The organism is Variovorax paradoxus B4 (assembly GCF_000463015.1).
Classification (GTDB): domain Bacteria; phylum Pseudomonadota; class Gammaproteobacteria; order Burkholderiales; family Burkholderiaceae_C; genus Variovorax; species Variovorax paradoxus_E.
This window is the reverse complement of record NC_022247.1, coordinates 1,410,336-1,522,209: the sequence shown is the minus strand read 5'-3', so window position 1 is coordinate 1,522,209 and position 111,874 is coordinate 1,410,336. Positions and strand designations below refer to the sequence as shown.

Below are 111,874 nucleotides of genomic sequence, written 5' to 3'. Positions count from 1 at the left end.
TCGCCATGGCGCGCAGCCGGCCGGGCACGCTGCGCTGGGCCAGCTCGGGCGTGGCCACCATCGGGCACATGGTGCTTACGCAGGTGCGCATGCAAAGCCGCACCGACATCACGCACATTCCGTATCAGGGCGGCGGTCCGCAGCTCAACGACGCGCTGAGCGGGCAGTTCGAGGTGCTGTCGACCAACGTCGCGGCGCAGCAGCTCCAGTACATCGAAAGCGGCCGCCTGCGCGCGCTGGCCGTGGGCGCACCGGCTCGCATCGAGGCGCTGCCTTCGGTGCCCACGCTCGCGGAACTGGGCTTCGAGAAGGCCAACCGCGATTCGCTGTTCGGCATCTTCGCGCCGGCACGTACGCCAACGGCCGTGGTTCAGCGCCTCAACGCGGAGATCAACCGCCTGCTGCGCGCGGAGCCTCTGCACACCCGGCTGCGCGACGCGCACAACATTCCGGCCGGCGGCCCGAGCGAAGACTTCGCGCGCGAGATTGCCATCGACCGGCGGCGCAACCGCGAACTGGTGGCGGGAGACCGGTCGCAGTTCGACTGACCGGCCCGTGTCTAGGCTTCGGCGCTCCAGAGGCCCGGGTAGTCGCGCACGAATCCGTCCTGCGTGACGCGCAGGGTTGCCGCGTAGTCGAAGCGCTTGGCCTCGTAGGCATAGGCGTCGTCCGCGGTTCGCTCATAGCGCTGCATCAGCTCGCCGAGCACGCCGCCGCCGTCCAGGTCGACCCAGGCGGCCGGCGCGTCGGCGCCCTCGCCCTTTGCCAGGTTGAGCCGGCGCAGCTGCAGCAGGTTGGTGGCGGGCGTGAAGCCCAGGTCGAGGTCCGTGCAATGCGACAGGTCGGGCGCCGCCTCGTCGTTGAGTTTCCAGTGGCCGCGCGCATCGCGGGCAATGGACAGGTCGATGGCACGGCCGCCGAGCCAGCCGCGCACCGTGCCCCACTGCGTGTGCCAGTGCAGGTCGCAGCGCACGCGGTAGTGCAGCTGGCCGATGCGGCCGTCCTCGAGGCGGAACACGGCGGCGCCGTCGAGCTGCCACGCGCTTGCGTTGCGCTCGAGCCGGCAGGCGTCGTGGCCCGGTGCATCGAGCCTGCGCCACAGGATGGAAGCGACGGTTTGCATGGCGCGGATGATGGCCCCAGCGGGCGCAACAGGCAAGCCTTGTCACAATGTCCCGCATCGTGAAGAAGATTCGCCTCCGCCGCGGGGCACCATTCGGAGGAGCACGCAAGTGGAATCCTGGTTCGCCGATGCCCGGCCGATCGACTCGCTCGAACCCGAGATCGCATTTCATCTGCGGGACGAATTCCATGCGGCACCGGACCGTCCGCCCGAGCCGCTCGCCCTGCCGGAACTCCCTCGCGCCTCGCGCTTGCTGGCGCGCACCTCGGAGGCCGTCGGGCACGAGGCAGAGCTTGCGGCGTACTACGGTCAGGTGGCCGCACTGGCCCGGCAGCACGCGCTGAAACTCCACCAGGTGCGCCAGTACTTCTGGATGGCGCTGCGGCTCGACAACGAGGAGGCGGGCATTCACCTGTCCTTCCCCTGGTACGACACTTTCTCTTCCATGGACCACTTCCTTGCCGCCGTGGCCGGAAACGACCAAGGCATGGTCTACGACGACCAGGACCAGGGCTGGGCGGTGGAGGTCTGGGCCCACAACGGCACGCTCTACGTCCGCGAAAGCAACCCCGATTTCGATGATGAACCCGGCCAGGCCGTTGCGCTGCCCAGGGCCGCCCTGCAGGCCCGCATTGCCCCGCTGCGCGAGCGCACCGCCAAGCTCGTGGCACATCTTGCGAAAGAGCTTGGACCGGATGCGTGGCTGGGCAGCCAGGCGCAAGCGGCCGGGGCATTCGGTCTGCGCTGAAAATTGCCAGCGCCGCGCACCAAGGTAATCGGATGGGGCGCCCGCCGCTATTTCAGCGCGGCGAGCACGCTCTCCAGGAATTCGCGGATGGTGGATCCGAAGTCTTCCGGCTGGGCGGGGCGCTCGAACCGGCGCGGAAAGTCGGTTTCCAGATCCGGGTGCGAGCGCATGAAATCGACGATCTCGACGCGCAACGCCTCGAGTTCGGCGGGCGTACACGCCTTCCGGTATTCCGCCATGATTTCGGCGCCGGTCTCGCCGAAATAATCGTAATCCTGGCCGAAGTAAACCTCGGTGAGGTTCTCGATGAGTTCGTAGCGCTTCATGGTGATTCGGCTGCTGGTTTCAGAAGGGGTGCGCCGTCAGTATGTAGTACGGCATGCCGTTGTAGCTCTTCATGTTCAGGATCAGGCGCACGTTGCTCAGCTGGCTGACGGCGGTGCTGCCCCGCTGAACGCCGATGCCCACCACGCTGCCGACGTTGTGCTCGAACACCATGGGCTTGGAGCCCACGGCGGCCGAGCGCGACCACGCCTTGATGGCTCTGGCGTTGGCACGCACAGTGGCGCTGATGGCGCGCTCCGCGATGTCGAGGTTGTGGAACGACGACACCTTGGGCAGCGACGGCTTGTTCACCAACCGCTCGAAAAGCTCCACCTCGGTCTTGCCGACATGCTCCCGAATCGTGTGGCCGCCGATCTTGGTGTTCAGCGGCCCTTCATGCCGCAACAGGTTGACCGGCTCCAGGCGAAACCTGCCGGCGCGCACCGCGATCACGCGCGCGGCGACGAGCCCGGAAGCCACGAACAGCGGCACCGCCACGTCGACCGCCAGTCCGATCTGCGCGCCGGTTTCGGGCGATGCGCCCAGCGACTGCGCCGCGGCGTCCGCCGTGATGGCCGTGGCGGTGCGCTGCAGCTGCCCGGTCCACATCTGGCGCGCGGAGGCGGAAACCGTGTCGCTGCCATGAACGCCGAGCACCACGCACCCGGCCTTGCTCACCATCGTGGGCTCCGGCGCCAGGCACAGCACGCCGGCGCCCACCAGTTCCACCACGCCGCCCACCAGCCCCAGGGTGCCCCAGACCCGGTTGCTCAGGCTCGCGGATTCGGGCACGTCCTCCCCGCCCAGCACCGCGGCCATCTGAACCGGCGTCAGCGCGACGCTCAAGCCTTCGACTTCGTCATCCATGCCTGATTCCTTTCCCATGCCATCGGAGGGCCAGCCCGCAATCCGCCGCATTCTTGCACGCGGCCACCCGGCAGGCGAACATCGCCCGGCCGCGAGACAATCCATGCCGTGAGCTCCCCGACCGTTCCAACACCCCCGATCCGCCGCATCGCCCACCTCGACATGGACGCCTTCTACGGGTCGGTCGAGCTGCTGCGCTATCCGCAGCTCAAGGGCCTGCCGGTGGTGATCGGCGGCGGGCGGCGCAGCGTGGACGAGGCGATCCGCCACGTGCCCGAGGGCGGCACGCTGGCCGACATTCCGATCGAGGCCTTTGCGCGGCTGAAGGACTACGTGGGCCGCGGCGTGATCACCACCGCCACCTACCCGGCGCGGCAGTTCGGCGTGGGCTCGGCCATGGGGCTCATGAAGGCCGCCAAGCTGTGCCCGCAGGCCATCATCCTGCCGGTGGACTTCGACGAGATCCGCAGGTACTCGCGCACCTTCAAGCAGGTCATCAGGGAGATCGCGCCGCTGATGGAAGACCGCGGCGTGGACGAGGTCTACATCGACTTCACCGACGTGCCCGGCGGCCAGCGTGAAGGCGGTCGCTCGCTCGCGCGGCTCATCCAGAAAGCCATCCTCGACGCGACCGGCCTCACCTGCTCCATCGGCGTGGCGCCCAACAAGCTCATTGCCAAGATGGCGAGCGAGTTCAACAAGCCCAACGGCATCTCGGTGGTCTACGAAGACGACCTGCAGACGCGCATCTGGCCGCTGCCCTGCCGCAAGGTGAACGGCATCGGGCCCAAGGCCGACGAGAAGCTCAAGCGCTTCGGCATCGAGACGGTGGGCCAGCTCGCGGCGCGCGAGCGCGACTGGCTGATCCATAACTTCGGCAAGTCCACCGGCGCGTGGATGCACGAGGTGGCCTGGGGCCGCGACAACCGGCCGGTGGTGACCGAGAGCGAGCCCGTGTCGATGAGCCGCGAGACCACCTTCGACCGCGACCTGCATGCGGTGCGCGACCGCGCCGAGCTGGGCGCGATCTTCACCCACCTGTGCGAGAAGGTGGCCGAAGACCTGCAGCGCAAGGGCTACGTGGGCAAGACCATCGGCATCAAGCTGCGCTACGACGATTTCAAGATCGCCACGCGCGACCAGACCATCGAGCGCCACACCGCGGACGGCAAGACCATCCGCCAGATCGGCGGGCTGTGTCTGAAGCGCGTGCCGCTCGAACGGCCGCTGCGCCTGCTGGGCGTGCGCGTGGGCGCGCTTGCGAAGGCGGGCAGCCCCGAGGCCATGGCACCGGCCGCGGGCGGCCCGGCCTCGCGCGCCTCCGCGGAGGCGGCCTCGGCCACCGCGTCGCTCTTCTGAGACACCTCGCGCCGTGATCAGACGCTGGGTCCGGCGCATCGCATTCACGCTGCTGGGGTTCACGCTGGCGGCAGGGCTGTATGTGGGCGCCGCCTGCGCGCTGATGCTCTGGCCGGCCAATGCAGGGGCGCCCGCGCAGCCGCCCGCCGTCGAGGCCTGGGTGCTGAGCAACGGCATTCACACCGACCTGGTGTTTCCGATCCGCTCGGCCACCATCGACTGGCAACAGCTCTTTCCGTTCGGGCACTTCAAGGCCGTGCCGCCCGACGCCGAGTTCATCGCCATCGGCTGGGGCGACCGCGAGTTCTACCTGCACACGCCTACCTGGGCCGACCTCACGGCATCGCGCGCCCTGGGCGCCATGCTCGGCGGCAACCGCGCGCTGCTGCACGTGACCTACCTCAGGCGCGCCTCGTTGCGCAAGAACGCTTTCCACCTGCCGCTCTCGCGGGCGCAGTACGCGCAGCTCGCGGGCTACGTGCGCACGACGCTCGCCTCGGGCCGCGCGGCACCCGTTGCCGGTGCCCACTACGGCAACGACGACGCCTTCTACGAAGCCGAAGGCGGCTACCACCTCTTCGAGACCTGCAACACCTGGACCGGCCGCGGCCTGCGGCACGCGGGCGTCACGGTGAGCCGGTGGACGCCCTTCGATTTCAACGTGACGTGGCACCTGCAGCCGGTGCGGCCCTGAACCCGCTCAGGGCTTCGGCACGCCGGCCTGCCATTGCGGCCAGTTGGCGACGATGTGGTCCACCACGCGCGTGCCCACCAGCGCGATGTTCTCCACCGTCTCGGCAAAGCCGCCCGCCGTCTCTCCCGGCGCCGGGTCCAGGTGCTGCAGCGTGCTTTCCTTCGGGTTGCCCTGGTCGAAGTTGACGGCGCCGCGCAGGCTCATCACGCGGTCGGTGCCGTGGGTGCGCTTGATCACGAGCGTGATGGCGGCCGCTTCCATTTCGGTGATCACGTAATCGTCGGCGCCGTAGAGCCTGGCGATGTACTGTGCCTGCTTCGACATGCCGGGGCCGTGGAAGAAGGTGTCGCCGGTCATGTGGGTGCCGGTGCCCACGAAGGGCGCGCGCCGCGCGGCGGCATCGGGGTAGCGCAGGCGGTATTTGCGTGCACTGTCCGAATCCTTGAGCGGCGTGTCGGACGAGAGCTTCATCGCCCAGCCCACGAGGTCGGGGTTGAGCTTGAAGCGGCGGTATTCCTCGTAGCCCTTGCGCGGCATGAAGGTGGGTTCGCCGGGCTTGTTCTCCTCGGGCGCCCAGCGGTGGCCGAGGTCGTAATCCACCAGCCAGGTGGCCCAGCTCACCTCGCCGATGGTGCCGCGCGCAGGCGGCGTGCCGGCCACGCCGGAAATCACGTAGTAGGCCTGCGAGAAATCGAACTGCGGATTCAGCAGGATGGCCTGCATCGACGACGAGGAGTTGACCTTGCCCATGCCGAGCACCGCGCCGCACACACCGTCGGCGTTGCAGTACACCGGCTGCAATGCGCCGGGTACGGCCAGGGGCGTGGCGCCCTTCCAGTAGCGCTCGTACCAGTGCTGGAACTCGCCGGCCCGGTCACCGGTGTTCTGGCCGATCTCGAACATGGCCGCGACGAAGACCTTCACCTTGACGGGCACGGCGGCAGCGGCGGCGGCAGGGCGTGCAGCCGATACCGGCGAAGTTGGGGAAGCGCAAGCCGCAACGAGCAGCGCCGCGCCGCAAGCCGAGAGCCAGCGCACGCAGGAAGACGGGAACGGCCGATGGAAGAACATCATTTCTTTGGGACTCCAGGGAAAGAACAAAGCGCCTCCATCGCACCAGCGGCGATTGCGGCGTCCTACAGGCGGCGATTGTCGGTGCAGGCACAAGCGCTGGGTACCGTCACCACGCAAACCCCATGCCGGCCCGCTCCAGATCGTCCTCCTCGACCCCACCGCCTTCGAAACCGGCACCCACCGCCGCGCCGATTGCCGATGGCCTCGTCTACGTGAACCCCGACATGCCGGGCATCCGGCGCCTGAGGCACGGCGAGCACTTCCGCTACCGCGATGCAGAGGGCCGATGGGTGCGCGATGCGGACGAGCTCTCGCGCATCCGCATGCTGGCGATTCCACCGGCCTACACGCAGGTGTGGATCTGCCCGCTGCCCAACGGCCATCTCCAGGCCACCGGCATCGATGCCCGGGGACGCAAGCAATACCGCTACCACGCCGACTGGCGGCTTTTTCAGGACGAGACCAAGTTCGAGCGCCTCGAGGCCTTCGGGCTCGCTCTGCCGCGCATCCGCGCCCGCGTGGCGCGCGACCTGCAGGAAGGCGCGGCCACGGCACAGCCCGGGCGCCAGCAGGTGCTGGCGGCGCTGGTGCGCCTGCTCGACACCACGCTGCTGCGCGTGGGCAACGAGGCGTACACGAACAGCAACGGCTCCTACGGCCTCACCACGCTGCGCAACCGGCATGCGGCCGTGCAGGGCGCGGCGCTGCGGCTGCGCTTCAAGGGCAAGAGCGGCGTGATGCACGAAGCCCGGCTGGACGATCCGCGCGTGGCGAAGGTGGTACGCCGATGCCAACAGCTGCCCGGCCAGGCGCTGTTCCAGTACCAGGAGGAAGACGGACAGCTGCGCAGCGTGTCGTCCACCGACGTGAACGACTACCTTGCCGAGGCCTCGCCCGGCGAGCGCTTCACGGCGAAGGACTTCCGGACCTGGCATGGCACGGTGCAGGCGCTGGAACTCACGCGGCTGGCCAGCGAGCCGGGCCGCACGGCCGCCGACGGCACGCGCTACAGCGCCAAGGAAATACTGGCCGCCGTGGCGAAACAGCTGGGCAACACGCCCGCGGTGTGCAAGAAGGCCTACGTGCACCCGGCCGTGCTGGCGCTGGGCAGCGCGCTCGCGGGCGACGAAGAAGACCCTGCGGCCGAGCTGCTGCGAAAGATGTCAGCCCGCACCGCGGCCCGCAAGACGCGCGGGCTCCACGCCGCGGAACAGCGGCTGCTCGCCTTCCTGCGGATGCATCGGCAAGGCCAGGCGCGCGAACAGCGCGAGGCGCGCAGGGCCAACGGCAGGCGCAAGGCCGAAGAAAAACGAAGGCCTCAGCCCGGCGCGAGCGGAAAGCGCACGCTGTCGCGCTCGAGCGCCACGGTGTAGCCCAGGTCTTCCGCCAGGCTCTGGAGCGCAATCGCGTCGATGGCCAGCGCACGCGGTGCGCGGTGCGCGTCGAGCACCGGGCTGGCGCCGGCGGATTCGCGCGGCAAGGCGCTGAGGCGAAGCGCGTTGCCGCCATCGGCCTCGATGCGGATCGTGCCGGCTTCGGACGCGCCGTCGTGCAGGTACCCGAGGCCGCCAAGCACCAGGTAGCGCAGCGCCGCACCCTGGGGCCAGCGCGTTTCGTCCGCCTGCGGCTCGAGCGCGGCATCGACAGCCAGCTCGACGCCATGCATGTCGAAGGCCGCGCGCATCAGGCCCACGCACTGCGCCACCAGCGCGCTGCGCGTGATGCCGTCATCCGTCGTGGCCAGTTCCCAGTCGCGCAGCGAGCGGATGCCTTCCACGAGTTCGGAGACCTGGTTGTCGATCAGCGCCACGCGTTCCTCGCAGACCACCGCATCGACGACCGGCGCGCCGATCTGGCGCTTGAGCATGAGCAGCGCCATGCGTATCACCGACACCGGCGCCGCCATGTCGTGGCGCAGTGCCGGCAAGGCGCGGGTGAGCAGTTCGTGGCGTACACCAGCGGCGATCCAGCTTCGGGCTCCGGGCGCGGCCTTCATTGCGCGCTGGGAGCCGAAGGCTTCGCCTCGGTGAGGGAGTGGCAGGCCCGCAGACTGCTGCTGGTGCGGGGTTCGGCGATCGGCTCGTTCACTTTGCGCGTCCTGAAGCGAAGGAAAGACAAAGTATCGGGCCCGCCCCCCGCAGCGGGTGTAGGAGCGTGCCTACGCTTTTGCCACCCGCCTAGGGTTTGCCGAGGTAGACCCGCACGTCCTTCACCTCGACGCCCGCGGCGGCCACGGCCGAACGCAGCTGCGCCTCGGTCACGCCCAGCGTCTGGGTCCAATAGCGCACCTCGTGCGGCTCGTTCACATTGATGCGGGTCCGGTCCTGCGGGCCGCGCTTGTTCGGGTCGTCTGCCATGGCGTGCGTCCTGTGTCTGGTGGGTCGATGCAAAGACGATGCGCGCCCTTGCTGCGCGGCACTGGCGGACGGCGGCGCGGCTCCTTGCAGGAAATGTCCGAAACCGGCGTGCGGGCGCCCTGGGCCGCGCCTGCATCTTCGGCTAGCCGATGGGCCTGGCGGCGCGCGCCTGCAGCGCGCGCTTGAGCACCTTGCCGTTGGCCGTGGTCGGCATGGCGTCGATGGTCTCGATGCGCGCGGGCCGCTTGTACGGCGACAGGTGCTCCGCAAGGTAGGCGCGCAGCGCCGGTTCGTCGAGCACGGCGCCGGGCTTCATCTCGACGAAGGCGACGATCCGCTCGTTGCCGTCGGTCTCGGGCACGCCCACCACCGCGCAGAGGTGCACGCCACCGAAGCGGCCGATCACCGCCTCGATCTCCGCGGGATACACGTTGAAGCCCGAGCGGATGATCATTTCCTTGAGACGGCCGACCACGAAAAGCGCACCGTCCGTACCGAAGCGCCCGAGGTCGCCGCTCGCATACCAGCCGCCCGGGCGCATGACCTGCGCCGTGGCCGCCGCGTCGCGGAAGTAGCCCAGCATGAGGCCGGGTCCGCGCAGCCAGATTTCGCCCGTCTCGCCCTGCGCCAGGTCCTTGCCGTCGGCCCCCACGATGCGGGCTTCGCCGCCCTCGACCACATGGCCCGCGGCCGTGTCCGCGCGCGGCGCCTCGACGCGCGTCAGGAACACCGAGCCCGCGTACTCCGACAGGCCATAGCCATAGTGCAGCGGCTGGCCGAACAGTGTCTCGACGCGCTGCTTGAGCCCCAGGTCCAGCGGCGCCGAACCGGTGTAGACATAGCGAAGCGCCGGAAAGCGCGGCATGCAGCGCTCGGCCTCGACGTGCGCCAGCAGCCGCGCATACATCGTGGGCGGACCGAGCAGGTTCGACACCTCTTCATGCGCCAGCGCATGCAGCATGTCGGCCGGCGAGAAGCTCGCACGCAGCACCAGCGCCGCGCCGCCCGTGAGCGCGGCCATGAGCACCGTGCCGATGCCGAAGATGTGCGTCATCGGCAGGAAGGCGTAGACCCGGTCGTGCGCGCCCAGCGATCGCACGCTGGCCGACACGCGGCCGAAATGCAGCAGGCCGCGGTGCGACACCATCACGCCCTTCGGCGTGCCCGAGGTGCCCGAAGTGAAGATGATGGCCGCGGTGTCCGCCAGCTCGGGGTCGGCCTCCGGGCTGGCCTCGGCGCGCACCGCCGAGCGCATCACGCCGGGTAGCGCCGACGGCACCGCCCCGGCACGCTGCGCATGCTGGCGCGCGGCGTCCGAGGCGTCGGTCGTGAAGCAGCACAGCCGCGCATCGGCGCGCCCGGCAATGGCTGCGACCTCGCCGGGCGACATGCGCGCATTCACCCCGCACGACCATGCGCCGATGCGGCTGCACGCCATGATGAGCGCGATGTGCGCGGCGCAGTTCTCGGCCACCAGCAGCACGCGGTCGGTCGGCCGCACGCCGGCGTCCAACAGGTCTTGCGCGGCCGTCTCGGCCATGGCCTGCAACGCGCCATACGACACGGTGCCCGATGGTTCGAAGAGAAAGGCCGTGCCCGGCGACTGCAATGCGCGCGCTTCGAGCAGCTCGTGGATTCGCGTGGGTGCCGGCATCGCTCATTCCGCCTCGATGCCCTGGGCCGCCGTGGCCCAGAGCCTGCGGTCGGCCTGGCCCTTGGCCGCGAGCAGGTCCGCGCCGCCGCTCCAGACCTCGTAGCCCTGCTCGCGCAGCCGATGGGCGATGTCCTCGCGCGCGAGCGCCTTGTGCGCGGCGGCATTCAGGCGCGCGACCAGCGCCGGGTCCATGCGCGCGGGACCGTAGAGGCCGAACCAGCCGCCCACGTCGTAGCCGGCCACGCCCGACTCGATCATGGTCGGCACCTCGGGCAGCATGCGGTTGCGCTGGCGCGAGGTGACGGCCAGCGCGCGGATCTTGCCCGACTGGATGAAGGGCCGCGAGGTGGCGACGATGTCGAACATCATGGTCACGGTGCCGCCCATCACGTCGGCCAATGCGGGTGCGCTGCCCTTGTACGGCACGTGCGTGAGCTGCACGCCGGTCATCTTCTCGAGCAGCGCGCCGCTCAGGTGGTTCGACGCGCCGATGCCGGCCGAGCCGTAGAACACCTTGCCAGGCCGCGCCTTCGCATAAGCCAGCAGCTCGGCCACGCTGTGCACCGGCAGGTCCTTGTTAACCACGAGCACGTTGGTGTAGTCGACCAGCGGCGCGATGGGCGTCAAGTCCTTCATCGGATCGAAGGGCATCTTGCGCTGGATGTTCGGATTGATGGTGATGGTCGGGCTCGCGCCGAAGAAGAGCAGCGCGCCGTCGGGCGCGGCCCTGGCCACCGCATCGCCGCCGACCGAGCCGCTGGCGCCCGGGCGGTTGTCGACAATGACCTGCGTGCCGAGCTCCTGGCTCAGCGCGGGCGCGAGCAGGCGCGCGGCACCGTCCACCGGGCCGCCGGCCGAATAGCCGACCACCAGTTTGACGAGCGGCGGCAGCTGTTGCTGCTGAGCCAGGGCGCGCGAAGGCAGCGCTGCCAGCAGTGCGCTGCCTGCCAGCGCGGCCACGGCATGGCGCCGTGTGAGGTCGAGGGATTCCATGAGCGTTGTCTCCTGTTGTGTATTTCTGCGACGGCTCGCATCGCTCAGGCAGGCAGGTCCAGGACCTGCCGCGCGAGGATGTTGCGCTGTATCTCGTTGGTGCCGCCGTAGATCATTGCGGCGGTGGAGCCGATGAGCGGCGACAGCACGTTGAAGCTCTGCCCGTCGAGCATCTGGTCGCCGGCCACGGCGCCCTGCTCTTCGCCGGCTTCGACCAGCAGCGCACCGATGCGGTGGTAGGTTTCGCTGGCCCATATCTTGAGCAAGGACACCGACGCAGGCAGCGGCTGGCCCGCGCGCACGATGTCGGCAAAGCCCGTGTACGCGGCCGACAGGTCGAGCACGTCGAGCCGCAATGCAGCGAAGCGCTGCGCGAACACCGGGTCCGCAAAAAGGCGCCGCGCCTCGGCCAGCCGCGCGAGCTGGCCCAGCGCGTACTGCGACTGCTTGGGGCTGCCGAGGAAAATACGCTCGAAGCCCAGCAGCGCCTTGGCAATTGTCCAGCCGCCATGCAGCCGGCCCACGAGGTTTTCGGCCGGCACGCGCACGTTGTCGAAGAACACCTCGCAGAACTCGGGCTCGCCCGAAAGCGTGTGAATGGGCCGCACCGTGATGCCCGGCGTGCGCAGGTCGCACAGCAGGAAGCTGATGCCCTCCTGCTTGCGGGCGGCCTTGTCGGTGCGCACGAGCATGAAGATGTGGTTGGCGTCCTGCGCGAGCGTGGTCCAGATCTTCTGGCCATTGACGATGAAGTGATCGCCCTCGGCATCGCGCCCCGCCACGGCCTCGGTGCGAAGGCCCGCCAGGTCGGAGCCGGCATTGGGCTCCGAATAGCCCTGGCACCACACATGCTCGCCGCTCAGGATGCGCGGCAGGAAGCGCTGCTGCTGCTCGGGCGTGCCATGCTGGATCAGCAGCGGGCCGATCATCACGATGCCCTGGTCCGGCGCGCGCGCCACGCCGTGCTGCTCGAGTTCCTCGATCCATGCAATGAGCTTGCCGGCCGGCAGCCCCATGCCGCCATGCCCCTGGGGCCAAGCCGGCGCGATCCAGCCCTGCGCCGACAGCGTGAGGTACCACTCGCGGATCTCGCTCCAGCGCGCGCGGTGCGACAGGTAGCGCAGCTGCTGCGGATAGCGCTGCTGCAGGAAGGCACGCACCATGCGCCGGAACTCGGCCTCGGGCATCGCATGCCAGTCGGCACTGCGCGGGAACTCGCCCTCCCATGCGGCGGTGCCCACCCGCGTTTCGCCACCATCGGCCAGCGCGGCATGGCGGCGCTGGTGCGCGGCGACGTTGCCGAGCCACGCAGAAAGACACAGCGTGCGCTTGTAGTAAAGGCTCAGGTCGCACTCCTGCGTGTAGCCGATGGCGCCATGCAGTTGCACCGCCGTGCGCGAGGCCTGCAGCGCCGCGGCGGTGCAGCGGGCATTGACGCGGCTGGCTTCGGCTTCGAGCCGCTCGGAGGAGAGTTCCTGGCCTGCCAGTGCCAGCACCTCGGCGAGCGCGGCCTGCGCCACTTCGAGATGAATGAACATGTCCACGCAGCGGTGCTGCAGCGCCTGGAAGCTGCCGATGGGCTTGCCGAACTGCGAACGGGTGCGCAGGTAGGCCTGCGTCTGGGCCAGCATGGCCTGGCCCACGCCCAGCAGCTCGGCCGCCTGCAAAATCTGGCCGGCCGCGAGCGCGTGGCGCAGCGCGTCCTGCGCGGTGGGGCCTTCGGCCAGCACCGCGTCCGCCGGCAGCGCCACCTGCTCGAAGCGCAGGCTCGCGGCCTGGCTGCCGTCCACCAGCGGCACCAGGGTTTCGCTCACGCCGGCCGTGCCGCGCGGCACCCACAGCAGCACCGCATCGTCGCTGCCGCGCGCCGACACCAGCCAGCCGCTGGCGGCCGCGCCGGGCAGCACCATGAGCTTCTCGCCCTGCAGCAGCACGCCGCCCGCATGCCCCGCGCGCGGCTCGCAGCCGCAGGCCAACGGCACGGCGCTCAGGTCGCCGGCGCTCTCCTGCCAGGCCAGCGCAGGCAAGCTGCGGCCCGCGACCAGCTCCGCCAGCAGCGACTGCGCGGCCGGAGCCTCGAGCCGCGCGAGCAGCATCGCGCTCAAGCCCGCCACCGCCAGCAGCGGCTCGGGCGCCACATGCTCGCCCGCGGCCCGCAGGATCTGCGCGGCGCCCGCGAGCCCGAGCCCCAGCCCGCCCGCAGATTCGGGTGCCAGCATGCCGGTCCAGCCTAGCTCGGCAATGGCACTCCAGCCCTGCGCCTCGTCGGCATCGGGCCGTTCCATGCGCTCGCGCCGCCGCTGGACGGAACGGCTGCGAACGAAGTAGTCGAGCGCGGCATCGCGCATGGCGGAAAGTGATTCGGTGTCCATCGCCGCAGCGTGACAGAACACCCCGCCGCGCGGCATTTGCATTTGCCGAAGGGAGGGTTTCGCATTCACAGACCCGTCTCGCGCGAGAGCGGCATAGATTCGACGCATGACCACCACAAAGATCAAGAAATCCCTGCACACCGAACTCGGCCACAGCACACCCGACCGGATCACCGTGCGCGGGCGCGACCTGCCCTCCGAGATCCTGGGCCACCTGAACCTGGGCGACATGGCCTTCCTGGAGCTCACGGGCCGCATCCCGACGCCGCAGGAGTCGGTCACCTTCAATGCCATCGTCGTCACGCTGGTCGAGCATGGCGTCACGCCCAGCGCGCTGGCCGCGCGCCTCACCTATGCGGGCGCGCCCGAGGCCTTGCAGGCCGCGGTGGCCGCGGGCCTGTGCGGACTGGGCACGGTGTTCGTGGGCAGTACCGAAGGCGCAGCGAAGATGCTCTACGAGGCCATTCCCTTCGGCGAGAAGCCGGCGCGGCCGCTGGCCGACATGGCGAAGGACATCGTGGCCGACCACCGCGCGCGCAAGCAGATCGTGCCGGGCCTCGGGCATCCGCTGCACAAGCCGATCGATCCGCGCACGCCGCGCCTGTTCCAGATCGCCGAGGAGAACGGCCTCTCGGGCCACTACGTGGCGCTGATGCAGGCGGTGCAGCAGGAGGCCGAGCGCGCGTCGGGCAAGTCGCTGCCCATCAATGCGACGGGCGCCATCGGAGCGATTGCGGCCGAGTTCGGCTTTCCGTGGAAGATCATCCGCGGCCTCGGCGTGATGGCGCGCGCCATCGGGCTCGTGGGCCACCTCCTCGAGGAAATCGACGACCCGATGGCCATCGAGATCTGGCAACGGGTGGAAAAGGAAGCCGGCGGCCCGCGCCAGGATTGAACCCGATGAACAACAGCAACGACACCCGCTTTCCCGACATCCGCGATGCCGTGCGCGACCTGTGCGCGCAGTTTCCCAACGAGTACTTCCGCAAGATCGACGAGGCCCGCGGCTACCCTGCCGAGTTCGTCGACGCGCTCACCAAGGCCGGCTGGATGGCCGCGCTCATTCCGCAGGAATACGGCGGCTCCGGCCTCGGGCTCACCGAAGCCTCGGTGATCATGGAAGAGATCAACCGCTGCGGCGGCAACTCCGGCGCCTGCCACGGCCAGATGTACAACATGGGCACGCTGCTGCGCCACGGCAGCGAGGCCCAGAAGCGCAACTACCTGCCGCGCATCGCCACCGGCGAACTGCGCCTGCAGTCGATGGGCGTGACCGAGCCCAGCAGCGGCACCGACACCACCAAGATCAAGACCACGGCCGTGAAAAAGGGCGACCGCTACGTCATCAACGGCCAGAAGGTGTGGATCTCGCGCATCCAGCATTCGGACCTGATGATCCTGCTGGCGCGCACCACGCCGCTGGCGGACGTGAAGAAGAAGTCCGAAGGCATGTCGATCTTCATCGTCGACCTGCGCGAGGCCATCGGCAAAGGCATGACGGTGCGGCCCATCCTGAACATGGTGAACCACGAGACCAACGAGCTGTTCTTCGAGAACCTCGAGATCCCGGCCGAGAACCTGATCGGCGAAGAGGGCCAGGGCTTCAAGTACATCCTCGACGGCCTCAATGCCGAGCGCACGCTGATCGCGGCCGAATGCATCGGCGACGGCTACTGGTTCATCGACAAGGTCACGGCCTACACCAAGGAGCGCGTGGTGTTCGGCCGGCCCATCGGCCAGAACCAGGGCGTGCAGTTTCCGATTGCCGAGGCCTTCATCGAGATAGAAGCCGCGAACCTCATGCGCTATGAAGCCTGCCGCCTGTTCGATGCGCGCGAGCCCTGCGGCGCACAGGCCAACATGGCGAAGTACCTGGCGGCCAAGGCCAGCTGGGAGGCGGCCAATGCCTGCCTGCAGTTCCACGGCGGCTTCGGCTTTGCGTGCGAATACGACATCGAGCGCAAGTTCCGCGAGACGCGGCTCTACCAGGTGGCGCCGATCTCGACCAATCTCATCTTGAGCTACGTCGCCGAGCACATGCTCGGCTTGCCACGTTCGTTCTGAAGGTACTCCATGACCTCATCGAATCACCCCAGCCGGGACCTCGCCACCTTCGCCGCCGAACTGAAGTTCGCCGACATTCCCACCCCCGTGCTGCGCCGCACCGAGGACCTGATGCTCGACTGGCTGGGTTCGGTGCTCGCGGCCCGCACGGCGCGGCCGGTGCGCAGCATCGAGCGTTTCGCGCAGATGATGGGGCCGGCCGACGGGCCGAGCGAAATGCTCACGTCGCGCCGCACCAGTTCGCCGGTGTTCGCCGCACTGGTCAACGCCGCGGCCTCGCACTACGTGGAGCAGGACGACGTGCACAACGGCTCGGTGTTCCACCCCGCGGCCGTGGTCATCGCGCCTGCGCTGGCCGTGGCGCAGAGCATCGGGGCCAGCGGTGCGCAGCTGCTGACGGCCGTGGTGGCGGGCTACGAGGTCGGCATCCGCGTTGGCGAGTTCCTGGGCCGCTCGCACTACAAGACCTTCCACACCACCGCGACGGCGGGCACGCTGGCCGCGGCCGCCGCCGTGGGCCGCCTGCTCGAGCTCACGCCGCAGCAGATGCTGCACGCCTTCGGCTCGGCCGGCACGCAGTCGGCGGGCGTATGGGAGTTCCTGCGCGATGCGGCCGATTCGAAGCAGCTGCACTGCGCGCATGCGGCCGCGAGCGGACTGATGTCGGCCTACCTGGCGCAGGACGGCTTCACGGGCGCGGCGAAAGTGCTCGAAGGCGCGCAGGGCCTCGGCGTGGGCATGTCGAGCGATGCCGATCCGGCCCGGCTCACCGACCGCCTCGGCACGCGCTGGGCACTGGCCGAAACCTCGTTCAAGTACCACGCCTCCTGCCGCCACACGCATCCCGCGGCCGACGCGCTGCAGCAGGTGATGGCCGAGCACCAGCTCGCGCATGGCGACGTGGCCCGCGTGACCACCCACGTGCACCAGGGCGCCATCGACGTGCTGGGCCGCGTCACGGTGCCGGCCACCGTGCACCAGGGCAAGTTCTCGATGGGCACGGTGCTGGGCCTGATCGCGGTGCACGGCCGCGCCGGGTTGGGCGAGTTCGACCGCGACTTTCTCGCGCCCGAGGTGGCCGCGTTCCGCGACAAGGTGGCGATGGAACTCGATGCCGAAGTCGACACCGCCTACCCCGCGCGCTGGATCGGCAAAGTCAGCGTGCAGACCCGCGACGGCCGCACGCTGCAGGCCCGCGTCGACGAGCCCAAGGGCGACCCGGGCAACAGCCTGAGCCGTGCCGAGATCGAGGACAAGATGCAGCGCCTCGCGCACTACGGCGAGGGCGCCACGGCCGACGAGGCGAAGGCGCTGTGCCAGCGCATCTGGCAGCTGGCGGCCGCGCCGCGCGTGGGCCGCTGGCTCGGCTGACGGACCGCCCTGTATCCTTGGCGCTCAGGCCTCGGCGAACAGCCGCCCCTGCCCCGGCGAGCGCGCATCGAGGCCCGCGGTGCGCACGAGGTCCCAGAAACCCGCGGGCGAACTCGACACCACCGGCAGCTGCAGCCGTGCTTCCACTTCGCGCACGGCATCGAGCGTGACCAGCCCGCCGCATGAAATGAGGATGCCCTCCGCGCCGGGCTGCGCATCGAACACCCGCAGGCACAGGTCGACCAGCACCTGCGTGGGCACCCGGCCCACGGCCTGCACGTCGGAGATGGCCAGCCCCTGGAGCGCCAGCGGCTCGAAGTCGCTCCGTTCGAGGTAGCGCCGCAGATGCGCGTTGACCTCGTCGATGTAGGCCGTGGCCACCGCCACGCGCCGTACGCCCAGCTGGCGCAGCGCGCCGACGATGGCGTTGCTCATGGTCGTGCAGGGCAGGCCGGTGGCGCGCGCCATCTCGACTTCGAGCTGCCGGTTGAACGCGGCGCCGCGGAAGAAGCTCAGCGAGGTGCCCATGAGCGAGACCGCGCAAGCGCCCTGCGCCTTGAGCGCCACCGCCTTCTCGACCACCGAGTCGATCACCTCGGTGTACCCGCGCGTGGAAATCTCGCCGAGGCCCAGCCCCAGCGCGCTGAAGCGGATGCGCTCGCCATAGAGCAGCGGGCCGTCCACCGGCACCGCGCCGGCGGCCGGCGGCACGATCAGGCCCAGGTGCGGCAGCGCCATCTACTTGCCCTCCGCCACGATGTTCTGCTCGGCAATGATGCGCTGCCAGCGCTTCGTCTCCTCGGCCATGTCCTTGCCGAGCTGCGCCGGCGTGGCGTAGGCGCGCAGCGTGCCTTGCGCGGCCGCCGCGGCGCCGGCCTCGGGCGTGTCGAGCACCGCCTTCACCGCGGCCGAGAGCCTGTCGACGATCTCGTCGGGCGTGCCGGCGGGCGCGAGCACGAAGATGCGCGGCGCCACGTCGAAGCCCGGCAGCGCATCGGCCAGCGGCGGCACGCTTTCGGCGCCTTCGAGCCGCGCGGTGTTCATCAGCGCGATCGCGCGCAGCTTGCCCGCCTTGGCCTGCGCCATGCCGGCCGTGGCGCTGACCACGCCGATGGGCACCTGGCCGCCGACCACGTCGGGCACGATCTGCGCAGCGCCGCGGTAGGGCACGTGCACCACCTTGCTGCCGCTGGTCTGCTTGAGCATCTCGAAGCCCAGATGGTGCACCGTGCCCACGCCCGAGGTGGCGTAGGAATAGTGTCCCGGCCGGGCCTTGATCTCCTTCACGAATTCGGCCGGCGTCCTGGCCGGGAAGTCGTTGCCTGTGACGATCATCAGCGGCGAGACGAAGGCGCCCGCGACGGGCCTGAAGCTGGTGAGCGGATCGACCGGCGCCTTCGGCTGCAGCAGCTTGGCGGCCAGCAGCGCGCTGTCGCCCATCATCAGCGTGTAGCCGTCCGACGCCGACTTGGCGACGTATTCGGCGGCGATCATGCCGGTGGCGCCGGTGCGGTTGTCGACCATCACCTGCTGGCCGAGCACCGCCGACAGGCGCGTGCCGAGCAGGCGCGCGACCGCATCGACGCCGCCGCCGGCCGAATAGCCGACCACCAGGCGGATCGGCTTGTCGGGGTACTTCTGGGCCCAGGCGGCAGGCGCGGCGAGTGCTCCCGCAAGGCCCAGGGCCACGGCGGCACGCAGCGCCCGGCGGCGTGCGGGGTGAACAAGGTCGGTAGCTTTTTTCATCATGTCTCCAAATGTCATCGGTCCATCGCCGTCTGCGCGGCTCGTTCAAGTGCACCCGCGGGCGTCCATCCCTAGGCTTTGCCCTTGCCGCGCGAAGTGGGGAGCTTCGCAAGCTCGCGCACGCGCTCCGCATTGGGCGCGAAGCCCAGGCCCGGTGTCTCCGGCAGCTGCAGCCAACCGTCCTGCGGCACCGGCAGGTCGTCGAAGATCTGCTTGAGCATCTGCACGGCCACGTAGTGGTATTCGGCCATGCCGCCGTTCGACACGCCCGCATGCAGGTGCATGTTGTGGAAGGGCCAGGCGCCGCCGTTGTCGATCGGCACGTTGAAGGCCTGCGCCATGCCCGCGATCTTGAGGCACTGCGTGTAGCCGCCCGAGATGGTCACGTTGGGCTGCAGCACGTCGGCCGCCTGGTTCACCAGCAGGTCGCGGAAGCGGAAGGCCAGCCCTTCGTTCTGCCCGCAGGCCAGCGGAATGGTGGTGCGCGCGCGCAGCTGGGCCATCTGCCGCACGTCGTTCTGCGTGAGCGGCTCCTCGAAGAAGCTGATGCCGTAGGGCTCGATGCGGCGTGCGAGCTCGGTCGCGTGGAACAGGTCGAGGCCGCAGTTGGCGTCGACATACAGCTTCACGTCGGGGCCGACCGCCTCGCGCACGGCCGCCACGCGGCGCACGTCCTCGGCAATGACCTCGTCGATGGGCCGCGGCTCGTCGCGCCGCGCGAGCGCATGGCCGCCGACGGTCATCTTCAGGCGCCGGAAGCCCTGCGAGACCCAAAGCCTGGCGGCGGCGGCGAGCTGGTCGCGCTCGAAGAAGCCGAAGCCGAAGGTCGCATAGACCGGCACCTTGGAACGGGCACCGCCCAGCAGGCGCCACAGCGGCTGGCCGAGCGCCCTGGCCTTCAGGTCCCACAGCGCGATGTCGAGCGCGGCGATGGTGTGGCTCGCATAGCCGGTCTGGCCGCGCGGCGAGAGCAGCCAGTAGAGCTTCTCCCACAGGCGCTCGGTGGCCATCGGGTCTTCGCCGATCAATGCAGGGCCGGCCACCTCGCGCACGGCGGCGGCGATGATTTCTTCTTCCGTGATGGCCGTCATGCCATGGCCGACGAGGCCGGTGTCGGTCTCGATCTCGGTCAGGCAGAGCGAGAGCGAGGTCTGCTTGTTCAGCCCCAGCACATCGATGGTGACGGGAATGTTCAGCGGCGTGGCGCTGACGCGGGTGATCTTCAAGAATGTCTCCTTTTGCTTTGCGGCGGCACGATTCTTGGTGCGCAGGCCGTGGAGAACAATTCGTTTTTGGCGGGCGCGAGCCTTCGCGCCGCGCGAAGGCTCGGGGCTCAGTCCGGCCGGCCGAGGTGCTCCAGCACCGAGCGCGCGGCCGCGGTCAGGTCCTGCTGCCGCCGCACGCACAGCAGATGGCGGCGCACCGCCCACGGCGCATCGAGCTTCAGGCAGCGCAGCTTCAGTATCTGCAGCTGTGGCAGGATGGCCGCATAGGGCAGCACGCCGATGCCAACGCCCTGCTCCACCATGCGGCACACCATGTCGAAGCTGCCCACCTGCATGCGCACCTTGAGCGGCAGCTGCGCCTCCAGTGCCGCGTTCAGCAGCACGCGGTGCAGCGCCGTGCCTTCGCGCACCACGATATGGTCGTGCCGCAGGACCTCCTCCACGCCGATGCGCTTGCGCCTGGCCAGCGGATGGTCGCGCGCCACCACCACGGCCAGTTCATCGCTGCGATAGGGCAGGCATTCGAGCATTTCGGCGGGCGTGTGGCCCTCGATCACGCCGATGTCGGCCAGGCCGGCCTGCACGGCTTTCACGACCTCGGTGCTGGCGCGCTCCTGCAGGTCGATCTTGAGCACGGGGTGCAGCCGCAGGAAGGAGCCGATCTGCGCGGGCAGGAACTGCGCGATGGTGGACGCGTTGGCCGTGATGCTGACCACGCCCGCCACGCCGTTCTGGAAGTCGTCGAGCTCGGCGCCCAGCCGGTCCATGGCCGAGAGCACGGCGCGCGCATGCAGCAGCAGGCCGTGGCCCGCCGAAGTGAGCGTCACCCCGCGCGCATGGCGCACCAGCAGGGGCAGCCGCGCGCGGGCCTCGAGGTCGGAGATGCGCTTGCTCGCGGCCGCGAGCGCGATGTGGCAGCGCTTGGCACCTTCGCTGATGCTGCCGTGGTCGGCCACGGCCGCGAAAAGGCGCAGCGACTTCAGGTCGGCGGACATGCGGGCCCGCCTTCCTCAGGGCGCGATGAGGTGGTCGAACAGCTCGCGCGCCGAAGCCGGCAGCTGTTCGCGGTTGCGCGCGATGAGCTTGAGCTCGCGCTCCGCCCAGGCATCGCTGAGCGCCACGGTCGCGATGCGCATGGCCATCGACAGCCGCTGCGCCGACGAGGCCGGCAGCACGCCCACACCCACGCCCGCCTCGATCATCAGGCAGATCGCCTCGAAGCTGCTGACCTGGATGCGCGGGTTGAAGCCGCGGCCGGCCAGCTCGGCCCGGCGCTGCAGGAAGCGGTGGATGGCGCTGCCGTGGTGCAGGCCCACGTGCTGCTCGTCGAGCGTGTCGGCAAAGGCCACCGAGGGCGCACCCGCCAGGTGGTGCGCGGCGGGTACCACCAGCACCAGCTGGTTGCGGCCGAAGGGGCGCGCGTCGAGCTCGCCGGTGTGCACGTCGCCGGCCAGGATACCGATGTCGGCCTCGCCATCGGCCACGGCGCGCACGATTTCCTCGCTCAGGTACTCGCGCAGGTCCACCTGCACCGCCGGATGCTGCGTGAGAAAGCCGGCCAGCTTCTGCGGCAGGTATTCGGTGATGGAGGTGGTGTTGGCGAACACCCGCACATGGCCCTTGATGCCCTTGCCGAAGTCCTGCATGTCGCAGCGCAGGTGCTCCATCTGCTGCATCACGCGCTTGGCGTGGTAGAGCACCGCCTGCCCTGCCGCCGTGAGGCTCACGCCCTGCGCGCTGCGGTGCAGCAGCTTGCCGCCCACGGCCTCTTCCATCTGCTTGATGCGGGTGGACGCGGCCGCCAGCGAGATGCAGGCCTTCTCGGCGCCGCGCGTGAGGCTGCGCGCGTCCGCCACGTAGACGAACAGTTTCAGGTCGAACAGGTCGAAATGCAGGTTCACCGGACAAGCGCGCCAGAAAAGAAAGGAGCGTGCATTGTCCGGCGAATGGCGCCGGGCGCGCCGGTCTCAGGGTTTGACCTCAGAGGCCCGCCTCGCTCAGACCGGGTCCCAGCTGAACACGTCCGCCGAGCGGTCCAGCGGATGGAAGCTCGCGCGCATGGCGGGCATGGCGTGCTCGGCGATGCTCTGCGGCGTCCAGCCTTCGGAGCGGTGGATGGAGCGCACCGGCCGCGGCTGGCTGATGAGCGAGATCTCGTTGTTGCGCACCGAGAAGATCTGGCCGTTGACCGCGCCGGCCGCCTCGCTCGCAAGGTACACCGCGAGCGGCGCCACCTTGGCCGGCGTCATCTGCTTGATCTTGTCGACGCGGGCGCGCTGCTCGTCGGTGTCGGTGGGGATGGCGCCGATCATGCGGCTCCACGCGAAGGGCGCGATGCAGTTGGAGCGCACGTTGAACTTGAGCATGTCGAGCGCGATCGACTTCGACAGCGCCACGATGCCGAGCTTGGCCGCCGCATAGTTGGCCTGGCCGTAGTTGCCGATGAGACCAGAGGTCGAGGTCATGTGCACCATCGCGCCCGAGTTCTGCTCCTTGAAGTGCGTGGCGGCCGCACGGCTCACGTAGTAGGCGCCGTAGAGGTGCACCTTGAGCACGGCGTCCCACTCGTCGACCGACATCTTGTGGAAGAAGCGGTCGCGCAGGATGCCGGCGTTGTTGACCACGGCATCGATACGACCGAAGCTCTCGACCGCGCACTCGACGATGCGCGCCGCGCTCGCCGCATCGGCCACGCTGTCGGTGTTGGGCACGGCCTGGCCGCCCGCGGCGCGGATCTCGTCGACCACCTGCTGCGCGGGGCCGGCGCTGCCGCCCGCACCATCGAGTGCGGCACCGATGTCGTTCACCACCACCCTGGCGCCATGGCTCGCCATGGCCAGCGCGATGTCGCGACCGATACCACCGCCCGCGCCGGTGACGACGACTACTTTTCCTTCAACCATGTGTGTCTGCTCCGGATAGCCGCCCGCAGTGTCGCGGGCAGTTCCAGAATGCCACAGGGGCCGGGCTGCGGGTTCCGGATTTCCGAAGAGGGGCTTCGGCGGCGCCCTCTTCCCTTATTGCCGCGCGGTGCGGATGTTCGGCGGCAGCGCCTGCGGCCAGCTGGTACGGAACGGATTGATGTCGAGCCCGCCGCGCCGCGTATAGCGTGCATACACCGCGAGCTTGTTGGGCTGGCAGCGGCGCCAGATGTCGGTGAACATGCGCTCCACGCAGGGTTCGTGGAACTCGTTGTGGTTGCGAAAGCTCACGATGTACGCGAGCAGGCCGGCCTGGTCGATGGCCGGGCCGCTGTAGCGGATCTGCACGCTGCCCCAGTCGGGCTGGCCGGTGACGAGACAGTTGCTCTTGAGCAGGCGGCTGGTGAGCGTCTCGTTCACCGGCGGCTGGGTGGCGTCGCTGGACAGCAGCTCGGGCGCGGGCTGGTAATGGGTGCACTCGATGTCGAGCCGGTCGAGGTCCAGGCCGTCGAGCTCGTGCACCGGCTCGCGGTCGAACATGTCGGGCGCCAGCAGCTTCACGCCGATGCCGGCCGATTGGTCGCTGCCGCGCCAGAGCGCCTCGGACAGGTCGGTGCGCAGGCGGTCTCGCACCGCCTCGACGCTCGCGAAGGCGCTGCTGTTGAAGCTGTTGAGGTACAGCTTGAACGACTTGCTCTCGATGATGTTGGGCGTTTCGCAGGGGATGGTGAAGTGCGCGATGGCCAGCTGCGGCTTGCCACGCAGGTTGAGCCAGCTCACTTCGAACGCGGTCCAGAGATCGGCGCCGAAGAAGGGCAGCGCGCCGGCGGCGATGCCCATGGCCTCGCGCTGGGTGCTGCGCGCAATCGGAAAGAGCAGGGTCGGGTCGTACCGGTCGGCATAGGCCGAGGCGCGGCCCAGTTGCGACTGCTCGGGCGTGTTGGGGTTGGCGGGGGGAATGTTGTCCAGGCTCATGGCTTGTGATGTTCTTCGGCCGCGTGCAGGAACGGCGCGATGTGGTGGGCGAGGATGGCACAGACCTCGGGCGGCAGGTCGTGGCCCATGCCGGGAATGCTGACGAACTTCGCGCCCGGAATGCGCTTGGCGGTATCCAGCCCGCAGGCCATCGGCACCAGCGCATCGGCTTCGCCGTGCAGCACCAGCGTCGGGCACTTGATGCGCGGCAGCACTTCGGGCCGGCGCGCATCGGCGCCAATGGCGAGCATCTGGCGGAACATGCCGGCCGGACGGTAGGCGCGGCGCATGCTGAAGGTGAGGCGCTCGGCCAGCACCTCGGTGCTTTGCGGATAGGCGGGGCTCTGGATGAGCCTGAGCAGCCGGATGCTGTGCGCCACCAGCTCGGCCTCGCCGCCGCCCAGGGGCCGGCGCAGCAGCATGGCGGCGACGTCGCTGCGCGGTCCGGGCAGGCCGCGTGCGCCGCTGGAGCTCATGATGCTCACGAGGCTGGCCACGCGATCGGGCGCTTCGGCGGCCAGGTGCTGCGCGATCATGCCGCCCATCGAGGCGCCGATGACGTGCGCCTGCTTGATGCCCAATGCGTCCAGCACGCCCAGCGAATCGCGCGCCATGTCCTGCAAGGTGTAGGCCGAGCGCACCTGCAGGCCCAGGCGCTGGCGGATGCTCTCCCACACGATGTTGCCGGTGCCCGCATGGTCGAAGCCCTGGCTCAGGCCGATGTCGCGGTTGTCGTGGCGCACCACGCGAAAGCCCGCGTCGACCAGCGCCTGCACGAATTCCTGCGGCCAGCCGACCAGCTGCATGCCCAGGCCCATGATGAGCAGGGCCACCGGGCGGCCTTCGCCGCCGGTGTCGTCGACCTCGATCTGCAATCCGTTGGCCAGCAGCTTCATGGCGCTCCTGTCTATTTATTTGAATTCGCGTTCGCGCAGCCACTTGGTGGCGACCCACTTCTCGCCTGCGAGCACGGGCGCGCCGCCATGCAGCGTGCGGGTGGCGGGGTCAGGTTCGTCGTAGCTGAAGAACACGCCGGTGCCGCGCACGGGCGCCACTTCCAGGCCCACGTCGGGGAAGGTGGTGGCGCCGCCCTGCCCGGGCTCCTGCAGGTACATCACGAGCGTGGCCACGCGCTGCCCGCCGCGCTTGAGGATGGTGGGCGTGCCGGGCTCGCCGGGGTCGAAGTAGTCGTAGTGCGGGCGGTACTGGGCGCCGGGCGCGTAGCGCAGGATCTGCAGGCCTTCGCCGAACTCCACCGGCCAGCGCAGCAGCGCGGCAATGCGCTGCTCGAGGCGCGCAACGATGTCGGTTTCGCCGCGCTCGAAGAACATGCCTTCGCTGGTGCGGTCGACGTTGAGCACCTCGCCGCCGGTGCGCGTCTCGACCGTGAGCGAGCGCGCCAGCCGCACCCGCGCCGCGGCAATCAGCCCTTCGCACTCCTCGGGCGACACCAGGTTGCCGAACACGACGACGCGCGGATGCCGCATGGTCTGCAGCACCTGCACGCTGCGGTCGCCCGCATCGATGTAGAGCGGCGCGCCTTCGAGGTCGGGGCCGGGCATCTCGGTGCGCCGCGGCCGGGCCACTTCCACGTGGGGAAAGCCGGCCTCGAGCTGCGCCAGCGCAAGGTCGGTGGCCGCGTCCTGCCACCCGGCCGCGCGCATCGAGGCACGCAGCGCGGGCACCGAATGCCCCGCCGCAAGCTGCGACACCAGCCATTCCCTGAGCTCCGGACTGATCGGTTGCGACATATCAAGTCTTCCTTCTGAACACCAGCCTTTCGGCCGTCGATACCGTGGCGTCGAAACCATAACCCTCGAGATCGAATTTTTCCAGCGCCTTGGGCGTGGTGGCCTTGTGCAGCACCGCCCAGCGCGCGAGCAGGCCGCGAGCGCGCTTGGCATAGAAGCTCACGATCTTGTACCTGTCGCCCTTCCATTCCTCGAACACGCATTCGACCACGCGCGCCTTGAGCGCCTTCCGGTCCACCGACCTGAAGTATTCCTGCGAGGCCACGTTGACCACCACGGGCGTGTGGTCTGCCGCCAGGCGCTGGTTGAGGTGCTCCGCAATGCGCGAGCCCCAGAAGGCATACAGGTCCTTGCCATGGCGGTTGGCCAGCGGCGTGCCCATCTCCAGGCGATAGGGCTGCAGCAGGTCGAGCGGACGCAGCAGGCCGTAGAGGCCACTCAGGATGCACAGATGCTCCTGCGCCCAGCCCAGCTGTGCGGGCGTAAGCGAGCGGGCATCGAGCCCGCCATAGACGTCGCCATCGAACGCGAAGGCGGCCTGGCGGGCGTTCTTCGGCGTGCTTTTGCCGGCCCAGGCCTGGTAGCGCGCCACGTTGAGCGCGGAGAGCTTGTCCGACAGGTGCATGAGCTCCGAAATCTGCAGCGGCGACTTCTCGCGCAGCAGCTTGATCAGTTCGACCGAGGGGCCGCGGGGAGCTTCGAAATGGGGTTGGGTGGCGGGGATTTCGGCGGGAACCGGGGTGTCGTAGTCGAGCGATTTCGCAGGGGAGAGCAAGAAGAGCATCCCGGAATTATGTGGGGTGGGGCTGCCCCGGGGCCGCCCCGGTAAAATCGCCGGCTATCCCATCTTGTCCCCACGGCTCCCCGAAGGCGCCGTTCTGCATTTCCCATGAGCGAACCCACCACCCCTTCCGCCCAGCCTGGACTGGAGAGCCTCTCCAAATCGTTCGAACCCGCCGCCATCGAGGCGCACTGGGGCCCCGAATGGGAGCAGCGCGGCTACGCCAAGGCCGGCTTCCGCGGCACCCAGCAGCCCAAGGAAGGCGCCGATTCGTTCGCGATCCAGCTGCCGCCCCCCAATGTGACGGGCACGCTGCACATGGGGCATGCGTTCAACCACACGATCATGGACAGCTTCACGCGCTACCACCGCATGAAGGGCGACAACACGCTGTGGTTGCCGGGCACCGACCATGCGGGCATCGCAACGCAGATCGTGGTGGAGCGGCAGCTGCAGGAACGGAAGATCAGCCGCCACGACATGGGCCCGACGCCCGCCGAGGCGCGCAAGAACTTCGTCGCGAAGGTCTGGGAATGGAAAGAGAAATCAGGCAACACCATCACCGAGCAGATGCGCCGCATGGGCGACACGGTCGACTGGAGCCGCGAATACTTCACGATGGACGACGATCTGTCGAAGGTGGTCACGCAGACCTTCGTCTCGCTCTATGAGGAAGGCCTGATCTACCGCGGCAAGCGCCTGGGCAACTGGGACCCGGTGCTCAAGACCTCGGTGAGCGACCTCGAAGTGGAGAGCGAAGAGGAAGATGGCTCGCTCTGGCACATCGCCTATCCGCTCGAGGACGGCAGCGGCACGCTGACCGTGGCCACCACGCGGCCCGAGACCATGCTCGGCGACACCGCGGTGATGGTCCACCCCGAAGACGAACGCTACAAACACCTGATTGGCCAGCGCGTGAAGCTGCCACTCGTGGATCGGCTGATCCCCATCATTGCCGACGACTACGTCGACAAGGAATTCGGCACCGGCGTGGTCAAGGTCACGCCCGCGCACGACTACAACGACTATGCCGTCGGCCAGCGCCACAAGCTGGATGTGATCGGCATCCTGACGCTCGACGCTACTGTCAACGACAACGCGCCCGAGAAATACCGCGGCATGGACCGCTTCGTGGCACGCAAAGCCATCGTGGCCGACCTCGATGCGCTCGGCCTCCTGGTCGAGGTCAAGAAGCACAAGCTGATGGTGCCGCGCTGCGCGCGCTCGGGCGCCATCGTCGAGCCGATGCTCACCGACCAGTGGTACGTGGCCATGACGCGCCCCGGTGCCGATGGCCAGTCGATCGCGCAGAAGGCCATCGACGTGGTGAAGTCGGGCGAGGTGCGCTTCGTGCCCGAGAGTTGGGTCAACACCTACAACCACTGGATGGAGAACATCCAGGACTGGACCATCTCGCGCCAGCTCTGGTGGGGGCACCAGATTCCGGCCTGGTACGACGACGAAGGCCATGTGTACGTGGCGCACGACGAAGCCGAGGCGCAGGCCAAGGCACCGGGCAAGAAGCTGCGCCGCGACGAAGACGTGCTCGACACCTGGTATTCGTCGGCATTGGTGCCCTTCTCTTCGCTCGGCTGGCCCGAGAAGACGAAGGACCTGGAGCTGTACCTGCCCTCGAGCGTGCTCGTGACGGGCTTCGACATCATCTTCTTCTGGGTCGCCCGGATGATCATGATGACCAAGCACTTCACCGGCAAGGTGCCGTTCAAGGACGTCTACATCCACGGCGTGGTGCGCGACGCCCAGGGCAAGAAGATGAGCAAGTCCGAAGGCAACGTGCTCGACCCGGTCGACCTGATCGACGGCATCGCGCTGCCCGAGCTGCTCGACAAGCGCACGCAGGGCCTGCGCAAGCCCGAGACCGCGCCCGCGGTGCGCAAGAACACGCAGAAGGAATTTCCGGACGGCATTCCGGCCTTCGGCGCCGATGCGCTGCGCTTCACCTTCGCGTCGCTGGCATCGCTCGGCCGCAGCATCAACTTCGACAGCAAGCGCTGCGAGGGCTATCGCAACTTCTGCAACAAGCTCTGGAACGCCACGCGCTTCGTGCTGATGAACTGCGAAGGGCAGGACTGCGGCCTGCGCGAGCACACGAAGGAAGAATGCAAGGTCGGCGGCCCGGCGCACGGCTACCTGAAGTTCAGCCGCGCCGATTTCTGGATCGCGTCCCAGCTGCAGCGCGTCGAGGCCGAGGTGGCCAAGGGCTTCGAGGAATACCGGCTCGACAACGTGGCCAACGCCATCTACCAGTTCGCCTGGGACGAGTTCTGCGACTGGTATCTGGAAATCGCGAAGGTGCAGATCCAGACCGGCGACGATGCGCAGAAGCGCGCCACGCGCCGCACGCTGATCCGCTCGCTCGAGGCGCTGCTGCGTCTTGCGCATCCGGTGATTCCGTTCATCACCGAAGAGCTCTGGCAGAAGGTGGCGCCCGTCGCCGGACGCCAAGGCGAATCGATCATGATCGCGGCCTATCCGAAGAGCCAGCCCGAGAAGATCGACGAAGCGGCCGAAGCGCATGTGGCGCGCCTGAAGGCGCTGGTCGATGCCTGCCGCACGCTGCGCGGCGAAATGAACGTGTCGCCCGCCGTGCGCCTGCCGCTCTATGCAGTGGCCGACGATGCCGACGGCGCGGCGTTCCTGCGTGATGCGGCGCCGGTGCTGCAGGCGCTGGCCAAGCTCAAGGAAGTGAAGGTCTTCGACGACGAGGCTTCGTGGTCGGCGGCGGCCGAAGCGGCGCCCGTGGCCGTGGTCGGCACGGCGCGCCTGTGCCTGCACATGGAAATCGACAAGGCCGCCGAACGCGCGCGCATCGGCAAGGAAATTGCTCGCATCGAGGGCGAGATCCTGAAAGTGAATGGAAAGCTCGGAAATGAAGCCTTTGTGGCTAAGGCGCCGCCGGCCGTGATCGAACAGGAGCGCAAGCGCCTGGCCGATTTCAGCACCACGCTGGAGCGTCTTCGCGACCAGCTTGTGCGTCTCGGCTGACACACTTGGGTCTGGGCAAGGTTTAGCATGGTCGACGGTGGCATTTTTCGTGCCGCCGTTGACCCTCAAACCCTCTTTCTTCAACTGAACGAACAGACGCCCAAATTGTCCATGCCCACTCCCTCGACACGCATCCGCAAGGCCGTATTTCCTGTTGCAGGTTTCGGCACCCGCTTTCTGCCCGCCACCAAGGCGCAGCCCAAGGAAATGCTGCCGGTTGTCGACAAGCCACTCATCCAGTACGCGGTTGAGGAAGCCTACGCGGCGGGCATTCGCGACATGATTTTCGTAACTGGCCGAAACAAACGTGCCATCGAAGACCATTACGACACCGCCTACGAACTCGAGAGCCAGCTCGAGGCCAGCGGCAAGCTCGAACTGCTCAACATCGCGCGCTCGGTCATGCCCGACGACATGACCTGCTCCTACGTGCGCCAGCCGCGCATGCTCGGGCTTGGCCATGCGGTGCTGTGCGCCGAACACCTGGTGGGCAACGAGCCCTTCGCCGTGCTGCTGGCCGACGACCTGATGGTCGGCCCCGTGGGCGGCGCACCTGTGCTCGCGCAGATGACGGCCGCCTTCGGCAAGCTCGGTGCTTCAGTGCTCGCGGTGCAGGAAGTGCCGCTCGAACACGTCAAGCGCTACGGCATCGTGGCGGGCGAATCCATCGGCGACGATCTCGTGAAGGTCGATCGCATGGTCGAAAAGCCCAAGCCCGAAGTCGCGCCCTCGCGCCTGGGCGTGGCGGGCCGCTACATTCTCACGCCCGGTGTGTTCGATGAGATCCGCAACCAGCCCAAGGGCGCGGGCGGCGAGATCCAGCTCACCGACGGCATCGCGGCGTTGATGAAGAAGGAATCGGTCTACGCCTATGCCTACAAGGGCACGCGCTACGACTGCGGCAGCAAGGAAGGCTTCCTGCAAGCGACGGTGGAGCTTGCGCTGGCGCACCCCGAGGTCGGTGCGCAGTTCCGCGAATACCTGAAGAGCCTGGAGCTCTGAAGACACGGGGCCCCGACGGGGCCCTTTTCTTTTTTTGGGTCAGCGCCTCTTCAGCACATGGATGAAGTCGCTGCCGATCGTCTGCTGTTCGACCAGCTCGTTGCCGGTCTGGCGCGCAAAGGCCTGAAAGTCGCGCACCGACCCCGGGTCGGTCGACACGACCTTCAGCAGCTGCCCGCTGGCCATGTCGTTGAGCGATTTCTTTGCCTTGAGAATGGGCAGCGGGCAGTTCAGGCCCCGTGTGTCGAGTTCGCGGTCAATCTGCATTCTTCGGCTCCTCGGGCGGCAGGTTCAAGCCGCGCCGCCGCTCCTCGTTTTCAGCCGCGGTAAAGAACACCGGCTCGTGCCCCCGGGTGCGCAGCCAGTCGGCCAGCGCATAGCCGGTGCCCGCGGGCCAGCACTTGAGGTCGGGCAGGTCGTAGAGGCGGTAGTCCAGCAGTTCGGGCGAAAGCTTCACCTCGCCATCGGCCACCACGTGGTACGCGATGATGATCTGGTTCATGCGCTGGAAGTCGTACGCACCGACGAGCTTGGTCGCGCTCACATCGAGGTTGGTTTCTTCCTTGACCTCGCGCGCAATGCCTTCTTCGGGCGTTTCGCCGGCCTCCATGAAGCCGGTGATCAGCGCGTACATCTTCACCGGCCAGGCGGCGTTTCGCGCCAGCAGCACCTGTCCGCGATACTCGACGATGGCCGCGAGCACCGGCGTCGGATTGTTCCAGTGCGTGTGGCCGCAGGACGGGCAGCGCAGCCGCGCCTTGGGACCGCTGTCCTCGACGAGCTCGATCCATTCGAGCGACGTGGCACAGACCTGGCAGAACTTGGGATCGGGCATGAGTTGCTGAGCTTCCGCGATGGCTGGTTTGTTCAGGCGGGGAAAACGCCGGTAGAAAGGTAGCGGTCGCCGCGGTCGCACACCACGAACACGATGGTGGCGTTCTCGACCGTCTTGGCAACCTCGAGCGCCACCCAGAGCGCACCGGCCGCAGAGATGCCGCCGAAGATGCCCTCTTCGCGCGCAAGGCGCCGGCACATCTCTTCGGCGTTGTCCTGGCTCACGCTGATTTCTTCGTCGACGCGGCTCGGATCGTAGATCTTGGGCAGGTATTCGGCCGGCCACTTGCGAATGCCCGGGATGCGCGAGCCTTCGGCCGGCTGCGCCCCGATGATGCGCACCGCGGGGTTCTTTTCCTTCAGGAAGCGCGAGACGCCGGTGATGGTGCCGGTGGTGCCCATGGCGCTCACGAAGTGCGTGATCTTGCCCTTGGTGTCGGCCCAGATCTCGGGACCGGTGGTCTCGTAGTGGATGCGCGGATTGTCGGGATTGGCGAACTGGTCGAGTACCCGGCCCTTGCCCTGCGCCACCATCTGTTCGGCCAGGTCGCGGGCGTACTCCATGCCGCCGCTCTTGGGCGTGAGCACGAGCTCGGCACCGAAGGCCTTCATGGTCTGGGCGCGTTCGACGGAGAGGTCTTCCGGCATGATCAGCACCATGCGGTAGCCCTTGATGGCCGCGGCCATGGCCAGCGCGATGCCGGTGTTGCCCGAGGTGGCTTCGATCAGCGTGTCGCCGGGCTTGATTTCGCCGCGCTCCTCGGCGCGCTTGATCATCGAGAGGGCGGGACGGTCTTTCACCGAGCCCGCGGGATTGTTGCCTTCCAGCTTGCCGAGGATGACATTGCCGCGCTTGGCATTTTCGGCCGCATCGATGCGTTGCAGTGCCACCAGGGGGGTCTTGCCGATGGCGTCTTCGATCGTCGGATAATTCATGGCAGCCACTGTGCCATAATTTTGGGCTTCCTTCCGGATGTGCCCGGGTGGTGAAATTGGTAGACGCAGGGGACTCAAAATCCCCCACCGAAAGGTGTGCCGGTTCGATTCCGGCCCCGGGCACCATGGCTTTTCAGCTATCAATTCCGTAGCTTGTTCCGCATCCGTTCCGCAACGTGTTCCGCAAACGGATCTAGCCTTGCTGCCCATGCTGTTGGGCCGTCAGCAAGGAAAGGCCCTTCGTGGCGCCTACGTCCAGCATGAAACCTAGCGGTTCGGCCGGTATTCCGATAAAATATGCTCAAGTGGGTTGCGGGTACGCGGCCGGCGCTAGGCTTCTGAGGCATCTCAGGAGCCTTTCTGCTTTCTGGGCTAGGGAAATATCTTTAGGCCATTCCCGTGGATGGTAAAGCCCCCTCGTCCTGTAAATAGTTTCGTCTTCAGTACGTCAAAAGCTTGATTCTGCTGGCCAGGCCGGACCACGGACAGTCCAATTGGTCGAGCCGTTAGATCGGCCAATTGAAGCCCTTCGGAATTGGTCTTCTTGTCTGCAATCACGATATTGAACGGGAAGTTCTTTCCCGCTCGATTGTCGCCGTCGCAGACGCGCCGGAACGCCAACTCTAAGTCGTCATCCTCCTTCTTCCCCCTCGCTTCGCACACAATGTGTGTGACGGCGTCATTTGGGACATTTTTGCTTTTCAAGAAGGAATGCAGGCGCTCCAGACCGAACTGCAAACTCAAATGGTAGGGATGGGTCGGCTGGCTGTACTTCGCTTTGTGCTTCGCTTTGTCAATCACGACCGCTATCAGCGTGAAATCGCACGCTTCTATCAGTGCACCTAGCTTGGTCATAAAAGCGGTACGCTCTGCCGGTCCAAACGGCGCGAAAGCGCCTTTGTTGCGCACTATGTCTGCTTCGTGCAAAACCACCATGTCGTGGCCGAAAGTTTCGAATTTCAGCCGACGCACTGCGGGCGTGAGATTGTCGATATAGCAGCTTCGCTCGAAGATGCAAAACGACAGTACGAACACGGGGTAAGCTGGATCGATGGAAGTAAGACTGTGGTCCCCACTCTCATCGACAAACACTATGTAGTCGCTATGCATTCAGGGATTCTGCCCGGAATCGACAGGAGCGCTGAGCCAATCGATAGCAAAAGGAGACTCAGGCTCTTTCTTCGTCAAGTTGGAGGTCGGGGTCTGATACACCAATAGCCTTGAGGCTCGGAACGCGCCGAAACGGATCTGCCACCATGTATTCAGTGCCTCTGACGCGCACAAAACCTAGGCGTGCATAGTAGTTGCGCAGCTTCCTCAGAGCAGGCTCGAACCTGTCACCGAACTCGGCGAGGCCGAGCTTCACAAAATCCGGTTTGTCTTTGTTTTCGGCAGGCTTGCCGCCCTCGAACTGAAGCGGGAAAGGCTTCATAACGACGATTCCGCACCCCATTGAAAACTGAAGCTGCAACCAACGCAGAACATGGAGGCCATAGGAACGACCTCGGTGCTTGGGCAGGATCTCCAGACGCTCCAGCACGAGCATGTTGGGCGCCCAACGGTCGCCCCCGCCAAGCGCCTTGAGAACTTTCGGCACGAAGTCCAAGTTGTCGTTATAGAACTCGTAGTAGCCAATGGTCCTCGAATCACAATCGAAGAGATCGAAAATCGACTCACGCTCGTTCACCGCCATCTCTAGGAGCCCGTCGGGCTTAGCAGTCTTCCGGCTGAAGGCGCTATCCGAGACAATTGCTGCTGCACAACTGAGAGTCCGCCCTGATGAGCCGCTTCGTACCTGTAGACCGAGACACTGCGTACCTGTTGCCGCCGTCGGTGGACGAATGGTTGCCTGATGATCACTTGGCGCGCTTCGTGGTCGAAGTCATCGAGCAGCTCGATCTGAGTGATCTGACCCGCCAATATGCGGGGCGAGGCTCGGCCGCTCACCATCCGGCGGTGCTGCTGGGCTTGCTGATCTACGGCTACGCCAACGGCATTCACTCCAGCCGCAAGATCGAGCGCGCGACTTACGACTCGGTGGCGTTTCGCTACGTGGCGGCCAATACCCACCCCGATCACGACACGCTGGCGACATTCCGCCGCCGCTTCCTGAAGGAGGTCGAGGCGCTGTTCGTGCAGGTGCTGGTGCTCGCACGCGAGATGAAGCTGCTCAAGCTCGGCCACATCGCGCTGGACGGCACCAAGATCGGCGCCAGCGCCAGCAAGCACAAGGCGCTGTCCTGGGCGCACGCCAACAAGATCGAAGCGCAGTTGCGCCGGGAAGTGCAGGCCCTGCTGGCGCTGGCGGAGACCAGCGACCGTACAGCGCTACCCGATGGCATGGACGTACCAGCGGAGATTGCCAGGCGTGAAGACCGCCTGAGCGCTATCACGCAGGCCAAGGCCAAGATCGAGCAGCGTGCGGGCGAACGCTACCAGGGCGAGCAACAGGAATTCGAGGGCAAGCAGGCCAAGCGCAAGGCTCAACGTGATGCAGGCAAGAAGCCACGCGGCAAGGACCCCGAGCCGCCCCAGGCCGGCCCCAAGGACGGCGACCAGGTCAACCTCACAGATGAGCAGTCGCGCATCATGCCGGTGTCCGGCGGGGGCTTCGAGCAGAGCTACAACGCGCAGGCCGGCGTGGACACCGACACGATGATGGTGATCACCGCGCACGTCACGCAGGCGTGTAACGACAAGCGCGAAGTGGTGCCCACGCTCAAGCAATCGATACGCTGCCCGAGGCGTTAGGCACGGTGCACACGCTCATCGCCGACAAAGGCTTCTTCAGCCAAGCCAACGTGGTCGCGTGCACGCAGGCGGGGATCGAGCCGCTGCTGGCGATCAAGCGACAGTCGCATCACGAACCCCTGATGGAGCGATTTGCACCCGACCCCGATGCGCCGCAGACGACAGATGCGGTCGTGAATATGGTTCACCGGCTGTCCACGCAAGTCGGCAAGGCACTGTACAAACTGCGCAAGCAGACGGTCGAGCCGGTGTTCGGCATCATCAAGCGGGTGATGGGCTGGCGTCAGATGAGCATGCGCGGGCTGGCCAAGGCGCAAGGCGAGTGGAACCTCGTGACCATGGCATGGAACATCAAGCGCATGCACGTGCTGCGAGCCACTTGAAGGAAAAAAAGTGCGCCCCGATCACGCAAAAATCGAGTCGCCGCGCGACCCCATGCGCCCTCACAGTGCCTCGGCAACCATCAGGGGTGCTCATTCAGCCCGACGCCATCCAAAAAACTCCGTCGCTGCCATCATTCAGATTCGTTCGAGCTCAAGTCCGACGGTCTCCTAGCGCTGGACTCTTCAGCAGCCCATCGAAGACCTACCGGAAAAATGAAATTTGAAGGGACTGCCCTATCGCCAATAGGTCACGCCGTCGTCACACCTCCAGCCCACCTTGTCAGGCTCGATGGCGACGCCGAAGGATGGCTGGCCGTTCGACGGATTGACGCCGAAGATCGGCAACACGTCGCCACTCACGTGCTCGACCTTCTGGCAGTTGTGGGCGGTCTTAAACGCTCGCCACTGGGCGCCTTTGTAGATGCCGAAGGTGGCGGCGCCACCCACCAGCAGGAGGATGACGAGGATGGGCCCGAGGGAAGGCCACCCCACTTGCCGGATCCAACTAGTGATCTTGCTCGTCGTCATTGAGTCAATCGTAGCGAACTGTTCCTTCATCACATCGAAAGCCATGCCGAGGTGTCCGGTTCTGACCCGAACGTCGTCGCATAGATGTGCAGCCCTCAGACGCAGCCCCCGGGGCGGTAGCGCGCATCAGGCGGAGGCTAAGTCCCGAACCACTGCTCGATCTGCTTGCGGCGCTTCTCCACTTGATAGTGACTGCTCATCAGCGCATTGTGCTTGTGCCCCCAGCCCACCGGCACTGCACAGACCACACCATGATCGACCTCATCGGAATCCAAGAGATCAGCGAGCAACTCGGCGTGACCCGCTCGTACGCGCGCGACCGCATCGTCAAGCGCCCGGATTTTCCCCGGCCCTCCGTCGACCTGAGCCAGAAGTGCAGGCGCTGGAGCCGCGAATCGTTCGAGGATTGGCTTCGCAAACAGACCAGATTGCAGGCCCGGTAACCCCGAATTTTCCCCAGCTTTTTACCCAGACCAGCCTGCAACCCACATGAAACCACGAGTTTCGATTCCGGCCCCGGGCACCACTCCTCTCTCCTGCCTTGCCTGCCCTCACGCAGCCCCGAGCACTTCGGTTGCCGTGACATGGCGCATCGCGTCCGATACGGCTGCCACGCGCAAGACCAGCTCGGCCGGCCGATGGCTTGCAGCCCGCACCGCCTGCCCCGTCAGCGCCTCCGACGCCCACGCCTTCGCCTGCCATTGCGCAAGGGGCACCAGCGTTCGCAGCCCGCGCGGCGCGGCCTTGCGCACGGCACTTCCGATGTTGAATGGCGTGACGTGCGAAACAGCCTCGTGGGCAGCGGCCAACGCGCGCGCGTCGAAAGTCAGCAGCACCTGGGGCCGGCCGCGCAGGGCGGCACGATGGCGCTGCACCCTCTCGGGGTCCAGCCAGAAAAACACGCAGCCGTTGAGCAGGGCGTACCAGTCGGCCGGCGCCAGGCCGGGATCCAGGCAGCGTGCCAGCGCCCGGGGCGGCATGGGACGCTGGTCGCGGATGTAGCGGCCGTCGGGCAGCGCGATGCCTTCCGGGCGGTGCGCGCGCACCGAGGCTTCCACTTCAGTGTCGAAGGCGCCGCGCCGCAGCAACTCGTCGGTGCTGCACAGCCCCTCCTGCTGCACCGCCGGCCAGTTGGACGCATCGACGAAATGAAAAGCCTTCGCGGGCAGGCTCGGCACGGCTTCAGGCTGCTTCGCGCAAGCCGGTGTGCACTGTCGGATGCGCGAGCCGCACACGCAGTTCGCGCTTGAGCCGCGTGTTGTCGAGCCGGCGCGATTCGCCCATGAAGCTCAGCAGCTGCAACGGCAGCTGGCGCTGGGCTTCCTCGCGCGCCACGCGCGGGGGGCGCGGCATGCCGTACAGATCGGCCGCCAGGTCGATGTAGTCGCCCATGCGCAGCTCGGTGTCGTCCGAGGCATGCACGATGCGCTGCGGCCGGCCCCGGAACAGCGCCGCCACGCAGGCACGCGCCAGATCGTCGGCATGGATGTGGCTGGTGAACACGTCGTCTTCGCGCCGCAGCACCGGCGTGCCGCGCGCGAGCCGCTGGCGCGGCGTGCCGCCCTCCCTGTCGGGCGCATAGATGCCCGGGATGCGCAGGATGCTGGCGCGCACGCCCGCGCTGCGGCCGAGCCAGCGCACGGCGCGCTCGGCGTCCACACGGCGGTGGGCGCGGGGCGTGTCGGGCCGCACGGGGCGCGTTTCGCTCACCCGCGCGCCGCCGCAGTCGCCATAGACGCCGCTGGTGGAGCCATAGACGAATGCAAGCGGCACGGAGCGCAGCCGCAGCGCACGCGCCAGCGCGGTGGTGCGCTGGTCGCGCCACCACGACGCGCCGCCGTCACGGGCCGGAGGCGCCAGGTGCAGCACGCGGGTGGCCACGCCAGCCAGGCGGCGCAGCGTGGCCGGATCGTCCAGATTGCCCACGAGCGGACGGATGCCGGCCACTCGCAGGGCCGGCACTCGTGCGCTCGACGAAGTGAGCGCCACCAGCTGCACGCGGCCAAGCAGGCTGCGCGCCACGCGCTGGCCGACGTCCCCGCAACCCACGATCAGCAGGCGTTCGCGGCGAAAGCGCGCCGGCAGCGCGCCGGAAGGGCTATTGATTGAAGGCAAAATCCGAGTTCCTTTCCCTTTTCAGACCCAGGCTGAAACAAGCCGAAGAATACCGATGACTGTTGCAGCGCCGCATGAAGCGGGCTTTTCCATCACCGTCGAGCCCAGCGGGCGTCATTTCGTGGTGCATGGCGACGAAACCATTCTCGCGGCCGGCATCCGGCAGGGCATTGGCCTTCCCTATGGCTGCAAGGACGGCGCCTGCGGCTCGTGCAAATGCAGGAAGCTCTCGGGCGAGGTCGAGCTCGGTCCGCACCAGAGCAAGGCCCTGAGCGCCGAAGAACAGCTGGCGGGCTTCGTCTTGACCTGCTGCGCCCATGCAAAGAGCGACGTGGTGCTCGAGTCTCGCCAGGTCACCGAGGCCGGGGCCCTGCCGATCCGCAAGATGCCGGTGCGGGTGCTGGCGCTCACGCGGCTGTCACACGACGTGATGAAGCTGCGCCTGCAGCTGCCGGCCGGCGAGCCGCTGCAGTTCCATGCGGGCCAGTATGTGGAATTCATCCTGCGCGACGGCGCGCGCCGCAGCTATTCGATGGCCAATGCACCGCACACGCTGAGCGAGCCGGGCACGGGCATCGAACTGCACCTGCGCCACCTGCCGGGCGGCAAGTTCACCGACCACGTGTTCGGCGTCATGAAGGAAAAGGAAATTCTTCGCATCGAGGGCCCCTACGGCAGCTTCTTCCTGCGCGAGGATTCCGCCAAGCCGATGATCCTGCTGGCTTCGGGCACCGGCTTCGCGCCCATCAAGGCGCTGCTCGAGCACATGAAGTTCAAGGGCATCGAGCGGGCCGCCACGCTCTACTGGGGCGGCCGCCGGCCGGAAGATCTCTACATGGATGCCTGGGTACGCGAACAGCTGGCGGAGATGCCGAACCTGCGCTATGTGCCAGTCATCTCCAACGCCACGCCGGAAGACAACTGGACCGGCCGCACGGGCTTCGTCCACCGCGCGGTGCTGGAAGACTTTGCCGATCTTTCGGGCCACCAGGTGTACGCCTGCGGCGCGCCGATCGTGGTCGACTCGGCCCGGCACGACTACGTGGCACTGGCCGGCCTGCCCGACGAAGAGTTCTTTGCCGACGCGTTCACCACCGAGGCCGACAAGGCGCTTCCCTGATCCGATTCCCCTCCCGAGACGCAGGAAAATGAAAACGAGACACTTCCTCCTTGCGCTGCTCGCCAGTGCCACGCTGCTTGCCACCGGCCAGGCCGCAGCCCAGCAGCAGCGCCCCATCCGCCTCGTGGTGCCCTACGCCGCCGGCGGCCCCATCGACGTGACCGCCCGCATGCTGGCCGAACGCGTGAAGGACACCCTGGGCCCGGTCATCGTCGACAACAAGCCCGGGGCGGGCGGGAACATCGGCGCCGACATCGTGGCCAAGGCTGCACCCGACGGCCTCACCATCGGCATTGCGGCCACCGCCACCCATGCGGTGAACCCGTGGCTCTACAGCAGGATTCCGTTCAACGCGGCAACCGACTTCGCGCCCATCACGCAGATGGTGCGCGTACCGAACGTGCTGGTGATGAACGCGGAGACGGCGCAGCGCCTGAAGATCAACACCGTGGCCGACCTGATCCGCTACGCCAAGGCCAACCCCGCCAAGCTCAACTACGGCAGCGGCGGCAACGGCAGCGCCGGCCATCTGGCGGGCGAGCTGTTCAAGAAGCAGGCCGGCATCTTCGCGCTGCACATTCCGTACAACGGCGGCAATCCGGCGCAACTGGCGCTGCTCTCGGGCCAGGTCGACTTCAACTTCGACAACCTGGCAACGGCGGCGCCGAACATCCGCTCGGGCAAGCTCAAGGCCATTGCGGTGACGACCTTGCAGCGCAGCAGCGCCATGCCCGACGTGCCGCCGGTGGCCGACACCCTCAAGGGCTTCTCGATCGACACCTGGTGGGGCCTGGTGGCACCTGCCGGCACACCGCACGACGTGGTCATGAAGCTCAACCAGGCTTTCGTGGCGGCGCTGAATGCACCGGAAACGAAGACCCGCTTCGCCACGCTGCTGGCCGAGCCGGTGGCCAGTTCGCCGGAGCAGTTCGGCGCGTTCATGAAGAGCGAACTCTCCAAGTACGAAGCCGTCGTGAAGGCGACCGGCGCCAGGGTCGACTGATCCTCGAGGGCTATTCGCCCAGGTAAGCGGCCCGCACGCGCGGGTCGCTCAGCAGTTCCTTGGCATCGCCCGTCATCGTGATGAGCCCCGACTCCATCACGTAGCCGCGGTCGGCCAGCTGCAGCGCGCGATTGGCGTTCTGTTCCACCAGCAGGATGGTCACGCCCTGTGCGGCCACGGTCTGCACCACCTCGAAGATCTTGTCGCACATGATGGGCGACAGGCCCATGGTGGGCTCGTCGAGCAACAGCACCTTGGGGCGCGCCATGAGTGCACGGCCCATGGCCAGCATCTGCTGTTCTCCGCCCGACATGGTGCCCGCGAGCTGGTCCTTGCGCTCGCGCAGGCGCGGGAAGGTCACGAACACGCGCTCCATGTCGCTGGCGATCTCGGCCTTGTCCTTGCGGATGTAGGCGCCGATCTGCAGGTTCTCGGTGATGGTCATGCGCGTGAAGACGCCGCGGCCTTCGGGCACCATCACGAGGCCCTCGCCCACCAGGTCCCACGCACCGCGGCCCTTGATGTTGCGGCCCAGGAATTCGATGGTGCCGGCGCCCGCCGGCAGCGTGCCGGTGATCGCCTTCATCGTGGTGGTCTTGCCGGCGCCGTTGGAGCCGATGAGCGACACCAGTTCGCCTTCGTGAACCTCGAAGTCCACGCCTTTCACCGCCTGGATGCCGCCGTAGCCGACCTTCAGTCCGCTGACCTTGAGCAGCGTCTTGCCAGTGGCATTGGCCGCGGTCTTCGGCGGGGTTGCAGTTGCCGTTGCTGTTGTTTCTTCTGCGCTCGTCATTGTCGTCGTCGCCATTTCAGTGTCCTCCGGTGCCGAGGTAGGCCTCAATCACCTTCTCGTTCTTCTGCACGTCATACGGCGTGCCTTCGGCGATCTGCTTGCCGTAGTCGAGCACGGTGACGCGGTCGCACAGGCCCATGATGAGCTTGACGTCGTGTTCGATGATGAGGATGGTGCGGTCGTCCTTGCGGATGCGGTCGATCAGTTCGCGCAGCAGCACCTTCTCGGTCGTATTCATGCCGGCAGCGGGCTCGTCGAGGGCAATGAGCTGCGGGTCGGTGGCCAGCGCGCGTGCAATTTCGAGCCGGCGCTGGTCGCCGTACGACAGCGTGCGCGCCTTGTAGTCGGCGAACTTGCCGATGCCCACGTAGTCGAGCAGCTCCTGCGCGCGATCGGCAATGGCCCTTTCCTCGGCCTTGAATGAAGGGGTGCGCAGGATGGCCCCGAACACGCCCGAATGGGTGCGGATGTGGCGCCCCACCATGACGTTCTCGAGCGCCGTCATTTCGGAGAACAGGCGGATGTTCTGGAAGGTGCGCGCAATGCCGGCCTTGGCCACTTCGTGCACGGCCGTCGGCTGGTAGGGCTTGCCGGCGAGCTCGAAGCTGCCGCTGTCGGGCGTGTAGAGCCCGGTGATCACGTTGAAGAACGTGGTCTTGCCGGCGCCGTTGGGGCCGATCAGGCCATAGACCTGGCCGCGCTTGATGGTGATGCCGACGTCGGAAAGCGCTTGCAGGCCGCCGAAGCGCTTGGAGATTCCGCGAACGTCGAGGATGGTGTCTGTCGTCATGTGGATGGCTTCCTTCGGCTCACGGATTGATCGACATGGGGCGCGAAGCCGCACCCGGCAGTTCGTCGGCGGGCGTCTCGATGCCCGGCGCATGGGTCTGGAGCGACCCGGGTGCCACCGGTGCGCCGGGGGCGGCGGCCCCCTTGCGCTGCAATGTCTTGCCATGCTCGGGCGAAGGCCAGAGGCCGCGCGGACGCACCAGCATGATGACGATCATGGCCAGCGCGATGAAGAGCTGGCGCAGGATGGACGCGTCGAGGCGCCCGTCGGTCATGGCCTGCAGCGGCCCGGCCACGTAGCGCAGCACCTCGGGCAAGGCGGCCAGCAGCACGGCGCCGAGAATCACGCCCGGCAGGTGGCCGATGCCGCCCAGCACGACCATGGCGACGATCATCACCGACTCCATGAGGCTGAACGACTCGGGCGAGACGAAGCCCTGGAAGGCCGCGAACATGGCGCCCGACACGCCGCCGAAACTGGCACCCATGCCGAAGGCCAAGAGCTTCATGTTGCGGGTGTTGATGCCCATGGCCTTGGCGGCGATCTCATCCTCGCGGATGGCCATCCAGGCGCGCCCGATGCGCGAAATCTGCAGGCGGTGCGAGATGATGATCGTGGCGACCACCAGCGCAAGGAACAGGTAGTAGTAGAGCGTGACCGACGAGATCGTGAAGCTGTCGAACTTCCATGCCTTGCCGAGGTCGAGCCCCCAGAACTTGATGGAGTCGATGGCGGTGATGCCCTTGGGCCCGTTGGTGATGTTGATCGGCTGGTCGAGGTTGTTCAGGAACACCCGGATGATCTCGCCGAAGCCGAGCGTCACGATGGCCAGGTAGTCGCCGCGCAGCTTGAGCGTGGGCGCCCCGAGCATCACGCCCAGCACCCCGGCCACCACCAGCGCCAGCGGTATCACGATGAGCAGCGAGGTGTGCAGCCCGTTCGGGAACATGGCCTTGAACCACGGGAAGGTGTCTGACAAGTGCGAGGAGCCCATCAGCGCGAAGAGGTAGGCCCCCACGGCAAAGAAGGCGACGTAGCCCAGGTCGAGCAGGCCGGCGTAGCCGACGACGATGTTCAGGCCGAGCGAGAGCATCACGTAGAGCAGTGCGATGTCGGCGATGCGCACCCAGGCGTTGCCCTGGCTCTGCAGGAAGATCGGCAGCGCGAGCACGGCGACGACGCCGAGAACGTAGAGAGCGAGGTTCTTGCTGTTTTTCATGGTGTGCTGCTCCTCAGGCCCGATCCGCCACGCGCTCACCGAGCAGGCCCGAGGGCCGCAGCGTGAGCATGACGATCAACACGATGAAAGCGAAGATGTCGCTGTAGTTGCTGCCGAGCACGCCGCCCGTGATCGAACCGATGTAGCCGGAGCCGATGGCCTCGATCAGCCCGAGCAGGATGCCGCCGACCACCGCGCCGGCCAGGTTGCCGATGCCGCCGAACACTGCGGCGGTGAAGGCCTTGAGGCCGGGCAGGAAGCCCATCGCGTGCTGCGCGATGCCGTAGTTGGAGGCGTACATGACGCCCGCGATGGCCGCGAGCACGGCACCGATGATGAAGGTGGCCGAGATGACCATGTCGGGCCGGATGCCCATGAGCGCCGCGACGCGCGGATTCTCGGCGGTGGCGCGCATCGCGCGGCCGAGCTTGGTGTAGTTGACCAGCCACATCAGCACCACGAGCGAAAAGGCCGTGACGCTCAGGATCATGACCTGCGTGGGCGAGATCACCGCGCCGGCCACTTCGATGGGCGTGGTCGACAGCAGGTTGGGATAGGCCTTGTTGGTGGGCTTCCAGATGATCATGGCCAGCGTCTGCAGCAGGATCGACATGCCGATGGCCGTGATGAGCGGCGCGAGCTTGGGGCTGTTGCGAAGCGGCCGGTAGGCGACCTTCTCGATCACGAAGTTGAGCGTGGCTGCAACGATGCAGGCGATGATCAGCGCGATGATGAGGACCAGCCAGCCGGGTGTGCCGGGCATGGATTCCTTCATGAGGCCGATGATGGTCCAGCTCGTGAGCGCCCCCACCATCAGCACTTCGCCGTGCGCAAAATTGATCAGATTGATGATGCCGTACACCATGGTGTAGCCCAAGGCTATCAAGGCATACATGCTGCCCAGGACCAGACCGTTGATGATCTGCTGCAGCAATATTTCCATAACGCGTTCCCTATTTGTTGCACCGTTGGGGGGTGCTGTTCACCCACCTTGGCACCGGTTTGGCGCCTTGGCTTGATAAGCAAAAAAACCAGCCAACATGTGCCGCTGGCTGATTTGTGGGCGGGATTGTAAGCACCCACCAGCGCCGATTTGGTGCGCCTTGCCCGGGGTTTACCCGCTCACGCCATGCTGTATGCGAGTGAACTCATGCATGGCGTACGCGCATGGTGAAAAGGCGTCTCACTCCTCGCGCTGGCTGTTGAGCCGGCGGAGTTCGCGCAGTTTTTCCGCGATGCGGATTTCGAGCCCGCGCTCGACGGGCTGGTAGAAAACCTGGCCCTCGAGGCCATCGGGCAGGTAGCGCTCGCCCGCGGCAAAGCCGCCCTCCTCGTCGTGCGCATACCGGTACCCCTTGCCGTAGTCGAGGTCCTTCATGAGCTTGGTGGGTGCGTTTCGCAAATGCATCGGCACGGGACGCGTGCTGTCCTTCTTGATGAGCGCGCGCACGGCGTTGTAGGCGGCGTAGACGGCGTTCGACTTGGGAGCCATCGCCAGGTAGACCACGCACTCGGCCAGCGCGAGTTCGCCCTCGGGCGTGCCGAGGCGCTCATAGACCTCGGCAGCGTCGAGCGCGAGCCGAAGCGCGCGCGGATCGGCCAAGCCGATGTCCTCGCTGGCCATGCGCACCAGCCGGCGCGCCATGTAGCGCGGGTCGGCGCCGCCGTCGAGCATGCGCACGAACCAGTAGAGCGAGGCGTCGGGGTCGCTGCCGCGCACCGACTTGTGCAGCGCGCTGATGGTGTCGTAGAACTGCTCGCCGCCCTTGTCGTAGCGACGCATGCGCTCCCCGAGCACGCGCAGCAGCCATTCGTCGGTGATGTTGCCGAGCTTCTCGGCGCGGGCCGCCACGGCCAGCGTCTCGAGCGTGTTGAGCAGGCGCCGCGCATCGCCGTCTGCATAGGCGACGAGCCGGTCGATGGCCGCATCCTCGATGCCCGGAACGGCCTGGATGGCTTGCGCCTTGGCGACGATCTGCTGGAGATCGCCCTCCGTGAGCGGTTGCAGCACGTACACCGCCGCGCGCGAAAGCAGGGCCGAGTTGACCTCGAACGACGGGTTCTCGGTGGTGGCGCCGATGAAGGTGAACAGCCCCGATTCCACATGCGGCAGGAACGCGTCCTGCTGGCTCTTGTTGAACCGGTGCACCTCGTCGACGAAGACGATCGTGCGCCGCTGCTCCAGGCCGTCGCGCGCGGCCGTGGCGCGTTCGACCGCATCGCGGATGTCCTTGACGCCGCCGAGCACGGCGCTGATGCTGAGGAACTGCGCATCGAAGGCATCCGCCATCAGCCGCGCAATGGTCGTCTTGCCGGTGCCGGGCGGCCCCCAGAGAATGCACGAATGCGGCTGTCCCGATTCGAAGGCGATGCGCAGCGGCATGCCCGGCCCCAGCAGGTGCTGCTGGCCAATGACCTCGCCGAGCGTCTTCGGACGCAGGCGCTCGGCAAGGGGTTGATGCGAACTGGTGGCCAAACCTGCTTGTCTGATTGCTGCTATTGCTTGATGACGTCGGCGCCGGCGGGTGCCTTGAAGTCGAACACGTTGGCAGGGAGCGCCGGATTCACTTCGACCTTGCTGAACTTGAGCACCGAGCGCTGCCCGAAGCTGTCGAGGATCTCGAGCGCCGCGAGCGCGTCGCCCTGGAAGCCGACCTGCACATTCTGCAACTGGCCGTCCTTGTTCTTCGGCGTGGCCTTGACCCACTGGAGGCCGTCGCGCTCGGGCGCGGCCTCGAGCGTGAAGTCGGCCTGCAGCGCGCGCAGGTCGGGTGCCGCGGCAATCAGCGCGGCGGGCGTGGAGCCCAGTGCCTGCGACTGGGCGCGCTGCGTGACCTGATTCAGGTCGGCATCGTAGAGCCACAGCGTCTTGCCGTCGGCCACGATGCTCTGGGCGAAGGGCTTCTGGTAGTCGAACTTGAATCTGCCGGGCCGCTGGAATTCGAAGGTGCCGGTCGAGGTCTTGGTGCGGCCGGCCTGCCCTTCGCGCGGCGGCGCCGTGACGGTCTGCGTGAACTCGGCACGGCCCGACTTGACCGTCTTCACGAAGGTCTCGAGGCTTTCAAGGCCGCCGGCCCAGGCATTGGCGGAACAGAGGAGGCCGATCAACAGCCAATGGCGAATTTTCAATTGGGGTTCCTCGGGAAGCGATGACGTTGACATGACCATACCCCGCTGCGCGTTGCGCCATGCGTGGGGCTTCATGAAGTTTTGCAACGTTATTGCAGCTTTTGCAAAGTGGCTGTCAGTGCGTAACGCCGGGGTCCGCAGGTATTTGCCGGTTATTCGGCGCGCGCCGGCACCAGGATCTCGCGCTGGCCGCTGCCGCTCATGGCGCTGACCAGGCCGGCCTTCTCCATGTCTTCCACCAGCCGCGCCGCGCGGTTGTAGCCGATCTTCAGGTGGCGCTGCACCAGCGAGATGCTGGCCTTGCGGTTCTTGAGCACCACCTCGACCGCCTGGTCGTACATCGGGTCCTTCTCGGCATCGCCGCCCTCGCCCAGCATGTCGCCGTCGCCGTCGACCGTGCCGCCTTCGAGCACGCCTTCGATGTAGTCGGGCTCGCCCTGGCTCTTGAGGTAGGCCACCACGCGGTGCACTTCCTCGTCGCTCACGAATGCGCCGTGCACGCGGATCGGCAGGCCGGTGCCGCTGGGCATGTAGAGCATGTCGCCCATCCCGAGCAGCGCCTCGGCACCCATCTGGTCGAGGATGGTGCGGCTGTCGATCTTGCTCGACACCTGGAACGCGATGCGCGTGGGAATGTTGGCCTTGATGAGGCCGGTGATCACGTCGACGCTGGGCCGCTGCGTGGCAAGAATCAGGTGGATGCCGGCGGCGCGCGCCTTCTGCGCGAGGCGGGCGATGAGCTCTTCGATCTTCTTGCCGACCACCATCATCAGGTCGGCGAGCTCGTCGATCACGACCACGATGTGCGGCTCGCGCTTGAGCGGCTCGGGATCGTCGGGCGTGAGGCTGAAGGGGTTGTAGATGAACTCCTCGCGCGCCTTGGCTTCGTCGATCTTGGTGTTGTAGCCGGCCAGGTTGCGCACGCCCAGCTTGCTCATGAGCTTGTAGCGGCGCTCCATCTCGGCCACGCACCAGTTCAGGCCGTGCGCGGCCTGCCGCATGTCGGTGACCACGGGCGCCAGCAGGTGCGGAATGCCTTCGTAGACCGACATTTCGAGCATCTTCGGGTCGATCATGAGCAGGCGGACGTCGCGTGCTTCGGCCTTGTAGAGCAGCGAGAGAATCATCGCGTTGATGCCGACCGACTTGCCCGAGCCGGTGGTACCGGCCACCAGCACGTGCGGCATCTTCGCGAGGTCGGCCACCACGGGGTTGCCGATGATGTCCTTGCCCAGGCCCATCGTCAGGAACGACCTGCCCTCGTTGTAGACCTGCGAGCCGAGGATTTCGCTGAGCTTGATCGACTGGCGCTTGGCGTTGGGCAGCTCGAGCGCCATGTAGTTCTTGCCCGGGATGGTTTCGACCACGCGGATCGACACCAGCGAGAGCGAGCGCGCAAGGTCCTTGGCCAGGCCGACGATCTGCGAGCCCTTGACGCCCGTGGCCGGCTCGATCTCGTAGCGCGTGATCACCGGCCCCGGCGAAGCCAGCACGACGCGGACCTCGACGCCGAAATCCTTCAGCTTCTTCTCGATCATGCGCGAGGTCATCTCGAGCGTGTCGGCCGACACCGTTTCCTGGCGCGCCTGCGCGGCGTCGAGCAGGTCGACCTGCGGCAGCTTGCTGTCGGGCAGCTCCTTGAAGAGCGGCTTCTGGCGCTCCTTGACGACGCGGTCGCTGCGGGGCACCTCGGTCATCGCGGGCTCGATCTGCACCGGCGGCGATGCCGCGCGGCGCTTCGGGCGCGGTTCGATGCGCAGTTCTTCGTCGCCATCGGCACTCGCCGGCTCGCTGCCGCCGCCCGTTCCACGAGAGAACGGCAGGTCTTCGGCCTCCGCGCGCTCGCGAGCGGCCTGCTTGCCCATTGCGATGTCGGCCGCCATCTCGCGCTTTTCGCGGCGCGACTCGAACAGCGAATAGGCCCGCGCGCCGATGCGTTCGGCGATCTGGCTCCAGGAGAAACGAAACACCAGCGCCGAGCCGATCACGCCGGCGGCAATGGCCACCAGCGCCGACCCGGTAAAGCCCATCCAGCGCACGCTTGCGGGGCCCACCAGATAGCCCAGCACGCCGCCGCCCGAACCGGGCAGGTGGAATTCCAGCCGGTACAGGCGCGACCACTCGAGCACGGTGCTCGCGCACAGCAGCAGCACGAGGCCGAACCAGAAAGCCATGCGGCTGCGGTTGAAACGGCCGCGCACCGGTTGCTCGGCCGGCGCGGCCTCGCCGCCGCGCAGCCAGTTGGCGAGCGACGAGAGCCATGCCCGCAGGCCCGCCGCGAGGCACCACCACACCGAATAACCCGCCAGAAAATAGCTGCCGTCGGCCAGCCAGGCACCGATGCGGCCGCCCCAGTTCTTGATCTCGCCCCCGGTACCGGAGGTCGACCAGGCCGCATCGGAGGGCGTGAAGCTCAGCATGGCCAGCAGCCAGAACAGGAGCCCCGCAAAGCCCGCGATCAGCGTGATTTCATGGGCGAAGCGCATGGCGCGCATGCGCACGGGTTGCCCCTCGGCGGCAGAAGAAGATTGAAGTGTATTGAGCGAATAGGTCATGAAAAACGCGGCACCCAATCCTTCGAAACGGCGGCTGGGCGCCTGAACACTACAACAAAAGGGCGCGGCTGCCAGAAGCGCCGGGCCCGGCGGCTCACGTCAGGGACAAGAGCCGCTCCTTGACGATCATGGAGCCGTCGTCCTGGGTCTGGACAAATCCGCGCTCCTCGAGGTCCTTCATCACGCGGCTCACCATTTCCCGCGAGGCACCCACCATTTTCGCGAGATCCTGGCGGGAGATCTTGTCGCGCACCTTGAGGTTGCCTGCGCCATCGTCGATGGCGAACTCGAGCAGCGAGCGCGCCACGCGCCCATAGACGTCCATCAGCGCCAGCGACTCGATCTTGCGGTCGGCGTGGCGCAGGCGCTGCACGAGGCCGCGCATGATGTTGTAGGCCATCGAGGAGTTCTCGGGCAGGCAGCGTGCGAACGCGTCCCGGTCCAGCATCAGGACGTCGCACTGGATCTCGGTGCGCACGGTGGCCGAATGCGGCTCGTCGTCGATCAGGCTCATCTCGCCGATGTAGTCGCCGGGGTGCAGCGTGGCAAGGATCACCTCGCGTCCGCGGCTGTCGGCGCTCGTCACGCGCGCGCGACCGGTCAGGATGATGTAGAGCGCGTCCGATTTCTTGCCCTGCTCGACAATGACCTCGGCTCGCTTGAAGCGCTTCTTGATGATCGCATCCGCAATGCTTGCAGACTGCGAGGACGTGAGCGAGGCAAACAGCGGAACACGCCGCAGCAGCTCAAGATTGGACAGCATCGACATTTATCAATCCCTGATACTGCGTGCGCAAGCTCGTCCATCGTCGGCCCGATGGATTACTACAATCGCGCGCATTGAAAACACCGTGCACCCGGTGTTGAACCGAGCGGTGATACTCCACATATATCGCTACCACCCTGAAAATGTACACGCTGAAGCAGCGCAAATCCTAGGTTTTCCACTCATGTCCGCTCCCCAACACGCCAAGGTCTTGATTCTGGGTTCCGGCCCCGCCGGCTACACCGCTGCCGTTTATGCAGCACGCGCAAACCTCCAGCCCTTGCTCGTCACAGGCATTGCCCAGGGCGGCCAGTTGATGACGACCACCGAGGTCGACAACTGGCCCGCGGACGTGCACGGCGTGCAGGGGCCCGACCTGATGCAGCGCTTTCTCGAGCACGCGGAGCGCTTCAAGACGCAGATCGTCTTCGATCACATCAACAAGGTCGACCTCGGCAAGCGCCCGTTCACGCTGACCGGCGACAGCGGCACCTACACCTGCGATTCACTGATCATTGCCACGGGCGCTTCCGCCAAGTACCTGGGGCTCGACTCGGAACAGAAGTTCATGGGCCGCGGCGTCTCGGCCTGCGCAACCTGCGACGGCTTCTTCTACCGCGAGCAGGAAGTGTGCGTGATCGGCGGCGGCAACACCGCCGTGGAGGAAGCCCTGTATCTCGCCAACATCGCGAACAAGGTCACGCTGGTCCATCGCCGGGACAAGTTCCGCGCCGAGCCCATCCTGATCGACAAGCTCATGGAGAAGGTCGCCGAAGGCAAGATCGTCTTGAAGCTGCACAACGAACTCGACCAGGTGCTGGGCGACGACACGGGCGTGACGGGCATCCGGATCAAGAACACGCAGACCGCCGCCACCGAGCAGATCGACCTCAAGGGCTGCTTCATCGCCATCGGGCACCACCCCAACACCGACATCTTCCAGGGCCAGCTGGAGATGAAGGACAACTACATCCTGACCCGCTCGGGCCTGCAGGGCTTCGCCACGATGACCAGCATTCCGGGCGTCTTTGCCGCCGGCGACGTGCAGGACAACGTGTACCGCCAGGCCATCACGAGCGCCGGCACCGGCTGCATGGCCGCGCTGGACGCCCAGCGCTTCCTCGAGCAGGACGGCACGCTCTAGGCGAACCACACGGGCCTCCAAAAGGGCTATAATCCAAGGCTTTGCCGAAATAGCCCCTTTCACGAGGGGCCGAGCATCCAGGCAAAGCCGGGGTACCGCCACCCGTTTCTGGCGAGGTCAAGCTGCAAAACACCTGCAATCGCCACGATTGCGCCGGTGCCAGCTGTTCAAGAAAGAGTGTCCTCATGGCACGCGTATGCGACGTAACGGGCAAAGGCCCGATGGTCGGAAACAACGTTTCCCACGCCAACAACAAAACCAAGCGCCGGTTCCTGCCGAACCTGCAATACCGCCGTTTCTGGGTCGAGACTGAAAACCGCTGGGTTCGCCTGCGTGTTTCGAGCGCCGCACTGCGCCTGATCGACAAGAACGGCATCGACGCCGTGCTCGCAGACCTGCGTGCACGCGGCCAAGCTTAAGGAGCTGAATCATGGCAACGAGCAAAGGCGGACGCGAAAAGATCAAGCTGGAATCCACCGCGGGTACCGGCCACTTCTACACGACCAGCAAGAACAAGAAGACGATGCCTGAAAAGATGTCGATCATGAAGTTCGACCCCAAGGCACGCAAGCACGTCGAATACAAGGAAATCAAGCTGAAGTAATTCGGCCCGGTTCCCCCCCCGCAAAAACCCGCTGCTCATCCAGCGGGTTTTTTGTTGCCTGTCGAATAGCCATCCATGGGCAACCCCTTGCCCGACCAGGCAGAACGAAAGCGACAGGCACAAAAAAGCCGACCCTGAGGTCGGCTTTCTGATGAGCGGAGAGACTTCCTTGCCTGCTGCTCGCTCAGGCGCGTGCGGCGCGCAGACGGGTGGAGAACTCGCGCAAGCCGGCGATGCCGCTGGCTTCCGCACGATGGCACCAGGCCGCCAGATCGGCCGCCAGTTGCTCGCGCGACTGCGAGGTGTTGAGCCAGAGCTGGCGCAACTCTTCGCGCATGGTGACCATCTTGTCGATCACCGGGTGGGCAGCGCGCGCCTGCACGAGGTGCGTGCGGGCCGATGCGGGCACCTTGTCGTCGTCGCGATGCAGCCAGTTCTTGGCAGCCTTGAGCACCGAGATGTCGCCGCCCTTGGTCTTGAGTGCAGCCAGTTCCGCCTTGGTGACACGGCGCATCTCGCGGGCATAGCCGGCCATCACTTCATAGCGGTTGGCAATGACGGCCTCGAGCGTCTTCTCGTTGGCCACCGGCTGGATGTCGCCCATCTGCATCTTCGGCGGCACCTTCTTGACCTTGGCCCAGCCGATCTTCTGCATCATCTGGATGTAGACCCAGCCGATGTCGAATTCGTACTTCTTGACCGAGAACTTGGCCGAGGTGGGGTACGTGTGGTGGTTGTTGTGCAGCTCTTCGCCGCCGATGATCAGGCCCCAGGGCGAGACATTGCGGCTGGCGTCCGGCGCCTCGAAGTTGCGGTAGCCCCAGTAGTGGCCGATGCCATTGATGATGCCGGCCGCGGTGATCGGGATCCACAGCATCTGCACGGCCCAGACCGTCAGGCCGAGCGCGCCGAACAGCGCCAGGTTGATGACCAGCATCAGGCCCACACCTTGCCAGCTGTAGCGGGTGTACAGGTTGCGTTCCAGCCAGTCGTCGGGCGTGCCGTGGCCGTAGCGCTCCATCGTTTCCTTGTTCTTCGACTCGGCGCGATACAGCTCGGCGCCGCGCCACAGGACTTCATCGATGCCCTTGACCTGCGGGCTGTGCGGGTCCTCTTCGGTTTCGCACTTGGCGTGGTGCTTGCGGTGGATGGCCACCCATTCCTTGGTCACCATGCCGGTGCCGAGCCACAGCCAGAAACGGAAGAAATGCGAAGGGATCGGGCCCAGATCCATGGCCCGGTGCGTCTGCGTGCGGTGCAGGAAGATCGTGACCGCGGCGATCGTGATGTGCGTGGTGACGAGCGTGTACAGCACGACTTGCCACCATGTGAGGTCCCACAAGCCGTGTCCGAGCCAGTCGATGGCCGCGCTCAAAACGGCAGAGTCAGGAATCAACATTGAATTAAGTGCTCCATGACCACACGAAGGTGCAGTCTTTCAGTTAACCCGCGATTTTAAGGCGGCAGGGCCTAAATGAGGCCCTTTGCCCTTCCTTAAAGGCGCAGATTTACCCTAATTTGGAGTGCCGTGCCTAGTTGCGGTTCCACACTGCCGCAAAGAAACCGTCCGTCGCGTGGCGATGAGGCCACAGCCGCAAATAGCGGCGGCCGTCCGCACCGCCGGCGCAGAGCGCCTCGAAACCCTCCACCTTGAGGCCCTGCAGCAGTTCCGCGGCGTCCTGGGGCACGAAATCGGGGTTGGCGGCGCTGAAAGCCTCGGCAATGGCTTCGTTTTCCTCGGGCAGCACGCTGCAGGTGGCATAAACCAGCCGCCCGCCCGATTTCAGCAGGCGTGCCGCACTTTGCAGGATGGCGGCCTGCTTGACCGTCAATTCCTCGACCGATTTGGGCGACTGGCGCCATTTCAGGTCCGGATTGCGGCGCAGCGTGCCCAGGCCCGAGCAAGGCGCGTCCACCAGCACCCGGTCGATCTTGCCAGCCAGGCGCTTGATGCGATCGTCCCTCTCGTGCGCAATGGCGGCCGGATGGACGTTCGAGAGCTTGCTGCGCGCAAGCCGCGGCTTGAGCGCATCGAGCCGGTGGGCCGAGGTATCGAAGGCGTAGAGCCGGCCCGTATTGCGCATGGTCGCGCCGATTGCCAGCGTCTTGCCGCCGGCGCCGGCGCAAAAATCGACCACCATTTCGCCTCGCTTGGCGTCCAGCAGCAGCGCGAGCAGCTGGGAACCCTCGTCCTGCACCTCGACGGCACCGCGGGCGAAAGCGTCCAGCTTGGTCAGTGCGGGCTTGCCGTCGATGCGCAGGCCCCAGGGCGAAAACGGGGTTGCTACCGATTTGATCGCGGCTTTCGCCAGCTCCGCCTTGACCTCTGCGCGCTTGTCGGTCAGGGCATTGACGCGAAGATCGAGCGGGGCGGGCTGCTGCAGGCTTTCGACCAGGGGCCAGAAACCGTCGCCCAGCTGGGCCTTGAGCGGCCCCACCAGCCATTCGGGCAGGTTGTGGCGATGGCGTTCGAGCAGATCCTCCGGCTTGACGGCGTCGCAATTGTCGAGCCAGCGCTTCTCGGTGTCGTTGAGGGCGCTCTTCAGAAAGTCGCGCGGGCCATGAAAGCCCAGGATCGCCATGCGGCGCTCCTTCGAACCGCTGCCCGAGGGCGAGAGGTGGTCGAACAGGAGCTTCTTGCGCAACACGGTGTAGACGGTCTCGGCGAGCGTGGCGCGCTCGCGCGGGCCGAACTCGCGGTGATCGCGGAAAAAGCGCGAAACGACCTGGTCGGCCGGGTGATCGAATTTCAGGACAAGGCCGACCAGATCGGCGGTGGCCTCCAACAGGGCTTTGGGGTGCATTCCCCGATTGTCTCAGCCGGGCGGCTCCCTACGCCGTGCGCGTCCAGATCGCCCCGAAAGCCTGCCGCTCGATTTCGGCCAAGGTCGGCGAATGGCCGGCCCAGAGAACCAGCGCCGCACCCGGCAGGCTCAGCGTCTGTTCGAGCTGGCGGCAAAGCGACCAGCGGTCGCCGTCGTCCAGTCCGGGCAGCTCGACAAACACGAGGTAGGCTCGGCGCCACGGGAATTCGCGCAGGGTCTTGCGCACCAGCCAAACCCGCGAAATGGGAAGACACCGCGCCAGGTCGGCCCGCAGTTCATCCAATTCGTGGTCGTTCAGGTCATGCCCGGCAATCTGGCTGAAGAAAGGCGTTTCGGTGATCTCTTCCCAGGCACGGGTCTCGGCTTCCTCGGCCTCCTTGAGGCGGCCGCGCCACAGCTTGAGCGCTTCTTCGTCGTGCATTCCCGCATCGGGGTCTTCAAGTGCAGCCACGGCACTTTTCGCGGCCCACCATCGGCTGGCCGCGCCGGATCCGTACAGGCGCTCGAGCACGGCCAGACGCGCCGCGCGATCGCGCAGAGGCAGCATCTGGGCCAGTCCGCGCAGGGCGCCCGGATGTTCTGGCGAAATCTGGAGTGCGCGTTCGTAGCGAACGCGCACCGAGGCGGCCGGATCGAGCCGGCGCTCGGAATCCGCCCACTCCACCAGTTCGTCGGGCGTGTTGCGTTCGCCGCGCGCCGCGAGCAGGTCGACGCGCTCGCGAATGCGCGACCGATGCGCATGGTGCTGCTTCCAGTCGCTGGCATGGGCGCGGCGCCATTGGGTGTCGAAATGCTCGATCCACTTGGCGCTGTCGGCCAGCATGCCCAGCGCAGGCTCGGTCGACCAGGGCGGCACCACGGCCTTCTGGCCGAGCGCCTCAAGGCGGTCGCGCAGCACCGGATGGGTGTCTTCCAGGTCGCTGACGCGCCGCATGGCTTCGCGCAATGCCTGGCGCGCGAATTCCGCATCCGGCGGTGTGCCGGCGCGCTCCTTCAGCGCCGTGAAGGGACCCGGCGGCTGGGGCTCCCGTTCGGCGCGCGCCCAATGCGAGGCCCAGAACTCGTCGGCATACCAGCTGGCCTTGATGGCTATTTCCGTCAATGCGGCCGCGGCAACGGGCGTGCCCAGGAGGCGGCCGGAGATGCGGTCGGCTTCATATTCGTCCTGGCGGGCGAGCGCGAATGTCCGGGCCGCGAAACGCGGAAAGTACCAGTGGAAGAATGCCTGCGACACCAGCGCCATCACGCCTTCGTCGCGCTGCAGGCTGGCATCCAGCTTCAGCCAGGAGAGCCGCGTGCGGTAGATCCAGGCACTGAGCTTGCCGTGGTTTCCGCGCAAATGCCCATACTCGTGGGCGAGCACCGAAAGCAGCCGCCGCCGGTCCAGCATCATCAGCAGCGGCAACCCGATGCTGAGGGAATTGATTGCCCCGCCGAACAGCCCGAAACGCGGCACCTGCCGGATACTGGCGTTGAACTCGCCGTCGAGATAGACGCGATGAACCGGCGGCCCCTTGATCTTCTTGCGGATGCGCTCGAGCGCCTCGAACAGCGCTGGCGCATCCGCGCGCGAAAGCTCGCGCCCTGCGGGTTCGTCGAACCGAACCCAGAGCGCGCGCAGCGTGGCCCAGAGCAGCCCGAGGGCGAACAGCAGCAGCCAGCCGCGCGTGAAACTGAAACGCCCGCGTCCGGCAGCCAGAGCGACCCAGGCGATGATGCCGACGGAAAGCGCGAGGCAGGCCAGCACCCAGAGATAGCCGAGTGCGGCAAAGGCCGCGACGCTGCGCCGGTAGCGCGCGCTGTCGTCCGCGCTGGCATGCTCGCTCAGCCTGACAAGGTGAACAAAATCAGCGCGATCCATCCGACTTTCCTCCGCCAACCCCACAGTTTGAAAGGCACGCAAGACCGTGAACGACGACAACGACCTGCCACCCCTGATAGAAACGCCTCCCGGCCGCTATCGGCACTACAAAGGCGGCGAATACGAGGTGCTGGGCACCGTGCGCCACAGCGAAACGCTTGAACCGATGACGCTGTACCGCGCGCTCTATGGCGCGAAGGGGCTGTGGGTCCGCCCGGCCGCGATGTTCGAGGGCACCGTGGAGATCGACGGTGTCCGCCAACGACGCTTCGCGCCGGTGTAGAACGCCAGGTATCCGACAGCGTCGGCCCCAAAGCGCCTCAGCCGCAGCGGACGTCCGTCACGCGGCCACGCGCGTCCACATCGAGGTTGAGGCGCCCGCCATTGAGTTCCATCGTCACCGCCTCGCCGGGCTTCAGTGCACGCACCGTGCCCGCCCCGGCGCGCACGCGGGCTGCAGCCTCGAGTTGAGGCGACAACGGCTGGCCGACGGCGAACCGCGCGCCGTCCGCATTGCACTGGAACACCGGCTCGGGTGGCGCAGCGGATGCGGATGCGGGGGGCGGTGCAGAGGCTGGCGCGGCGCAGGCCGACAGCAGGATGGCGCCAGCGACCGCGGACAGTAGCGATTGGGTTTTCAATTCGTGCTCCCGAAAACCCGCGAATATAAACAAATTTAAGACGTGTGACTTGATGTATCTGCAAGCCACTCGGCAATGGCGCGTGGATACAACTGATGCTCCTGCGCGAGCACCCGGCCGGCGAGCGTGGCGGCCGTGTCGTCCGGCAGCACCGGCACCACCGCCTGGGCCAGGATCGGGCCATGGTCGAGTTCCGTGGTCACCTGGTGCACCGTGACGCCTGCCACCTTGCAGCCGGCGTCGATGGCCCGCTGGTGCGTGTTCAGCCCGGGAAATGCCGGCAGCAAGGAAGGGTGGATGTTGACCAGGCGGCCGGCGTAGCGCTCGACGAAGCCCGGCGTCAGGATGCGCATGAAGCCCGCCAGCACCACCAGCGCCGGCGAATGCGCATCGACGACCTTCGCCAGCGCCTCGTCGAAAGCCTCGCGCGTCGGGAACTCCTTGTGCGGGACCACGGCGGTTTCGATGCCGTGCGTCCTGGCGATCGCAAGCCCCCCCGCTTCGGCCCTGTTGCTGACGACTGCGGAAATACGGGCGCCAAAACGCCCGGACCAGCGGTCGCGCTCTGCGGCACGCACGATGGCCGCCATGTTGGAGCCGCCGCCGGAGATCAGGATCACGATGTTCTTCATGGGAGGCGGGATTATCTGTGCTCGGCTTGTCGCCGCGCGGACACCGATTCACAGCACGACCGTGCTAAAACTCCAGTCTCCGGAGACACGCCGCTTTTCGCCGCGATGGCGGCAGACCGATCAACACAGCGAGGCACGCATGGATTTGAGCTTCACGCCCGAAGAACAGAAGTTCCGCGAAGAGATTCGCGCCTGGGTCAAGGAAAACCTTCCCAAAGAGATTTCGCACAAGGTGCACAACGCGCTCGAACTGACGCGCGACGATTTGCAGGGCTGGGCCAGGATCCTCGGCAAGAAGGGTTGGCTGGGCTACGGCTGGCCGAAGGAATTCGGCGGCCCGGGCTGGACCGCCATCCAGCGCCACCTGTTCGAGGAAGAGACTGCACTGGCCGGCGCGCCGCGGATCGTTCCATTCGGCCCGGTGATGGTCGCCCCGGTGATCATGGCATTCGGCAACGCCGAACAGCAGAAGCGCTTCCTCCCCGGCATCGCCAGCGGTGAAGTCTGGTGGAGCCAGGGCTACAGCGAGCCCGGCTCCGGCTCGGACCTGGCTTCCGTCAAGACCAAGGCCGAGCGCAAGGGCGACAAGTACATCGTCAACGGCCAGAAGACCTGGACCACGCTCGGCCAGTACGGCGACTGGATGTTCAACCTCGTGCGCACCAGCAACGAGGGCAAGCCGCAGACTGGCATCAGCTTCCTGCTGCTCGACATGAAGTCGCCCGGCGTCACGGTGCGCCCGATCAAGCTGCTCGACGGCGGCCACGAGGTGAACGAGGTGTTCTTCGACAACGTCGAAGTGCCGGCCGAGAACCTGATCGGCGAGGAGAACAAGGGCTGGACCTACGCCAAGCACCTGCTCTCGCACGAGCGCACCAACATCGCCGACGTGAACCGCGCCAAGCGCGAGCTCGAGCGCTTGAAGCGCATCGCCAGGAGCGAAGGCGTCTACGACGACCAGCGCTTCCGCGACGAGATCGCCAAGCTCGAAGTCGACATCGTCGCGCTCGAGATGATGGTGCTGCGCGTGCTCTCGGCGGCCACATCGGGCAAGAACTCGCTCGACGTCGCGGGCCTGCTCAAGATCCGCGGCAGCGAGATCCAGCAGCGCTACAGCGAACTGATGATGCTGGCCGGCGGTCCCTATTCGCTGCCGCTGATCCGCGAGGCGATGGAAGCCGGCTGGCAGGGCGACTTCCCCGGCGGCAACCCGGCCCTTGCGCCGCTCGCGTCGACCTTCTTCAACATGCGCAAGACCACCATCTACGGCGGCTCGAACGAAGTGCAACGCAACATCGTCGCGCAGACGGTGCTGGGCTGAGGAGACAAGAACATGGACTTCAATTTTTCGGACGACCAGGAACAACTGCGCGACGCCGTTCGCAAGTGGGTCGACAAGGGCTATGACTTCGAGCGCCGCCGCGGCATCGAGGCCAAGGGCGGCTTCTCGCGCGAAGCATGGGACGAACTGGCCGAACTCGGCCTGGGCGGCCTCTACATCGCCGAAGACGACGGCGGCCTGGGCATGGGCCCGGTGGCCGGCATGGTGGTGATGGAAGAGCTGGGCCGCGGCATCGTGCTGGAGCCCTTCGCGCAGACCTTGATTGCCGGCGCCGTGCTCAGCGGCTATGCCAATGCCGACACCAAGGACGGCTGGCTGCCGCGCATTGCCGGCGGCCAGGCCATCGTGGTGCTGGCCTACCAGGAACGCAAGTCGCGCTACCGGCTCGACCTGTGCGACGCCAAGGCCGTGAAGGCCGGCGACGGCTGGTCGCTGACGGGCGCCAAGAGCGTGGTGCCCGTGGGCGACGAAGCCGACGCGTACCTGGTGCCGGCCAAGGTGGACGGCAAGATCGCCCTCTTCCTGGTCGAACGCAGCGCCAGCGGTGTCGAGGCCCGCGGCTACGGCACGCAGGACGGCGGCCGTGCGGCCGAGGTGGTGTTCGACAAGGCAGACGCCACGCTGGTCACGGCCGACGGATTGGCCGCACTTGAATATGCGGTCGACGTCGGCATTGCCGCCACCTGCGCCGAAGCGGTCGGCGTGATGGACAAGACCGTGGCCCTCACCGTCGACTACATGAACCAGCGCAAGCAGTTCGGCGTGACCATCTCCACCTTCCAGGCGCTGCGCCATCGCGTGGCCGACATGAAGATGCAGCTCGAGCTCGCGCGCTCGATGAGCTACTACGCGACGCTCAAGCTCAACGCCCCGGCCGACGAGCGCCGCCAGGCGCTCGCGCGCGCCAAGTACCAGCTCGGCACGTCGATGCGCTATGTCGCCGCGAACTCGGTGCAGCTGCATGGCGGCATCGGCGTGACCGACGAATACATCGGCAGCCACTATTTCCGCAAGCTCACGCAGCTCGAAATCACCTTCGGCGACACGCTGCACCACCTGGGCGAAGTCTCCGCCCGCATGCAGGACACGGCCGGCGTCTTCGCCTGACGGTGTTTTTCCCATAGCATCCAACGCCCGCCCGCCTTGCGCCGGCGGGCGTTTTCACTTGGAACCCAGCCAGGAAAGAAACATGCAATCCCGCCGCACCATCCTTGCCATGGCCATGACCGGCCTGGTTCCCACCGCCATGCTGACCGCCTGTGCCACCGCCCCCTCGCCTTCGTACACCGAACGCCCGCCGATCGTCTTGATGCACGGCAACGGCGATTCGGCGGCCCTCTGGCAGACCACGATCTGGCGCTTCGAATCGAACGGCTGGCCGCGCGACCGGCTCTTTGCGCTCGACCAGCCCTATCCGCTGGCACGCGACGACGATGCGGTGGCGCAGCCGGGCCGCAGCTCGACCACCGATTCGGCCGTCTTCCTGAAGGCCGAGGTCGACAAGGTGCTGAAAGCCACGGGCGCCGGCAAGGTGGTGCTGATCGGCAATTCGCGCGGCGGCAACACGATCCGCAACTACGTTCAGAACGGCGGCGGCGCGGCTGTCGTGAGCCATGTGGTGCTGGGCGGCAATCCCGCCCACGGCATCTGGGCCGTGAAGGGCTTTCGCGAGAACAACGAGTTCTCCGGCCTCTCGGGCTTCATGCAGCAGCTCAATGCGCCGAAGGGGGCGAACGGCGAAGAGGTCACGCCGGGCGTGAAGTGGCTCACGCTGCGCTCCGACAACAACGACAAGTACGCGCAGCCCGACGGGGTGTGGATCGGCGCGCCGGGCCAGCCGACGAACATCGGCTTCGACGGCCCCGCGCTCAAGGGCGCGACCAATGTGGTGCTGCCGCGCGTGGACCACCGGGAGACCTCGTTCTCGCCCGCCGCGTTCGCGGCGACATGGCAGTTCCTGACCGGCGAAGCGCCGCGCAGCACGGCGGTGGCGGCCGAAGCGAATGTCGTGCTCGACGGCCGTGCGGTGGGTGCGGAGAACCTTTCGCTCAATGGCGGGCAGGTCACCGTGTACGCGGTGGATCCGGCCACGGGCGCACGGCGCGGCGATGCGGTGCACAGCAAGAACATCGGCGCCGATGGCCGCTGGGGTCCGTTCAATGCCCGCGGCGACACGGCCTACGAGTTCGTGCTCAGCGCACCCGGCTACGGCATCACGCACATCTACCGCAGCCCGTTTCCGCGCAGCAGCCGCGTCGTGACCCTGCGCCCCGAACGCCTCACGCCGGCCGATGGCAGCGCCCAGGCGGTGGTCGTCTTCACGCGGCCTCGCGGCTACTTCGATGCGCAGCGCGACACCATGCGCTTCGACGGCCAGAGCCCGCCGCCCGGCGTGCCGCCCAGGGGTTCCGGCGTGTCGAGTTCCAGGTTGCGCGTTGCCACCGCACAACCCCAGCGCGCGGTGGCCGGTGAATTCAACGCGGAGCGCATCACCGGCCTGACCTGGCCTGCAGCGCAGCAGCACGTGACGGTGCTCGAGTTGACTTACTGAGGGCCAAGGACATGAGCGATGCGACCTCTCCCTTCGTGCTGGCGACACGCGACGCGCGCGGCGTGGTCACGCTGACGCTGAACCGCCCGGCTTCGTTCAACGCCCTCTCCGAAGGCATGCTCGGCGCGCTCGAACAGGTGCTCGGCGAGATCGCGGCCGACGAGACCGTGCGTGTCGTCGTCATCGCGGCGGCGGGCAAGGCCTTCTGCGCGGGCCATGACCTGAAGGAAATGCGCGCGGAGCCCTCGCTCGGCTATTACCAGCGGCTCTTCGAACGCTGCGGCGCCATGATGCTGTCGATCCAGCGCCTGCCCGTGCCGGTGATCGCGCGCGTGCACGGCATTGCGACGGCCGCAGGCTGCCAGCTGGTCGCGGTGTGCGACCTGGCGGTGGCCTCGAGCGAGGCGCGCTTTGCGGTCAGCGGCGTGAACGTGGGGCTGTTCTGCGCCACGCCGAGCGTCACCCTGTCGCGCAACCTCGGCCGCAAGGAAGCGTTCGAGATGCTGGTGACCGGCGAATTCATCAGCGCGCAGGAAGCCCGCGAGAAGGGCCTGGTCAACCGGGTGGCCCCGCCCGGCGAACTCGACGCCGCCGTGGAGGCGCTGGTGTCGAGCATCGTCGCCAAGCCGCGCCAGGCGCTCGCGCTCGGCAAGGCGCTGTTCTATCGCCAGCTCGAAACCGGCATCGAGGCCGCACTGGCCGACGCCAGCCAGACCATGGCGTGCAACATGATGGACGCGGGCGCGCTGGAAGGCGTTCAGGCCTTCATCGAGAAGCGCCCGCCCGACTGGAAGCGCTGAAGCTAGGAGTCGTGCAGCCGCGAACTCTGCGGCAGGTGCGCCATCAGGAATTCCATCTGGTCCGCCAGGATGCGGCGATTTCGCAAAATGAAATCTTCCCAGAGGCTGGGCACATAGGGCGCGTACAGCAGCGGCATGTTCGCCTGCTCGGGCGTGCGGCTGCTCTTGCGGTGATTGCAGGGCTTGCAGGCCGTGACCACGTTCATCCACGTGTCGATGCCCTTTTGCGCGAACGGAATGATGTGCTCGCGCGTGAGCTCGTCTTCGTGGAAATGCCCGCCGCAATAAGCACAAATGTTGCGGTCGCGCGAGAACAGCTTGCTGTTGGTCAGCCCCGGGCGCTGGGTGAAGGGATTGATGCGCGGCACGCCCTTGGTGCCGATGATGCTGTTGATCGCAATCTGCGACTGCTGGCCGGTGATGGCATTGTGGCCGCCACGGAACACCGCCACCTGCGCGCCCACCTCCCAGCGGACTTCGTCCGCTGCATAGTGGATGACCGCCTGTTCGAGCGATATCCATGACTGGGGCAGCCCTTGGGCCGACAGCTTCAAGACCTTCACCACACGCCTCCTCAAAAAGGGAAGAATCACGGAAAGACCAGGGACACGGAGCGCGCCGGAGACCACTTCAAGCGACGCACTGAGTCACAATATACCGGCTTTGTGACAAAACGGCCTGATGTGCCCATTCGACGGGCAAAAGGCGCTATCAAAAAGATACTCACCGATGCAGGTTTTCCGCGGCTTCCGGCACCCGGGCGTGGCTCCGGCCTGCGCCCTCACCATAGGCAATTTCGACGGCGTGCACCGTGGCCACCAGGCCATGATCGCGCTGTTGCAGACCGAGGCGCGCCAGCGCGGGCTGTCGAGCTGCGTGCTCACGTTCGAGCCGCACCCGCGCGACTATTTCGCCGCCCTCACCAAGAAACCCGACCTGGCGCCGGCGCGCATCGGCACGCTGCGCGACAAGCTGACCGAGCTCGCGGCCTGTGGCGTGGCGCAGACGATCGTGCTGCCCTTCGACGGCCGGCTGGCGTCCCAGTCGCCCGAAGCATTCATCCAGAACGTGCTGATCGACGGCCTGGGCGCGCGCTACGTGCTGGTGGGCGACGACTTTCGTTTTGGCGCCAAGCGGGCCGGCGACTACGCCATGCTCGACGCGGCCGGCGATACGCACGGCTTCGATGTGGCGCGCATGAACAGCTACGAGGTCCATGGCCTGCGCGTTTCCAGTTCGGCCGTGCGCGAGGCGCTGGCCGAAGGCCGCATGGCCGATGCCCAGCATCTGCTCGGCCGGCCCTACACGATCTCGGGCCACGTGGTCCATGGCCGCAAGCTCGGCCGCGCGCTGGGCGCCTCGGCCCCCGGCAAGGACGACGGTTTTCGCACCCTCAACCTGCGCTTCAAGCATTGGAAACCGGCGGCCAGCGGCATCTTCGCGGTGCTGGTGCACGGCCTGGCCGACCAGCCGCTGCCCGGCGTGGCAAACCTCGGCGTGCGCCCTTCGTTGGACGCCAACGACGTCAACGCGGGCCGCGTGCTGCTCGAGACGCATTGCCTGGAGTGGCCCTCGCATCTGGGAGCCGAAGGGGCCTACGGTAAAATCGTCCGCGTGGAACTCCTGCACAAACTGCACGACGAATTGCGCTACACCAGCCTCGAGGCCCTGACAGCGGGCATCGCGAAGGATGGGCGCGACGCGCGCGCGTTCTTTGCGTCGACCCACGCCGAAACCCACCGCCAGACCACGCGCGATCGAATTTAGCCCTGCACGCACCGTGCTGCCGCCCTTCGACAAGCTCAGGGCGAACGGCTTTTCTTCCGCACCGACCGCTCAATGCAGTTCGGGCTGAGCCTGTCGAAGCCCCTCTGTTTCGCACCCCAACATGTCTGACGCCGCTTCCCCCACCGACTACCGTTCCACGCTGAACCTGCCCGACACCCCCTTCCCGATGCGCGGCGACCTGCCCAAGCGCGAACCGGGCTGGGTGAAGGAATGGAACGACGAAGGCCGCTATCACCGCCTGCGCGACGCCCGCCACGGCGCGCCCAAGTTCATCCTGCACGACGGCCCGCCGTACGCCAACGGCCAGATCCACATGGGCCACGCGGTGAACAAGATCCTGAAGGACATGATCACCAAGGCGCGCCAGCTCGAAGGCTACGACGCGCTCTACGTGCCGGGCTGGGACTGCCATGGCCTGCCGATCGAGAACGCCATCGAAAAGCAGTACGGCCGCAACCTGAGCCGCGACGAAATGCAGGCCAAGAGCCGCGCCTACGCCACGGAACAGATCGCGCAGCAGATGGCCGACTTCCAGCGCCTGGGCGTGCTGGGCGAATGGGACCATCCCTACAAGACGATGGATTTCGCGAATGAAGCCGGCGAGCTGCGCGCCTTCAAGCGCGTGATCGAGCGCGGCTTCGTCTACCGCGGCCTGAAGCCCGTGTACTGGTGCTTCGACTGCGGCTCGTCGCTGGCCGAGTTCGAGATCGAATACGCCGACAAGAAGAGCCAGACCGTCGACGTGGCCTTCAAGGCGCACGAGCGCGAGAAGGTGCTCACGGCCTTCGAGACCGACCACACGATCCTCGGCGACATCTTTGCCGTGATCTGGACCACCACCGCGTGGACCATCCCCGCCAACCAGGCGATCAACCTCAACCCTGAGCTCGAATACTCGCTGGTCGATACCGAGCGCGGCCTGCTGATCCTGGCCAACTCGCTGGTCGAGATGTGCATGACGCGCTATGCGCTCGACGGCAAGGTGCTGGCCACGGTCAAGGGCGAGAAGCTCGGCGGGCTCGAGTTCGAGCATCCGCTCTATGACGTCGACGCCGGCTACCAGCGCCTGTCGCCCGTGTACCTGGCCGACTACGCCACCGCCACCGACGGCACCGGCCTCGTGCACTCCTCGCCCGCCTACGGCGTGGACGACTTCAACTCCTGCATCGCCCACGGCGTGGCCTACGACGACATCCTGAACCCGGTGCAGGGCAACGGCAGCTACGCGCCCGACTTCCCGCTCTTCGGCGGGCAGAACATCTGGAAGGCCGTGCCGGTCATCATCGCCGCGCTGCGTGACGCCAACCGCCTGCTGACCACCGAGACCATCACGCACAGCTATCCGCACTGCTGGCGCCACAAGACGCCGGTGATCTACCGCGCCGCGGCGCAGTGGTTCATCCGCATGGACGAGGGCGAAGGCGTGTTCACCAAGGACAAGGCGCCCAAGACGCTGCGCCAGACCGCGCTCGACGCCATCGAACAGACCAGCTTCTATCCCGAGAACGGCAAGGCGCGCCTGCACGACATGATCGCCGGGCGGCCCGACTGGTGCATCAGCCGCCAGCGCAGCTGGGGCGTGCCGATCCCGTTCTTCCTGCACAAGGATTCGGGCGAACTGCATCCGCGCACGATGGAAATCCTCGACCAGGCCGCCGACATCGTCGAGCAGGGCGGCATCGAGGCCTGGAGCCGAGTCACCGTCGAAGAGATCCTGGGCGCCGAAGACGCACCGCACTACGCCAAGAGCACCGACATCCTCGAGGTGTGGTTCGACTCGGGCTCGACCTTCTATCACGTGCTGCGCGGCACGCATCCCAACGTGCACCACGAGACCGGCCCCGAAGCCGACCTGTACCTCGAAGGCCACGACCAGCATCGCGGCTGGTTCCATTCGTCGCTCCTGATCGCCTGCGCACTGGAAGACCGCGCACCGTACCGCGGCCTGCTCACGCACGGCTTCACGGTGGATGCCAAGGGCATCAAGATGAGCAAGTCGCTCAAGAACGGCATCGACCCGCAGGAGATCAGCAACAAGCTGGGCTCGGAAATCATCCGGCTGTGGGTGGCCGCGAGCGACTACTCGGGCGACATCGCAGGCGACGACAAGATCCTCGCGCGCGTGGTCGATGCCTACCGCCGCATCCGCAACACGCTGCGCTTCCTGCTGGCGAACACCAGCGACTTCGACATCGCCAAGGATGCGGTGCCGCTCGAAGAGCTGTTCGAGATCGACCGCTATGCGCTGTCGCGCGCGGCGCAGTTCCAGGCCGAGATCCTCGCGCACTACAAGGTGTACGAGTTCCATCCGGTGGTGGCCAAGCTGCAGATCTACTGCTCGGAAGACCTGGGCGGCTTCTACCTCGACATCCTCAAGGACCGGCTCTACACGACAGCGCCGGGCTCGCTGGCGCGCCGCAGCGCGCAGACGGCGCTCTGGCACATCTCGCAGGCGATGCTGCGCTGGATGGCGCCGTTCCTGAGCTTCACGGCCGAAGAGGCGTGGAAGTTCGTGAGCACGGGCAAGCCGGGCGAGTCGATCTTCGCGCAGACCTACAGCCAGTTCGCCGCGCCCGATGAGGCCTTGCTCGCCAAATGGGGCCGCATCCGCGAGATCCGCGACGTGGTCAACAAGGACATCGAAGCCGTGCGCGCCGAAGGCAAGGTCGGCTCGTCGCTGCAGGCCACCCTGCAGCTCAGCGCACCGGCCGACGACTTCGCGCTGCTGGGCACGCTGGGCGACGACCTGAAGTTCGTCTTCATCACCTCCGCCATCGAATTGGCGGCGGGCGAGGCGCTGTCTTCAGTAGTGACGCCGAGCAGCGCGCAGAAGTGCGAGCGCTGCTGGCACTACCGCGACGACGTGGGCCACGACCCGGCGCATCCGACGATCTGCGGCCGTTGCACCAGCAACCTGTTCGGCGCCGGCGAGTCGCGGAGCTTTGCCTGATGGCGGCCGCACGTTCCATGTCGGCATCGCGTTCACGCAGCGGCAGCATCTGGCCATGGCTCGGACTGGCGGCGATCGTCCTGATCATCGACCAGTTCACCAAGACGCTGATCCTGGGCTACTACAAGCTCGGCGATGCGACCTACGTGACGAGCTTCTTCAACGTGGTCCGGGCACACAACACGGGTGCCGCGTTCTCGTTCCTGGCCGACCACTCGGGCTGGCAGCGCTGGTTCTTCACGGCCATTGGCGTGGCGGCCGCGGTGTTCATCGTCTGGATGCTGAAGTCGCACGCGGGGCAGAAGCTGTTTTCGTTCTCGATGGCCTGCATCCTGGGCGGGGCGATCGGGAATGTGATCGACCGGATGATGCACGGCTACGTGGTGGACTTTCTCAGCTTCCACGCCGGCAACTGGTACTTCCCGGCGTTCAATGCGGCGGACAGCGCGATCACCCTGGGTGCCATCTGCCTGATCCTGGATGAGATCCGGCGGGTTCGGCGCGGGAAGTAGGTTCGTCGTCGCAACAACCCACCGCCTGGGAGGCGCGAGGGTTTCTCCCCACTTTCATAGGCTGTCATAGCGGGGTCATACTGCCGCGGTGAAATGTAATCGATTACATGACACCGCACGATGAGCATCCAAGCCGTTGCAGCCAAAGCCGGAGTTTCCGTGGCCACCGTGTCGCGGGCCTTCAATTTCCCCGACAAGGTGACCCGCTCCACGCGGGAGCTGGTGGAGCGCGTCGCACGTGAACTCGACTACGTGCCGAACGCCAGCGCGCGCACCTTGCGCACCCAGCGCAGCCGTGCATTGGGCGTGGTGCTACCCACCCTGCTGAATCCGACTTTTGCCGAATGCCTGCAGGGCATCGCACGCGCCGCCATCGCCGGCGGCTACGCGATCATTCCTGTCACCACGGGCTACCAGCTCGACGAGGAAGAGCGTGCGGTCCACCTGCTGCTCGCCGGCAACGTCGACGGGCTGATCCTCGTGGTCTCCAATCCTGCCACGTCGGCCGCGCTGGCGCGGCTGCGCAGCACCGGCACGCCCTACGTGCTGGCCTACAACAGGCACCCCGACCATCCCTGCGTGACCGTCGATGGCGAAGCGGCGGTGGCCGATGCCGTGGCGCGGCTGGTGCTGCACGGCCATCGCCGCATCGCGATGGTCAGCGGCACGCTCGCCGCGTCCGACCGCGCGCAGCAACGCTATCGCGGCTACCGCAAAGGCATGGCCGATGCCGGGCTCAAGGCGCCGCCGCTGATCGAGGTGCCCTTCGTCGAGAGCGCGGTCGATGCGCTCGCCGGCGTGCTGCAGGCGTCCAGCCGTCCCACCGCGTTGATCTGCTCGAACGACCTGCTTGCCATTCGCAGCATCCGCGCCGCGCACCTGGGCGGCCTCCGCGTGCCGGACGACCTCAGCGTCATCGGTTTCGACGGCATCGCGCTCGGCGAAGACCTGACGCCGGCGCTCACCACCATCGCGCAGCCCAACAACGACATCGGCCGCCACAGCGTCGAGCTGCTGATCCAGGCCATGGCCGGCGGCACCACGCTGCAGGCCGATGCGAGCCTGCTGCTGCCCCATTTCTTCCGGGACGGCGAGTCGTGCGCGGCCGCGCGCGACACCGCCACCGACTGATCGATCACCTCGCCACCGCCCCTCACCATCCAAGGAGCTCTTTCATGTTGTCTTTCCGTTTCTCCCGCATGGCCCGCCTGGGCCTGCTCGCCGCCACGCTCGCCGCCGGCAGCACGGCGGCCATGGCCCAGACCGCCATTTGCTACAACTGCCCCACCGAGTGGGCCGACTGGGGCACGCAGCTCAAGGCCATCAAGGCCAGGACCGGCATCACGGTGCCGGCCGACAACAAGAACTCGGGCCAGTCGCTCGCGCAGCTGGTGGCCGAAAAGGCCAGCCCCGTGGCCGACGTCACCTACCTGGGCGTGACCTTCGCGGTGCAGGCGCAGAAAGAAGGCGTGGTCGAGCCCTACAAGCCGGCCGCGTGGAAAGACATTCCCGACGGCCTGAAGGACCCGGCCGGCAACTGGTTCACCATCCACTCGGGCACGCTCGGCTTCATGGTCAACGTCGATGCGCTCAAGGGCAAGCCGATTCCGAAGTCGTGGGCCGACCTGCTCAAGCCCGAATACAAGGGCCTGATCGGCTATCTCGATCCCGCCTCGGCGTTCGTGGGCTATGTCGGCGCGGTGGCGGTGAACGAGGCGCGCGGCGGCACGCTCGACAACTTCGCACCGGCCATCGACTACTTCAAGGCGCTGCAGAAGAACGAGCCCATCGTGCCCAAGCAGACCTCCTACGCGCGGGTGCTGTCGGGCGAGATCGCGATCCTGCTCGACTACGACTTCAATGCCTACCGCGCCAAGTACAAGGACAAGGCCAACGTCGCCTTCGTCATTCCGAGCGAAGGCACGCTGGCCGTGCCCTACGTGATGAGCCTCGTCGCCAAGGCGCCCCACGCGGCCGAGGGCAGGAAGGTGCTCGACTTCGTGCTGTCCGACGAAGGCCAGGCGATCTGGGCCAAGGCCTACCTGCGGCCGGTGCGCGCCAGCGCAATGCCCAAGGACATCGAGGCGCAGTTCCTTCCTGCTACCGAATACGCACGCGCCAAGAGCGTCGACTACGCCCGCATGGCCGAGGCGCAGCGCGCGTTCTCCGATCGTTACCTCAAGGAAGTGCGCTGAGCCTGCCGGATGCATTCAGGGCGCGCTCCCGCCGACGGGGTACGCGGCGAAGCGAATGTCCCCCGGCCTTCGGCCTCCTGCTTGATTTCGCCGCGCAAGGTACCCCATCGACGGGAGCGTTACGCAGGGCGGTCGTTGATCGGCGGTTCACCCAGAGCGTGCCCTGTGCACAGGGCATCGGGTGCTCCCGCAGCGAAATCAAGGAGGAGCCGAAGGCGGGGGCCATTCGCGGAGGGGAGCACCCGGTGGCCTGTGCACGCGCCCCGAACAAAAACAACAGCGCCAAAAACAACAGCGCCCCGAACACAAGCGCGAAATGAAAAACTAGGATGAAACGCTTCCTATCCAGCCGGAGTGAGTTGCACCGCGTAGCCGATTTGCTGAAGTCGTCGGATCAGGCGGTTGGCGGTTTTGTGAGCGTCGGCGCGGTCGAAGTGAGCGGCACCGAGGTCATGCCATTCGGTGCCGTCGCGCAGCATGTGCCAAGCGGCGGTGAGCATCGAGGCGGCCACGGCGATGATGGCCTTCTTGGCGCCGCGTCGGGCGCGCAGCCGATGGAACTGCGCCTGCAGATAGCCGCCCTTGACCCTCACGGCGGACCAGGCGGCCTGCACCAGCGTGGTCTTGAGCCATTGGCCGCCGCGGCGCAGCCGGGTGGAGCGGCGCTTTCCGGCGCTCTCGTCGTTGCGCGGGCACAGGCAGGCCCAGGACAGCAAGTGGCCGGGCGTGGCAAATCGCGACATGTCGATGCCGATCTCGGCCACGATCACGTGGGCGCTGACAGCGCTCAGGCCCGGCATGGTGCTCAGGAGCTTGGCGGCTTGTCGAAACGGCTCGAGCCCCAGGCCCACCTCCTTCTCGATGGCGGCGATGGCCTGGTCCAGCGCGTCGATATGGCTCAGGTGCAGCTTGAGCATGAAGCGGTGGTGCGTACTGACGCGCCCGCGCAGCGCCTCCAGCAACTCGGCGCGACTGGCCTTGACGCGGCCGATGCAGGAGATCAGGTGCTGCGGGTCGTCCTGGCCGTCGATGATGGCCTGCAGCACTGCGCGCGCGCTCTTGCCCAGGATGTCGCTGAGCACGACGCTGAGCTTGAGGTTGGCGTCCTCGAGCACCTTCTCGATGCGTTGCGCGTGCGCGCTCCTCTCGCGCACGAGCTGCTTGCGCGTGCGCGTGAGCGTGCGCAGCTCCTGCACGGCCACCGGGGGCACGAAGCTGGCGCGGATCAGGCCGTGGGCCAACAGGTCGGCCAGCCACATCGAGTCGTTGACGTCGGTCTTGCGCCCGGGCACGTTCTTCACGTGCGCGGCGTTGGCCAGCACCAGCTCGAAGTGGCCTTCGAGCACATGCCACACCGGCTTCCAGTACACCCCGGTGGCCTCCATGGCGACCACCTCGACCTGGAAGGAGTCGAGCCAGTCGCACAAGCTCAGCAGAGCCGAGGTGGTGGTGGCAAAGGTGCGCACTTCCTGCAACGGGGGGCCGTCGCCAGCGATGCGCACGCACGCCACCACGGTTTGTTTGTGAACGTCCAGGCCCGCGCAGCGGGAATGAATGACTTCCATGATCGCCTCCAATGCGCGGCGACATCGGCGTGCGGCCCACGTCATCGAACTCTAGGATGCGTGCTCAAGGGCGCGAAGCCCCAGGCGACAGTACGGGGTGCTCGTGGAGCCGCGGGTCCCACTGAGATACGGGCTAAACGCACCAAGTTTGAACCGACCTCTGTGCCGGACGCCGCAGCAGCAATTAAAGCCGCGTTTCATGCGGCGCGGAAGGCGCATGGCGCCATGGACCACTGAGATGAAGCAACCCAACGCCTGGAACCCCCGCTGGCGCCTGCTGGCCTGCGCAGCCCCCGCCGCCGTGTTCTTCACGGCCTTCTGGCTGCTGCCGGTGGTGCGCTTGCTCACGCTGCCGGCGACCAAGGGCTGGGCCACCTACTTCGCGGTGCTGACCGACTCGCGCTACCTGCAGAGCATGGCCAACACCGTGGCACTCTCGGTGGCAGTGACACTCGCAACCTTGCTGCTCGGCGCCGCCGTGGGCATCTACCTTGCGCGGCACGCTTTCGCGGGCAAGCGCATGCTGCTGTCGCTGCTCACGCTGCCGCTGTCCTTTCCGGGCGTGATCATCGGTTTCTTCGTGATCCTGCTCGGCGGGCGGCAAGGGCTGGTGGCGGACGTCGGCGACAGCCTGTTCGGCGAACGCATCACCTTCGCCTACGGCCTGCTCGGGTTGTTCCTCGCGTACCTGTATTTCTCGTTGCCGCGCGCCATTGCCACCTACGCCGCCGCGGCCGAGGCCATGAACATGCAGCTGGAGGAAGCCGCGCGCTCGCTCGGCGCCTCGCGGCTGCGCGTGGCGCGCGACGTGTGGATGCCGGAGCTCGCGCCCACCACGCTGGCCTGCGGCGCGATCCTGTTCGCCACCTCGATGGGCGCCTTCGGCACGGCCTTCACGCTGGCCAGCAAGTTCGAGGTGATCCCCATCACCATCTACAACGAATTCACCAACTACGCCAACTTCGCGCTCGCCGCATCGCTGTCGATTGCGCTGGGCCTCGTGACCTGGCTGGTGCTGTTCGCCGCGCGGCGCTTCGGCGCCAACCCGGTCGCACGCTGATCGAAGGAATTGCCTCATGCGCAAGAACACGCAACCCAGGGCGCCCTTCCTGCTGGCCATCACCGTGCTCGTGAGCCTCTTCATGATCGCGCCGATGCTGCTGTCGGTGATGGCGGGCCTCGTCAACAACTACAGCGCGGGCCTGAAGAGCGGCCTCACGCTGCGCTGGCTCGGCGAGGTGTGGGAGAACTACGGCGGCACCGTGGGCTGGTCGCTCGCGCTGGCGCTGGCCTGCGTGGTCGGCACCGTGCTGCTGGGCGTGCCCTGCGCCTACGCGCTGGCGCGCAGCCGCTCACGCGCCGCGCACATCTTCGAGGAGCTGCTCACGCTGCCGGTGGCGGTGCCGGGGCTGGCCACGGCGCTGGCGCTGATCCTCGCCTACGGCCAGCTCACGGCCTTTCGCCAGAGCTTCGCCTTCATTCTCGTGGGCCACATGGTGTTCACGCTGCCGTTCATGGTGCGCACCGTGAGTTCGGCCTTCCAGCGCGACGACCTGCTCGCGCTCGAAGAGGCGGCCCGCTCGCTGGGCGCGAACTTCCGCCAGCGCTTCATGGGCATCCTCGTGCCCGCCGTGTTCCCCGCCATCGTCGCCGGCAGCCTGATGGTGTTCACGCTCTCGGTGGGCGAGTTCAACCTCACGTGGATGCTGCACACGCCGCTCACGCGCACCCTGCCCGTGGGCCTGGCCGACAGCTATGCCTCGATGCGCATCGAGATCGGATCGGCCTACACGCTGGTCTTCTTCGCGGTCATTCTTCCGGTGCTGTGGGGCCTTCAATATCTTGCCAACCTGATGCAGAAACGCCATGGAACTTGAACGCATTCCCATCGACATCGCGAACTGCGCGAAAACCTACGCCGACGGCACGCGCGGCCTGCTGCCCACCGACCTGCACGTGGAGGCCGGCGAGGTGCTCGCACTGCTCGGCCCTTCGGGCTGCGGCAAGACCACGCTGCTGCGGCTGATCGCGGGGCTCGAAGCACCCGACGAAGGCAGCCGCATCGTGTTCGGCGGCCAGGACGTGACCGACCGGCCGGTGGAGCATCGCGGCGTGGGCATGGTGTTCCAGAGCTATGCGCTTTTTCCGCAGATGACGGTGGCGGCCAACATCGGCTATGGGCTGCGCATCCGCGGCGTGGCGCCGCAGGAGGAAACGCGCGCGGTGGGCGAGCTGGTCGACCTGACGCGGCTGGGCGGCCTGGAGAACAAGCGCCCCGCCGAACTCTCGGGCGGCCAGCGGCAGCGCGTGGCGCTGGCGCGCGCCGTGGCGGTGCGTCCGCGCGTGCTGCTGCTGGACGAGCCGCTGGCCGCGCTCGACGCCAAGCTCAAGGAGTCGCTGCGCGACGAGCTCGCCGAGCTGCTGCGCCGGCTGCACATCACGGCCATCCACGTCACGCACGACCAGCAGGAGGCCCTGGCCATTGCCGACCGCCTGGCGGTGATGAGCGCCGGGCGCATCGTGCAGATCGGCCGCGGCGAAGAGCTGTACCGCGCGCCGGCGCATCCCTTCGTTGCGGAGTTCCTGGGCCGCGTCAACCGCCTCGCGCGCGAAGCCGACGCCATTGCGCAAGGCGTTGTCCGACTCGGCGGAAGCACCCTGCCTTGCCCACCCGCCTGGCGCAACCATGCCATGCTGCTGGTGCGACCCGAAGACGTCGAAGTGAGTGCGCCCCGGCCCGACTGGGGCGCTGCAACCGTCGAACGCCGCACCTTCCTCGGCGACCGCGTGCAGCTGCAATTGCGCATGCAGGACCAGCCTTTGCTGGTGGCCGACGTGGGCCGCGACACGCCTTTCGGCCCCGGCGATCCTGTGGGACTGCGCATCCAGCCCGATCGCCTGATGACGTCGCAGGAGACCAGCGCATGACGACAACGACGACAGAAGACACCACGTTCCTGGTCCAGCTGACGGACCTGCACATTCGTGAGCCGGGACGCCTGGCCTACGGCCGCATCGATACCGCGCCCTTCCTGGAGCATGCGGTGCAGTCGGTGCTGCGGCTGCCGCAGCGGCCCGACGCCGTCGTCATCACGGGCGACCTGAGCGACTTCGGCCGCGCGGCCGAATACGAGCACCTGGCGCGCCTGCTGGCGCCGCTCACCATGCCGGTCTACCTGATGCCCGGCAACCATGACGACCGCGGCCAGCTGCGCCGCAGCTTTCCCGGCCACGCCTACCTGGCGGCGGGCGTCGGTTCGGCCGGTTTCGTGCAGTACGCGGTGCGCGTGGGCGCGCTGCGCCTGCTCACGCTCGACACCTGCGTGCCGGGCGCGAGCCACGGCGAGCTGTGCGGCGAGCGCCTGGGCTGGCTCGAAGAGCAGCTCGATGCCTGCCGCGGAGAGCCGGTGGTGATTGCCATGCACCACCCGCCTTTCCGCACGCTGATCGGCCACATGGACGAGATCGGCCTGCAGCAGGGCGCCGAGGCGCTCGAAGCACTGGTTGCGCGGCACGGCAACGTGGAACGCGTGATCTGCGGCCACCTGCATCGCGCCATCGACGTGCGCTTCGGCGGCACCATCGCATCGACCTCGCCCGCACCGGCGCACCAGGTCTGCCTGGACCTGTCGCCCGGCGCACCCTCGGCCTGGGCGCTGGAGCCGCCCGGCTTCAGGGTCCATGCCTGGTCTGCCCAGGACGGCCGGCTCGTGACCCATCTGGCGGCTTCCGGCACCTTCGAAGGCCCTTTTCCCTTCCATGACAACGGAGAGCTGATCGACTGAGGCCGTACATGTGGAAAATGGGGTCGCAAACGAACAAAAACGAAAAGGATAGAAACCGGCCCCCATGAAGCATCTCCTGAACCTGCTCGCCGCCGTTGCCCTGCTGGTGTGGGGTACGCACCTCGTGCGCACGGGCGTGCTGCGCGTGTTCGGCGCCAACCTGCGCAAGATCCTGGTGCAGAGCATGCGCAACCGCTTCACGGCCGCGCTGTCGGGCATCGGCGTCACGGCCCTGGTGCAGTCGAGCACCGCCACCTCGCTGATGACCTCCTCCTTCGTGGGGCAAGGCCTGGTCACGCTGCCGGCGGCGCTGGCGGTGATGCGGGGGGCGGACGTGGGCACGGCGCTCATCTCGGTGCTGTTCTCGGCCGACCTGTCGTGGTTGTCGCCGATGTTCATCTTCGTGGGGGTGGTGCTGTTCATTTCCCGCTCGGCCAGCGTGGCGGGCCGTGTGGGCCGGGTGCTCATCGGCCTGGGGCTGATGCTGCTGGCGCTTCAGCTGGTGGTGGAAGCGACCGAACCTCTTTTTTCGGCGCCGGCCGTTCGCGTGCTGCTGGCCTCGCTCAACAGCGACGTGCTGCTCGAGATCACCATCGGCGCCGTGCTGGCGATCGTGGCCTATTCGAGTCTGGCCGTGGTGCTGCTGGTGGCGGCCATGGCAAGCTCCAACGTGGTTCCGCTGGACGTCGCGCTCGGGCTGGTGCTGGGCGCCAACCTCGGCAGCGGCCTGCTGGCGGTGCTGACCACGGCCAAGTCGGCCGTGCCGGTGCGGCAGGTCACCGTGGGCAACCTGCTTTTCAAGGCACTGGGGGTCGCCATCGTCGCGCCTTTCGTCGGGCTCTGGCTGCGCCATGTGCAGCCGCACGTGCCGAATGCAACCCACGGCGTGGTGCTGTTCCACCTGGCGTTCAACGTGGTCATCAGCGTGGGCTTCATCGGCCTCACGCAGTGGGTCGCCACGCTGGTCACGAAGATGCTGCCGGTGCCGCCGCTGCCGGCCTCCTCCATGCGGCCCCACCATCTCGATCCCTCCGCGCTCTCGACGCCTTCGCTCGCCATTTCCAACGCGGCGCGCGAGGCGCTGCACCAGGCCGACGTGGTGGAGACCATGCTCATCGGCACGCTCGACGTGATCCGCCACAACGACCTGCGCCTGGCGCAGGAGCTGCGGCAGCTCGACGACACGGTGGACGAGCTCTATTCGGCCATCAAGTACTACATGACGCGCATCTCCCGCGAGGCGCTGGGCGAGGAAGAAAGCCGGCGCTGGACCGACATCATCAGCTTCACCATCAACATGGAGCAGATCGGCGACATCATCGAGCGCGTGATCATCGACATCGAAGACAAGAAGATCAAGCCGCAGCGCAATTTCTCCGAAGCGGGCATGGCGGAAATCGTGGAACTGCATGGACGGCTGGTCGCCAACCTGCGGCTGAGCATGAGCGTCTTCCTGAACGGCAACGTGCGCGATGCGCAGCGGCTGCTTCAGGAGAAAGCCCGCTTCCGCGACCTCGAGCGGGCCTATGCCACCACCCACCTCGAGCGGCTCTCCGACCGCACCACGCTGAGCATGGAGACCAGCTCGCTGCACATCGACCTGATCAGCGACCTGAAGCGGATCAACTCGCACATCTGCTCCATTGCCTATCCCATCCTGGAATCGGCGGGCGCGCTGGCGCCGAGCCGGCTGCGCGAATCACGGCTGGGAAAGATCGAAGGCTGAACTGCCGCGAGAACCGCGGGGTCAGTGCGCCGCCCGAAACGGCGAGGCCATGAACTGCTCCTGCCGGCGGCGCAGGCAGAAATCGATCAGGTCATCGAGCTCCGTGGCCTTGTCGAACACCGCGTCGGCGCCCAGTTGCACGCACCTGCGGCGCATCTCCGGGGTCAGGTAGTTGCTGAGCACCACCATCTTCTGGTTCGGCTCGCGGTTGCGGCAGGCTTCGAGCACGCCGAAGCCGGTGCCGTCCTTCAGGAACAGGTCGACGATGGCCAGGTCCCACTGCGAGAGATTGCGCGCGAGCCAGCGCGCGCCCTCGCTCTGCGTTTCGGCCTGGCCCACCGGATCGACCCGCGCCACCTCGCGCAGCGTGCCGGCCAGGTTCTCGCGGATGGCGGGGTTGTCCTCGACGATGAAGGTTCTGACGGTGTCCATGCGCTGGCCTTCGCTGGCTTTGCTGAAGGCTACAAATTGCGCCTCGCACAAGACGCAGGCATGACACCCCACCCCGGGTAGGACAAGGCTGGCCCTCCGGCGAGCCAGCCGCGGCCCGGCCTCAGAGCGTGAGGATGGTGCAGCCGGTGGTCTTGCGCGCTTCCAGGTCGCGGTGGGCCTGCTGCACGTCGGCCAGCGCATAGCGCTGGTCGATCGGGATCTTCACCGCGCCGCTCTGCACCACTGCGAACAGGTCGTCCGCCATCGCCTGCGTGCTCTCGCGCGTGGCAATGTGCGTGAACAGCGTCGGCCGCGTCACGTAGAGCGAGCCCTTGGACGCGAGCGTGCCCAGGCTGATCGGCGGCACCGGGCCCGAGCCGTTGCCGAACACCGCCAGCAGGCCGAACGGGCGCAGGCAGTCGATGGAGCCTTCCCAGGTGTCCTTGCCCACCGAGTCGTACGCCACCTTCACGCCCTTGCCGCCGGTGATTTCCTTCACCCGGGCCGCGAAGTTCTCGGTGCTGTAGTTGATGGCATGCGCCGCGCCGTATTCGAGCGCGAGCTTGCACTTGGCGTCGCTGCCCGCGGTGCCGATCAGCTGCAGGCCCAGCGCCTTGGCCCACTGGCAGGCAATCAGGCCGACGCCGCCGGCCGCCGCGTGGAACAGGATGAAGTCGCCCGGCTGCAGGCCCTCCACCGGCAGCGTCTTCTTCAGCAGGTATTGCGTCGTCAGGCCCTTGAGCATCATGGCTGCGCCGGTCTCGAAGGAGATCACATCGGGCAGCTTGCAGACGTTCTTCGCCGGCATCACGCGCAGCTCGCTGTAGGCGCCGGGCGGCTGGCTCGCGTACGCGGCGCGGTCGCCGGGTTGCAGGTGCACCACGCCTTCGCCCACCGCCTCGACCACGCCCGAGGCTTCCATGCCCAGCTGCAGCGGCATCTGGAACGGATAGAGTCCGCTGCGCTGGTAGGTGTCGATGAAATTCAGGCCCACGGCCTTGTGGCGGATGCGGATCTCGCCGGGGCCGGGCTCGCCCACCTCGACGTCGACGATCTTCAGTTCCTCGGGACCGCCATGGCGGTCGATACGGACGGCTTTGCTCATCATCTTTGCAGTCTCCAGTCGCACAGAAAAGAAGAGGCGCATGGTGCCACGTTTGGCCTTTCCAGGGCGGGGGCGGGCAATGCCCGGTAGAGTCGGCGGCCATGCAGATCCAGCAGCGCCTCACGCCTTCCACCGTCTTCCTGCTCACCGTGCCGCCGCTGCTGTGGGCGAGCAATGCCGTCGTCGGCCGCCTGGTGCGCGACCTGGTGTCGCCGCTCACGCTGAACTTCGTGCGCTGGGTCATCGCGTTCGTGCTGCTGCTGCCGCTCGCATGGCCGGTGCTGCGCCGCGGCAGCCCGATGTGGCCGCACTGGAAGCGCTACTCGGTGCTGGGGCTGCTGGGCATCGGCTGCTACAACGCGTTCCAGTACCTGGCGCTGCAGACCTCCACGCCGATCAACGTCACGCTGGTGGGCTCCAGCCTGCCACTGTGGATGCTCGCGACGGGCACCGTTTTCTTCGGCGCGCGTGTCAGTGGGCGCGAGATCGGCGGTTCGCTGCTCTCGATGCTGGGCGTGCTGCTGGTGCTGAGCCGGGGCGAATGGCGGCAGCTGCTCGCGCTGCGGCTGGTGCCGGGCGATCTCTACATGATCCTGGGCACCATCGCCTGGGCGTTCTACAGCTGGATCCTGGCGCGCACGCGGGAGCCGCAGGGCGTGCGGCAGGACTGGGCCGCGTTCCTGATGGCGCAGCTGGTGTTCGGCCTCGCATGGTCGGGGCTGTTCGCGGCCGGGGAATGGACGCTGACCGACGCCCGCATGGAACTCGGATGGCCGCTGCTGGCGGCATTGGCATTCATCGGCATCGGCCCGGCGGTATTGGCTTACCGCTGCTGGGGCAGTGGCGTCCAGCATGCGGGGCCGCAGGCCGCGAGCTTCTTCATGAACCTCACGCCGCTGTTCGCCGCGCTGCTGTCCGCGGCCTTCCTGCGCGAGCCGCCGCACTGGTACCACGGCGCGGCTTTCGCCCTCATCGTGGGCGGCATCGTGGTCTCGTCACGGCGCTGATTCAACAACGCCCCTTCCCCCTTGTGCGCGCAGCCTGGGGGCGAGTTCAATACGTGCCGGGGTAGGCGCCGCCGTCGGCCAGGACGTTCTGCCCCGTCATGTAGCCCGCCTGCATGCTGCAGAGAAAGGCGCAGATGGCGCCGAACTCGGCCGGCGTGCCGAAGCGCCTGGCCGGGATGTTCTTCTTGCGGGCTTCCCACACGGTGTCGAAGTCCTGTCCCGACTTCTGCGCCGCGCCGGCCATCGTGCCCTTCAGGCGGTCGGTGTCGAAGGCGCCGGGCAGCAGGTTGTTGATGGTCACACCCTGCGCGGCGATGGACGTGCGCGCCACGCCGGCCACGAAGCCGGTGAGGCCGCTGCGTGCGCCGTTCGACAGGCCCAGGATGTCGATGGGCGACTTCACCGAGCTCGACGTGATGTTCACGATGCGCCCGAAGCCGCGCTTGGCCATGCCGTCCACCGTGGCCTTGATCAGTTCGATGGGCGTGAGCATGTTGGCGTCGACCGCCTTGATCCATGCCTCGCGGTCCCAGTTGCGGAAATCGCCGGGGGGCGGGCCGCCGGCGTTGGTGACGACGATGTCGAAGTCGTGGCCCAGCGCGAACACCGCCGCGCGGCCGGCCTCGGTGGTGATGTCGGCGGCCACGTGCTTGACGAAGGGACCCGATGCGCCTGCGGCTTCGGTCAACTTCTTCGCCGCCGCCTCCAGCGCCTCGGCACCGCGTGCCACGATCACCACGTTGACGCCCTCGCGCACCAGCGCCTCGGCGCAGCCGTAGCCGAGTCCCTTGCTCGCGCCGCACACCAGCGCAGTCTTGCCTGCAATGCCCAAATCCATGTTGTTGCTCCTGAACTGCAGGGACGCTAGCGCCCCGTGCTTGTGAAAACGAAGATGCCCGCAATCACGAGCACCGTGCCGGCCGCGATCCACGCGGTGAACGGCTCGCCGAGTATGACCACGCCCATGAGGATGGTCGACAGCGGCCCGATCATGCCGGTTTGCGCGGCCATGGCCGGGCCGATACGTTCGATGGCCATCATGACCATGAGGACAGGCACCGCCGTGCACAGCGTGGCGTTGAGCACCGACAGCCAGATGACCTCGGGCGCCACCTGCATCGCGGCGCTCATCGGCCGCATCAGCACGAACTGCAGGATGCACAGCACGCACGCCACCGTGGTGGCCAGCCCCACGAGCCGCAGCGACCCGAGGCGCTTGACGAATTCGCCGCTGTAGACGAGATAGGCCGCATAGCTCACGGCGCTCAGGAACACGAGGAACGTGCCCCAGGCCGCCGCCCCGCCGCCCTTGCCGCCGCCACCGATCCAGAGTTCGTGCCCGAACACGAGCAGCACGCCGGCATAGCTCACGATCATGCCGAGCACCTGCGGCCGCGTGGCGCGCCGCCGGTACAGCAGCCAGCCGAACAGCAGCACCAGCGTGGGGTTGAGATAGAGAATGAGCCGCTCGAAGCTGGCCGAGATGTAGGCGAGCCCCGCGAAGTCGAGAAAGCTCGCAAGGTAGTAGCCGGAGAAGCCGAGCCCGGCCACGCCGAGCCAGTCGCGCAAGGTGAGCGCGGGCTTGCCGCGGCCGGCCCACCACGCCATCACCGCGAACAGCGGCAGCGCGAACAGCATGCGCAGCATGATCAGCGTGATCGCATCCACGCCGTAGCGGTAGGCCAGCTTGACGATGATGGCCTTGCCGCTGAACGCGACCGCGCCCAGCGAGGCGAGGACGAGGCCGGGCGCAAGGCTCCTTGCGCCGCTGGCAGAAGAAGGGGGAATGCCGGTCTGTACGGCGGACTTGGTCATTCCCCGATCATCGCGTGGCCGTCAAAAGCCTGCCGCCAGGCCATCGCGGCGCGGATCGCTGGCGGCCACGTAGCCTTCGACCGACGGATCGCCCGCGCGCCAGATGAACTGGCCGGCGCCGAAATCCTGGTAGGAGTCGTCGATCACGTCCAGGTGGTGGCCGAGCTCGCGCAGGCCCTGCACCGTGGCCGGGTCCATCGCGGCCTCGACGTTGATCTCGAGCCCCGCGTTGAAGCGCCAGCGCGGCGCATCGCATGCGGCCTGCGGGTTCTGCTTGTAGTCGAGCATGCGCACCAGCGTCTGCATGTGGCCTTGCGGCTGCATGTTGCCGCCCATCACGCCGAAGCTCATCACCGGCTGGCCGTCCTTGGTGAGGAAGGCCGGGATGATGGTGTGGAACGGCCGCTTGCCGGGCGCCACGACGTTCGGGCTCTCGGCCTTGAGGCTGAAGCCATGGCCGCGGTTCTGCAGGCTGATGCCGAACTCGGGCTCCACGCAGCCCGAGCCGAAGCCCATGTAGTTGCTCTGGATGAAGCTCACCATCATGCCGCTCTCGTCGGCCGCCGTGAGGTAGATGGTGCCGCCCTTGACAGGGTTGCCGGCCTTGAAGTCCTGCGCCTTTTTCACGTCGATGAGTCTCGCACGCGATGCGAGGTAGGAGTCATCGAGCATTTGGGCGGGTGTCACCGTCATCGACGATGGCTCCGACACATAGCGGTACACGTCGGCGAAGGCGAGCTTCATCGCCTCGATCTGCAGGTGCTGCGAAGCCACCGAGTCGACCGGCAGCGAAGCGATGTCGAACTTCTCGAGGATGCCGAGGGCGATCAGCGCCGCAATGCCCTGCCCGTTGGGCGGAATCTCGTGCAGCGTGTGGCCGCGGTAGTCGCGCGAGATCGGCTGGACCCATTCGGGCTGGTAGGCCGAGAGGTCGGCCACCGTGAGCGAGCCGCCCTGCTCCTTCGAGAACCTTGCGAGCGCCTCGGCGATCTCGCCGCTGTAGTAGGCCTCGCCCTTGGTGCGGGCGATGGCCTTGAGCGCACGCGCGGCGGCCGTGAAGCGGAACAGCTCACCCACTTCGGGCGCGCGGCCCCAGGGCATGAAGGTCTGCGCGAAGCCCGCCACCGATGCCAGCACCGGCGTGGCAGCGGCCCACTTCTGCTGCACCACCGGCGGCACCAGGTAGCCGCGCTCGGCGATGTCGATGGCCGGCGCCAGCAGGTCGGCGAAAGGCAGCTTGCCGAAGCGCTCGCTCAGCGCCACCCAGCCGCGCACCGCGCCCGGCACGGTGACCGAATCGATGCCGCGCATCGGCGGCGTGACGGCATCGGCGCCGTACTTGGCCTTGAAATATTCGGGCGTCCAGGCCTTGGGCGCGCAACCCGAGGCGTTGAGGCCGTGCAGTTCCTTGCCGTCCCACAGGATGCAGAAGGCGTCGCTGCCCAGGCCGTTGCTCACGGGCTCGACCAGCGTCATCACGGCCGCCGTGGCAATGGCCGCATCGACGGCATTGCCGCCCTGCTGCAGCATGCGCAGCCCCGCCTGAGAGGCGAGCGGGTGCGAGGTCGACACCACGTTGCGCGCGAAGATCGGAATGCGGGTGGAGAGATAGGGGTTGCTGAAGTCGAAGTTCATGGGGTGTGCTCGCTATTCGTTGGTGATCTTGCGCTCGACCACGATTTTTTTCCACTTGGCGGCGTCGGCAGCCACCATCCTGGCGAACTGCTCGGGCGTTCCGGCGGCAGCAGGTTCGATGCCCAGGCGCGAAAGCTTTTCCTTCACCTCGGGATCGGCCAATGCCTCGTTCGCGGCCTTGTTGACGCGCGCCACGATGTCTGCCGGCAGACCCTTCGGGCCATAGAAGCCGAACCAGGTGTTCGACTCGAAGCCCGGCAGCGTGTCGGCGATCGGCGGCAGCTCGGGCGCGAGCGGGCTGCGCTTGGGCGTGGTGACGCCCAGCGCGCGCAGACGGCCGTCGCGCACGTGTGGCATGCCGGTGGGCAGCGAGTCGAACAGCACGTCGACCTTGCCGCTGATCAGGTCGGGAATGGCCAGCGCCGTGCCCTTGTAGGGAATGTGCGTCACGAACACGCCGGCCTGCGACTTGAAGAGCTCCGCCGTGAGCTGCACGATGGTGCCGTTGCCGCTGGAGGCGTAGTTGAGCTTGCCGGGGTTCTTTTTCGCGTAGTCGATCCATTCGCGCACGCTCTTCGCGGGCGAGTTGACCGGCACCAGCATGATGCTCGGCGCGTCGCCCACGTGCGCGATGGGCGTGAAGTCGCGCACCGTGTCATAGGGCAGCTTGCTGGAGATGGCCGGCCCGATGGAATGGGTGCTGGTGGTGGCCAGCAGAAGCGTGTAGCCGTCGGCCGGCGCCTTCGCGGCCATGTCCGAGCCGATGGCGCCGCCCGCGCCCGGCTTGTTGTCGATGACCAGCGTGGTGCCGAGCTTTTCGCTCATCTTCTGCCCGAGCGTGCGGGCGAAAAGGTCGGTCGCGCCGGCCGCCGGGAACGGCACGATGAGCCGCACCGGCTTGTTCGGATAGCCCTGGGCCAGGCTGGCCGTCGATGCAGCCACGCAAAGCGCAGCGGCGATCCCTTGAATGAACTGGATTCTTTTCATGGTGCTGGATTCTGGCCCCGTGGAGAAAACTTCGCATGCTATGCAGCGCATTGGCATCAAGCCAGATAATCCAGGTTATTCAACTATGAATACAGCTTATGGCAAGAAACGCGACGGAAGAGGTCTCCCTGCAGCAGCTGCGCGCGCTGGCGGCGGTCGCCGAATCGGGCAGCTTCACGCTTGCGGCGGAAGCCTTGCAGCTGACGCAGCCCGCGATCAGCCATCTGGTCAAGCGCATGGAGGAAGAGCTCGGGCAGCCGCTGGTGGTGCGGGGCCGCCGCATCCAGCTGACGAGTGCGGGCCAGGTGATGGTCGAAACCGCCGTGCGCGCATTGCGGCTGATCGATGAATCGGTGGACGCGTGCCGATCGCAGTCGCAGCTGCGCGAAGGACGCGTGGTGCTGGCGGTGGGCCACCTCACGGCGGGCGCGCTGCTGCCGCCGATGCTCGGCCGGTTCTCGCTGAAGCACCCCACGCTGGCGACCACGCTGCTCGACAGCACCGCGGAGCAGATGATCTCGCGCATCCTCTCGCAGGAGGCCGACCTGGGCTTCGGCTCGGACATCGGGCAGAAGCACTCCGAATTGGCGACCGAGCCGCTTTTCTCGGAGCGCATGGCCCTGTTCGTGCGCGACGACCATCCGCTGGCGCAGCGCGTGGTGGTCGACGCCAGGCACCTGGAGTCGCTCCCCTTCATCCACGTGAACCCCGACGCCAACGTGTGGCGCGCCGTGAGCCGCCAGCTGTCGAGCATGGCCAATGTGTACCCGCGCGTGGTCCATCACGTGTCGATGCTGTCGACCGCGTTCGGCCTCATCCAGGCGGGCGCGGGCGTGGCACTCTTGCCGCGCTATGTGGAGGTGCTGATGCCCGGCAACCTGCGCGCGGTGGCCGTCACGCGCCCGATTCTGGAGTACCCGGTCGTCGCCATCCGCCTGGCCAAGCACCCGCTCAATCCCGCGGCCATGGCCTTCCTCGCCATGGCACGGCAGCATATGAAGCCGCCGCGCGCAAACAAGCCCTGAAAAAGAAGACGGCGCCCAGAGGCGCCGTCGTGTTTTTCGTGGAACACCGCGGAACCGGCTTTGCCGGGCCGCAGGTGTTGCCCCGGGGTCAATCCTCGACGAAGGCTTCTTCGCGTTTCGCCTTGACCGCCGGCAGCAGCACGATCACCAGCAGCAGCGCCGCAGCGAGCAGCAGCCCGAGCGAGATCGGACGCGTGACGAACACGCTCCAGTCACCGCGCGAGAGCAGCAGCGAGCGGCGCAGGTTCTCTTCCATCATCGGCCCCAGGATGAAGCCCAGCAGCAGCGGCGCAGGCTCGCAACCCAGCTTGAAGAAGGTGTAGCCCACGAAGCCGAAGATGCCCACCATCCAGATGTCCCAGGTGTTGTTGTTCGTGGAGTACACGCCAATGGCGCAGAACAGCACGATCGCCGGGAACAGGAACTTGTAGGGCACCGTCAGCAGCTTGATCCACATGCCGATCAGCGGCAGGTTCAGGATGACGAGCATCGCATTGCCGAGCCACATCGAGGCGATCAGGCCCCAGAACAGCTCGGGGTTGCTGGTCATCACCTGCGGGCCGGGCTGGATGTTGTGGATGGTCATCGCGCCCACCATCAGCGCCATCACCGCATTGGGCGGAATGCCCAGCGTCAGCAGCGGGATGAAGGAGGTCTGCGCGCCGGCGTTGTTGGCCGCCTCGGGTGCGGCCACGCCACGGATGTTGCCCTTGCCGAACGGCACTTCGCCGGGATGCAGCTTGGTCTTCTTCTCGATGGTGTAGGCCGCGAAGGCCGACAGCAGCGCGCCGCCGCCGGGCAGGATGCCGAGCGCCGAACCCAGCGCCGTGCCGCGCAGCACTGCAGGGATCATGCGCTTGAAGTCTTCCTTGGTCGGGAACAGGCCCGAGACCTTGGCGGTGAACACTTCGCGTTCGTCGTCGGGACGCGAAAGGTTGGCAATGATTTCGCCGTAGCCGAACACGCCCATGGCAATGGCCACGAAGCCGATGCCGTCGGTCAGTTCCGGAACATCGAAGCTGTAGCGCGCCACACCCGAATTCACGTCGGTGCCCACCAGGCCCAGCAGCAGGCCCAGCACGATCATTCCGATGGCCTTGAGCAGCGAGCCCGAAGCCAGCACCACCGCGCCGATCAGGCCCAGGATCATCAGCGAGAAGTACTCGGCCGGACCGAACTTGAAGGCCAGTTCGGTCAGCGGCGGTGCGAAGGCCGCCAGGATCAGCGTGCCGACGCAGCCGGCAAAGAACGAGCCCAGGCCCGCAGCGGCCAGCGCCGGACCCGCGCGGCCCTTGCGCGCCATCTGGTAGCCGTCGATCACGGTCACCACCGAGGACGATTCGCCCGGCAGGTTCACCAGGATCGCGGTGGTCGAGCCGCCGTACTGCGCGCCGTAGTAGATGCCGGCCAGCATGATCAGCGCCGACACGGGCGGCAGCGCGTAGGTGGCGGGCAGCAGCATCGCGATGGTCGCGACCGGGCCGATGCCCGGCAGCACGCCGATCAGCGTGCCCAGGATGCAGCCGCCGAGGCAGTACAGCAGGTTCGTGAAGGTAAAGGCAACGCCAAAACCCATCGAGAGGTGGTTAATCAATTCCATGAGAGCAGCTTTCTTCTCAACCGGTGATGAAGGTCGGCCAGACCTGGATCTGCAGCTTGAGGGCCCAGATGAAGGCGACATAGCTGCCGACGGCCAGCACGGTGGCCAGGATCAGCACGGTACGCAGCCTGTACTCGTGGCCCGCGAGGCTCGCGATGAGCACGAGCGCGTAGATCGCGATGATCATTCCCATGGCCGGCACGCCGAGGCTCGGCAGGCCGCCCAGCAGGATGCCGAACGCGAGATTGGCGCCCAGGATGAACACGACCTGCTTCCAGGCCCACTTGCCGATCTTTTCGCCGTCGGTGGTTTCGACGGTCAGGCCGCTGAACATGATCCCCAGGCCGATGACGGCCATCAGGATGCCCAGCATCAACGGGAAGTAGCCCGGCCCCATGCGGGCGCCGCTGCCTACGCTGTAGGTGGTGGCGCCCCATGCGAACGCCACGCCCACGACCGTAAACATCAGACCCGAGAAAAAGTCTTTCTGACTCTTGATTTTCACGAACAGTCTCCTCGAACAAATTTCGATGCGAGATTGTCGAGTCAGCTGGTGGTCAGCTCGATGTGGATTCCACTAACCGAGCGCCTAGGGATAACCCCCAGGGGCGGCGCGCTCTTTTTCCGGCGCCCTGACTTGCCTCACTCCAGCGGAGGCGTCGCGCTCAGCACTTCCTCGATGGTGGTGACGCCTTCGGCCACGCGCAGCGCCCCGGCCAGGCGCAGCGGGCGCATGCCGTCGATCACGGCCTGCCGGCGCAGGCCGGCCAGATTGGGTTCCTTGGTGACCTGCGCCTTGAAGTCTTCGCTGATGCTCAGCAGCTCGTACAGGCCCATGCGGCCCATGTAGCCGGTCATGCGGCAGTCGACGCAGCCCACAGGCTTGTAGGCGCGCACCGAACCGGTGATCTGCCAGGGCTTGACGATGGTTTCGAGCTTCTCGCGCGTGACCGTGTCGTCGGGCTGCTTGCAGTTGGGGCACAGCGTGCGCACCAGCCGCTGGGCCAGCACGCCGAGCATCACGGCATTGATGAGGTACGAAGGCACGCCGAGCTCCATCAGCCGCGTGATGGCGCTCGGCGCGTCGTTGGTGTGCAGCGTGCTGAACACCAGGTGGCCGGTGAGCGCGGCCTGCACCGCCATCTCGGCGGTGGCAAGGTCGCGGATTTCGCCGACCATGATGATGTCCGGGTCCTGCCGCATCAGCGCGCGCAGGCCTTCGGTAAAACCGAAGTCGAGCTGCGGCTGCACCTGCGTCTGGTTGAACGAAGGCTCGATCATCTCGATCGGGTCTTCCACCGTGCTCACGTTGACCTCCTCGGTCGCCACGCGCTTGAGCGTGGAGTACAGCGTGGTGGTCTTGCCCGAGCCCGTGGGCCCCGTCACCAGGATGATGCCGTTGGGTCGCGTGACGAGCTGTTCCCAGCGCTGCGCGTCGTGCTGCGCGAAACCGAGGGCGTCGAGGTCCTTCACCGCGGTGTCGGGGTCGAAGATGCGCATCACCATCTTCTCGCCGAAGGCCGTCGGCAAGGTGGACAGGCGCATTTCGACTTCGTCGCCGCGCATGTTGCGGGTCTTGATGCGGCCGTCGAGCGGACGCCGCTTCTCGACCACGTCCATGCGGCCCAGCAGCTTGATGCGCGACACCATCGCGTTCATCACGCCCATGGGCATCTGGTAGGCCGGGTGCAGGATGCCGTCGATGCGAAAGCGGATCACGCCCTGCTCGCGGCGCGGCTCCAGGTGGATGTCGCTCGCGCGCTGGTCGAAGGCGTATTGCCAGAGCCAGTCGACCACCTGCACCACGCTCTGGTCGTTGGCGTCGAGCTGCTTGGTGCTCTTGCCCAGTTCCACCAGCTGCTCGAAGCTCGCGCCGCCGGTGTTGCCGCCGGCCTTCTGCGCGGCGCGCACCGACTTGGCGAGCGCGAAGAATTCGGCCGTGTAGCGCTGGATGTCCGTGGGATTGGCCACCACGCGGCGCACGGTGCGGCGCGACTGGCGTTCCACTTCGGCGATCCAGTCGGTCAGGAAGGGCTCGGCCGTGGCCACCACCACCTCGTTGGGCAGCACCTGCACCGGCAGCACCTTGTGGCGCTCGGCGTAGGCCGCGCTCATGGTGTCGGCGACCTTGCCCACGTCGACCTTGAGCGGATCGATGCGAAGGTAGGCAAGCCCCGCGCGGCCGGAGAGCCATTGCGTGAGCATTTCGAGGTCGAGCGGCTTGCCGTCGCTTTCGCGCGTCATGGCCACGTTGGCCAGACGCACCAGCGGCGCCTGCCGGCTCTCGGCCTGGGCGCAGCGCGCGATGGTGCGCTTGGCTTCCACCGGCGAAATCACGCCGTCGGCGGCGAGCCATTCGATCAGGCGGCGCAGGTCGAGCGGACCTTCGTGGCGGGTGGCCAGCGGGGCGGGGGCGGAAACAGCGGGGACTGCGCTCATGGGCCGGACGGTCGGGTGAAGGTGAATTCAGGTGGGATTCAGCGGCTTGAACACGCGCAGCCATTTCGGCGCGGGCAGGCCCCATCGAGTCTGGATCGTTTGGGCGCGCTCGGCAAGGGCTTCGCGCTTGGGCCGGCTCGGCGTGCGCTGCGCCAGCACCACCGTGTTGCCTTCGCGCGTCGGCTTGAAGGCCCAGACCGCGTCGGCGCCGAATGCAGCGGCGATTTTCTCGAGGCTGCGTTCGTAGCTCGACGAGCGGCCGAAGAGGTTGACCGTCATGCAGCCGTCTTCGGTGAGCAGCGCGCGGCAATCGGCGTAGAAGTCTTCGCTGTCGAGCACCGGCGCGGCGGCCTCATGGTCGTACAGGTCGACCTGCAGCGCATCGACCGTGCCCTGCCACTCGGGCTTGCGGATCTCGAGCGCCGCATCGGCAATGACCACGCGCAGCTTCGGGTCGTCGGCCGGCAGCTTGAACCAGCCGCGGCAGGCCGACACCACCTGCGGATTGAGCTCCACCGCGGTGGTGCGCATGCGCAGGGTCTTGCGGCAGAACTTGGTGAGCGTGGCCGCGCCGAGGCCGAGCTGCATCGCATGGCGGCTCGCCAGGCTCTTCGGGTCGGCGAACAGCAGCCAGGCCATCATGCGCTGCACGTATTCAAGTTCGATTTCGAACGGCGCATCGAGCTTCATCGAGCCCTGGACCCATTCGGTGCCAAGGTGCAGGTAGCGGATGTCGCCCCAGTCGGAAAAATTGACTTCGGGGAGAACGGGAGTTTTGCTCGTGGCCATCAAAGAAGGTGGTGGGCGTCAAAGACCTCGCGCCAGGCTGCGAGCTTGCGCTCGAAGCTCCACGACGCGTTGGCGGGGCTGGTGGAAGGCAGCTGATGGACCGGCACCCCCAGGGTGCGCGTGTGGCGCGCATGCTTGAAGCTCTCGCCGCCGTTGTGCGCAATGGCGGCCAGCCGGGGCAAGTGCAGGCCCGCGATGTCGTTGGCCACGGGCGCGCGAATGGCGGAGTCGAGGCTGCCCTCGCGCTCGCAGGCGGCGTACACGTCCCACACGCCCAGGCCGCGGTCGAGCAGCCACTCTTTCTTCTCGGGATAGCTGTCTGCGCCCATGGGGAGCGGATGGTGGGGCCAAGCGGCTTGCAAGATTTTCCAGAACTGATTTTGCGGATGCGCATAGTACTGCTGCAGTTCGAGCGACCGCACGCCCGGGAAGCTGCCCAGGATCAGCACGACGGTGACGGGCGAGACGATCGGTGCGAGTCCCGTAAGCACTGCGCTGGCGGTGCCGGGCGCGACAGGTGAATTCATGGGCGGTATCTTGGCACTGTCGACGCCCATGAAAAAAACCCGCCGAAGCGGGTTCTCTCGTCAAGGCCGAAGCCAGGTTACTTCTTGGCGGCTTCGTTCTCTGCGGTGCCGGGCACCTTCTCGCCAATGGCCTTGCCGGTGCTGCGCATGCCGTCGGCCGTCTTGTGGCCGGCGGTTTCAACGGCTTCACCCGTCTTCACGGCGGCCTTCTTGGTGGCGGTGGTGGCCTTCTTGGTGGTGCGCTTGGTCGCGTTCCAGGCCTTCTCGGTGCCGCGCTCGGTGGCGTCCACGACCTTCTTGGTCGTGCGCTTGGTGGCATCGACGGCGTCCTTGCCGGCTTCCTTCACCTTTTCAGTGGTGGTGGGTTCCGCGGTGGCCGGGGCGGCGGTGGCCGGGGCGGCGGTCTGGGCCACGGCGGACACGCCGATGGAGGCGAGCGCGAGGGCCAGCACGACGGGCACGGTGCGAATGAAAAATGTGTTCATGCAAAAGCTCCTTTGGGGATGACAGTTGGAGTGACGAACTTGCCACTGGACAAGAAACGGCACTTCGAACACCAAGGATGACAGCAAATGCGCACGCTTCCTTGCGCCGTCGCAACTCGGGATATCGGCCTACGCGGGGTGCGGCCGGCCTTCCGACAACGAAAGAAGACTTTCGAGCCCCGGCAGGGCTTTCAGCGCGTTGCGGGTGGTGGCCCGGGCCAGTTCATCGACTTCCATTCCGCGCAGCCGGGCCACCACTTCGGCGATGCGCGGCAGTTCGCCCGGTTCGTTGCGGCCCTGCGGTTCGCCGGCCGCGCGCTGCGCCTGGGTGCGGTAGAGCCAATGCGGCTGGATGTCGGGCGCATCGGTTTCCATCACCATCGAATCGAGCGGAAGCGTGGCCGCCAGCCGCCGCAGCTGCAATGCGCGATCGAAGGTGACGGTGCCGCCGAAGCCCAGCTTCAGCCCGATGTCGATGCAGGCCGTGGCCTGCTGCTCGCTGCCGTTGAACGCATGGGCGATGCCCTGCCACGGCCGGCCGGCCGCGGTCTGCCGCAGGTGCTTGAGCACCTTGTCGACCGAGCGGCGCACGTGGATGAGCACCGGCAGATCGTATTTGCGCGCGAGTTGCAACTGAGTGTGAAAAAAGTGCTGCTGCTTGTCGCTGTCCAACCCTTCCACGAAGTAGTCGAGACCGATTTCGCCGACCGCGACCAGCCGTGGGTCGCTGCGGCGTGCGGCAAGCTCGGCATCGAGCGCCTCCAGGTCGGCATCCTGCGCATTGCCGGTGCACAGCGGGTGGATTCCGAGCGCATAGGCGTCGCCCTGCACCTGCGCCAGCTCGCGCACGGTCGCAAAATTGAAGACCGCCACGGCAGGAATGACGCACAGCGCGACGCCCCGTTCGGCGGCCCGTGCACGGATGAGCGGCATTTCCGCACCGAATTCGGGCGCATCGAGGTGGCAGTGGGTATCGACAAATACAGCCATGGCGAGATGATGCCCGAAGGGATGCAAGGCAGAAGAAAGCGTGCTACTGTGACTCCCTACTCACCCGTCATCCCTTGCCGGAGGTGCCCCGATGCGCAGGCCCGCTTTTTACAGCCGTTCGCCCCGCACGCTGCCCCAAGCGGCCGATTCCGCGGCCCATCAGGCTGCCGTGTCATCGCCCGAGGGTGGAGGCAACGGTGCGCCGCCCGATTCATCGCCCCCCCCGAATCCCCATGCCAAGGCCGGCTGGCAGCCAGGCCGGCGCAGCTTTGCGTTCCTCCTGGTGCTGTGCGCCGCGCTGGTTGCAGGCGGCGCCACGTGGTGGCCCCGGCAGGGCAAGGCGTTGACGCAGAAGGACATCGATTCAGCCGTGCTGCGCACGCTGCAGACCAACACGCTCCCCTCGCCCGCCGCAAAGGCCGCCGAGATCGTGCGGCCCTCGGTGGTCCGGGTGGTCGGCTACGGCCCCGAGAAGGCCACGCCCGAGGCCAAGACCCAGAAGCGCGGCCGCAACATGGCCAAGGGCAAGCCGCCCGAAGCCGACGCGCCGCCGGGCGAGGTCGAACGCGGCGTGGGCACCGGGGTGGTCATCGTCGACAAGGGCGTGATCCTCACCAACCTGCATGTGGTTGCCGGCGCCGAGACCATCAAGGTCACCTTCTCCGACGGGCTCGAGGCCGTGGCCACCATCACCGGCGTGCAGCCCGAGAACGACCTCGCGGTGCTGCAGGCCCAGAAGATCCCCGACGACCTGATTCCCGCTGCCATGCGCTCGACCGGAGACCTGCGGCCCGGCGACCAGGTGGCCGCGGTCGGTTTTCCGTTCGGCATCGGCCCCTCGGTGTCGGCCGGCGTGGTGTCGGGCCTGAAGCGCTCGTTCCGCTCGCCCGAGGGCAAGCAGGAACTGGGCAACCTGATCCAGTTCGACGCGGCAGCCAACCCCGGCAACTCGGGTGGCCCGCTGATCAACATGGACGGCGAGGTGCTCGGCATCGTCACCGCCATCCTCAATCCCACGCAGCAGCGCACCTTCATCGGCATCGGGTTTGCGGTGCCCATTGAGAACGCGGCCTCGGCCGCGGGCTCGCCGCCGTTCTAGCCAGGAACGCCCCACGCTTTCGATTGTTTACAGAGAGGCCCTCGCATGAGCACTGAGACCCCCTTTTCCACGTCTTCCGCCACGGCCGAACTGATGGAGCAGATCCTCTACGAGGTCAAGCGCGTGGTGGTGGGCCAGGACCGCTTCCTGGAGCGCGTGATGGTGGCCATGCTCGCGGGCGGGCACCTGCTGGTCGAAGGCGTGCCGGGCCTCGCGAAGACGCTCACCATCAAGACGCTGGCCGACACCGTGCGCGGCCAGTTCAAGCGCATCCAGTTCACGCCCGACCTGGTGCCGGCCGACCTGGTGGGCACGCGCATCTACAACCAGAAGACCGGCGAGTTCAGCACCTCGCTCGGCCCGGTGTTCGCCAACCTGCTGCTGGCCGACGAAATCAACCGCGCGCCCGCCAAGGTGCAGAGCGCGCTGCTCGAGGTGATGCAGGAGCGCCAGGTCACCATTGCCGGCGAAACGCACAGGGTGCCGCGCCCCTTCCTGGTCATGGCCACGCAGAACCCGATCGAGACCGAGGGCACCTATCCGCTGCCGGAGGCGCAGGTCGACCGTTTCATGATGAAGGTGCTGGTCGACTACCCGAGCGACGAGGAAGAGTTCGTCATCGTCCAGCGCGTGATCGGCTCGCTGGTCGAGGTCAATCCGGTGGCAACCACCGAGCAGCTCGCAACCCTGCAGGCCGAGGCGCGGCGCGTGTACGTCGACCCTTCGCTCATCCAGTACGCGGTCAAGCTGGTGTCGGCCACGCGCACGCCCGACAAGCACGGCCTGAAGGACATGCGCCGCTTCATCACTTTCGGCGCGAGTCCGCGCGCGAGCATCAGCCTCACCGAAGGCGCGCGCGCGCTCGCGCTGCTGCGCGGTCGCAGCTATGCCCTGCCCGAAGACATGACGGCGCTGGTGCCCGACGTACTGCGCCATCGCGTGACGCTTTCCTACGAAGGCTTGTCCGAAGGCCTCACACCCGACAGCCTGATCGAGAAGATCATGAAGGCCGTTCCCGCTCCTCCCAAACCGCTCGAACATGAAAAGCTGGTGGCGTAAGGCCCCCGCGGCCGCGAACGACGAACGGCTCATCGCCGAAGCCGGTGGAGCGGAACGCGCGCTGCGCCGGCTCGAATGGACCGTCATCCGCCGTCTCGATGGCCTGCTGCAGGGCGACTACCGCACGCTGATGCGCGGCACCGGCCTCGACCTGGCCGACCTGCGCGAATACCAGCACAACGACGACGTGCGCCACATCGACTGGAACGTCACCGCCCGCCTGCAGACACCGCACGTGCGCGTCTTCACCGAAGACCGCGAGATGTCGGCCTGGTTCGTGCTCGACCTGAGCCGCTCGGTCGATTTCGGCTCCGGCCTCAAAGCCAAGCGCGAAATCTCGGCCGGCTTCGTCGGCGTGCTCGCGCGCCTGCTCACGCGCCACGGCAACCGGGTGGGGGCACTGGTCTACGGCACCGACCTCGAAGCGGTGATTCCGCCGCGCAGCGGCCGCCGGCACGTGCTGCATCTGCTGCATGCGATGGAGCGGCGGGCCGACAAGGTCGATGCCGCGCCCACGCAAAAAGGCATGACCCGCCTGGCCGATCTGTTGAAATCCGCCGCCACGCTGATGCCGCGCCGCTCCACCGTGTTCGTGGTGTCCGACTTCCTGAGCGAGCCCGGCTGGGAACGCCCGCTCGGCCAGTTGGTACAGCGGCATGAAGTCATTGCCGTGCGCCTGTTCGATCCGCTCGAGCTCGAGCTGCCCGATCTTGGCCTGGTGCCGCTGCGCGACGCAGAAACCGGCGAGCAGCTCTGGGTCGACACGCACGACGCCGGCTTTCGCAAGCGCTTTGCGCGCCTGGCGGCCGAGCGTGAAGCAACGCTGCGTGCTTCGCTCGCGAAAGCGGGCGTCGACGCGCTGGAGCTTTCGACCAGCGACGACCTGGTGGAAGCCATCGTTCGTTTCGCCGACCTGCGCAAGCGCCGCATGCGCATCGGCCCGGGCAGCATGAAGGCGGTGGCAGCATGACATTTCTCTGGCCTCAATTCCTCTGGTTGCTGGCGGCCTTGCCGCTGCTGGTGTTGCTCTACGTCTGGCTGATCCGCCGCAAGAAGAAGCTCGCGGTGCGCTATGCCAGCCTGTCGATCGTGCGCGAAGCGATGGGCGCCGGCCAGAGCGTGCGCCGACACATTCCACCGTTCCTGTTCCTGCTGGCCATGGCCGCGATGCTGGTGGCCGCCGCGCGGCCCATGGCGGTGGTGCTGCTGCCGTCGAACCAGCAGACCATCATCCTGGCGATGGACGTGTCGGGCAGCATGCGCGCGGCCGACGTGCTGCCCAACCGGCTGGTCGCGGCGCAGGAGGCGGCCAAGAGCTTCATCAAGGACCTGCCGCGCCACGTCAAGGTGGGCATCGTGGCCTTCGCAGGCAGCGCGCAGGTGGCGCAACTGCCCACCACCAACCACGACGACCTGATCACCGCGATCGACAGCTTCCAGCTGCAGCGCGCCACAGCCACGGGCAATGCGATCGTGGTGTCGCTCGCCACCCTGTTCCCCGATGCAGGCATCGACATCTCGCAGTTCAGCGCGCCCAGCCGCCAGCGCGGCACGCCCATCGACCAGACGGAAAAGCAGGCCAAGGAGTTCACTCCGGTGGCGCCGGGTTCCTACACCTCGGCCGCCGTCATCATGCTGACCGACGGGCAGCGCACCACCGGCGTCGATCCGCTCGATGCCGCCAAGGCCGCGGCGGACCGCGGCGTGCGCATCTACACGGTGGGCGTGGGCACGGTCGATGGTGAAACCATCGGCTTCGAGGGCTGGTCGATGCGCGTGCGGCTCGACGAGGAAACGCTCAAGGCCGTGGCCAACAAGACGCAGGCCGAATACTTCTACGCCGGCACCGCCGCCGACCTGAAGAAGGTCTACGAAACGCTGAGCTCGCGGCTCACGGTCGAGAAGAAGGAAACCGAGATCTCGGCGCTCTTCGCGCTGGGCGCGGCCATTCTGACGCTGCTGTCGGCGGGGCTGTCGCTGCTCTGGTTCAACCGGATTCTTTGACGGAGTCCAACAGGCGCGCCGACGGCGCCGCACCGGCCGGCGGAGGCGACTTCACCGCGCCGATGCCTCCCAGGAACAGGTCGGCCACGATCGGCGCAATGGACGCATGGTCGAGGCGGCCGCCGGGCTTCATCCAGGTGAACATCCAGTTGATCATGCCGAACAACAGCATGGTCAGCGGCTTGGCCAGATCGTCGCTCGGCGCGCCCGGCCGCAGGGCCGACACCGCACGCGCAAAGCCGGCCACCACCTGCCGCTCCTGGTCGAGCACGCGCTCGCGGTCTTCCTCCTCGAGAAAGCGCACGTCGTCGGTCAGCACGCGGTGGGCGTCCTGCGCGCCGGCGTATTCCTCGACGATGCGGTAGATGAAACGGCGCAGCCGCTCTTCGTCGGTGTGCACCGACGCCTCTTCCTCGGCCACCAGCGCGGCCAGGCGCGAGACATGCGTCTCGGCAATGCTGATCAAGAGACTGCTCTTGTCCTTGTAATAGTGATAGAGCGTCGCCTTCGAAAGATTGCAGGCCTCGGCCACCTGGTTCATCGAGGTGGCGGGATAGCCGCGGCGCGCGAACAGCTGGGCGGCCTGCGCCAGGATGAACTCGCGCTGGTCGTCGTAGGTGGCGGATCTTCCACGCGGCATCGGGTCTTCTTTCTTCCTTGATGGGCAGTTGTTGCGGGCAACCCGTGATCTTGCACGAAGCTATCCGCGCCGCGTCGCGATCAGCGAGCGCACCTCGGAGGCGGGCAGGCGCGGGCGGCCGGGCTCCATCTGCTGCAGCGGCGCGACCTCGTGCAGGCTGGCCAGGCTGCGCACGGTGAGCGCCTGGTAGGTCTGCGTGCCTTCGAGCTTCCAGGCAATTTCTTCCTCGCTCAGCGTCTTCTTCACCCTGGCCGGAATGCCCGCCACGAGCGTGCGCCCCGGCACCTTCATGCCGGCCGGCACGAAGGCGCAGGCCGCCACGATGGCCTGCTCGCCGATCTCGGCCTCGTCCATCACCACCGCGTTCATGCCCACCAGTGCATCGCGCCGGACGATGCAGCTGTGCAGGATCGCGCCGTGGCCGATGTGGCCGTTGACCTCGACCACCGTGTCCTGGTCCGGAAAGCCGTGGATGCAGCAGTGGTCCTGCACGTTCGAGCCCTCCTGCAGCACGATGCGGCCGAAATCGCCGCGCAGGCTGGCGCAGGGGCCGACGTAGCAGCCGGGGCCGACGATCACGTCGCCGATCAGGACAGCGCTGGGGTGCACGTAGGCCGTCGGGTCGACGACGGGAATCACGCCGTCGATGGAGTAGCTGGGCATTCGATCGGTCTCCTTTGTTGCGGGCTCAGGGTTTGCCCTGAAGCCACCCGCTTGTGCCGGCATCGAGGTCGATCTTAAAATCTACCGGACGGTCGGTCAATAGTGTTTAAGGATAAGAGACAAGTCCATGGCAGAGCCTTTAGTTCTCACCAGCAATGCCGGCGCCGTTCGCACGCTGAGCCTCAACCGCCCCGCAGCGCTCAACAGCTTCACGACCGAACTGCACGGCGAACTGATGGCGGCGTTGAACCTTGCGGCCGACGATCCGGAAGTGCGTTGCTTGGTGCTCACGGGCGCGGGCCGCGCCTTCTGCGCCGGGCAGGATCTCGCCGATCCCTCGGTCGCACCCGACCCCACGCCCGGGGCCGCGCCCAAGGACCTGGGCCACGTCATCTCCACCTGGTACGCCCCGCTCGTCGCGCGGCTGCGCTCGATGCCGGTGCCCGTGGTCGCCGCCGTCAACGGCGTTGCCGCCGGAGCGGGCGCCAACATCGCACTGTGCTGCGACCTCGTCCTGGCTGCGCGTTCGGCCAGCTTCATCCAGGCCTTCACCAAGATCGGCCTCGTGCCCGACACCGGCGGCACATGGCTGCTGCCCCGCCTCGTCGGTTCTGCGCGCGCGCTGGGCATCGCGATGCTGGGCGACAAGCTGCCGGCCGAGGAAGCCGCGCGCATCGGCCTGATCTGGCAGTGCGTGGAAGACGCGGCGCTGGCCAACACAGCCGCCGCGCTCGCCTTGGAGCTGGCCGGCATGCCGACCCGCGCCCTCGTCGCCACACGCCAGGCCATGGCCGCGGCGCAGGACATGGACCTCGATACGGCACTTGCCGAAGAAGCCCGCATCCAGCGCGAGATGGGCAATGCCGGCGACTACCGCGAAGGTGTCGAAGCCTTCCGTGCCAAGCGCGCGCCGCAATTCAAGGACCGCTAGGCCATGGCAGACACCACCCGCACTCCCCAGCAGACTGCCGAGCACGTCCGCGACGGCATGTTCGCGAACGACAACGCCAGCAAGGGCCTCGGCATGCGCATCGTCGAGGTCGGCCCCGGCCAGGCCACGCTCGAAATGCGCGTGCGCCCCGACATGCTCAACGGCCACGCCATCTGCCACGGCGGCTTCATGGCCACGCTGGCCGATTCCACCTTTGCCTTCGCCTGCAACTCGTACAACGAGCTGACCGTGGCCTCGGGTTTTTCGATCGACTTCATTGCGCCGGCGCGCGAAGGCGACATGCTCACCGCGCGTTGCTTCGAGGTTTCGAAGGCCGGGCGCACCGGCGTGTACGACACCGAAATCACCAACCAGCGCGGCGAGCGCGTCGCGATGTTTCGCGGCCGCTCGTACACCGCCAAGGGCCGCCCCGCCGTTGCCGCCTGAGGAGACAAGCACCATGACAGCCAGACACCCCGCTCCCGGCGAGCTCGAGCCCATCGAAACCGCGAGCCGCGACGAGATCACCTCGCTTCAGCTCAGCCGCCTGCGCGCCACGTTGCAGCGCGCGTATGACAACGTGCCGCACTACCGCAAGGCCTTCGATGCCAAGGGCGTGCACCCCCATGATCTGAAGTCGCTGGCCGACCTGTCGAAGTTTCCGTTCACGGTGAAGACCGACCTGCGCGACAACTACCCCTTCGGCATGTTCGCCGTGCCGCGCACGCAGGTGGCGCGCATCCATGCCTCGTCGGGCACCACCGGCAAGCCGACCGTGGTGGGCTACACGCTGAAGGACATCGACACCTGGGCCGACCTCGTCGCCCGCTCCATCCGCGCGGCGGGCGGCCGCGCTGGCGACATGGTGCACGTGTCGTACGGCTACGGCCTCTTCACCGGCGGCCTGGGCGCGCACTACGGTGCCGAGCGCGCGGGCTGCACCGTCATTCCGATGTCGGGCGGCCAGACCGAGAAGCAGGTGCAGCTGATCCAGGACTTCAAGCCCGACATCATCATGGTCACGCCCAGCTACATGCAGGTGATCATCGAGCAGTTCGAGCGCCTGGGCCTCGATGCCAAAGACAGCTCGCTCAAGATCGGCATCTTCGGCGCCGAGCCGTGGACCGAGGCCATGCGCCGCGACATCGAAGGCAAGGCCGGCCTCGATGCGGTCGACATCTACGGCCTCTCCGAAGTGATGGGCCCGGGCGTGGCCAGCGAATGCGTCGAGAGCAAGGACGGCCCCGTGATCTGGGAAGACCACTTCTACCCCGAGATCATCGACCCCGACACCGGCGAGCTGAAGGCCGACGGCGAAGAAGGCGAACTGGTCTTCACCTCGCTGAGCAAGGAGGCCATGCCCATCGTGCGCTACCGCACGCGCGACCTCACGCGGCTGTTGCCGCCCACCTCGCGCGCCTTCCGCCGCATGGGCAAGATCGTCGGGCGCAGCGACGACATGATGATCATCCGCGGCGTCAATGTCTTTCCCACGCAGGTGGAAGAGATCGTGCTCGCGCACGAGCGCCTCTCGGGCCTCTACCAGGTGCACGTGCGCCGCGAGGGCCTGCTCGACGAGGTCGAGGTGCACTGCGAGCTCGAGCACCGCAACGCCGCCGTCGACGAAGCCGAGCGCAGGGCCATCGCTGCCTGGGTGCAGGACCGCGTGAAGACGCTGGTCGGCATCTCGACCACGGTGCGCGTGTTCGACCCCGATTCCATCGAACGCACGCAGACCGGCAAGGCCCGCCGCGTGATCGACACACGCCCGCGCTGAGCGCGCCGTTTCAACCCCTTTTGCGAAGGACACGCACATGTACACCCAGGCCATGGACACCATGGGCAAGGACGCAGGCGACGGCAAGCAGAAAGCCGTGCGCTCCGCCGAGGAGATGCGGCTCGAGGAGCGCTTCGACGCGCACATCGACGCCGGCGACTTCATCGAAGCGAAGGACTGGATGCCCGAGCACTACCGCAAGACGCTGGTGCGCCAGATCAGCCAGCATGCGCATTCCGAAATCGTCGGCATGCTGCCCGAAGGCAACTGGATCGGCCGCGCCCCCACGCTCAAGCGCAAGGCCATCCTGCTGGCCAAGGTGCAGGACGAAGGCGGCCACGGGCTCTACCTGTATGCAGCCGCCGAAACGCTGGGCACCTCGCGCGACCAGATGGTCGATGCGCTGCACAGCGGCCGCGCCAAGTACAGCTCGATCTTCAACTACCCCACGCTGACCTGGGCCGACATGGGCACCATCGGCTGGCTGGTCGATGGCGCGGCCATCATGAACCAGGTGCCGATCTGCCGCTGCTCGTATGCGCCGTACGCGCGCGCCATGATCCGCATCTGCCGCGAGGAGAGCTTTCACCAGCGCCAGGGCTACGAAGCGCTGCTGACCATGATGACCCACGGCACCGAGGCGCAGAAGGCGATGGTGCAGGACGCGGTCAACCGCTGGTGGTGGCCCTCGGTCATGATGTTCGGCCCGCCCGACGACCAGTCGCCCAACAGCGCGCAGTCGATGCGCTGGGGCATCAAGCGCTTCAGCAACGACGAGCTGCGCCAGAAGTTCATCGACGCCACCGTGGAACAGGCGCGCATCCTCGGCGTGACCTTGCCCGACCCCGACCTGAAGTGGAACGAGGAGCGCCAGGCGCACGACTTCGGCGCCATCGACTGGAGCGAGTTCTGGCGCGTGATCGGCGGTGACGGCCCCTGCAACCGCGAACGCCTCCAGGCCCGCGTCGACGCCTGGGAAGACGGCGCATGGGTGCGCGAAGCCGCGATGGCCCACGCGAACAAGCAACCGATGAAGGAAGCAGCATGACCACCGATACGAAACAGGAATGGCCGCTCTGGGAAGTGTTCGTGCGCAGCAAGGCCGGGCTCGACCACAAGCATTGCGGCAGCCTGCACGCGGCCGATTCGAAGATGGCGATCCAGATGGCGCGCGACGTCTACACACGCCGCCAGGAAGGCAGCAGCATCTGGGTGGTGCGTTCCGAGCAGATCGTGGCGAGCGACCCGGGGGACAAGGACATGTTCTTCGATCCGGCGGAGGACAAGGTCTACCGCCATCCCACTTTCTATAAGTTGCCCAAGTCGGTCGACCACATGTAGCCAGCCATGAAACGTCTGCCTGTTGCTCTTGGCCGCGTTGCTTGTTCGGGGCGCGCTCCCGCCGCCGGGGGGACATTCGCGGAAGGGAGTACCCGGTGGCCTGTGCACACGCCCCGAACGAACGAACAAACGAACCCCGAACACAACGCGCGCTGGAGCCATTGAAATGCAAGCATCCATAGAACTGAACCGCACCCCCGCCGTGCAATACCTGCTGCGCATAGGCGACACCTGCCTCGTGCTGGCACAGCGGCTTGGCGAATGGTGCGGCCACGCACCCGTGCTGGAAGAAGACATCGCTATGGCCAATATCGCGCTCGACCTCGTCGGCCAGGCCCGCGCGCTGCTCACCCACGCGGGAAAGCTTGAAGGCACCGGCCGTGAGCACGACGAAGACCAGCTCGCCTACCTGCGCGACGAGCGCGACTACTTCAACCTCACCCTGGTCGAACTGCCGCGCGGCGACTTTGCCTTCGCCGTGCTGCGCAACACCATGGTCGCCACGCTGCTCAAGCTGCTGTGGCAGCGCCTCGCCGCGTCGAGCGATGCCGACGTGGCCGCCATCGCCGGCAAGGCCGTGAAGGAAGCGCGCTACCACCAGCAGCATTCGGGCGACTGGGTCGTGCGGCTCGGCGACGGCACCGACGAATCGCGCCGCCGCACCGAGCGTGCCCTGAAGCAGCTCTGGCTCTACGTGCCCGAGCTGTTCGAGAGCGATGCGGTGGATGCGCAAGCCAGTGCGAGCGGCCTCGGCCCCGCATGGAGCGAACTGCGCGAGCCGTGGCTCGCCGAGATGCAGCAGGTGCTCGACGCGGCCGGGCTCGCGATGCCGCAGGAGGCCGCCTTCCGCAGCACCGGCAAGCAGGGCGTGCACAGCGAGCACATGGGCTACATCCTGGCGGAGATGCAGTATCTCCAGCGCGCCTATCCCGGAGGCGTGTGGTGAACACCGCGATCGCATCGCGCGTGGACGCGGCATGGGCCGTGCTGCACACCGTCCTCGACCCCGAGGTGCCGGCCGTGTCGGTCTGCGACCTGGGCATCGTGCGCGAGGTGATCGCGCATGACGACGGGCTGGAGATCGTTCTCACGCCGACGTACTCGGGCTGCCCCGCGACCGAGGCCATCGAGCATGACGTGCTGGCCGCCATCGAAAACGCCGGCCTCGGCCGCGCACGCGCCACCCTGCGGCGCGCGCCCGCCTGGAGCAGCGACTGGATCAGCGAGGAAGGCCGCGCCAAGCTCAAGGCCTATGGCATTGCGCCGCCGGCCCACCTCACGCCCGAGGCAGCCGCCGGCACCGCCATGCCCATCCGCCTCTTCGGCCGCATCGCCGGCAGCGAACGAATTGCCTGCCCGCGCTGCGCGAGCGAGCGCACCGAACGCCTGTCCGCCTTCGGCTCCACCGCATGCAAGGCGCTCTACCGCTGTCTCGCCTGCCGCGAACCCTTCGAACACTTCAAGCCGATCTGAGCGATGAGCACCCTCTTCCATCCCCTGCGCGTGAAGACCGTCGAGCCCGATACCTCGGAGGCCGTCATCGTCTCCTTCGAGGTGCCACCCGAGCTGCAGCAAGTCTTCGGCTTCACGCAGGGCCAGTACCTCACGCTGCGCCACGACATCGACGGGCAGGACCTGCGCCGCTCGTATTCGATCTGCGCCGGCCTGGACGACGGCGAACTGCGCGTGGGCGTGCGCAAGGTGCAGGGCGGCGTGTTCTCCAACTGGATCAACGCGCATCTGCAGCCCGGCGACACGGTGCAGGTCATGGCGCCGCAAGGCCGCTTCTTCGTGCCGATCGAGCCGGCCTCCGCGCGCCATCACCTCGGCATTGCGGGCGGCAGCGGCATCACGCCGATCCTCTCGATCATGAAGACGGTGCTCGCGCGCGAGCCGCTGAGCCGCTTCACGCTGATCTACGGCAACCGGCAGCTGCAGTCCACGATGTTCAAGGAAGAGATCGAGGACCTGAAGAACCGCTACATGACGCGACTCGCGCTGCAGCTGGTGTTCTCCGACGAGCAGACGGATTCGCCGCTCGGCCGCGGCGTAATGAACCGCGAGAAGATCGGCGAGTTCCTGAACACGCTGGTGCCGGCCGCCAGCATCGACCACGCCTACATCTGCGGCCCGTTCCAGATGAACGACGAGGCCGAGGCCGCGCTGCTCGCCGCGGGCGTGCCCGAGGAGCGCATCCACATCGAGCGCTTCGGCGTCGCGCTGCCTTCGGCGACATCGGCAGGCCAGGTCGGTGCGGTGGTGCACGAGGCCCTGCCCGGCGATGCCAAGCAGGCGCGCATCACCATCGTGCGCGACGGGCTCCAGCGCGAGATCACCTTCACCGAAGGGCAGCCGAGCATCCTCGATGCGGCGTCGGCCGCCGGCCTCGAAGTGCCGTTCTCCTGCACCTCCGGCGTGTGCGGCACCTGCCGCGCGAAGCTGGTGGAGGGGGAAGTCCGCATGGAAAGAAACTTCGCGCTCGACAAGAATGAGGTAGCCGCGGGATTCGTGCTGACCTGCCAGGCCCACCCTCTCACAGAACGTGTCACCTTGTCCTTCGACGAGCGTTGACACCACAACGATTTTTCAACCCGGAGACAAGTCCAAAATGAAATTCTTCTTCAAGCCCCTGCTGATCGCCGCGCTGTGCGCCACCGCCGCCGCGGCCTGGGCCGACGTCAATGTCGGCGTGACGCTGTCGGCCACCGGGCCGGCCGCCTCGCTCGGCATTCCCGAGAAGAACACCATCTCCCTGATGCCCAAGACCATCGGCGGCCAGAAGATCAACTACATCGTTCTGGACGACGCTTCCGACACCACGGCGGCCGTGGCCAACACGCGCAAGCTCATCGCCGAGAACAAGGTCGACATCGTGCTGGGCTCGACCACCACGCCCAACTCGCTCGCGATGATCGACGTGGTGAGCGAAGCCAAGACGCCGATGATCTCCATTGCCGCATCGGCCCGCATCGTCGAGCCCATGGACGCCAAGAAGCAGTGGGTCTTCAAGACGCCGCAGAACGACATCATGATGTCGCTCGCGATTGCCGAGCACATGGCCGCCAGCGGTGTGAAGACGGTGGCCTTCATCGGCTTCTCCGATGCCTACGGCGAAGGCTGGTCGCAGGAATTCGCCAAGGCGGCGGAGCTGAAGAAGCTCAAGATCGTGGCCAACGAGCGCTATGCGCGCACCGACACCTCGGTGACCGGGCAGGCCCTGAAGATCATGGCCGCCAAGGCCGACGCGGTGCTGGTCGCGGGCTCGGGCACGCCGGCCGCGCTGCCGCAGAAGACGCTCAAGGAGCGCGGCTACACCGGCAAGATGTACCAGACGCACGGCGTGGCCAATGCCGACTTCCTGCGCGTTGGCGGCAAGGACGTGGAAGGCACCTTCCTGCCCGCGGGCCCCGTGCTGGTGGCCGAGCAGCTGCCCGCGAGCCATCCGGTGAAGAAGTCGGCCTTGGCCTATGTCACCGCCTACGAGGCCGTGAACGGCAAGAACTCGGTGTCGACCTTCGGCGCGCATGCCTGGGACGCGGGCCTGCTGATGACCTCGGCCGTGCCGGTGGCGCTCAAGAAGGCGCAGCCCGGTACGCCCGAATTCCGCGCCGCACTGCGCGACGCGCTCGAGCAAGTCAAGGAAGTGTCGGGCGCGCACGGCGTATTCAACATGACCGCCAACGATCATCTGGGTCTCGATCAGCGTGCCCGGGTCATGGTCAAGATCGAGAACGGCGCCTGGAAATACCAGCCCTGAAACTCGGCTCGCCCCCAGGCTTCACGCACTTCGTGTCGCTTCTCCCACCCCCTACCGGGGGCAACACCAGAGGCCCGGCAAAGCCGGTTCCTCGGTGTTCCTGACCTGACTCACGGGCGCTGCCCGAAGGCTGTAGTTATATGGATCTGCAGATCGCCCTGTTGCTGGGGCAGGACGGCATCGTGAACGGCGCCGTCTACGGATTGATGGCGCTCGCTCTCGTGCTGGTGTTCTCCGTCACGCGCGTCATCTTCATTCCCCAGGGCGAGTTCGTCGCCTTCGGGGCGCTCTCGATGGCGGTGCTGCAGGCCGGGCGCGTGCCGGCCACGCTGTGGCTGCTGCTCGCGCTGGCGGCGATGGTGCTGGTGGTCGAATTCTGGCACTGGAGGCGCGGCGCGGTGGTCGACTGGGCCTCCGCGCTCGCATGGTGCGTGGTGCTGCCGCTGGCCGCGGCCGCGCTGGTGCTGCTGCTCAAGCCCGCGTCGATGGCGGGCCAGGCGCTCACCACGCTGATCCTCATCATGCCGCTGGGGCCGCTGCTCTACCGCCTCGCCTATCGGCCATTGGCCAGCGCCAGCGTGCTGATGCTCCTGATCGTTTCCGTCGCGCTGCATGGCGTGCTGGTGGGCCTGGGCCTGCTCTTCTTCGGTGCCGAGGGCTATCGCACCACGGCGTTCTCCGAAGAGCGCTTCGACATCGGCGGCATCCCGGTCAGCGGGCAATCGCTGGTGGTGGTCGGCGTCACGCTGCTGCTGGTGCTTGCAATGTTCCTGTTCTTCGGCCGCTCCATGATCGGCAAGGCGCTGCGCGCCACGGCCATCAACCGCGTGGGCGCGCGGCTGTCGGGCATTCCAACGGAGCTGTCGGGCGACCTGAGCTTTGCGCTCGCGGCACTCATCGGCGCGGTCTCCGGCCTGCTCATTGCGCCGCTCACCACGGTCTACTACGACACCGGCTTCCTGATCGGCCTGAAGGGCTTCGTCGCCGCCATCGTGGGCGGGCTGGCGAGCTATCCGCTGGCGCTGGCGGGCGCGCTGCTGGTCGGCCAGCTCGAGGCCTTTGCCTCGTTCTGGGCCAGCCCCTTCAAGGAGGTGCTCGTCTTCACGCTGATCATTCCGGTGCTGTGGTGGCGTTCGCTGCACAGCCACCATGTGGAGGACGAGGAATGAACAACACCTCATCCAGCGACACCGCGGTCTCCGCAGCACCGGCCGGCCGCGCGCTGATCACGCCGAGGCAGCTGACGCTCGCCCTGGTCGTGGCGCTTGCCCTGGCCTGGGGCTTCCTGCCGGAGTTCACGGTGTCCGTGCTCAGCAACATCGGACTCTATGCGCTGGTCGCGGCCGGACTGGTGATGCTCACCGGCGTGGGCGGCATGACCTCCTTCGGCCAGGCCGCGTTCGTCGGCATGGGTGCCTACGCCACCGCGTGGATCTGCACCTCGCCCGCGGCCGCCGCATGGATGGGCGACGCCGTGAACCCCGCGCTGCTGCCGTGGGCCGGACTCCTGCTCGGCCTCGTCTTCACCTTCGCGCTCGCCTGGGCGCTGGGCGCGGTCACGCTCAAGCTGCAGGGCCACTACCTGCCGCTGTGCACCATCGCCTGGGGCCTGAGCCTCTACTACCTGCTCGGCAACATGGATTTCCTCGGCGGGCAGACGGGCATCACCGGCGTGCCGCCGCTGGTGGTCGCGGGCTACTCGCTGGCCACGCCGCGCGCGCTGGGCGTGGTGATCTGGGCCGTGCTGCTGCTCGCGCTGTGGGCCATGCACAACCTGCTCGACTCGCGCGAAGGCCGGGCCATCCGCGCGCTCAAGGGCGGCCGGCTGATGGCCGAGTCGATGGGCGTGGACACGGCCCGCCACCGCGTGAAGCTGTTCGTGCTGGCTGCGCTGCTGGCGGCCGTCTCGGGCTGGCTCTATGCGCACCTGCAGCGCTTCGTGAACCCGACGCCCTTCAACCTGAACATCGGCATCGAGCTGCTGTTCATGGCGGTGGTGGGCGGCGCGGGCCACCTGTGGGGCGCGGTGCTGGGCGCCGCGCTCATCACGCTGCTGAAGGAAAAGCTGCAGGACGTTCTGCCCTCGCTGCTGGGCAGCAGCGGAAACTTCGAAGTGATCGTGTTCGGCCTGCTCATGCTCTTCGTGCTGCAGCGCTTTGCGGACGGCCTGTGGCCCACGCTCGCACGCATCGCCAGCCGCTGGGTGCGCCCGCATGCCGCGGCCGCCACCGATGCCGCGCGGCCCGCCGCGCCGGCCGTGCAGCTCGCACACCGCGACCTGCCCGCCAGGGGCGAGGTGCTGCTGCAGGCCACCAAGGTCAGCAAGCGCTTCGGCGGCCTGGTGGCCAACAACGACATCTCGATGACGCTGAAGGCCGGCGAGATCCACGCGCTGATCGGACCGAACGGCGCGGGCAAGAGCACCTTCTTCAACATGGTCTCGGGCGTGGACGATCCGAGCTCCGGCGAAGTGCGGCTCGCGGGCCAGCCGATGACGGCAAAGCCCTCGCGCGTGTTCGCCGCGCTCGGCCTGGGCCGCACCTTCCAGCACGTGCGCCTGCTCGGTGCGCGCAGCGTGGCCGAGAACGTGGCGCTCGGCGCGCATCTGCGCGCCAGGCGCGGATGGCTCGCCGCGATGCTGCGGCTGGACCGCGCCGAAGAGACCGCGCTGATGGCCGAGGCGCGCCGCCAGATCGAACGCTGCGGCCTCGGGGCGCATGCCGACACGCCGGCCGCATCGCTCTCGCTCGGCCAGCAGCGCGTGGTCGAGATTGCGCGGGCGCTGGCCGGCCAGCCTTCGGTGCTGCTGCTCGACGAGCCCGCCGCCGGCCTGCGCCACCTGGAGAAGCGCGCCCTTTCCGTGCTGCTGAGCCAGCTGCGCGCCGAAGGCCTCGGCATCCTCGTGGTGGAACACGACATGGAATTCGTGATGAACCTGGCCGACCGCATCACGGTGCTGGAGTTCGGCACCGTCATCGCCACCGGCACGCCCGCCGAAGTGCAGGCCAATCCGCGCGTGCTCGAAGCCTACCTGGGCGGCGCCGACGACGAACTGCTGGGAGACGCACGATGAGCACGTCTGTCCTTCAACTCGACGGCTTCTGCGTCGCCTACCGCAGTGTCGAAGCGGTGCACAGCGTGCGCCTGCACGTGAACGAGGGCGAGATCGTCACCGTGATCGGCCCCAACGGCGCGGGCAAGACCACGCTGCTGTGCGCGGCAATGGGGCTCTTGGCCTCCACCGGAAGCCTCGCGCTGCATGGCGAGCGCATCGCACGCCCCAGCGTCGAGACCATGGTGGCGCGCGGCGTGGCGCTGGTGCCGGAGCGGCGCGAGCTGTTCGGCGAGATGTCGGTCGAAGACAACCTGCTGCTCGGCGGCTTCTACCAGTGGCGCAAGGGCAAGCGCGACCAGCGCGCGCGCATGGAAGAAGTGTTCGAGATCTTTCCGCGCCTGCGTGAACGGCGTCCGCAACTGGCATCGACGCTCTCCGGCGGCGAACGCCAGATGCTGGCCATCGGCCGCGCACTGATGGCACGCCCGCGGCTGCTGATGCTCGACGAACCCTCGCTCGGCCTGGCGCCGCTGGTGGTGCGCGAAGTGCTGCGCGTGGTCTCGCAACTGCGAAGCCATGGCGTCTCGGTGCTGCTGGTGGAGCAGAACGCACGCGCCGCATTGCAGGTGGCCGACCGGGCCTATGTGCTCGAGATGGGCGCCGTCGCGCTCGAAGGCAATGCACGCGACTTGATGCACGACCAAAGAATCATCGACACCTACCTGGGTATCGGCAACAAGCACTGACCCGCCTTGCTCCCTCCCCTTCCGGAAACCCTCATGACCACCCTTCAAAGCTACATCGCCGGCCGCTGGATCGGCCAGCAGAGCGCGCAGCAGCTGCGCAGCGCCGTCAACGGCCAGCCCGTGGCCAGCACGCATGCCGAAGCCATCGACTTTGCCGAGGCACTCAACCACGCGCGCCGCGTCGGCCTGCCCGCGCTGATGGCGCTCGACTTCCAGCAGCGCTCCGAGCGGCTGAAGGCGCTGGCCAAGTACCTCGCCGCCCACAAGGAAACGCTCTACGCGGTCTCGGCCCACACGGGTGCGACCCGCGCCGACAGCTGGATCGACATCGAAGGCGGCGCCGGTACGCTGAGCGCCTATGCCGGCATCGGCAGCAACGAGCTGCCCTCGGGCAACCTGGTGCACGAAGGCCCGGCCTTTGCGCTCGGCAAGAAGGGCGGCTTCGCGGGCACGCACATCCTGGTGCCGCGCGGCGGCGTGGCGGTGCACATCAACGCCTTCAACTTTCCGGTGTGGGGCCTGCTCGAGAAGTTCGCGCCCAGCTTCCTCGCGGGCATGCCCTGCATCGGCAAGCCGGCCACGGCCACCAGCTACCTCACCGAAGCGCTGGTGCGGCTCATCGTGCAGTCGGGCATCCTGCCCGAAGGCAGCCTGCAGCTGGTGATCGGCGGCACGGGCGACCTGCTCGACCGGCTCGAAGGGGCCGATGTGGTCACCTTCACCGGCTCGGCCGACACTGCCGCCAGGCTGCGCGTGCATCCGAACCTGGTGCGCCAGTCGATTCCGTTCAACGCCGAGGCCGATTCGCTCAACTGCGCGATCCTCGCGCCCGACGTGACGCCCGACGACGAGGAGTTCGACCTCTTCGTGAAGGAAGTGGCGCGCGAGATGACCATCAAGGCCGGCCAGAAGTGCACCGCGATCCGCCGCGCGATCGTGCCGCGCCAGCACCTGGATGCGGTCGCCGAACGCCTGCGCGCGCGGCTTGCCAAGACCGTCATCGGCGATCCGTCGCGCGAAGAGGTGCGCATGGGCGCCCTCGCCTCGCAGGCCCAGAAGGCCGACGTGGCCGAACGCGTGGCGACGCTGCTGCAAGGGGCCGAGCTGGTCTACGGCGAGCGCGACGGCTTTTCGCCCGTGGGCGACGGCGTGGCCGAAGGCGCCTTCTTCGCGCCCACGCTGCTCTTGAGCCGCAAGCCCCTCGAGCACGACGCCGCACACGATGTCGAGGCCTTCGGCCCCGTCAGCACGCTGATGCCTTATGACGGCATCGACGAAGCGCTGGCGCTCGCCGCACGCGGCCGCGGCAGCCTCGTCGGGACGCTGGTCACGCGCGACCCGGCCATCGCGGCCAGGGCCATTCCGGTGGCCGCCGCCTGGCACGGCCGCCTGCTGGTGCTCGATCGCGAGGCAGCCGCCGAATCGACCGGCCACGGCTCGCCGCTGCCGCAGCTCAAGCATGGCGGCCCGGGCCGCGCGGGCGGCGGCGAGGAGCTCGGCGGGCTGCGCGCCGTGAAGCACTACCTGCAGCGCGCCGCGGTGCAGGGCTCACCCACCATGCTGGCCGCGATCACCGGCGAACACGTGCGCGGCGCGGCCGTGCGCGAGAGCGAGGTGCACCCGTTCCGCCGCCACTTCGAGGACCTGCGCATCGGCGATTCGCTGCTCACGCACCGCCGCACCGTCGGCGAGGCCGACATCGTCGCCTTCGGCGGTATCTCGGGCGACTATTTCTACATGCACTTCGACGAAGTGGCGGCCAAGGAGTCGCCTTTCGGCAAGCGCATCGCGCATGGCTACTTCGTGCTTTCGGCCGCGGCGGGTCTGTTCGTGTCGCCCGCGCCGGGTCCGGTGCTTGCCAACTACGGCCTCGACACGCTGCGCTTCGTGAAGCCCGTGGGCATCGGCGACACCATCCGGGCGCGCCTGACCTGCAAGCGCAAGATCGACCGCAACAAGAAGGATGCGAGCGGCCAGGGCCAGGGCGTGGTGGCCTGGGATGTGGAGGTGACGAACCAGGACGGCGAGCTGGTCGCAAGCTACGATATCCTGACCCTCGTCTCCAAGAAACCCCACGCCACCTGATGCCAGCTCGCGCTGGGACGGCGGGTTTTCGATCTCTGGCTGAAGCCGGGCGGCCCGTGTAAATTCGGCCACCATGCTTCTCTGGTTCCAGATCTTCCTTTTTGTCGCCGGCACAGCCGCGCTGCTGTACGTCTCGCGCGGCCCGCTGCGCCAGCCCGGCTCGCATGGTTTCTACCGCTTCTTCGCGTGGGAATGCATGCTGGTGCTGATCATCGTGAACCTGCCGGTGTGGCATGTCGATCCGCTGTCGTTCACCCAGCTGCTCTCCTGCGTGTTCTTCGCGCTGTCGATCTGGCTGCCGATCCATGCGGTGAAGCTGCTCAAGGCTCACGGCAAGCCGACCGAGGCGCGCAGCGACGATCCGGCGCTTTACGGTTTCGAGAAGACTTCTTCCATCGTTTCCACCGGCGCCTTCCGCTACATTCGCCACCCGATGTACACGGCACTGATGCTGCTGGCCTGGGGCGCCTTCCTGAAGCAGTTCACCTGGCTCACGCTGGCACTGGTGCTGGCCGCCACGGTGCTGCTGTTCCTGACGGCGCTGCGTGACGAGAAGGAATGCATCGCGCACTTCGGCGATGCCTACCGCGAGTACATGCGCGGCACCCGGCGCTTCATTCCGTTCCTGCTGTAGGTCTCCGCACGCGCCTGCGGCGCTACCTTGCGGGACGCTGACGGGCCCGCTCAGGTTCCGTTCACACGGCGAAACTAGCATTCACGCATGCTGTTCGCACGCTTGCGTCAATTTGCCGAGGCGCACCACAGATTGCGGTGCGTGGCGGGCATCGTGCTGATTCTTCTGCAGCCCTTCATTGCGGTTCATTTCCGGTGCGACGGCCTGGAAGACGAGCCGCAACTGAGGGTGCGCAGCGCCAGCGAGACCACCCAGTTCGAGGTCGACGCCCGCGCCGACCATTCCGCCGACAGGGAGACCACGATCTTCGCGCAGACCTGGGCCAGCATCGATCACCCCCATGCCCTGCACCTTGCGCTGGGCAACCTCCTGGCGATGATTCTCGCGCTGCTGCCCCTGGTGGTGGTGCTGGTCCGCCTGAGCGCCCCCGCCGAGCGCGAAATACCCGAGCGCGTGCCGCACCACAGCGGCGCGCCGCCCGCCGCGGAACCCTGGCGGCGGCTGCCACCGACGGCTGCCCCTCCTTTGGGGATCTGAGAACCGCGACGCCCTGCGCGCCGCGACGCCTCCCGCTGCCCTGCGCGCGGGCCTCTCAGTTCCGTCCAAAGGTTCCTGCCATGTTCTCAGTTTCCTGTTGTGTGCGCCGCATCCGGCGCCCCCTTGCGTCCGCGGGGGTGGCCCCATGAACGCGCTCAATCTTGCCGCCTTCCATTGGATCGCCGCCGGCTCCCACCCCACGCCGTGGGTTCTCTCCGCCGCATCGGCGCTGGCGCTCTGGGGCAGCTGGCTCTGCGGGGCCATCCTCGTCGCGGCCCTGTGGCGGCGTCGTGCCGACCGCGTCTACCTGTGCATCGTCGCGGCGATGGCGGGCGTGACATCGCTGGTGTCGCATGCGATCGCGCTGCCGCTCAACACGCCGCGGCCCTTCGTGCTGGGCCTGGCGCCGGCCTACATCGAACACGCGGGACGCGGCGGGCTGCCCAGCACGCACGCGGC

At 67.2% G+C, this 111,874-nt stretch carries 110 protein-coding genes, 1 tRNA gene and 1 pseudogene (2 of these 112 only partly in view); 55 read left to right on the top strand and 57 right to left on the bottom strand.

Going from position 1 to position 111,874, the window contains the following annotated elements; genetic code table 11:
* Positions 1–548 carry the 3' portion of a Bug family tripartite tricarboxylate transporter substrate binding protein gene (locus VAPA_RS06915; protein WP_021006051.1) on the top strand. 451 nt of this gene lie to the left of the window's left edge, so only the last 548 of its 999 coding nucleotides appear in the window; the start codon falls outside the window, past its left edge; the stop codon is at positions 546–548.
* A gap of 11 nt (positions 549–559) precedes the next feature.
* On the opposite strand, the gene VAPA_RS06910 is transcribed toward VAPA_RS06915, so the two are convergent.
* Entirely contained in the window at positions 560–1,123 is a 564-nt protein-coding gene (locus VAPA_RS06910; RefSeq protein ID WP_021006050.1) for a putative glycolipid-binding domain-containing protein, read from the bottom strand.
* A gap of 109 nt (positions 1,124–1,232) precedes the next feature.
* On the opposite strand from VAPA_RS06910, the gene VAPA_RS06905 reads away from it, so the two are divergent.
* Positions 1,233–1,871, top strand: a complete 639-nt coding sequence (locus tag VAPA_RS06905; protein ID WP_021006049.1) for a hypothetical protein — start codon at positions 1,233–1,235, stop codon at positions 1,869–1,871.
* Positions 1,872–1,918: 47 nt separating this feature from the next.
* Here VAPA_RS06905 and VAPA_RS06900 read toward each other — a convergent pair whose 3' ends face one another.
* The gene (locus tag VAPA_RS06900) at positions 1,919–2,197 is read right to left on the bottom strand and encodes a contact-dependent growth inhibition system immunity protein (protein ID WP_021006048.1); all 279 of its coding nucleotides are present in this window, start codon (positions 2,195–2,197) and stop codon (positions 1,919–1,921) included.
* A 19-nt stretch (positions 2,198–2,216) separates the two neighbouring features.
* Positions 2,217–3,062: an RNase A-like domain-containing protein gene (locus VAPA_RS06895; RefSeq protein ID WP_021006047.1), complete on the bottom strand. Its 846-nt coding sequence runs from the start codon at positions 3,060–3,062 to the stop codon at positions 2,217–2,219.
* A gap of 108 nt (positions 3,063–3,170) precedes the next feature.
* Here VAPA_RS06895 and VAPA_RS06890 point away from each other — a divergent pair, with 108 nt between their 5' ends.
* Entirely contained in the window at positions 3,171–4,421 is a 1,251-nt protein-coding gene (locus tag VAPA_RS06890) for a Y-family DNA polymerase (protein ID WP_021006046.1), read from the top strand.
* A 13-nt stretch (positions 4,422–4,434) separates the two neighbouring features.
* Positions 4,435–5,115, top strand: coding sequence for a TIGR02117 family protein (locus VAPA_RS06885; RefSeq protein WP_021006045.1), 681 nt, complete (start codon positions 4,435–4,437; stop codon positions 5,113–5,115).
* Between the two features lie 6 nt (positions 5,116–5,121).
* On the opposite strand, the gene VAPA_RS06880 is transcribed toward VAPA_RS06885, so the two are convergent.
* Complete coding sequence (locus VAPA_RS06880; RefSeq protein WP_021006044.1) at positions 5,122–6,189, bottom strand: purine-nucleoside phosphorylase; 1,068 nt, start codon at positions 6,187–6,189, stop codon at positions 5,122–5,124.
* 122 nt (positions 6,190–6,311) lie between these two features.
* On the opposite strand from VAPA_RS06880, the gene VAPA_RS06875 reads away from it, so the two are divergent.
* On the top strand, positions 6,312–7,562 hold the full coding sequence (locus VAPA_RS06875) for a DNA topoisomerase IB (protein ID WP_021006043.1): 1,251 nt from the start codon (positions 6,312–6,314) through the stop codon (positions 7,560–7,562).
* Here VAPA_RS06875 and VAPA_RS06870 read toward each other — a convergent pair.
* The 5 genes from VAPA_RS06870 to VAPA_RS06850 all read right to left on the bottom strand — a co-directional run bounded on the left by VAPA_RS06870 (position 7,508) and on the right by VAPA_RS06850 (position 13,565).
* Positions 7,508–8,185, bottom strand: a complete 678-nt coding sequence (locus VAPA_RS06870; RefSeq protein ID WP_021006042.1) for a hypothetical protein — start codon at positions 8,183–8,185, stop codon at positions 7,508–7,510. The two genes, VAPA_RS06875 and VAPA_RS06870, sit on opposite strands and share 55 nt — an antisense overlap.
* A 181-nt stretch (positions 8,186–8,366) precedes the next feature.
* Positions 8,367–8,546 (bottom strand): DUF3606 domain-containing protein, encoded by a 180-nt coding sequence (locus VAPA_RS06865; RefSeq protein ID WP_021006041.1) that lies wholly within the window; start codon positions 8,544–8,546, stop codon positions 8,367–8,369.
* A 142-nt stretch (positions 8,547–8,688) separates the two neighbouring features.
* Entirely contained in the window at positions 8,689–10,200 is a 1,512-nt protein-coding gene (locus VAPA_RS06860; RefSeq protein ID WP_021006040.1) for a class I adenylate-forming enzyme family protein, read from the bottom strand.
* Between the two features lie 3 nt (positions 10,201–10,203).
* The gene (locus VAPA_RS06855; protein WP_021006039.1) at positions 10,204–11,193 is read right to left on the bottom strand and encodes a Bug family tripartite tricarboxylate transporter substrate binding protein; all 990 of its coding nucleotides are present in this window, start codon (positions 11,191–11,193) and stop codon (positions 10,204–10,206) included.
* A 44-nt stretch (positions 11,194–11,237) separates the two neighbouring features.
* Complete coding sequence (locus VAPA_RS06850) at positions 11,238–13,565, bottom strand: acyl-CoA dehydrogenase (RefSeq protein ID WP_021006038.1); 2,328 nt, start codon at positions 13,563–13,565, stop codon at positions 11,238–11,240.
* 106 nt (positions 13,566–13,671) lie between these two features.
* On the opposite strand from VAPA_RS06850, the gene VAPA_RS06845 reads away from it, so the two are divergent.
* From VAPA_RS06845 to VAPA_RS06835, 3 genes are read left to right on the top strand one after another with little or no spacing between them, the layout of a single operon-like run.
* Entirely contained in the window at positions 13,672–14,460 is a 789-nt protein-coding gene (locus VAPA_RS06845) for a citryl-CoA lyase (RefSeq protein ID WP_021006037.1), read from the top strand.
* Positions 14,461–14,465: 5 nt separating this feature from the next.
* Positions 14,466–15,629, top strand: a complete 1,164-nt coding sequence (locus tag VAPA_RS06840; protein ID WP_021006036.1) for an acyl-CoA dehydrogenase family protein — start codon at positions 14,466–14,468, stop codon at positions 15,627–15,629.
* Between the two features lie 9 nt (positions 15,630–15,638).
* Positions 15,639–17,000, top strand: a complete 1,362-nt coding sequence (locus VAPA_RS06835; RefSeq protein WP_021006035.1) for an MmgE/PrpD family protein — start codon at positions 15,639–15,641, stop codon at positions 16,998–17,000.
* A 24-nt stretch (positions 17,001–17,024) separates the two neighbouring features.
* Here the strand turns inward: VAPA_RS06835 and VAPA_RS06830 are convergent, their stop codons facing one another.
* The 10 genes from VAPA_RS06830 to yaaA form a co-directional block, all read right to left on the bottom strand.
* Positions 17,025–17,738 carry an arylmalonate decarboxylase gene (locus VAPA_RS06830; protein ID WP_021006034.1) on the bottom strand — a complete coding sequence of 238 codons (714 nt, stop codon included), beginning with the start codon at positions 17,736–17,738 and terminating at the stop codon, positions 17,025–17,027.
* Positions 17,739–18,746 carry a Bug family tripartite tricarboxylate transporter substrate binding protein gene (locus VAPA_RS06825; RefSeq protein ID WP_021006033.1) on the bottom strand — a complete coding sequence of 336 codons (1,008 nt, stop codon included), beginning with the start codon at positions 18,744–18,746 and terminating at the stop codon, positions 17,739–17,741.
* 71 nt (positions 18,747–18,817) lie between these two features.
* Positions 18,818–19,972: a mandelate racemase/muconate lactonizing enzyme family protein gene (locus VAPA_RS06820; protein ID WP_021006032.1), complete on the bottom strand. Its 1,155-nt coding sequence runs from the start codon at positions 19,970–19,972 to the stop codon at positions 18,818–18,820.
* A gap of 107 nt (positions 19,973–20,079) precedes the next feature.
* Complete coding sequence (locus tag VAPA_RS06815) at positions 20,080–20,967, bottom strand: LysR family transcriptional regulator (protein ID WP_021006031.1); 888 nt, start codon at positions 20,965–20,967, stop codon at positions 20,080–20,082.
* 15 nt (positions 20,968–20,982) lie between these two features.
* A complete protein-coding gene (locus VAPA_RS06810) occupies positions 20,983–21,873 on the bottom strand; it encodes a LysR family transcriptional regulator (RefSeq protein ID WP_021006030.1) in 891 nt (296 codons plus the stop codon).
* 96 nt (positions 21,874–21,969) lie between these two features.
* Entirely contained in the window at positions 21,970–22,875 is a 906-nt protein-coding gene (locus VAPA_RS06805) for an SDR family NAD(P)-dependent oxidoreductase (protein ID WP_021006029.1), read from the bottom strand.
* A 114-nt stretch (positions 22,876–22,989) separates the two neighbouring features.
* The gene (gene queF / locus VAPA_RS06800; RefSeq protein WP_021006028.1) at positions 22,990–23,868 is read right to left on the bottom strand and encodes an NADPH-dependent 7-cyano-7-deazaguanine reductase QueF; all 879 of its coding nucleotides are present in this window, start codon (positions 23,866–23,868) and stop codon (positions 22,990–22,992) included.
* Positions 23,865–24,764, bottom strand: a complete 900-nt coding sequence (locus VAPA_RS06795) for an alpha/beta fold hydrolase (RefSeq protein WP_021006027.1) — start codon at positions 24,762–24,764, stop codon at positions 23,865–23,867. The genes queF and VAPA_RS06795 overlap by 4 nt, the downstream gene beginning before the upstream one ends.
* Positions 24,765–24,779: 15 nt before the next feature.
* Complete coding sequence (locus tag VAPA_RS06790) at positions 24,780–25,619, bottom strand: 2OG-Fe(II) oxygenase (RefSeq protein WP_021006026.1); 840 nt, start codon at positions 25,617–25,619, stop codon at positions 24,780–24,782.
* Between the two features lies 1 nt (position 25,620).
* On the bottom strand, positions 25,621–26,403 hold the full coding sequence (gene yaaA / locus VAPA_RS06785) for a peroxide stress protein YaaA (protein WP_021006025.1): 783 nt from the start codon (positions 26,401–26,403) through the stop codon (positions 25,621–25,623).
* A 105-nt stretch (positions 26,404–26,508) separates the two neighbouring features.
* On the opposite strand from yaaA, the gene VAPA_RS06780 reads away from it, so the two are divergent.
* Both VAPA_RS06780 and galU read left to right on the top strand, forming a co-directional pair.
* Complete coding sequence (locus VAPA_RS06780) at positions 26,509–29,406, top strand: valine--tRNA ligase (RefSeq protein WP_021006024.1); 2,898 nt, start codon at positions 26,509–26,511, stop codon at positions 29,404–29,406.
* 111 nt (positions 29,407–29,517) lie between these two features.
* Entirely contained in the window at positions 29,518–30,408 is an 891-nt protein-coding gene (gene galU / locus VAPA_RS06775) for a UTP--glucose-1-phosphate uridylyltransferase GalU (protein ID WP_021006023.1), read from the top strand.
* Positions 30,409–30,447: 39 nt separating this feature from the next.
* On the opposite strand, the gene VAPA_RS06770 is transcribed toward galU, so the two are convergent.
* Genes VAPA_RS06770 through cysM form a run of 3 tightly spaced genes read right to left on the bottom strand, consistent with a single transcriptional unit; the run spans position 30,448 to position 32,178 of the window.
* Positions 30,448–30,675, bottom strand: coding sequence for a sulfurtransferase TusA family protein (locus tag VAPA_RS06770; protein ID WP_021006022.1), 228 nt, complete (start codon positions 30,673–30,675; stop codon positions 30,448–30,450).
* Positions 30,665–31,243: an NUDIX hydrolase gene (locus tag VAPA_RS06765; protein ID WP_021006021.1), complete on the bottom strand. Its 579-nt coding sequence runs from the start codon at positions 31,241–31,243 to the stop codon at positions 30,665–30,667. Before VAPA_RS06765 ends, VAPA_RS06770 begins: the two co-directional genes overlap by 11 nt.
* A 32-nt stretch (positions 31,244–31,275) precedes the next feature.
* Positions 31,276–32,178 (bottom strand): cysteine synthase CysM, encoded by a 903-nt coding sequence (gene cysM / locus VAPA_RS06760; RefSeq protein ID WP_021006020.1) that lies wholly within the window; start codon positions 32,176–32,178, stop codon positions 31,276–31,278.
* Between the two features lie 41 nt (positions 32,179–32,219).
* Here cysM and VAPA_RS06755 point away from each other — a divergent pair.
* Positions 32,220–32,304, top strand: a tRNA-Leu gene (locus tag VAPA_RS06755).
* Positions 32,305–32,550: 246 nt separating this feature from the next.
* Here the strand turns inward: VAPA_RS06755 and VAPA_RS06750 are convergent.
* Together VAPA_RS06750 and VAPA_RS06745 are read right to left on the bottom strand one after the other, a co-directional pair.
* Positions 32,551–33,288, bottom strand: coding sequence for a DUF3800 domain-containing protein (locus tag VAPA_RS06750; RefSeq protein WP_021006019.1), 738 nt, complete (start codon positions 33,286–33,288; stop codon positions 32,551–32,553).
* A 58-nt stretch (positions 33,289–33,346) separates the two neighbouring features.
* The gene (locus VAPA_RS06745; protein ID WP_021006018.1) at positions 33,347–33,871 is read right to left on the bottom strand and encodes a hypothetical protein; all 525 of its coding nucleotides are present in this window, start codon (positions 33,869–33,871) and stop codon (positions 33,347–33,349) included.
* An 86-nt stretch (positions 33,872–33,957) separates the two neighbouring features.
* Between VAPA_RS06745 and VAPA_RS06740 the strand changes: the two are divergent.
* Positions 33,958–35,312 (top strand): annotated as a pseudogene (locus VAPA_RS06740) (IS1182 family transposase).
* 234 nt (positions 35,313–35,546) lie between these two features.
* Here VAPA_RS06740 and VAPA_RS06735 read toward each other — a convergent pair.
* Entirely contained in the window at positions 35,547–35,885 is a 339-nt protein-coding gene (locus tag VAPA_RS06735) for a hypothetical protein (protein ID WP_021006017.1), read from the bottom strand.
* Positions 35,886–36,091: 206 nt separating this feature from the next.
* Between VAPA_RS06735 and VAPA_RS06730 the strand changes: the two genes are divergently transcribed.
* A complete protein-coding gene (locus VAPA_RS06730; protein WP_041946031.1) occupies positions 36,092–36,283 on the top strand; it encodes a helix-turn-helix transcriptional regulator in 192 nt (63 codons plus the stop codon).
* 108 nt (positions 36,284–36,391) lie between these two features.
* On the opposite strand, the gene VAPA_RS06725 is transcribed toward VAPA_RS06730, so the two are convergent.
* On the bottom strand, positions 36,392–37,018 hold the full coding sequence (locus tag VAPA_RS06725) for a DUF7002 family protein (protein ID WP_021006015.1): 627 nt from the start codon (positions 37,016–37,018) through the stop codon (positions 36,392–36,394).
* Positions 37,019–37,022: 4 nt separating this feature from the next.
* The gene (locus VAPA_RS06720) at positions 37,023–37,955 is read right to left on the bottom strand and encodes an SDR family oxidoreductase (RefSeq protein WP_021006014.1); all 933 of its coding nucleotides are present in this window, start codon (positions 37,953–37,955) and stop codon (positions 37,023–37,025) included.
* Between the two features lie 55 nt (positions 37,956–38,010).
* Between VAPA_RS06720 and VAPA_RS06715 the strand changes: the two genes are divergently transcribed.
* Together VAPA_RS06715 and VAPA_RS06710 are read left to right on the top strand one after the other, a co-directional pair.
* Positions 38,011–39,075 (top strand): CDP-6-deoxy-delta-3,4-glucoseen reductase, encoded by a 1,065-nt coding sequence (locus tag VAPA_RS06715; protein WP_021006013.1) that lies wholly within the window; start codon positions 38,011–38,013, stop codon positions 39,073–39,075.
* A gap of 28 nt (positions 39,076–39,103) precedes the next feature.
* Entirely contained in the window at positions 39,104–40,078 is a 975-nt protein-coding gene (locus VAPA_RS06710) for a Bug family tripartite tricarboxylate transporter substrate binding protein (protein WP_021006012.1), read from the top strand.
* 10 nt (positions 40,079–40,088) lie between these two features.
* On the opposite strand, the gene VAPA_RS06705 is transcribed toward VAPA_RS06710, so the two are convergent.
* The 8 genes from VAPA_RS06705 to VAPA_RS06670 form a co-directional block, all read right to left on the bottom strand.
* A complete protein-coding gene (locus tag VAPA_RS06705; RefSeq protein WP_041946030.1) occupies positions 40,089–40,871 on the bottom strand; it encodes an ABC transporter ATP-binding protein in 783 nt (260 codons plus the stop codon).
* A gap of 16 nt (positions 40,872–40,887) precedes the next feature.
* Positions 40,888–41,661 carry an ABC transporter ATP-binding protein gene (locus VAPA_RS06700; RefSeq protein ID WP_021006010.1) on the bottom strand — a complete coding sequence of 258 codons (774 nt, stop codon included), beginning with the start codon at positions 41,659–41,661 and terminating at the stop codon, positions 40,888–40,890.
* Positions 41,662–41,680: 19 nt separating this feature from the next.
* The gene (locus VAPA_RS06695; protein WP_021006009.1) at positions 41,681–42,880 is read right to left on the bottom strand and encodes an ABC transporter permease subunit; all 1,200 of its coding nucleotides are present in this window, start codon (positions 42,878–42,880) and stop codon (positions 41,681–41,683) included.
* A gap of 13 nt (positions 42,881–42,893) precedes the next feature.
* A complete protein-coding gene (locus tag VAPA_RS06690) occupies positions 42,894–43,823 on the bottom strand; it encodes a branched-chain amino acid ABC transporter permease (RefSeq protein WP_021006008.1) in 930 nt (309 codons plus the stop codon).
* A gap of 240 nt (positions 43,824–44,063) precedes the next feature.
* Positions 44,064–45,356: a replication-associated recombination protein A gene (locus VAPA_RS06685; protein ID WP_021006007.1), complete on the bottom strand. Its 1,293-nt coding sequence runs from the start codon at positions 45,354–45,356 to the stop codon at positions 44,064–44,066.
* A 20-nt stretch (positions 45,357–45,376) separates the two neighbouring features.
* Positions 45,377–46,009, bottom strand: coding sequence for an outer membrane lipoprotein chaperone LolA (lolA, locus tag VAPA_RS06680; RefSeq protein WP_021006006.1), 633 nt, complete (start codon positions 46,007–46,009; stop codon positions 45,377–45,379).
* Between the two features lie 152 nt (positions 46,010–46,161).
* Positions 46,162–48,564, bottom strand: coding sequence for a DNA translocase FtsK (locus VAPA_RS06675; protein WP_021006005.1), 2,403 nt, complete (start codon positions 48,562–48,564; stop codon positions 46,162–46,164).
* A 94-nt stretch (positions 48,565–48,658) separates the two neighbouring features.
* Positions 48,659–49,333, bottom strand: a complete 675-nt coding sequence (locus tag VAPA_RS06670; RefSeq protein WP_021006004.1) for a Crp/Fnr family transcriptional regulator — start codon at positions 49,331–49,333, stop codon at positions 48,659–48,661.
* Positions 49,334–49,514: 181 nt separating this feature from the next.
* Here VAPA_RS06670 and trxB point away from each other — a divergent pair, with 181 nt between their 5' ends.
* From trxB to rpmG, 3 genes are all read left to right on the top strand, one after another.
* Complete coding sequence (gene trxB, locus VAPA_RS06665) at positions 49,515–50,474, top strand: thioredoxin-disulfide reductase (RefSeq protein ID WP_021006003.1); 960 nt, start codon at positions 49,515–49,517, stop codon at positions 50,472–50,474.
* A 185-nt stretch (positions 50,475–50,659) separates the two neighbouring features.
* Complete coding sequence (rpmB, locus tag VAPA_RS06660; protein ID WP_007830293.1) at positions 50,660–50,893, top strand: 50S ribosomal protein L28; 234 nt, start codon at positions 50,660–50,662, stop codon at positions 50,891–50,893.
* 11 nt (positions 50,894–50,904) lie between these two features.
* Positions 50,905–51,078, top strand: a complete 174-nt coding sequence (gene rpmG / locus VAPA_RS06655; RefSeq protein WP_007830291.1) for a 50S ribosomal protein L33 — start codon at positions 50,905–50,907, stop codon at positions 51,076–51,078.
* 184 nt (positions 51,079–51,262) lie between these two features.
* On the opposite strand, the gene VAPA_RS06650 is transcribed toward rpmG, so the two are convergent.
* From VAPA_RS06650 to VAPA_RS06640, 3 genes are all read right to left on the bottom strand, one after another.
* Positions 51,263–52,477, bottom strand: a complete 1,215-nt coding sequence (locus VAPA_RS06650) for a DesA family fatty acid desaturase (protein ID WP_021006002.1) — start codon at positions 52,475–52,477, stop codon at positions 51,263–51,265.
* A gap of 133 nt (positions 52,478–52,610) precedes the next feature.
* Entirely contained in the window at positions 52,611–53,882 is a 1,272-nt protein-coding gene (locus tag VAPA_RS06645; protein ID WP_021006001.1) for an RsmB/NOP family class I SAM-dependent RNA methyltransferase, read from the bottom strand.
* Positions 53,883–53,910: 28 nt separating this feature from the next.
* Positions 53,911–55,764, bottom strand: a complete 1,854-nt coding sequence (locus VAPA_RS06640; protein WP_021006000.1) for a M48 family metallopeptidase — start codon at positions 55,762–55,764, stop codon at positions 53,911–53,913.
* 46 nt (positions 55,765–55,810) lie between these two features.
* Here VAPA_RS06640 and VAPA_RS06635 point away from each other — a divergent pair, with 46 nt between their 5' ends.
* Positions 55,811–56,047, top strand: a complete 237-nt coding sequence (locus tag VAPA_RS06635; RefSeq protein WP_021005999.1) for a DUF1653 domain-containing protein — start codon at positions 55,811–55,813, stop codon at positions 56,045–56,047.
* Positions 56,048–56,084: 37 nt separating this feature from the next.
* Here VAPA_RS06635 and VAPA_RS06630 read toward each other — a convergent pair whose 3' ends face one another.
* A complete protein-coding gene (locus VAPA_RS06630; protein WP_021005998.1) occupies positions 56,085–56,405 on the bottom strand; it encodes an I78 family peptidase inhibitor in 321 nt (106 codons plus the stop codon).
* Positions 56,406–56,440: 35 nt separating this feature from the next.
* Entirely contained in the window at positions 56,441–57,037 is a 597-nt protein-coding gene (gene purN / locus VAPA_RS06625) for a phosphoribosylglycinamide formyltransferase (RefSeq protein WP_021005997.1), read from the bottom strand.
* A gap of 139 nt (positions 57,038–57,176) precedes the next feature.
* Here purN and VAPA_RS06620 point away from each other — a divergent pair, with 139 nt between their 5' ends.
* The 4 genes from VAPA_RS06620 (at position 57,177) to VAPA_RS06605 (ending at position 61,730) form a co-directional block, all read left to right on the top strand.
* Entirely contained in the window at positions 57,177–58,358 is a 1,182-nt protein-coding gene (locus VAPA_RS06620; RefSeq protein ID WP_021005996.1) for an acyl-CoA dehydrogenase family protein, read from the top strand.
* A 12-nt stretch (positions 58,359–58,370) separates the two neighbouring features.
* Positions 58,371–59,486, top strand: coding sequence for an acyl-CoA dehydrogenase family protein (locus VAPA_RS06615; RefSeq protein ID WP_021005995.1), 1,116 nt, complete (start codon positions 58,371–58,373; stop codon positions 59,484–59,486).
* Between the two features lie 82 nt (positions 59,487–59,568).
* Positions 59,569–60,930 (top strand): alpha/beta fold hydrolase, encoded by a 1,362-nt coding sequence (locus VAPA_RS06610; protein ID WP_021005994.1) that lies wholly within the window; start codon positions 59,569–59,571, stop codon positions 60,928–60,930.
* A gap of 11 nt (positions 60,931–60,941) precedes the next feature.
* The gene (locus tag VAPA_RS06605; RefSeq protein WP_021005993.1) at positions 60,942–61,730 is read left to right on the top strand and encodes an enoyl-CoA hydratase; all 789 of its coding nucleotides are present in this window, start codon (positions 60,942–60,944) and stop codon (positions 61,728–61,730) included.
* A gap of 2 nt (positions 61,731–61,732) precedes the next feature.
* Here VAPA_RS06605 and VAPA_RS06600 read toward each other — a convergent pair whose 3' ends face one another.
* Complete coding sequence (locus tag VAPA_RS06600; protein ID WP_021005992.1) at positions 61,733–62,293, bottom strand: HNH endonuclease; 561 nt, start codon at positions 62,291–62,293, stop codon at positions 61,733–61,735.
* Between the two features lie 166 nt (positions 62,294–62,459).
* Between VAPA_RS06600 and VAPA_RS06595 the strand changes: the two genes are divergently transcribed.
* The 5 genes from VAPA_RS06595 (at position 62,460) to VAPA_RS06575 (ending at position 69,175) form a co-directional block, all read left to right on the top strand.
* Positions 62,460–63,497: a bifunctional riboflavin kinase/FAD synthetase gene (locus VAPA_RS06595; protein ID WP_021005991.1), complete on the top strand. Its 1,038-nt coding sequence runs from the start codon at positions 62,460–62,462 to the stop codon at positions 63,495–63,497.
* Between the two features lie 121 nt (positions 63,498–63,618).
* Positions 63,619–66,468: an isoleucine--tRNA ligase gene (gene ileS, locus VAPA_RS06590; protein ID WP_021005990.1), complete on the top strand. Its 2,850-nt coding sequence runs from the start codon at positions 63,619–63,621 to the stop codon at positions 66,466–66,468.
* Complete coding sequence (lspA, locus tag VAPA_RS06585; RefSeq protein ID WP_021005989.1) at positions 66,468–66,980, top strand: signal peptidase II; 513 nt, start codon at positions 66,468–66,470, stop codon at positions 66,978–66,980. Before ileS ends, lspA begins: the two co-directional genes overlap by 1 nt.
* Positions 66,981–67,100: 120 nt before the next feature.
* On the top strand, positions 67,101–68,111 hold the full coding sequence (locus VAPA_RS06580) for a LacI family DNA-binding transcriptional regulator (RefSeq protein ID WP_021005988.1): 1,011 nt from the start codon (positions 67,101–67,103) through the stop codon (positions 68,109–68,111).
* 44 nt (positions 68,112–68,155) lie between these two features.
* Entirely contained in the window at positions 68,156–69,175 is a 1,020-nt protein-coding gene (locus VAPA_RS06575; protein ID WP_021005987.1) for an ABC transporter substrate-binding protein, read from the top strand.
* A gap of 341 nt (positions 69,176–69,516) precedes the next feature.
* Here the strand turns inward: VAPA_RS06575 and VAPA_RS06570 are convergent, their stop codons facing one another.
* Entirely contained in the window at positions 69,517–70,740 is a 1,224-nt protein-coding gene (locus tag VAPA_RS06570) for an IS110 family RNA-guided transposase (RefSeq protein WP_021003967.1), read from the bottom strand.
* Between the two features lie 238 nt (positions 70,741–70,978).
* On the opposite strand from VAPA_RS06570, the gene VAPA_RS06565 reads away from it, so the two are divergent.
* The 5 genes from VAPA_RS06565 (at position 70,979) to VAPA_RS06545 (ending at position 76,251) form a co-directional block, all read left to right on the top strand.
* Positions 70,979–71,800 (top strand): ABC transporter permease, encoded by an 822-nt coding sequence (locus tag VAPA_RS06565; protein WP_021005986.1) that lies wholly within the window; start codon positions 70,979–70,981, stop codon positions 71,798–71,800.
* A 16-nt stretch (positions 71,801–71,816) separates the two neighbouring features.
* A complete protein-coding gene (locus VAPA_RS06560) occupies positions 71,817–72,617 on the top strand; it encodes an ABC transporter permease (RefSeq protein ID WP_021005985.1) in 801 nt (266 codons plus the stop codon).
* Positions 72,607–73,668, top strand: a complete 1,062-nt coding sequence (locus VAPA_RS06555) for an ABC transporter ATP-binding protein (protein ID WP_021005984.1) — start codon at positions 72,607–72,609, stop codon at positions 73,666–73,668. The genes VAPA_RS06560 and VAPA_RS06555 overlap by 11 nt, the downstream gene beginning before the upstream one ends.
* Complete coding sequence (locus tag VAPA_RS06550) at positions 73,665–74,525, top strand: phosphodiesterase (protein WP_021005983.1); 861 nt, start codon at positions 73,665–73,667, stop codon at positions 74,523–74,525. Before VAPA_RS06555 ends, VAPA_RS06550 begins: the two co-directional genes overlap by 4 nt.
* A gap of 64 nt (positions 74,526–74,589) precedes the next feature.
* Positions 74,590–76,251 (top strand): Na/Pi cotransporter family protein, encoded by a 1,662-nt coding sequence (locus VAPA_RS06545; RefSeq protein WP_021005982.1) that lies wholly within the window; start codon positions 74,590–74,592, stop codon positions 76,249–76,251.
* Positions 76,252–76,272: 21 nt separating this feature from the next.
* On the opposite strand, the gene VAPA_RS06540 is transcribed toward VAPA_RS06545, so the two are convergent.
* On the bottom strand, positions 76,273–76,683 hold the full coding sequence (locus VAPA_RS06540; RefSeq protein WP_021005981.1) for a response regulator: 411 nt from the start codon (positions 76,681–76,683) through the stop codon (positions 76,273–76,275).
* 121 nt (positions 76,684–76,804) lie between these two features.
* Complete coding sequence (locus tag VAPA_RS06535; protein WP_021005980.1) at positions 76,805–77,788, bottom strand: quinone oxidoreductase family protein; 984 nt, start codon at positions 77,786–77,788, stop codon at positions 76,805–76,807.
* Between the two features lie 101 nt (positions 77,789–77,889).
* Here VAPA_RS06535 and VAPA_RS06530 point away from each other — a divergent pair, with 101 nt between their 5' ends.
* Complete coding sequence (locus VAPA_RS06530; RefSeq protein WP_021005979.1) at positions 77,890–78,795, top strand: DMT family transporter; 906 nt, start codon at positions 77,890–77,892, stop codon at positions 78,793–78,795.
* 46 nt (positions 78,796–78,841) lie between these two features.
* Here the strand turns inward: VAPA_RS06530 and VAPA_RS06525 are convergent, their stop codons facing one another.
* The 4 genes from VAPA_RS06525 to VAPA_RS06510 are packed head-to-tail and all read right to left on the bottom strand — an operon-like array spanning position 78,842 to position 83,232.
* The gene (locus VAPA_RS06525; protein ID WP_021005978.1) at positions 78,842–79,633 is read right to left on the bottom strand and encodes an SDR family oxidoreductase; all 792 of its coding nucleotides are present in this window, start codon (positions 79,631–79,633) and stop codon (positions 78,842–78,844) included.
* Between the two features lie 26 nt (positions 79,634–79,659).
* Entirely contained in the window at positions 79,660–80,610 is a 951-nt protein-coding gene (locus tag VAPA_RS06520) for a DMT family transporter (RefSeq protein WP_021005977.1), read from the bottom strand.
* Between the two features lie 21 nt (positions 80,611–80,631).
* The gene (locus VAPA_RS06515) at positions 80,632–82,245 is read right to left on the bottom strand and encodes a gamma-glutamyltransferase family protein (RefSeq protein WP_021005976.1); all 1,614 of its coding nucleotides are present in this window, start codon (positions 82,243–82,245) and stop codon (positions 80,632–80,634) included.
* A 12-nt stretch (positions 82,246–82,257) separates the two neighbouring features.
* Positions 82,258–83,232 carry a Bug family tripartite tricarboxylate transporter substrate binding protein gene (locus VAPA_RS06510; RefSeq protein ID WP_041946029.1) on the bottom strand — a complete coding sequence of 325 codons (975 nt, stop codon included), beginning with the start codon at positions 83,230–83,232 and terminating at the stop codon, positions 82,258–82,260.
* Positions 83,233–83,330: 98 nt separating this feature from the next.
* On the opposite strand from VAPA_RS06510, the gene VAPA_RS06505 reads away from it, so the two are divergent.
* The gene (locus VAPA_RS06505) at positions 83,331–84,257 is read left to right on the top strand and encodes a LysR family transcriptional regulator (RefSeq protein WP_021005974.1); all 927 of its coding nucleotides are present in this window, start codon (positions 83,331–83,333) and stop codon (positions 84,255–84,257) included.
* Between the two features lie 88 nt (positions 84,258–84,345).
* Here VAPA_RS06505 and VAPA_RS06500 read toward each other — a convergent pair whose 3' ends face one another.
* From VAPA_RS06500 to VAPA_RS06470, 7 genes are all read right to left on the bottom strand, one after another.
* Positions 84,346–85,857 carry a tripartite tricarboxylate transporter permease gene (locus VAPA_RS06500; RefSeq protein ID WP_021005973.1) on the bottom strand — a complete coding sequence of 504 codons (1,512 nt, stop codon included), beginning with the start codon at positions 85,855–85,857 and terminating at the stop codon, positions 84,346–84,348.
* Positions 85,858–85,873: 16 nt separating this feature from the next.
* The gene (locus VAPA_RS06495; protein WP_021005972.1) at positions 85,874–86,362 is read right to left on the bottom strand and encodes a tripartite tricarboxylate transporter TctB family protein; all 489 of its coding nucleotides are present in this window, start codon (positions 86,360–86,362) and stop codon (positions 85,874–85,876) included.
* A 137-nt stretch (positions 86,363–86,499) separates the two neighbouring features.
* Positions 86,500–88,296 (bottom strand): GspE/PulE family protein, encoded by a 1,797-nt coding sequence (locus VAPA_RS06490; protein ID WP_021005971.1) that lies wholly within the window; start codon positions 88,294–88,296, stop codon positions 86,500–86,502.
* Between the two features lie 27 nt (positions 88,297–88,323).
* The gene (locus tag VAPA_RS06485) at positions 88,324–89,085 is read right to left on the bottom strand and encodes a class I SAM-dependent methyltransferase (protein ID WP_041946028.1); all 762 of its coding nucleotides are present in this window, start codon (positions 89,083–89,085) and stop codon (positions 88,324–88,326) included.
* Positions 89,085–89,612: a DNA-deoxyinosine glycosylase gene (locus VAPA_RS06480; protein WP_021005969.1), complete on the bottom strand. Its 528-nt coding sequence runs from the start codon at positions 89,610–89,612 to the stop codon at positions 89,085–89,087. The genes VAPA_RS06485 and VAPA_RS06480 overlap by 1 nt, the downstream gene beginning before the upstream one ends.
* 77 nt (positions 89,613–89,689) lie before the next feature.
* Positions 89,690–90,097 carry a hypothetical protein gene (locus VAPA_RS06475; RefSeq protein ID WP_021005968.1) on the bottom strand — a complete coding sequence of 136 codons (408 nt, stop codon included), beginning with the start codon at positions 90,095–90,097 and terminating at the stop codon, positions 89,690–89,692.
* 129 nt (positions 90,098–90,226) lie between these two features.
* Positions 90,227–91,087: a TatD family hydrolase gene (locus VAPA_RS06470; RefSeq protein WP_021005967.1), complete on the bottom strand. Its 861-nt coding sequence runs from the start codon at positions 91,085–91,087 to the stop codon at positions 90,227–90,229.
* A gap of 91 nt (positions 91,088–91,178) precedes the next feature.
* On the opposite strand from VAPA_RS06470, the gene VAPA_RS06465 reads away from it, so the two are divergent.
* From VAPA_RS06465 to VAPA_RS06450, 4 genes are read left to right on the top strand one after another with little or no spacing between them, the layout of a single operon-like run.
* Positions 91,179–92,186, top strand: a complete 1,008-nt coding sequence (locus VAPA_RS06465; RefSeq protein WP_021005966.1) for a S1C family serine protease — start codon at positions 91,179–91,181, stop codon at positions 92,184–92,186.
* Positions 92,187–92,231: 45 nt separating this feature from the next.
* Complete coding sequence (locus VAPA_RS06460) at positions 92,232–93,245, top strand: AAA family ATPase (protein WP_021005965.1); 1,014 nt, start codon at positions 92,232–92,234, stop codon at positions 93,243–93,245.
* Positions 93,226–94,215 carry a DUF58 domain-containing protein gene (locus VAPA_RS06455; protein WP_021005964.1) on the top strand — a complete coding sequence of 330 codons (990 nt, stop codon included), beginning with the start codon at positions 93,226–93,228 and terminating at the stop codon, positions 94,213–94,215. Before VAPA_RS06460 ends, VAPA_RS06455 begins: the two co-directional genes overlap by 20 nt.
* Positions 94,212–95,249: a VWA domain-containing protein gene (locus tag VAPA_RS06450; protein WP_021005963.1), complete on the top strand. Its 1,038-nt coding sequence runs from the start codon at positions 94,212–94,214 to the stop codon at positions 95,247–95,249. Before VAPA_RS06455 ends, VAPA_RS06450 begins: the two co-directional genes overlap by 4 nt.
* Here VAPA_RS06450 and VAPA_RS06445 read toward each other — a convergent pair.
* A complete protein-coding gene (locus VAPA_RS06445) occupies positions 95,233–95,889 on the bottom strand; it encodes a TetR/AcrR family transcriptional regulator (protein WP_021005962.1) in 657 nt (218 codons plus the stop codon). The two genes, VAPA_RS06450 and VAPA_RS06445, sit on opposite strands and share 17 nt — an antisense overlap.
* Before the next feature lie 60 nt (positions 95,890–95,949).
* Positions 95,950–96,552 (bottom strand): phenylacetic acid degradation protein PaaY, encoded by a 603-nt coding sequence (locus VAPA_RS06440; RefSeq protein WP_021005961.1) that lies wholly within the window; start codon positions 96,550–96,552, stop codon positions 95,950–95,952.
* 127 nt (positions 96,553–96,679) lie between these two features.
* On the opposite strand from VAPA_RS06440, the gene VAPA_RS06435 reads away from it, so the two are divergent.
* From VAPA_RS06435 to VAPA_RS06360, 16 genes are all read left to right on the top strand, one after another.
* The gene (locus VAPA_RS06435) at positions 96,680–97,483 is read left to right on the top strand and encodes an enoyl-CoA hydratase-related protein (RefSeq protein ID WP_021005960.1); all 804 of its coding nucleotides are present in this window, start codon (positions 96,680–96,682) and stop codon (positions 97,481–97,483) included.
* Between the two features lie 3 nt (positions 97,484–97,486).
* Positions 97,487–97,930, top strand: coding sequence for a hydroxyphenylacetyl-CoA thioesterase PaaI (paaI, locus tag VAPA_RS06430; RefSeq protein ID WP_021005959.1), 444 nt, complete (start codon positions 97,487–97,489; stop codon positions 97,928–97,930).
* A 13-nt stretch (positions 97,931–97,943) separates the two neighbouring features.
* On the top strand, positions 97,944–99,260 hold the full coding sequence (gene paaK, locus VAPA_RS06425) for a phenylacetate--CoA ligase PaaK (RefSeq protein ID WP_021005958.1): 1,317 nt from the start codon (positions 97,944–97,946) through the stop codon (positions 99,258–99,260).
* Positions 99,261–99,297: 37 nt separating this feature from the next.
* Complete coding sequence (paaA, locus tag VAPA_RS06420) at positions 99,298–100,308, top strand: 1,2-phenylacetyl-CoA epoxidase subunit PaaA (protein WP_021005957.1); 1,011 nt, start codon at positions 99,298–99,300, stop codon at positions 100,306–100,308.
* The gene (gene paaB, locus VAPA_RS06415) at positions 100,305–100,601 is read left to right on the top strand and encodes a 1,2-phenylacetyl-CoA epoxidase subunit PaaB (RefSeq protein WP_021005956.1); all 297 of its coding nucleotides are present in this window, start codon (positions 100,305–100,307) and stop codon (positions 100,599–100,601) included. Before paaA ends, paaB begins: the two co-directional genes overlap by 4 nt.
* Before the next feature lie 166 nt (positions 100,602–100,767).
* Complete coding sequence (paaC, locus tag VAPA_RS06410; RefSeq protein ID WP_021005955.1) at positions 100,768–101,547, top strand: 1,2-phenylacetyl-CoA epoxidase subunit PaaC; 780 nt, start codon at positions 100,768–100,770, stop codon at positions 101,545–101,547.
* Positions 101,544–102,074: a 1,2-phenylacetyl-CoA epoxidase subunit PaaD gene (gene paaD / locus VAPA_RS06405; protein WP_021005954.1), complete on the top strand. Its 531-nt coding sequence runs from the start codon at positions 101,544–101,546 to the stop codon at positions 102,072–102,074. The genes paaC and paaD overlap by 4 nt, the downstream gene beginning before the upstream one ends.
* 3 nt (positions 102,075–102,077) lie before the next feature.
* Positions 102,078–103,172: a 1,2-phenylacetyl-CoA epoxidase subunit PaaE gene (gene paaE, locus VAPA_RS06400; protein ID WP_021005953.1), complete on the top strand. Its 1,095-nt coding sequence runs from the start codon at positions 102,078–102,080 to the stop codon at positions 103,170–103,172.
* 37 nt (positions 103,173–103,209) lie between these two features.
* Positions 103,210–104,358: an ABC transporter substrate-binding protein gene (locus tag VAPA_RS06395; protein ID WP_021005952.1), complete on the top strand. Its 1,149-nt coding sequence runs from the start codon at positions 103,210–103,212 to the stop codon at positions 104,356–104,358.
* A gap of 140 nt (positions 104,359–104,498) precedes the next feature.
* Positions 104,499–105,527, top strand: coding sequence for a branched-chain amino acid ABC transporter permease (locus tag VAPA_RS06390; RefSeq protein WP_021005951.1), 1,029 nt, complete (start codon positions 104,499–104,501; stop codon positions 105,525–105,527).
* Positions 105,524–107,431, top strand: coding sequence for a branched-chain amino acid ABC transporter ATP-binding protein/permease (locus VAPA_RS06385; RefSeq protein WP_021005950.1), 1,908 nt, complete (start codon positions 105,524–105,526; stop codon positions 107,429–107,431). The genes VAPA_RS06390 and VAPA_RS06385 overlap by 4 nt, the downstream gene beginning before the upstream one ends.
* The gene (locus tag VAPA_RS06380; RefSeq protein WP_021005949.1) at positions 107,428–108,159 is read left to right on the top strand and encodes an ABC transporter ATP-binding protein; all 732 of its coding nucleotides are present in this window, start codon (positions 107,428–107,430) and stop codon (positions 108,157–108,159) included. Before VAPA_RS06385 ends, VAPA_RS06380 begins: the two co-directional genes overlap by 4 nt.
* A 33-nt stretch (positions 108,160–108,192) precedes the next feature.
* Entirely contained in the window at positions 108,193–110,244 is a 2,052-nt protein-coding gene (gene paaZ / locus VAPA_RS06375; protein ID WP_021005948.1) for a phenylacetic acid degradation bifunctional protein PaaZ, read from the top strand.
* 73 nt (positions 110,245–110,317) lie between these two features.
* A complete protein-coding gene (locus VAPA_RS06370) occupies positions 110,318–110,878 on the top strand; it encodes a methyltransferase family protein (RefSeq protein ID WP_021005947.1) in 561 nt (186 codons plus the stop codon).
* A gap of 87 nt (positions 110,879–110,965) precedes the next feature.
* Positions 110,966–111,415: a hypothetical protein gene (locus VAPA_RS06365; RefSeq protein ID WP_021005946.1), complete on the top strand. Its 450-nt coding sequence runs from the start codon at positions 110,966–110,968 to the stop codon at positions 111,413–111,415.
* 145 nt (positions 111,416–111,560) lie between these two features.
* On the top strand, positions 111,561–111,874 hold the 5' portion of the coding sequence (locus VAPA_RS06360) for a phosphatase PAP2 family protein (RefSeq protein ID WP_021005945.1). 271 nt of this gene lie beyond the right edge of the window; the window shows 314 of its 585 coding nt (coding positions 1–314); it begins with the start codon at positions 111,561–111,563; its stop codon lies off the right edge, out of view.

Bases quoted from the DNA above. Each gene is read 5' to 3' on its own strand.
- VAPA_RS06910 (WP_021006050.1), bottom strand. From the start codon at position 1,123: ATGCAAACCGTCGCTTCCATCCTGTGGCGCAGGCTCGATGCACCGGGC.
- VAPA_RS06900 (WP_021006048.1), bottom strand. From the start codon at position 2,197: ATGAAGCGCTACGAACTCATCGAGAACCTCACCGAGGTTTACTTCGGC.
- VAPA_RS06895 (WP_021006047.1), bottom strand. From the start codon at position 3,062: ATGGATGACGAAGTCGAAGGCTTGAGCGTCGCGCTGACGCCGGTTCAG.
- VAPA_RS06880 (WP_021006044.1), bottom strand. From the start codon at position 6,189: ATGATGTTCTTCCATCGGCCGTTCCCGTCTTCCTGCGTGCGCTGGCTC.
- VAPA_RS06875 (WP_021006043.1), top strand. From the start codon at position 6,312: ATGCCGGCCCGCTCCAGATCGTCCTCCTCGACCCCACCGCCTTCGAAA.
- VAPA_RS06870 (WP_021006042.1), bottom strand. From the start codon at position 8,185: ATGAAGGCCGCGCCCGGAGCCCGAAGCTGGATCGCCGCTGGTGTACGC.
- VAPA_RS06865 (WP_021006041.1), bottom strand. From the start codon at position 8,546: ATGGCAGACGACCCGAACAAGCGCGGCCCGCAGGACCGGACCCGCATC.
- VAPA_RS06860 (WP_021006040.1), bottom strand. From the start codon at position 10,200: ATGCCGGCACCCACGCGAATCCACGAGCTGCTCGAAGCGCGCGCATTG.
- VAPA_RS06855 (WP_021006039.1), bottom strand. From the start codon at position 11,193: ATGGAATCCCTCGACCTCACACGGCGCCATGCCGTGGCCGCGCTGGCA.
- VAPA_RS06850 (WP_021006038.1), bottom strand. From the start codon at position 13,565: ATGGACACCGAATCACTTTCCGCCATGCGCGATGCCGCGCTCGACTAC.
- VAPA_RS06845 (WP_021006037.1), top strand. From the start codon at position 13,672: ATGACCACCACAAAGATCAAGAAATCCCTGCACACCGAACTCGGCCAC.
- VAPA_RS06840 (WP_021006036.1), top strand. From the start codon at position 14,466: ATGAACAACAGCAACGACACCCGCTTTCCCGACATCCGCGATGCCGTG.
- VAPA_RS06835 (WP_021006035.1), top strand. From the start codon at position 15,639: ATGACCTCATCGAATCACCCCAGCCGGGACCTCGCCACCTTCGCCGCC.
- VAPA_RS06830 (WP_021006034.1), bottom strand. From the start codon at position 17,738: ATGGCGCTGCCGCACCTGGGCCTGATCGTGCCGCCGGCCGCCGGCGCG.
- VAPA_RS06825 (WP_021006033.1), bottom strand. From the start codon at position 18,746: ATGAAAAAAGCTACCGACCTTGTTCACCCCGCACGCCGCCGGGCGCTG.
- VAPA_RS06815 (WP_021006031.1), bottom strand. From the start codon at position 20,967: ATGTCCGCCGACCTGAAGTCGCTGCGCCTTTTCGCGGCCGTGGCCGAC.
- VAPA_RS06805 (WP_021006029.1), bottom strand. From the start codon at position 22,875: ATGGTTGAAGGAAAAGTAGTCGTCGTCACCGGCGCGGGCGGTGGTATC.
- queF (WP_021006028.1), bottom strand. From the start codon at position 23,868: ATGAGCCTGGACAACATTCCCCCCGCCAACCCCAACACGCCCGAGCAG.
- VAPA_RS06795 (WP_021006027.1), bottom strand. From the start codon at position 24,764: ATGAAGCTGCTGGCCAACGGATTGCAGATCGAGGTCGACGACACCGGC.
- VAPA_RS06790 (WP_021006026.1), bottom strand. From the start codon at position 25,619: ATGTCGCAACCGATCAGTCCGGAGCTCAGGGAATGGCTGGTGTCGCAG.
- yaaA (WP_021006025.1), bottom strand. From the start codon at position 26,403: ATGCTCTTCTTGCTCTCCCCTGCGAAATCGCTCGACTACGACACCCCG.
- VAPA_RS06780 (WP_021006024.1), top strand. From the start codon at position 26,509: ATGAGCGAACCCACCACCCCTTCCGCCCAGCCTGGACTGGAGAGCCTC.
- galU (WP_021006023.1), top strand. From the start codon at position 29,518: ATGCCCACTCCCTCGACACGCATCCGCAAGGCCGTATTTCCTGTTGCA.
- VAPA_RS06770 (WP_021006022.1), bottom strand. From the start codon at position 30,675: ATGCAGATTGACCGCGAACTCGACACACGGGGCCTGAACTGCCCGCTG.
- VAPA_RS06765 (WP_021006021.1), bottom strand. From the start codon at position 31,243: ATGCCCGATCCCAAGTTCTGCCAGGTCTGTGCCACGTCGCTCGAATGG.
- cysM (WP_021006020.1), bottom strand. From the start codon at position 32,178: ATGAATTATCCGACGATCGAAGACGCCATCGGCAAGACCCCCCTGGTG.
- VAPA_RS06750 (WP_021006019.1), bottom strand. From the start codon at position 33,288: ATGCATAGCGACTACATAGTGTTTGTCGATGAGAGTGGGGACCACAGT.
- VAPA_RS06745 (WP_021006018.1), bottom strand. From the start codon at position 33,871: ATGGCGGTGAACGAGCGTGAGTCGATTTTCGATCTCTTCGATTGTGAT.
- VAPA_RS06735 (WP_021006017.1), bottom strand. From the start codon at position 35,885: ATGGCTTTCGATGTGATGAAGGAACAGTTCGCTACGATTGACTCAATG.
- VAPA_RS06730 (WP_041946031.1), top strand. From the start codon at position 36,092: ATGATCGACCTCATCGGAATCCAAGAGATCAGCGAGCAACTCGGCGTG.
- VAPA_RS06715 (WP_021006013.1), top strand. From the start codon at position 38,011: ATGACTGTTGCAGCGCCGCATGAAGCGGGCTTTTCCATCACCGTCGAG.
- VAPA_RS06710 (WP_021006012.1), top strand. From the start codon at position 39,104: ATGAAAACGAGACACTTCCTCCTTGCGCTGCTCGCCAGTGCCACGCTG.
- VAPA_RS06705 (WP_041946030.1), bottom strand. From the start codon at position 40,871: ATGACGAGCGCAGAAGAAACAACAGCAACGGCAACTGCAACCCCGCCG.
- VAPA_RS06700 (WP_021006010.1), bottom strand. From the start codon at position 41,661: ATGACGACAGACACCATCCTCGACGTTCGCGGAATCTCCAAGCGCTTC.
- VAPA_RS06695 (WP_021006009.1), bottom strand. From the start codon at position 42,880: ATGAAAAACAGCAAGAACCTCGCTCTCTACGTTCTCGGCGTCGTCGCC.
- VAPA_RS06690 (WP_021006008.1), bottom strand. From the start codon at position 43,823: ATGGAAATATTGCTGCAGCAGATCATCAACGGTCTGGTCCTGGGCAGC.
- VAPA_RS06675 (WP_021006005.1), bottom strand. From the start codon at position 48,564: ATGACCTATTCGCTCAATACACTTCAATCTTCTTCTGCCGCCGAGGGG.
- VAPA_RS06670 (WP_021006004.1), bottom strand. From the start codon at position 49,333: ATGTCGATGCTGTCCAATCTTGAGCTGCTGCGGCGTGTTCCGCTGTTT.
- trxB (WP_021006003.1), top strand. From the start codon at position 49,515: ATGTCCGCTCCCCAACACGCCAAGGTCTTGATTCTGGGTTCCGGCCCC.
- rpmB (WP_007830293.1), top strand. From the start codon at position 50,660: ATGGCACGCGTATGCGACGTAACGGGCAAAGGCCCGATGGTCGGAAAC.
- rpmG (WP_007830291.1), top strand. From the start codon at position 50,905: ATGGCAACGAGCAAAGGCGGACGCGAAAAGATCAAGCTGGAATCCACC.
- VAPA_RS06650 (WP_021006002.1), bottom strand. From the start codon at position 52,477: ATGTTGATTCCTGACTCTGCCGTTTTGAGCGCGGCCATCGACTGGCTC.
- VAPA_RS06645 (WP_021006001.1), bottom strand. From the start codon at position 53,882: ATGCACCCCAAAGCCCTGTTGGAGGCCACCGCCGATCTGGTCGGCCTT.
- VAPA_RS06640 (WP_021006000.1), bottom strand. From the start codon at position 55,764: ATGGATCGCGCTGATTTTGTTCACCTTGTCAGGCTGAGCGAGCATGCC.
- purN (WP_021005997.1), bottom strand. From the start codon at position 57,037: ATGAAGAACATCGTGATCCTGATCTCCGGCGGCGGCTCCAACATGGCG.
- VAPA_RS06620 (WP_021005996.1), top strand. From the start codon at position 57,177: ATGGATTTGAGCTTCACGCCCGAAGAACAGAAGTTCCGCGAAGAGATT.
- VAPA_RS06615 (WP_021005995.1), top strand. From the start codon at position 58,371: ATGGACTTCAATTTTTCGGACGACCAGGAACAACTGCGCGACGCCGTT.
- VAPA_RS06610 (WP_021005994.1), top strand. From the start codon at position 59,569: ATGCAATCCCGCCGCACCATCCTTGCCATGGCCATGACCGGCCTGGTT.
- VAPA_RS06605 (WP_021005993.1), top strand. From the start codon at position 60,942: ATGAGCGATGCGACCTCTCCCTTCGTGCTGGCGACACGCGACGCGCGC.
- VAPA_RS06595 (WP_021005991.1), top strand. From the start codon at position 62,460: ATGCAGGTTTTCCGCGGCTTCCGGCACCCGGGCGTGGCTCCGGCCTGC.
- ileS (WP_021005990.1), top strand. From the start codon at position 63,619: ATGTCTGACGCCGCTTCCCCCACCGACTACCGTTCCACGCTGAACCTG.
- lspA (WP_021005989.1), top strand. From the start codon at position 66,468: ATGGCGGCCGCACGTTCCATGTCGGCATCGCGTTCACGCAGCGGCAGC.
- VAPA_RS06580 (WP_021005988.1), top strand. From the start codon at position 67,101: ATGAGCATCCAAGCCGTTGCAGCCAAAGCCGGAGTTTCCGTGGCCACC.
- VAPA_RS06575 (WP_021005987.1), top strand. From the start codon at position 68,156: ATGTTGTCTTTCCGTTTCTCCCGCATGGCCCGCCTGGGCCTGCTCGCC.
- VAPA_RS06570 (WP_021003967.1), bottom strand. From the start codon at position 70,740: ATGGAAGTCATTCATTCCCGCTGCGCGGGCCTGGACGTTCACAAACAA.
- VAPA_RS06565 (WP_021005986.1), top strand. From the start codon at position 70,979: ATGAAGCAACCCAACGCCTGGAACCCCCGCTGGCGCCTGCTGGCCTGC.
- VAPA_RS06560 (WP_021005985.1), top strand. From the start codon at position 71,817: ATGCGCAAGAACACGCAACCCAGGGCGCCCTTCCTGCTGGCCATCACC.
- VAPA_RS06555 (WP_021005984.1), top strand. From the start codon at position 72,607: ATGGAACTTGAACGCATTCCCATCGACATCGCGAACTGCGCGAAAACC.
- VAPA_RS06550 (WP_021005983.1), top strand. From the start codon at position 73,665: ATGACGACAACGACGACAGAAGACACCACGTTCCTGGTCCAGCTGACG.
- VAPA_RS06545 (WP_021005982.1), top strand. From the start codon at position 74,590: ATGAAGCATCTCCTGAACCTGCTCGCCGCCGTTGCCCTGCTGGTGTGG.
- VAPA_RS06540 (WP_021005981.1), bottom strand. From the start codon at position 76,683: ATGGACACCGTCAGAACCTTCATCGTCGAGGACAACCCCGCCATCCGC.
- VAPA_RS06535 (WP_021005980.1), bottom strand. From the start codon at position 77,788: ATGAGCAAAGCCGTCCGTATCGACCGCCATGGCGGTCCCGAGGAACTG.
- VAPA_RS06530 (WP_021005979.1), top strand. From the start codon at position 77,890: ATGCAGATCCAGCAGCGCCTCACGCCTTCCACCGTCTTCCTGCTCACC.
- VAPA_RS06525 (WP_021005978.1), bottom strand. From the start codon at position 79,633: ATGGATTTGGGCATTGCAGGCAAGACTGCGCTGGTGTGCGGCGCGAGC.
- VAPA_RS06520 (WP_021005977.1), bottom strand. From the start codon at position 80,610: ATGACCAAGTCCGCCGTACAGACCGGCATTCCCCCTTCTTCTGCCAGC.
- VAPA_RS06515 (WP_021005976.1), bottom strand. From the start codon at position 82,245: ATGAACTTCGACTTCAGCAACCCCTATCTCTCCACCCGCATTCCGATC.
- VAPA_RS06510 (WP_041946029.1), bottom strand. From the start codon at position 83,232: ATGAAAAGAATCCAGTTCATTCAAGGGATCGCCGCTGCGCTTTGCGTG.
- VAPA_RS06505 (WP_021005974.1), top strand. From the start codon at position 83,331: ATGGCAAGAAACGCGACGGAAGAGGTCTCCCTGCAGCAGCTGCGCGCG.
- VAPA_RS06500 (WP_021005973.1), bottom strand. From the start codon at position 85,857: ATGGAATTGATTAACCACCTCTCGATGGGTTTTGGCGTTGCCTTTACC.
- VAPA_RS06490 (WP_021005971.1), bottom strand. From the start codon at position 88,296: ATGAGCGCAGTCCCCGCTGTTTCCGCCCCCGCCCCGCTGGCCACCCGC.
- VAPA_RS06485 (WP_041946028.1), bottom strand. From the start codon at position 89,085: ATGGCCACGAGCAAAACTCCCGTTCTCCCCGAAGTCAATTTTTCCGAC.
- VAPA_RS06480 (WP_021005969.1), bottom strand. From the start codon at position 89,612: ATGAATTCACCTGTCGCGCCCGGCACCGCCAGCGCAGTGCTTACGGGA.
- VAPA_RS06475 (WP_021005968.1), bottom strand. From the start codon at position 90,097: ATGAACACATTTTTCATTCGCACCGTGCCCGTCGTGCTGGCCCTCGCG.
- VAPA_RS06470 (WP_021005967.1), bottom strand. From the start codon at position 91,087: ATGGCTGTATTTGTCGATACCCACTGCCACCTCGATGCGCCCGAATTC.
- VAPA_RS06465 (WP_021005966.1), top strand. From the start codon at position 91,179: ATGCGCAGGCCCGCTTTTTACAGCCGTTCGCCCCGCACGCTGCCCCAA.
- VAPA_RS06460 (WP_021005965.1), top strand. From the start codon at position 92,232: ATGAGCACTGAGACCCCCTTTTCCACGTCTTCCGCCACGGCCGAACTG.
- VAPA_RS06455 (WP_021005964.1), top strand. From the start codon at position 93,226: ATGAAAAGCTGGTGGCGTAAGGCCCCCGCGGCCGCGAACGACGAACGG.
- VAPA_RS06450 (WP_021005963.1), top strand. From the start codon at position 94,212: ATGACATTTCTCTGGCCTCAATTCCTCTGGTTGCTGGCGGCCTTGCCG.
- VAPA_RS06445 (WP_021005962.1), bottom strand. From the start codon at position 95,889: ATGCCGCGTGGAAGATCCGCCACCTACGACGACCAGCGCGAGTTCATC.
- VAPA_RS06440 (WP_021005961.1), bottom strand. From the start codon at position 96,552: ATGCCCAGCTACTCCATCGACGGCGTGATTCCCGTCGTCGACCCGACG.
- VAPA_RS06435 (WP_021005960.1), top strand. From the start codon at position 96,680: ATGGCAGAGCCTTTAGTTCTCACCAGCAATGCCGGCGCCGTTCGCACG.
- paaI (WP_021005959.1), top strand. From the start codon at position 97,487: ATGGCAGACACCACCCGCACTCCCCAGCAGACTGCCGAGCACGTCCGC.
- paaK (WP_021005958.1), top strand. From the start codon at position 97,944: ATGACAGCCAGACACCCCGCTCCCGGCGAGCTCGAGCCCATCGAAACC.
- paaA (WP_021005957.1), top strand. From the start codon at position 99,298: ATGTACACCCAGGCCATGGACACCATGGGCAAGGACGCAGGCGACGGC.
- paaB (WP_021005956.1), top strand. From the start codon at position 100,305: ATGACCACCGATACGAAACAGGAATGGCCGCTCTGGGAAGTGTTCGTG.
- paaC (WP_021005955.1), top strand. From the start codon at position 100,768: ATGCAAGCATCCATAGAACTGAACCGCACCCCCGCCGTGCAATACCTG.
- paaE (WP_021005953.1), top strand. From the start codon at position 102,078: ATGAGCACCCTCTTCCATCCCCTGCGCGTGAAGACCGTCGAGCCCGAT.
- VAPA_RS06395 (WP_021005952.1), top strand. From the start codon at position 103,210: ATGAAATTCTTCTTCAAGCCCCTGCTGATCGCCGCGCTGTGCGCCACC.
- VAPA_RS06390 (WP_021005951.1), top strand. From the start codon at position 104,499: ATGGATCTGCAGATCGCCCTGTTGCTGGGGCAGGACGGCATCGTGAAC.
- VAPA_RS06385 (WP_021005950.1), top strand. From the start codon at position 105,524: ATGAACAACACCTCATCCAGCGACACCGCGGTCTCCGCAGCACCGGCC.
- VAPA_RS06380 (WP_021005949.1), top strand. From the start codon at position 107,428: ATGAGCACGTCTGTCCTTCAACTCGACGGCTTCTGCGTCGCCTACCGC.
- paaZ (WP_021005948.1), top strand. From the start codon at position 108,193: ATGACCACCCTTCAAAGCTACATCGCCGGCCGCTGGATCGGCCAGCAG.
- VAPA_RS06370 (WP_021005947.1), top strand. From the start codon at position 110,318: ATGCTTCTCTGGTTCCAGATCTTCCTTTTTGTCGCCGGCACAGCCGCG.
- VAPA_RS06365 (WP_021005946.1), top strand. From the start codon at position 110,966: ATGCTGTTCGCACGCTTGCGTCAATTTGCCGAGGCGCACCACAGATTG.